We start from the raw sequence: 115,343 nt of genomic DNA on the forward strand, positions 1-115,343 counted from the left end.
AGATATCCACAAGTTATTCATGAAATCTTGCTTGCAAATGGTGACTAACCTCACTATCTTGTGTTGGTAAAGAAAAATCATAGCTTATCTTGTGTTTTTACTTTCAAGGCTTTAAGAGTGAAGGTGAGGCAAATAAAAGGAATTGAAGCAAGTAAGTGTTTAGGTTACTGCGCCAACAATAACCAAACACTAAATATTAACCATGAGAGCTAATACTTTTCATACTTTATCGAATTACGGAAACCCGATAAAAGTAAAATTACATTATACTAATTTTGAATGCAAAGGTTATTTGCTCTCTCTGATAAAAGGGAGGGGAATATGGAAATTAAAAAAGAAGATGAAATTCATGTTGTGGTACACCACAAACATCATCATACTTTTTCTATTAATTGTCTGGGTTCTTACCGCTTTTCAGGTGCTTTTGTCGTTATGACTCAAGTGTTTGATTGGCTCATTAATAACTGGCCAATGTAAACTTGGATCGCTCTTTGGGAGCTCCAATTTATAAAAACAAGTAATTCTACCCAACAAAAAAGCCTCAATATTTTCATATTGAGGCTTTGTCATAATCCAATTTCTAATCAAAAAACACTATGCACTTTCAATAATCAATTTCAAATCAGCAACCAGCTCTTTATTCAAAATCTGTGGAATTTTCCCTGGTTGTTGTTTGGGTTTAAACACCGCAAACTTTTCCCCTTTAGGTGATACTAAAACATAACTAGCGCTGTGGTCGACTTGATAGTCTGCACCGTCTCCAACCATGGCGTAGGCAAAGCCTAAGTCTCTGGTGAACGGGAATAACTGTGCATGTTCAGCGGTGACTGCTTTAAAGTCTTTATTAAAAAAGTTGATGTAATCTAAGCGCTTGGTTTGCGAGTCTCTGTCTGGGTCTACTGACACAAACACCACTTGAATATCTTCTGATAGCGACTGTAGCTCAGTATAAGCGGCGTTGAGTTTATTCAGTGTGGTTGGGCAAACATCAGGGCACGAGGTAAATCCGACAAATACTAGGCTCCACTTGCCTAGTAGTTGCTGATTAGTAAACTCATTGCCCAGTTGGTCATGCAAAGTAAATGGCGCTAATGTTCTTGGTTGGTCGAACATATAACTGCTGGCAAGTTCAAGCGGCTTAGGCTGCGAAAAATTAACTGCTACCGCCACGCCTAAACCTAACATCATCACAGCCAGTGCGATTATCTTTTTCACATTCATTCCCCTCTACTGCTCACTGATACTGTCATTAATTGCCCCATAGGTAGTGGTCGACAAGTAACACCAAAAACAGAATCATTAAGTGGTAGATAGAGAACTTAAATACATCCATCGCCAGCCCTGGTTTGTCATGATATTTAAGTTGCCATGCTTTGTAGATAAAGCCACAACTTAAAATGGTTGAACCCACTAAGTAAACTGGGCCACACATACCAACGAGCACAGGTAATAAACAGGCTATTGCTAGCAATAATGTGTATAGCAAAATACAGGTCTTAGTGAACTCTACTCCGTGGGTTACAGGTAGCATTGGCACATCGACTTTGGCGTATTCTTTTTTACGATGAATCGCTAAAGCCCAAAAATGTGGTGGTGTCCAAGTGAAAATGATGATCACTAATAACAGTGCATTACCATGCAGTTCATTGGTCACAGCTGTCCAGCCTAATAGTGGTGGCATGGCACCAGCTAACCCACCAATGACAATATTCTGCGGTGTCGCGCGTTTTAAATAGGCGGTATACACCACTGCATAGCCAATTAAACTGGCGAAAGTTAACCATGCAGTTAATGGGTTCACTAAAGCGTATAAAATAATAAATCCACCTAAGCCAGTAGAGGTGGCAAAGGTCATTGCTTTAATCGCTGAAACTTTTCCTTTTGGTAAAGGGCGGTTGTAGGTACGTGCCATTAAGCCATCGATACGGCGATCAATAAGGTGATTATAAGCTGCTGCTGCGCCTGCCATCATGGCTATGCCAATCATGCCAAAAATAAGTGGTTGCAGCGGTACAGCGCCAGGCAGTGCTAAGCACATACCGACCAATACCGTCAGTAGCATCAGCGCGACGACTTTAGGTTTGGTCATCTCGAAATAAGCGCGCCATTGCAGTGTGTCTGTTTTGGTTGCGCTTGCGGGTAAAGATAGTGATTTAGCCATAATAGAATCCTTGCTTTATGCTTTACGCCACAGCGCATAGTTAATGAAAATAACGGTTAACAGCAGTAATGCTGCGCCGCCGTTGTGTGAGACTGCAATGCCTAAAGGCAAGTGCATCACAATATTGCTGATGCCTAAGCCTACTTGTAATACGACAAGGGCAATTAATATCCACGCACTTTGACGTATGGTTGACGATTGTGCTTTGAGTAATTTAACGCCTAGCCAGCATAAGCTGATGGCAGTGATACCCCCCCAAATGCGATGAGTGACGTGAATCGTCATTCGAGCAGGGTATTCAAGTACGCCATATTCAAAGCTAGGGTGATCGCCCTGAAATGGCGAGAAGGCTTTAGCAAATTGCAGGTTTTCTAACCAGTCACCTTCACAAATTGGCAATGTGGTACAAGCTAATGCGGCGTAGTTGGATGATGTCCAGCCGCCTAAAATAATTTGTATCACTAACACGACTAAACTCACCATTGCTAATGGCCCGAGTTTTCGCGCGTAAGAGTCGCCGCCGGGGATCCTTAAGGGTTTGGTTCTTAGGTAGAGCAAAAGTAGTAAGGCAAACAAGCTAAAGCCACCAATTAAATGCCCCATGACCACAATGGGCATTAACTTCATCGTGACGGTCCACATACCTAATGCCGCTTGAAATAGGATCAGTGCGGAAATGAAGATCGGCAGTTTTTTCGGTGCATCGGCTCTTTTTAAGCAAACAATTAAAATAGTTAACACCATTAAGCCTAATGCGCCGGCAATATAACGGTGGATCATTTCTAGCCAAGCTTTTTCAGGCTCGACGGTAAGATCTGGAAAGTTGGTTTCTACTTTTGCCAAGTCGGCTGCATCACTGGGTACGCCAATATGACCATAGCAGCCCGGCCAATCAGGGCAACCTAACCCCGCATCTGATAAGCGGGTGTAAGCGCCCATCAAAATAACGGCAAAGGTAAATACCAAGGTGAATTTGAGGAGGTTTTTTATATCCATTAACCGACCCTCGACAACTTCAATAACTTACGCAGGTCGGCGATCATTGATTTGCCTTGATCCATATTTTCTTGCTCACCGATGATGCCAGGATATTCCATCACTAGGCTGCCGAGCGGGTCGACAATAATCATTTGCTGTTCAGTCATCATTGCGATGATGGCTTGGCTAGCATTGGCTGTTTCAAATGGCACTTTGAGCTTTTCAAGGATTGCCGTGTCACTATCAGGTTGCAGCATGATAATAGGACTCACGCGATCTTGATGCTTACCCAGAGCCACATGACTTTGATGCAGTACGTATAAACGTTGCTGACATTGTTCTAGGCAGTCTTTAGGTAATAGATATAACAGCTGCCAAGATTGTGGATGCGGATTTTCCATTGATAAGCTTTGATAGCTCACCTCTGGCGGAATAAGTTGGCCTTTATTGGTTGCAGCGCCATTGTATAAGTCCATGCTTAATACCAGCTTTGCGACGGCCACTGGTAAGATAAATACCAGTACTAGGGCAAACAATGCCTTGTTGTTTTTAGGTTTTACTGGGGAGTTCATACTTGCTCCTCTTGTTACGGCTTAATTTATTAGTTTGGTTTTATTCGTTTTCACTTGTCTTGCTAGCTGTGCTTTTAGGTCTCGCTTTTATTAAGTGTTTCCATCCTATCCATAGCATCAGTGACAAAAATACTGCCGCCATAGTGAACCATTGCAGTGCGTAGCCTTGGTGTTTTTGGGCTGATAATGGAATGGGTGTCCATGGCTTAGGTAATGCAATGTTAGGGATTGAATCTGGCTGCAGTACTACTGGTGCCAGTGGGTGGCCTATTTTCTCAGCTAAGGCCGCTAAATTGAGGTTTTGAAAACGCATCACTTTGCCGTCTTCTGCATGGAGCTGGTGGCTTAAAGGGTTAATTTGTTTTTGATACACTCGGCCATTAAGGTCAATGGCTGACAGTGGTACAGGGGTTATGTCAGGTAAAGTTCGACGATCGATATTGGCAGCAACAAAGCCTAATTCAACCATAAGCCAAGGTAGGTCTTTTTTTACTGCTTCAGCATTATCAATTGTAATGGCACTTGTAACAGCATTTGTATTCGCACCTGCATGAGCAACTTGAAAGACTTGGTAGGCTAAGTAACCGACTCGCCCTTCAAACACTTGGTTATCGAGTAGTAATATTTGCTGATTTACCGGAATCGCATTGACGCTTAAACGGTAACCACTGAGTCTTTCATCAGCGCCAAAAGCAAGCAGTTGATCAAAACTTAATTCACTTGCAGCTTGTCTGGCTGACAAGGTGGCTTGCCACGCCGTTTTTTGCTCAGCTCTATCAAGTTGCCAAACGCCTAACTTGACCAAAATACAAAACACACTCACAGTAACAAGCAGCAATAACCCAGTAGATAATCGCCAGACTCGCAAAGGAGAGCCCATGGATACCTTAGTTATTTTCAAGCTTGTATTAGTACTGCTGCTTGTATTCATATTATTTAATCTAGCTAGAGCCTTGTTTATTATGGTTAAAGCTGAAAATAAACAACCAATGAGTCAATTTCTAGGACGCCGAGTTATCTTTTCTGCTTTGGTGATGGTGCTGTTATTACTGGCCTTAGGATTAGGTTGGGTAACCCCTAATCCAAGGCCTTATTAGTTTGTTTAAATGACGTAGACAAAAATAAACAAACAGAGCCAAACCACATCGACAAAATGCCAATACCAACTGCCTGATTGGAATGCAAAATGGCTTTCTGGAGTGAAGTGGCCTTTGAGAATCCTAAAGAACAAGATAATCAGAAAAACCGTTCCCAGTGTGACGTGCATGCCATGGAAACCCGTGAGCAAAAAGAAAGTATTTCCGTAGATGCCAGATGAAAGCGTGAGCCCCATTTCTTGGTATGCGTGAACATATTCTTCAACTTGTAAAAATAAGAACCCGATACCCAATAAAATGGTTAAGCCTAACCAGACTTTTAATGCACCACGTTTAGACTTTTCTAGTGACACGTGAGCAAAGTGCAAGGTGACTGAAGAAGCTAAAAGGATGAGAGTGTTATAAAGCGGTAACCCAGTCCAAGGCATGGCTTCAGTGGTGGTGCCATCAGGAGTTTTGATCAATGGCCACATTGCTTCAAATGTTGGCCATAACACTTCATGGGTCATGGCATTATTCGAGCTACCACCTAACCATGGAATAGCGACCATTCTGGCGTAGAATAAGGCGCCAAAAAATGCCCCGAAGAACATAATTTCAGAGAAAATAAACCAGCTCATTCCTTGGCGAAATGAACGGTCCATTTGCGCTGAATATAAGCCTGACATTGATTCATCAATGACATTTTTAAACCAGCCAAATAGCATAAAGATAATGACTGCAATACCAGCCACTAGGATATAACCACCTGAAGTATCTTCAGTGGCTAACTGTTGCACGTAGGAACCTGCGCCAAAAGCAATCAGGAATAACCCGATAGCGCCGGTAATGGGCCAAACGCTTTGCGCTGGCACGTAATAGTTTTCATGTTTAGTTGTCATCTTGCTGCTCCTTGCTCTATGGCCGCAGTTTGTTTGTCTGTGATGTCATAGAGGGTATAAGAGAGAGTCAAAGTTTTAATGGAATCTGGTAAGTCTGGATCCACATAAAAGATTAATGGCAGTTCAGCATCAGCCTTTGCAGCTAGGGGTTGTTGATTGAAACAGAAACACTCGGTTTTATTGAAATACGCCGCACCTTGACCAGGCGATACCGAGGGTATTGCTTGGCCGACAAGGGGTTTAGCAGAAAGGTTTTTTGCTAAAAATGCTGTGCGAGTGAGTTCGCCTGGGTGAACCTGAATACGGTTCACTTTAGGGCCAAACTCCCATGGCATACTGCCTTGTACTTGGGCGATAAATTCAATAGTAATGGTGCGTTCTTTATCAACGACCACCGCCTCATAACTACTTGCAGTACCTTGGGGTTTTCCGTTAACCCCCAAGGTGTCACAAAGCACGTCATAAAGCGGTACCAGTGCAAAACCAAAGCCGAACATACCAATAGAGCCCAGTACGAGACCTATTAGTAATTTACGGTTTGATTTTGTTGGCTGGCTCATATCACTTTACCTCTGGAGGTGTGGTGAATGAGTGATAAGGTGCTGGACTTGCGATGGTCCATTCTAGACCTTCAGCGCCTTCCCAAGGTTTATCTGCTGCTTTCTCGCCGCCTCTAATACACTTAATCACTACGGCTAAGAAGATAAGTTGCGATAAACCAAATGCAAACCCACCAATAGAGACGATTTGGTTAACATCAGCAAATTGAATTGCATAATCAGGAATACGACGAGGCATACCCGCAAGTCCTAAGAAATGCATTGGGAAAAACAACACGTTGACTGAAATCGTACTACACCAGAAATGCCAGCGACCTAAGGTTTCGCTATACATGTGTCCTGTCCATTTAGGCAGCCAGTAATAGGCGGCGGCCATGATGGAGTACACAGCGCCCGTCACTAACACGTAGTGGAAGTGAGCTACCACAAAGTAAGTATCATGGTATTGGAAATCCGCAGGTGTAATTGCCAGCATCAGACCCGAGAACCCACCAATAGTGAACAAGATGATAAAGGCGACAGCGAATAACATCGGCGTTTCAAAGGTAATAGAACCACGCCACATAGTTGCGACCCAGTTAAACACTTTCACCCCTGTGGGCACCGCAATCAACATGGTGCAATACATGAAAAATAGCTCGGCGAATACTGGCATACCCGTAGTAAACATGTGATGCGCCCATACCAAGAACGACAGAATCGCAATACTTGAGGTGGCGTAAACCATGGAGGAATAACCAAAGAGCTTTTTACGGCTAAAGGTTGGCACAATCGCCGAGATAATACCGAAGGAGGGTAAAATCATAATGTAAACTTCAGGGTGACCGAAGAACCAGAAAATATGCTGGAACATCACAGGATCGCCACCACCTGCAGCATCGAAGAAGCTAGTACCGAAATATTTATCGGTTAATACCATGGTGACAGCACCTGCGAGTACGGGCATCACCGCTATCAATAAGAATGCAGTAATCAACCAAGTCCATACAAACAATGGCAACTTCATCCATGTCATACCTGGTGCGCGCATATTCACAATAGTCACGACCACGTTAATCGCGCCCATAATGGAGCTTATACCCATAATGTGTACTGAGAAGACGAATAATGCCGTGGTATCAGGGCTGTAGGTCGTTGATAGTGGTGCGTAGAAGGTCCAACCAAAGTTAGGCCCGCCGCCTTCCATAAATAGCGAACTCAACAGAATGGCAAACGCGAATGGCAGAATCCAAAAACTCCAGTTATTCATCCGAGGTAGTGCCATATCTGGCGCACCAATCATCATTGGAATAAGCCAGTTAGCTAAGCCGGTAAAGGCAGGCATAACGGCACCAAATACCATGATCAGTCCGTGAACTGTGGTCATTTGGTTGAAAAAGTTTGGATCAACTAATTGCAATCCTGGCTGGAACAGTTCGGCGCGGATAACCATCGCCATTGCACCACCAGTGAGAAACATGATGAAACTAAACCATAAATATAATGAGCCAATGTCTTTATGGTTAGTGGTTAAAATCCAGCGCATGATGCCTTTCGGCGCGCCATGATGGTGATCATCATGGCCATGGTCATCGTGAGACTGACCATCATGAGCTTCGGTTGTATCTTGTGTAATAGTGCTCATTTTAATCCCTTACTTTCCATGACCATCAACGTCAGAAGCCTGTACAGCATCTCCAGAATCATTACCCCAAGCGTTTCGCTCATAGGTAATAACTGCTGCGAGTTGTTGCGGTGTGAGTAGAGAGCCAAATGCCTGCATTGCAGTACCAGCTTTGCCATTGACGACAACATCAATATGACCGTCAACAGGTCCTGTAATCGCTGGGCTGCCGATTAATGAGGGGAAAGCACCAGGTAAACCTGTGCCAGCGGCTTGGTGACATGCGGCGCAATTGGTCATATAGACTTGCTCACCCATGGTCATCAGTTCTTCCATGGTTAAATCATCAAGTACGACTTCTGCTTTTGCTTCTTCTATCACTTCGGTAACAGCTTCAGTTGCAGCTTGTTCTACTTGGTCAGCGGTCGCTGGTAAGGTCACAGGCGTTGCACTGTCACTCGCAGGTTTGCTTTCAGTTGTTGAACCGCCGCCATTAATATCAGCTGCTTGTACAACATCACCTGAGTTATTACCCCAAGCATTTCGCTCGTAAGTTACAACAGCTGCGATTTCTGTAGCAGTAAGCTGTTTAGCAAATGCTTGCATTGCAGTGCCTGCTTTACCATTAACCACGATATCAACATGATGACTTACCGGGCCTTTAATCAGTGGACTACCAATCAGCGATGGGAATACACCAGGGAGACCTGCACCGTTTGGTTGGTGACATGCGGCGCAAACGCCCATATAGACTTGCTCACCTTGAGCCATTAACTCGTCATATGTGAGTGTTTGTGAAAGTGAAGCTTCAGCTGCAGCTTTGGCATCTACGGCTAGCTGCTTTTGGTCAAGCAGCCATTGCTCATAATCAGCTTCAGAAACGGCTTCAACCACGATTGGCATAAAGCCGTGATCTTTACCGCACAACTCAGCACATTGGCCACGGTAGGTGCCGATTTTATCGATTTTTGTCCATGCTTCATTAATGAAACCAGGGTTAGCATCTTTTTTAACCGCAAATGCAGGTACCCACCATGAGTGAATAACATCATCACTGGTCATCAAGAATCGAACTTTACGATTAATAGGTAATACGAGAGGTTTATCGACTTCTAATAAGTAAGTTTCAGTCTTTTCCGCAGAGCCTTGGATTTGCTCTGCAGGCGTTGAGAGTAAACTAAAAAACTCGACATCTTCGTTGAAATAGCTGTAATGCCATTTCCACTGAGAGCCAGTCACTTTAATGGTTAAATCTGCATCGCTAGGATCTTCCATAGCAATCAGAGTTTTAGTGGCAGGAATTGCCATACCAATAAGGATGATAAATGGCACGATTGTCCATGCTATTTCAACCTTGGTACTGTCATGAAAATCAGCCGGCACTGCGCCTTTTGACTTTCTGTGGTAGATCATTGAGTAAATCATGATCCCAAAGACCACAACACCGATAGCACAACAGATATATAGAATAATCATGTGGAGGTCATAAACCTTGCCACTGATTTCTGTTACGCCTTGCGTCATGTTAAGCGGCATATCAGCCGCCGCAAGCGGTACTGCAAATAGCAGCACCATTAATCCATACAACAATCGCTTCACAAGACCACTCCTCTGCCAATTGCGATTTGCAATAACAACAAGGAAAAGTCACACAGTAATACTCTGCTCTATGCAAACTTCTCTATTCCCGAAAAAGTTTGATCACTTCAAAGTACACGGTGGCTGCGAGTATCAATACTCGATTATTCTATTGGTTTATGGTGGCCACACTTGTACCTAATACTGAACTTTTCAATTCTTAAATTGACGCTTTTTATTCAAGGCTTTCTATACCGCATGGTACCAGCACAATCTTTACAGCGTTTTGTAGCTTTTTATCATTTTATAAACTCAAGAGTGACAGCAAATTGTTACTCTCTTGTTAACTACATTACTTGGAGATTAAATATTGATCAAGATCACTTTATCATCTAATTTGCTGAAAAAAGGCGCAAAAAAAAGCCCTTCACATAAATGAAGGGCTTTTTAAAGAGAGATTTGTTTAGTGAAAAGCAGATAAATTTAAGCTTGTTGGTGTTACAGAAGTATTGGCACCCATATGTTCATCATGTAAGTGAGTATTTACATCTTCAATGATGACACCTTGTGCTAATGCGCCTTTAGCAACCAATTGAATGCGTCGATTATCACGCGCATCTAGTGGTGTAGTCCAAGTAATAACGGCACTGGAAGTACCACTTGTTAGTGCTTTTTCCATCGCCCAAAGCGTTTCTACTTCATCTTTAGTGTGAACAAGTAAAACACGATCCATGCGAACGTTAGCGTTAGCCAATATTTGTTTATAGCCAATATGCGGAGGATTAATCAGTACAATCCAACGACCTTGCTGGCTTAAAATGGCCAAATGGCTGCACAACTGGGTTAACTCAGTTAAGCCTTGGTTGGCACTTTGCTTAGTTTCAATGCCTTGTTTAACTGGCGCAGTTGTTGATGTCATATCGACCCATAAGCCTGGATGACGTGGTGCATTACCTAATAATGTGTTCATAACCAACCTCCATTTCGGATAACGCCAACTGCAAGCCCTTCAATTGTCAGGCTCTGGCATGTTAAATCTACTTTAATCGGCGAATATTGTTCATTTTCTGCGTGCAGATAAACAACGTTGCCTTTCTTTTCAAAACGTTTAACTGTGACGTCATCATCTACACGAGCGACGACCACCTGACCATTTTTAGCTTGCTGCATTTTGTGAACAGCTAATAGGTCACCTTCAATAATGCCAATGTCTTTCATACTGTCGCCACGAACTCGTAGTAAGAAATTAGCATTTGGTTTGAACATTTCAGGATCAACTTGGAAGTATTGTTCAACATGTTCCAGCGCAAGAATAGGTTCACCTGCTGCAACTTGTCCGATAAGAGGGAGGCCTTCTTCAACTTCCTCTTCTTCCTGAATCATGCGGATTCCGCGTGAAGTACCAGGAATAATTTCGATACAGCCTTTCTTCGCCAGCGCCTTTAAATGTTCTTCGGCAGCGTTAGCACTTTTAAAGCCTAATCTAGTGGCAATTTCTGCACGAGTCGGTGGCATACCTGTCTCAGCAATATTACATTTAATTAGTTCTAGAATTTCAGCTTGTCGTGGCGTTAAAGGTCTCATATTGATTCCTGTTTTTTTATACAGTGACTGTCATTATATACAGTATCTTTGGTCGCGCAAGTATTAACCAATGAAATTTATGGTATCTGCTGGTTTATTGTTGTTTTTATTATGTGGCATTGGGTTTTAGTTTATATAAATCAATCTCTTGACTGTTTTGGGGGATGTGTGCTTTTTATTAGTACTAATTTTAATATTAGTACTTAACAGAGAGGTTTTAGGTCGATACAGTATATTTATACAGTACTGTTGATGCATTTCGTCCAGCATAAATCAGCGTTGGAATTGCTTAATTATTTTCAGCTAATGGCCTTCATATTGCTGCTCAATTGTTAAATACAGATAAGCAGGTTAGTGAATCCCATCTAGATTCTGGTATCCTATGCGCAATAAATCGTTGTAGATAATGCGAATACTCATGCTAAAACCAGATTCTATCATTGCTAAATCGTTGCGTTGGATTCAGAAATTAATGGTACACAGTGTTGTTGTGCCTGAAGATCCGTTCGCTGACTTAAATCTAGATCCAGAAAAGCCAGTGGTCTATGTCATGAAGACAGAGTCGCTGAGTGACATTGCTGCTTTGCATGAAATGTCGGCTAAGTTTGGCTTACCAAGTCCTTATGAAAGACTGGATGTTGATGGTTTAAATACCCCAAGAATTGTCTGTGTTGAAGGACGTAAGCCGCTATTTGGCAAGCGCCACAGTGGTGAGAAATTTGTCGCCAATTTCACCAAACTACTCGAATTACATCAAAAGAATAAAGAGTTAGATATTCAGTTGGTGCCTGTTAGCCTTTATTGGGGACGTATTCCTGGTAAGGAAGATGACACCATGACCGCTGCCGTGTTTGAGCGCGAAAACCCGACTTGGCTGCGTAAGTGGTTAATGATCCTGTTTTTAGGTCGCCATAACTTTATTCAATTCTCTAATGCAATGTCATTACGTTACATGGCTGATGAGCATGGTACGGATGTCAGTATTGCCCATAAACTCATCCGCGTGGCACGAGTCCATTTCAGACGTCAACGTAAAGTGATGACAGGACCGCAACTGCCAAACCGCCAAGCGATGTTCAACTCGTTACTTAAGTCAGAATCTATTACTAAAGCGATTCAAGAAGAAGCGGCGAATAAAAAGATATCTGAAGAAAAAGCGCGCGAAAAAGCCATTGAATACCTCGATGAAATTGCCGCTGATTATTCTGATAACTTGATCCGCATTGCTGAGCGCTTTTTAACTTGGTTATGGAATAAGTTATACAGTGGTATCAGTATTAAAAGCGCCGAAAAAGTCAGAAAGCTACACCATGACGGCCATGAAATTGTCTATGTGCCATGTCATCGTAGCCATATGGATTACTTATTACTGTCTTACATCCTTTATTATCAAGGCATGGTACCACCGCACATTGCTGCCGGAATTAACTTAAACTTTTGGCCTGCGGGGCCAATGTTCCGTCGTGGTGGTGCGTTCTTTATTCGTCGTAGTTTCAACGGCAATAAATTATATACCGCTGTATTCAGAGAATATTTAGATCAATTATTTGCCAAAGGTTATTCAGTTGAGTACTTCACTGAAGGTGGCCGCTCACGTACAGGTCGTTTACTAGCGCCAAAAACGGGCATGCTAGCGATGACTGTGAACAGTGTTTTGCGTGGTATCGAGCGTCCAGTGACATTGGTGCCTGTGTATTTGGGTTACGATCACGTAATGGAAGTATCGACTTATCACAAAGAGTTAAGCGGTAAGAAGAAGCAAAAAGAATCGGTGTGGCAGGTATTTGGTGCATTACGTAAATTAGGTAATTTTGGTCAAGGTTATGTCAATTTTGGCGAACCCATTAACGTACAACAATTCTTGAACCAACAAGCGCCAGACTGGCGTGAAGAAATTGCTCAAGATCCTGAGCAAAAACCGACTTGGTTAACGCCTGCGGTTAACACACTTGCCAATAAAGTGATGACCAATATCAACAGTGCTGCGGCGGCGAGTTCAGTCACGTTAACCAGTATGGTGCTGTTGGCTGCAGAGCAAAATGCGTTAGAGCGCAGTGAGCTTGAAAGCCAGTTAGGCTTATACCTGAAGTTATTGAAAGATGTGCCGTACACCGGCTATACCTCGGTTGCCGAAGGGACGCCAAGTGAGTTGATTGAGCAATGTTTATCGCTGAAAAAGTTTACTTCAACTAGTGATCAATTAGGTGAGATTATTGCGATTGAAGAGCATGCGGTGATTGCGATGAGTTATTATCGCAATAACATTATTCACTTGATAGCAGTGCCTTCATTAATTGCCAGTTGCTTAGTGCAATATGAAGAACATAATCGTGAAAATATTCATAAAATCGTCAATGACTTTTACCCATTACTTAAAGCTGAATTGTTTATGGGTATCGAGGATTTAACCGCATATGTCGATCATGTTTTAGACTTGTTTGTTGAGCAGCAATTGATTTCAGGTACTGACGAGTTTGAAGTCAATCAAGGTAATATTACCCAGTTAATGCTATTGTCCGAAACTGTCAGTGAGACATTACAACGTTACGCGATTATCTTTAATTTATTGGCTTACAAGCCAGATATTGAACGTTCAGATCTCGAAAGCGCGAGCCATATGCTAGCTCAGCGTTTAGGTGCTTTACACGGAATTACTGCGCCAGAGTTTTATGATAAAAAACTCTACAATAATTTGAGTGTAAAATTAAAAGAATTAGGGCACTTGTCGGGTAGTGACAATCAATTTGCTGTCATCCGAATTCGTGACCATGCCAATGGCATGTTGCGATTATCTGTTCGTAAAACCATAGTCGATAGTGTGACTGTGGAACATGGGTAACGACTAACTTTATGAGTTCAACACAAACGCAGCCGAAAAATAAATCTTTGTTAGGCGGCGCAATGATCATTGCTGGTACCACTGTTGGTGCCGGTATGTTTTCTCTTCCTGTTGTGAGTGCTGGTATGTGGTTTGGCTATTCAATAGTCATGCTCATCGGCATTTGGTTCTGTATGTTAGTTTCAGGCTTATTGCTGTTAGAAACCAACTTACACTTTAAACCAGGTGACAGCTTTGACACTCTAACCAAAGTCACTTTAGGTCAGTTTTGGCGTATCGTGAACGGCCTATCAATAGCCTTCGTGTTATATATCCTTACCTATGCTTACATCAGTGGCGGTGGTTCGATTGTGAACCATACTTTGTCGGGTATGGGGATTAACTTGCCGCAAAGCCTCGCAGGATTAGTGTTTGCGGCCGTGCTAGCAGCTGTGGTGGTGATAAGTACTAAAGCCGTTGACCGTATCACGACTGTGATGATTGGCGGTATGATCATTACCTTCTTTTTAGCGGTGGGCAATCTACTCATTGATGTCGATAGCGTAAAATTATTAGTACCGGATGGCGAAGCAAGCTATGCGCCTTATATTTTAGCGGCGCTGCCTTTTGGTTTGGCAAGTTTTGGTTATCACGGTAACGTGCCTAGCCTAGTGAAGTACTACGGCAAACAGCCAAAGGTGATTATCAAAGCGATATTCATCGGTACTTTTATTGCGTTAGTGATTTATAGCTGTTGGTTAGCAGCCACGATGGGCAATATTTCTCGTAGCAGTTTCAGTGACATTATTGCCCAAGGCGGCAATATGGGCGTATTAGTTGGTGCATTATCTGAAGTCATGTCTAGCTCATGGCTTAATACCATGCTGACTTTATTTGCTAACCTTGCCGTAGCATCGTCTTTCTTAGGTGTCACACTTGGACTGTTTGATTACTTAGCCGATTTATTTGGTTTTGATGAGTCAAGCAATGGCCGGATAAAAACCGCCGTGGTGACGTTTATTCCTCCAACTGTTTTAGGATTATTATTCCCGAATGGTTTCTTAATGGCGATAGGTTTTGCTGCTTTAGCTGCCACTATTTGGACCGCGATTGTACCTGCGATGATGGCATATCAATCTCGTAAAATGTTTGCTGACGAAACGAGTTATCGCGTGCCAGGCGGCACACCATTACTTGCTGTGGTGATGCTGTTTGGTATCGTCACTGGTGCTTGCCACTTGTTAGCAATGGCTGATTTACTGCCTGTGTATCAATAATGAAATGTTGATTGCTACAATTTGATATTAAGCCCTCTTATGAGGGCTTTTTTGATGCAGCTTTTCAATATATTGAGTCGGTGTTTGACGATGAAGACGCTGAAAACTTTTACTGAAACTGCGTACATTCGCATAGCCTAGCAAGGCCGAAACCTCACTCACGCTTCTTCCTTCTAGCATATAGTTGATCGCCAAATTACCGAGAATATAGCGCATTAACTCCGTAAAACTGAATCCGTTTTGCTGCAGACGCCTTTGCAGTTGTTGACGTGAAAAACCGCACAAATCTGCCAATGAGTCCACTGTAGGTAAACCATAAAAACGAATGTAATTGACTAACTCATACAGCACCTTAGGTGTGTCATGGGTTTGTGGCATATTTAAATAAGAGTCAAGCTGATTGAGTGAGATGCTGTTGCTGTTATTTTTTTTAATTTGCTGCAGCGTTGACTGAGAAGATAAAAAATCTTGTTCAGAGCTTATTAAAGAGTCTATGTCCAACCACATCTCTGTAAGCGGCGCATTCCATGTCACTTTACAGCCAAAGGCTTGTTCAACCCCAAGTTGGCCAATTGAAGGGCCGCTAAGCATGACTTTTTTGGGCTGAAAATCTGCTCCGAGAAAATACCGACAAGTGTTTAGTAAGGTCAGTGCGACTCTCAACGAGTCATGAGATTTTGCTTTTGAGCTGACGTAATCATTGCGATAACACCACTTAATGATTTTGTTTGACTGAGCTCCGTAATAACTAGCCCCTGAATGAAAACAAGCCATAGCATAGTTAACCCGTCTAAAGGTGATGGCTAAATCTGGTGTGGCGAGAAACCAATTATTAGGCAGATTAAATCTGCCGATATCTAAATATTCTTGAATGTTAAGCATGTAGTCACTGTCACCTGTTAACAACTCAATTTTTGTTAACCACATAGCCACCTCCGAGAAAGGGAGCAATGTCATGGGCTCTAACATCAAGCTATCAGGAATCGAAAGATCCTTATGGGTGATGTTATAGCGTTCTTCAACCCCTTGCAGTACAGGAAGCACACAGCAAACACGGATAAAAGATACATTAAAAGCCATGGCAATTTCTCTGTAGTTAAGGTTCAGGCAAATGACATTAAGGTGTCATATTGAATCAAAAAATAACATTTATTGATACAAATGGATACTTGATGTTGTGATTTGAAGTGGTAGAGGCAAACTAGCCACATTCAAGATTACAGAGGTGAGATCAATATGAGTTTATTCAGTATGCCATTCGTCGATACAGGTGTTGATGCTGCACTTCATGGCGTTGCATTAGTGGTTTTAGTCGGCGTAGTTGCCGCAGCAGGTTATGGCTTTTGGAAGGTACATGAATTGCCAATCGATAAGGCACATAAAGAAAACCATCAACAAATAGGGCTCATCACTGCGCTCACCTGGATAGGTTTTTTGTGGCATTGGGTTTGGGTATTAGCTGTGATGGTTGCGTTTATTGATACCGGTAAAGCACTGAGAAAAATTAGAGATGTATGGCGAGAAAAGGATACTGACGAACCAGTATCAGCCACTCCCCAAAAAGAAGAGGTTAACTCATGATTGAAGGTTTAGCCGTATGGGCATTGTTTATTTATATTCTGCGTATGGTGGGTATGCCGTGGAATAAAGGCACTAAAGCGTTTGCATATTTAGGCGGCACGGGTTGGTTAATGTTCGTGTGGGTCGGTTTATTAAATTATGCACCTATGGATATTACAGGCGGCTCTGTTGTGCAATCACCGCATATTCAGTTACGTCCTGCGTCAACGCAAATTAAAGGTAATGTAAAAGGCATTTATGTTGAACCCAATGAAAGGGTCGTGGCTGGGCAGTTGATATATGAGCTTGATGATGAGCCTTACCAAATTGCTTTAAATAAAGCCTCTGTGGGTAAGCAAACCGCGACAGTCGCATTGTCACTAGCGAAAGAAGATATCCTTATTGCAGAGAAAGAACTGCAATCGGCAAATTCTGATGAAGCCATCAGTAAAAACCAATTGCATGCAGCTAAGAAAGATTTAACTTGGAAAGAGACAACGCTGGCGCGTTACGTTGAGCAAAATAGCATAGTGCCTGACACGATTACAGAAAGTCAGTTAGATGAGCAGCAAACAGCTGTTGATTTAGCCCAAGCCAAAGTCGATGCCTATGTCACTCAAATTGCTAAATCGAAAACTGAAGTTCAAAAAGCTAAGCTCGATATTCAAAAAGCTCACTTAACGGTTGATAGCCGTCAGTCAGACTTAGAGAGTGAAATCGAAAATGTGGCTCAAGCACAATGGAACCTTGATAATACAAAGGTTTATGCACCTGCTAATGGTTATGTGACTAACTTCATAATGCGAGAAGGTCAATATGTTGGTGTTGCGCCGAGAATTCAGATGTATACCGATGAAAAGTATGTACTGATGCGAGTCAATCACCAAGCGATACGTAACGTTGAGGTTGGCCAAATGGCGGAGTTTGCATCAGCGGTGTACCCAAGTAAAATTTTCAACGCTGAAGTTGAAGGGATTATTGAGGCAACAGGAGAGGCGCAAGGCAGCTTATTAGCACGTGATGACAATGTCAGACAGACCACAGGGCAAAACATCAATAATAAGCATCACTTTGTGCGCTTAAAACTACAAGAGTCTGCAGAGTATGATATCCCAGTCGGTTCAGTTGGATTAGCTTGGGTATCAGGGACTAAACCTGCTGAGTTTATGAGCTTTTTAGATGTGATACGCGGCATTATTATTCGAATGAAGTCTCAGATTTACTATATCTGGTCTATATAAAGGTAAGTTCTTAACATTAAGATAAGTACTTAACGATTGAATTAGTGAGTCTCAAACGTTCTAAAAGCGTCCTTAGATAAGGGCGCTTTTTTATGCCAGTAAAGAGTTGTATTTATCAAGATTCACCTCGACAGCGGCTGAAAAAACGTCTTAACTGTTAAGTCATGTTCACGTTATTCATTGCTAACTATTACAAGGACAAGTATGTATGAAAGTGTCTAAATACGCTCAAGGTCAGCCTTGTTGGGTAGAGCTTGCAAGTCATGACTGGTTTTCTGCCAAAAGCTTTTACCAAAACCTTTTTCAATGGCACGCCGATGATATGCCTATGCCAGAAGGTCACTACACTATGCTGCAGATAGAGGGTGATGATATTGGTGCTATGTATCAAATGCCAAAAGAAATGGCATCACAGCCGACACATTGGGAGCTGTATTTTGCAGTCGATAATGTCGACGAAACAGTGAAATCGATTAAACATGCTGGTGGCGAAATTATTGCAGGCCCTCATGAAGTGGGAAATTCAGGCCGCATGGCCGTGTGCCATGATCCAGAAGGGGCGCGTTTTTCTATTTGGCAAGCCATTGAACATGTAGGAATTAAACGTTCTTTTGAACCTAATACACTTTGCTGGGTTGAGTACATGTGCCGCAATGCAGGCTTATCTAAAAACTTTTACTGCCAAGTTTTGGGCTTTGACACTGAAACGGTGGACATGTCGGAAGTGGGTGTTGCTGAGTATACCCAATGGATGGTGGCTCAGCAGGCTATTGGTGGCATGATGGAAATGACCGAAGAGTTTGGCGATATGCCACCTCACTGGATGTTGTATTTTAGCGTTGAAGATTGCGATGCAATGGCAGCTAAAGCGGATGAGTTGGGCGGTAAAATTTGCGTGCCGCCGACAGATATACCTGATGTGGGTCGGTTTGCGGTGATTGATGATCCTCAAGGAGGCACATTTTCAATCATTAAACTGAGTCTACCTGATTGCTAAATTATACTTTCGCCAAGGTCATGGGTTTGTTAGCTTAGTGAATCAGACAAAATTTTTAGTTTTATCAACCCAGTTCAAGGAAGAAACATGTCGCAGACCAAAGAGCAAAAATTAGCAGATATTCAAAAGAAAATGACCATGGTAGCAGTGATTGATTTCCCTGGATCCTTGCTAATGGCTGCGGGCTTATATGGCATTTTTGCAGGCTTTAACATTGCAACGATGCCGATGTTAGATAATGCGAATGTACAGTATGTTATGGTGGCGATTGGCGGTGTGACCATGATGTGGGGAATGGTAAAAATGATGCAATTAGCCAAACTTAAACAACAGATCATGAGTGAAGATCTATAAAATCAATATTGTGTTTATAAAATTTAAAAGGCGCTGAGAGCGCCTTTTTTGATGGTGTTATTTAATCAGATGCTCTTGGTAGTTTCCTGCCATATATCAGTAAATAAATGGCTGGAATAACAAACAATGACAGCAATGGGGCGGTGACCATGCCACCGACCATAGGCGCGGCAATTTTCTGCATTACTTCATTACCTGTACCACTGCCCCACATAATTGGCAGTAATCCAAAGAAAATGGTGGCAACGGTCATGGCTTTAGGGCGAATACGCATCACGGCGCCGTGGATTAACGCCTCGCTTAAATCACTGCGCTGCTTGTATTGCCCTTTTGCTTGTCTGTCTTTAATGCTGTTATTCAAATATACCTGCATCACCACACCAAATTCAGCCGCGACCCCTGCAAGTGCAATCATCCCGACAGAAACTGCTACCGAGAAATTGAAATCCAACAAGTACAATAACCATGCACTGCCAACAAGCGAAAATGGCAGGCTCAACATGATCACTGAAGCCTGGGTAAATGAGCCAAAAGTCATCATTAGCAGCATGAAAATCACCGCAAGCATTAACGGAATAACCAACTCCATTTTTGCTTCCACGCGTTGCATATACTCATATTGGCCTGCAAAAGTGTAGCTATATCGAGGTGGAAGCTGAACTTGTTCATTAAGCGCTTGTTTGGCTGTAGCAATATATTCACCAATGGATATGTTGTCCAAATCGACAAATACCCAACTGATTAATCTACCATTTTCACTGGCAAGCATGGGCGCACCATCGCTAATAGAAATGGTTGCTAAGTTGCCTAATGGTAAGTATTTACCTGTTTTGGTCATGACAGGTAAGTCTTGCAGCTTTTCGATACTGTCACGCAGTTCGCGGGGGTAGCGAATATTGATTGGGTAACGTTCTTGCCCTTGAATAGATTGACCCACTTGCATACCGCCAATGGCCATTTGCACCACATCTTGAATGTCTTTGAGGGTCATTCCGTAACGAGCAGCATTTTTAAGATCTGGCTCAATATCAATATAGCGGCCACCACTTGTTCTCTGAGCAAATGCCGATTGCGTACCAGGTAGTTGGCTGACAACGGCTTCTATTTCAGTGCCAATACGCTGAAGTTCATCAATATCTGCGCCGGAAATTTTAATTCCGACAGGGGTTCGTACTCCTGTTGAGAGCATATCAATGCGAGTTTTTATCGGTTGAACCCAAGCATTGGTCATTCCGGGTACTTTAACCGTCTTTTGAAGCTCAGCAATGATCCCCTCAAGTGTCATACCTTCGCGCCACGTATCACGCGGGTTAAGCATGATGGTGGTTTCTAGCATGGTTAACGGCGCAGGATCGGTGGCAGTCATCGCTCGGCCAACCTTACCAAATACCCGCTTTACCTCGGGTACGGTTTTAATGAGTCGGTCAGTTTGCTGCAAAATTTCAGCGGCTTTACCAGCACTTACGCTTGGTAGAGTCGTTGGCATATAAAGCAAATCACCTTCTTCAAGTTCAGGCATAAACTCGCTGCCCATTTTTGTCATTGGATACACCGCACTGCCAAGGGCAATGATGGCTAATAAGATGGTGAACTTTGGAAATTTAAGCACTAAACGCAGCATAGGCTCGTAAATGGCAATCAATAGTCTGCTGAGAGGGTTTTTCTTCTCATCAGGGATTTTACCGCGAACGAAATAGCCCATTAACACCGGGATCAAGGTAATAGCTAATATCGCACTGGCAGCCATGGCAAAGGTTTTAGTAAATGCCAAAGGGTGGAATAATCGGCCTTCTTGAGCTTCTAGGGCAAACACAGGCACAAAGCTTAAGGTGATAATCAACAGACTGAAAAATAGTGCTGGGCCGACTTCAACCGAAGCTTTTCGCACTAACTCCCAATGGGTGTCACCCGTAGGAGTTTGACCATTATGTTTTTCTCGATATTGTTCTAAATGCTTATGCACATTTTCGACCATCACAATGGCGGCATCCACCACCGCTCCTATGGCAATGGCTATCCCACCTAAACTCATGATGTTGGCATTTACCCCGATAATATTCATCACGATAAAACTGATTAATATTGAGATTGGTAACGAGATAATCGCCACTAAGGTTGAGCGGGCATGAAGCAAGAAAATCAGGCAGATAATGCCTACGACCATCATTTCTTCGAGGACTTTATGTTTAAGATTGTCCACTGAGTTAAGAATAAGCTCAGAGCGATCGTAAGTGATCACTAACTCCACCCCATCAGGCAGGCCGTTTTCGATTTCTTTAAGCTTATCTTTGACATTGTTGATGGTGGCGAGGGCATTTTCACCGTAACGCATCACCACAATGCCGCCAACCACTTCACCTTTACCATCTAGTTCGGCGATTCCGCGACGGGCGGCAGGCCCTGTGCGTAGTTGCGCCACATCTTTCATCAATACCGGCGTGCCAGATTCAGACACTATGCCTAATGGTATTTCCCTAAAGTCAGCCAGTGTTTGCCGATAACCTGTTGAAGTGATCATGTACTCGGCTTCTGCCATTTCAATGACTGAGCCACCTGTTGAACTGTTAGAATTGTCTAAGGCATTTTTTACAGTCATTAAATCAATTTGATACAAAGCCAACTTATGCGGGTCAACAATGATTTGGTATGACTGCTCCATGCCGCCAATAGTCGCGACTTCTGACACGCCGCTAACACTTTGCAATTCAAGCTTTAAAAACCAATCTTGCAGTGAACGCAATTGTGCTAAATCATGTTGGCCTTTGCGATCAACTAACGCGTACTGAAATACCCAACCAACTCCAGATGCGTCAGGTCCCAGAGTGGGAGTGACATTGTCGGGTAGCTGCCCTTGGGTTTGGGATAAATATTCTAAGACTCGGGAGCGAGCCCAATAAATGTCTGTGCCGTCTTCAAAAATAATGTAGACGTAAGAGTCGCCAAACATAGAAAAACCGCGCACTGTTTTTGCGCCAGGTACGGCGAGCATGGCGGTTGATAACGGATAGGTTATTTGGTCTTCAACTAATTGCGGTGCTTGGCCTGGGTATGAGGTTTTTACAATTACTTGCACATCAGATAAATCTGGTAGTGCATCCAGTGGCGTCATGCGCATTGCCTGATAACCAATTAAGGCAATCACGGCAGTAAGCACTAACACCATAGCTCTTTGCCTAATTGAGGCGCTGATTATTTTTTCTAACATGTCGGCCTCCGATTAATGATGCGCATGAGGAGCAGTTGCGGGTTCAGTATTACTGCCACTTAATCGTTGCAAGCTACCTTGAATACTGGCTTCAGAATCTAATAAGAATTGGCCGGATACGATGACCTTTTCACCCGCTTGCAGACCTTCGATAATCTCTGCTTTACCTTGAGCAATCATACCGACTTTGACGGCTACTGAAGCAAAGCTATTATCATCACGTTGCACTACAACACGGTTCTCTCGACCTGTTTGAATTAATGCTTCAGTAGGAATGGATAATACGCCGCGCTTTGGGCCGCCAAATAATTTCACATCAACTAAGCTGCCTGGTTTTAAGCTTTTACCTGGATTTTCGAGTTTGATGCGCACTCGCATCGCACGAGAGACGGGATCAAGTTCTGGGTAGATATAATCGATTGTGGACTCAAGATCGAACAAACCTTGGGCTGAAGACGTTACTTCAACTGGGCGACCTTGCTCTAACCAGCTTTGCTCATTTTCAAACACATCAGCAATAACCCAAACACTTCGTAAGTCGACGATTTCAAATAAGGTTGTTCCGGGTTCAACATACATACCATGACGAACACTCAGTTGACTGATAAAGCCATCTTGGTCGGCATAATATGGGACGCGATAAATGGTCTCGCCAGTGTTTTCCAGTTGTTGGATAGTTGTGGAACTCACCCCAAGTAGTTCAAGGCGTAATCGAGCTTTTTTAAGCAGCCCAGCACCGCGTTCAGGGTCTTGCATGAGATAATCTTTGGCTTGCATATAATCATCTTGAGCGTTGATTAACTCAGGGGAATACAGTTCATATAGCAGCTGGCCTTTTTTAACCCTCTGACCAACATTATGGATCATGAGAGTTTCTAACCAACCACTGACACGGGTATGCGCATGGCCAATGGTGTTTTCATTGTATTCGACGGTGCCAATGGTTTTAACGAGTTTCCATAATGTGCCTTCGCTGACTTGTTCACTACGCATCCCAAGCGCTTGTTGCATACCTCCGGATACGCCAACCACGACTTCTTCGCCTACGCTACCCATAGTGACTTTTTCTAGATTCATTCCGCAAATCGGGCAGGTGCCTTGTTCATCAGAAATCACGTGAGGGTGCATTGGGCAAACGTATTTGATATTACCTTCATCATTCGCTTGTGGAGTGGTGAGTAATGCCGGTTTAGGCTGACTAAGCACCTGCTCAGCTTTAGATTGACTTGCTGACTTATCAGGCAGAGTCACAGCATGAGTATGGCTATGACCCGCATGTTCAACTGAAGTGGACTCTTCCTCTTCTTCCTTGACTAAGAACATATTACATTGCGGGCAGCGACCTTTTTCATGGCTGGTTTCTTCAGGGTGCATTGGGCAATAGTAATTGGGGGTATTTGTCACTAATTCATCGATTGCAGATTGCTCATTTTTGACCAGAAACATATTACACAGTGAGCAGCGACCTTTTTCATGGCTGGTTTCTTCTGGATGCATTGGGCATGAATACATTGGATGCGGATCAATTGAATGATCAGCATGTTGATGATTATCTCGGGTATCAGTAGCTGCGTTAGCGGTGCTAATAGCAAGTACAGCCCCCAACGTCATTGCAATAAAAAGACTGATAATGTGTTTCATAAAAACCTCAAGTAACGAATGACGAACAACAATCCACATTTGGCAGTGAATTAGGTCATCGTAAAAGTAAAACCGGTAAAGTGATCGTTTGTAAAAATGCGCCATATGAAATCACGTTTTGGTGATGTAAACAGTAATGTATGGCGGGTTTAATGCAGTTTAGGCAATAGGAGGTTTAAATGCTGGCAAGGTTTGATGGTAAAAAAAATGCGGTAATTTAGTCGCTTCTGCTTTTATATTCAGTGATTTAGCAATGATGATATCGATACTCTGTAGGTGACCGGTCATCGAAATCTTCATACAATGACTGCAATCAAGACTGCAACCTGCCACTGAATCACAACATGAAGATGGTTCGGTCTGTGCTATATCAGTTATAGAGTCGCAACAATGTTTGCTTTGCTTGTTACTGTCTATTATTGAGGGGATGTTGGTCGATACCTGCTGGTGGCAGTCCATCGTAGCGCTTTCCGCATCCTCGGTAGCTGCATCACTCGTTGGTTCTTTATCAACTATATGAGTCATAGGCATTGCCACCATCGCATAGCCATTAGTGACTAAGCCTTGTCCGAGTAATGCGAACAAAGCGAAGAAAATAATGATGTGGTGGGACAGTTTAACGCTCATTTATAGCCTGTAGATCCTAATTATTAAAAGTCGTAATAACAGTAAAAGAATTTTACTCATTAACTTGGCGAATATAGCTTGTTAACATTCAGCGAGCAATAAAACGGGTCACAAAACAGATAATTAAATAATATAGATTGTTTAAGTTAATGATAGTTCATTAGTTTTATTGATGGTGTCAGTTTTATGAACTTTCTAGATATTGTTAAAGAAACTTTGCCAATAAGCCCAGCTTGTATTAGGTTTAAGTAAGCTAGATTGGGTCACTAATTTTGTGGTTATTTCGATCTAGGTCTCATTTTGAACATAATGTAGCAACTTATTAATTAAAACATGCCTTTAAATCATTTTTTTAAGGCTAAAACAACCTAGAATACAAATATTATTTTTAGAATTTAAAAATTATATTTTAGAGTTTAAGAATTATAAATTATAAATTTTCTATTGGAGATGACCGATGAACTGGCGTGCACTTTTCAAACCAAGCGCAAAATATTCAATTATCGCACTGATTGTAGTCGGTGTGATTATGGGTGTAGTAGGCTACTTCGCTACACAGCAAACCTTACATGCGACAAGTAGTGATGCATTCTGTATGAGCTGTCACAGTAACCACTCACTAAAAGATGAAGTACTTGCTTCAGCTCATGGTGGTGGAAGCGCAGGTGTAACTGTGCAATGTCAAGATTGTCACCTTCCACATGGCCCAGTTGATTACTTGGTTAAGAAAATCATCGTATCGAAAGATCTATATGGTTTTGTGACTATCAAAGATTTCAACACGCAAGCATGGTTAGATGAAAACCGTAAAGAGCAAGCAGATATTGCACTTGAATACTTCCGTGCAACTGACTCAGCTAACTGCCAACATTGTCATACTCGTATCTACGAAGATCAGCCTGAAACAATGAAGAAAATGGCTAAAAGAATGCACGAACGCAACGCCAAGCAAGAAGGCGATAAGAGAAAGACTTGTGTAGATTGTCATAAAGGTGTTGCTCACCCTTACCCTAAAAAGTAAGTAGACCTACATAAGAGGTGGCGAATAGGGAGTGATGACCCTTGCAGCTATCAATTAAAAAAACCTCGCTATGGCGAGGTTTTTTTATGGCTGAAATTTGCTGTTGTGAATTAAAAAGCAAGAAGGCGACTACTATTCCAAGCAGAAAGACTTGTGTAGATTGCCATAAAGGTGTTGCTCACCCTTACCCTAAAAAGTAAGTAGACCTACATAAGAGATGGCGAATAGGGAGTGATGACCCTTGCAGCTATCAATTAAAAAAACCTCGCTATGGCGAGGTTTTTTATGGCTGAAATTTGCTGTTGTGAATTAAAAAGCAAGAAGGCGACTATTATTCCAAGCAGAAAGACTTGTGTAGATTGTCATAAAGGTGTTGCTCACCCTTACCCTAAAAAGTAAGTAGACCTACATAAGAGATGGTGAATAGGGAGTGATGACCCTAGCCATGATCAATTAATGTCTATAACCATATTGATTAGTGCTTTAAAGGGTAACCCATAATAAAAGCTCAATAAAAAGCCCCACGAATGTGAGGCTCATAACTTAGATGCTGTTTAATTTCGTTATCACTTCATTTGTGATGCCAGCTATAAGTATCAATCTTCAGCTTGAGGTAAATCCAATACTTTTTGGCGATATTCTAATAAACCAAAGACACCCAAGAAATAGACTTTAATGTAATCGACTAACTTAAGTTTTAGTAATGTGTTGAACATGGTGTAAAAAATCAATAATTGGAACAAATGCATAAATGCCGTGATCAATAACAGAATATTAAGAACAATGCTGACTTTGCCATCGAATGGCATGAACACATTATAAAACATCACCAACCATGTCAGCAGAGTAAAGCTCTTACCTGCCAGAATAAAAAATTTCATCTGTAACCTTTAATCAATTTGATATTGGAATAAACGGTAGGTCACTTGCCCTGCCGATTTCTGTTTAAGCTCAATCCAAGTATTGGGGATGTCTAACTGAGCTAAGTCGGATTCCGTTTCGACATAAATTTGTGCATTTTCATTGAGCCATTGTTTTTCATCTAGCAGCGCGATGGTTTTACTGGCCAGATCTTTGCGAAAAGGAGGATCGACAAAAACAATATCAAAGCCTTTATCTGGATTACCTTTGGCGAGCAAAGCCAAACTATCACCATTAATGACATCGGCCGTTTCGCATTTTAGGGTTTGTAAATTTTGTTGCAACTGCTTCGCTGCGCTGGATTGCAGTTCAAAAATTCGAGCATAGTCAGCGTAGCGTGATAATGCTTCTAGGCTCAGTGCGCCGCTTCCAGCAAAACAATCCAACACTCTTGCACCGCGAACGTCTGTGGATAACCAGTTAAATAAGGTCTCGCGCACTCGATCTGTGGTTGGTCGAAGACCTTCAAGATCGTGAATAGGAAGTTTTCGTGAACGCCATTGTCCTGAAATGATCCTGACTTGGCCGCTAGCGGACTTATTTTTGGACATTTTGCCCTCGTGATTTTGCCTGAACAAAGAAAGTGGTAGACTATGCAACCAATTAGAATACTCGATATTTTATACCAAACTGATGCCTAAAGGTGAGCAATCCTTCTGACATTATCTGTATTAAGTTATCGAGAGTATTTTTCCGAATTTTTTAGCTCACTAAGTACTGGTAGTAGACATGGCAAAGAAAGGTTTTTTTTCGTGGTTTCGTAAAGACAAAACCAAAGAACAAGAGAAAGTTACAACCGACAACGCTCAAGAGCAAATTGACACCAGTAGTACTGAGCAGACTGAAGCAGAGCTTGCTGCTCAGCAATTAGCTGAACAGCAACGTGTTGAAGAACAAAACCGTCTTGCAGCAGAAAAAGAAGCTGCTGAAAAGGCTGAGGCTGAATTACAGGCTCAGCAATTAGCTGAACAGCAACGTGTTGAAGAACAAAACCGTCTTGCAGCAGAAAAAGAAGCTGCTGAAAAGGCTGAAGCTGAATTACAGGCTCAGCAATTAGCTGAACAGCAACGCGTTGAAGAACAAAACCGTCTTGCAGTAGAAAAAGAAGCTGCTGAAAAGGCTGAGGCTGAATTACAGGCTCAGCAATTAGCTGAACAGCAGCGCGTTGAAGAACAAAACCGTCTTGCAGTAGAAAAAGAAGCTGCAGAAAAAGCTGAAGCTGACCGATTAGCTCAGGAACTTGCAGAACAACAATTAGCCGAGCAACAGCGCGCTGAAGAGCAAGCCCGTATTGAAGCTGAACAAAAGGCAGCAGAACAAGCAGCTGTAGAGTTGGCAGCTCAAGAAAAAGCGGCTGCTGATAAAGCTGAAGCAGATCGCCAAGCTGAGCAACAACGAGTCACAGAACAAACTCGCCTTGCCGAAGAGCAATTAGCTCAAGAACAAAGAGAGCTAGAAGAGGCTGAACGTGCAGAAGCTCGGCGTCTGGAAGAGGAAGAAGCTGCTGCTCAAGCGGCACAAGAAGCAGAAACAACAGACGTTGTCGCAGAGCCTCAAGCTAAACCTGTTAAAGAAGGTCTTTTTGCTCGCTTAAAGCGTGGCCTAAAGCGCACCAGTGAAAACATTGGTAGTGGCTTTATGGGGATCTTTAGCGGTAAGAAGATTGATGATGATTTATTCGAGGAATTAGAAGAACAGCTGCTTATTGCCGATGTAGGTGTTGAAACCACCACTCGACTTATTGATAGCCTGACTGACAGCGCCTCTCGCAAACAGCTTAAAGACGCCGAAGCGCTTTATGATTTAATGCGCGATGAAATGCAAACCATTCTAGACCCTGTTGCGATTCCTTTAGTGCCTGAAAATGCCAATGGCCCATTTGTGATTTTAATGGTGGGTGTTAATGGCGTGGGTAAAACTACCACCATTGGTAAATTGGCAAAACAGTATCAAAAACAAGGCAAATCTGTCATGTTAGCTGCGGGTGATACCTTCCGTGCTGCAGCTGTTGAACAGTTACAAGTATGGGGGCAGCGTAACGAGATCCCTGTTGTTGCTCAGCACACTGGTGCAGATAGCGCCTCAGTATTGTTTGATGCATTGCAAGCGGCTAAAGCACGTAATGTGGATGTATTAATTGCAGATACAGCAGGGCGTTTACAAAACAAAAGTCACTTGATGGAAGAACTGAAGAAAGTCGTTCGCGTGATGAAGAAATTAGACCCAGATGCGCCGCATGAAGTCATGTTAACGTTAGATGCAAGTACCGGCCAAAATGCGATTAGTCAAGCACAGCTGTTCCAAGAGGCTGTTGGCGTTACAGGTATCACGATCAGTAAATTAGATGGCACAGCAAAAGGTGGCGTAATTTTCGCGATTGCCGATAAGTTTAATATCCCTATCCGTCACATTGGTGTTGGTGAACAGATTGATGACTTACGTACCTTTAATTCAAACGATTTTATCGAAGCATTATTTAGTCAGGATAAGGCAGAATAGTCACATATGATCCATTTTGAGCAAGTCAGTAAGATCTATCCGGGTGGCCAAAAAGCACTCTCTGAAGTCAATTTTCGTCTTCAACAAGGTGAAATGGCCTTTTTAACCGGACACTCTGGCGCAGGTAAAAGTACCTTGCTCAAATTGATCACTGTCATTGAGCGTGCCAGTGCCGGTAAAGTTTCTATTAATGGTCATGACATTGCCAAGCTTGGCAAAAAGCATGTGCCATATCTTCGCCGTAATATCGGCATGATTTTTCAAAACCATCACCTACTCATGGATAAAAGCGTGTTTGATAACGTGGCTTTACCATTAGTGATTGAAGGTTTTTCTCACGGTGAAATTCGTAAACGTGTAGCAGGCGCCCTTGATATGGTGGGCTTGTATGGCAAAGAGCGTCATTTACCAGTGATGTTGTCTGGCGGTGAGCAGCAACGTGTCGGTATTGCTCGCGCCATTGTGAATAAACCGCCTTTACTGCTTGCCGATGAGCCAACAGGTAACTTAGATCCTAAGTTATCGATGGACATTCTACGTTTATTTGAAACCTTCCATGACTCTGGCACCAGCGTCCTAATCGCAACCCATGATTTGGGCTTAATTGCGCGAATGAAATACCGCACCTTAACTTTACGCCAAGGCAAAATGCTTGGTGGTGATGAAATCTATTCAGCTGATACTCAGGGGCAGATTTAATGTCGAATAAAGTTAAGATAACCGCGAGTAAACTGCCCTTTACTGGGCGTTTAGTGATGTTTTTTGTACGTCATATTCAACAAGCAATGGCCAGTATTGGTGAGCTGTGGCGTAACCCTGTGTCATCTGTGATGACAATGGCAGTGCTTGGAGTCAGCTTGAGCTTACCTGCTGCACTACAAGTCCTAGTTAAAAATGCTGAAAATATTACTCAGTCTTGGAATAACGCAGCAGAAATCTCGCTATTTATTAATGAAGGACGCAGTGAACAGTCAATACAAAGTCTGATTTCACGGATTAATGTCTATTCCGAAGTGGATGTGGTTCACTACATTAATCGCGACCAAGCTTTAGAAGAATTTCAACGTTTATCAGGTTTTGGTGAAGCATTATCTTATCTCGATAGTAATCCGTTACCTGCAGTGGTTGTGGTTACGCCATTAGCACGACATTCAAGCCCTGAAGGTGCAAGAAAGTTGCTGGACAAGCTTGAGCGCGAACCTGAGGTCAGTTTTGGTCGTTTAGATATTGAATGGCTTGAACGATTACAAGCCATGGTGAGACTGATTGAACGCACTGTACTTGCCATTGCAGCCTTATTAGTGCTCGCGGTGGTGTTAGTTATTGGTAACACCATTCGATTAGCGATCATGAATCGCCGCACCGAAATCGAAGTGATGAAGTTAGTTGGTGCAACGGAAGCCTTTATTCAAAGGCCCTTCTTATATACCGGTATTTGGTATGGAGTGATTGGCGGTGTGCTCGCCTGGATCATCATTAACCTTTTAGTCTGGTATCTTGATTCTGCCCTTGCTGAGTTACTTGGCTTATACGGTAGCCAACTGCAAATTCAAGCCTTAAGTATGGCTGAGTTAGTCAAATTGGTGCTATTGGCTTCTTTCTTAGGCTGGTTAGGCTCATACCTCTCTGTTAGGCAGCATTTACGCGCAATTGAACCTTCTTAATATTACTGTCGTATTGTAGTGGCAATATATGATGTCCAAATGTGTTGGTAAGATTATTTTGGACTAAAAATGAACATTTGTTCACTTGCAATTGCTTTGGATTCAGCAGAGTATAATTCAGCGCGCATTTTGTGTGCATCCTTGTGTTGAACCACTGTTGACATATGTTGTCCGATAATAGATAGTTCACCACTTAACTTAAAATATTTTAAGTTACATAAGTGTTAAAAACGCAGTAATAGTAGGAGCTTTAATGGCCTTTCAATCGCAATCTATGTCACTCACTGTCCCTAGAGGAAGTAGCAGCTTAGAAGCTTATATGCAATCAGTCACAGGCATCGAGATGCTTGGGGCAGACGAAGAGCAGGAGCTTGCAAAACGCTTGCAAGAAACTGGCGACCTACATGCTGCAAAAAAACTGATTATGTCTCACTTGCGCTTTGTTGTGCATGTGGCGAAAGGTTATTCTGGGTATGGTTTGCCACAAGCAGATCTTATTCAAGAAGGTAACATCGGTCTGATGAAAGCGGTAAAACGTTTTGATCCTGGTGTTGGCGTTCGCTTGGTATCTTTTGCAGTGCATTGGATTAAAGCTGAAATTCATGAGTACGTGCTTAAAAACTGGCGTATTGTGAAGGTCGCAACAACCAAAGCGCAACGTAAATTATTCTTCAATATTCGTAAAACTAAAAAGCGTTTAGGCTGGTTTAGCGACGAAGAAGTCGGCATGGTAGCAGAGAATTTAGGGGTGTCTAAAAAAGACGTCACTGAAATGGAGTCGCGTATGGCGGCACAAGATCCTGCATTTGATTTAGCCAGCGACAATGACGATGACAGCAGTGTTGATTTTGCACCTGTTCATTATCTAGAAGATCATTCTTCTGATGTAGCCGTTGAAGTTGAAAATGAAAATTGGGAATCAGATTCTCAAGCGCGTTTATTCTCAGCGATTAAAACTCTAGACGAGCGTAGCCAACATATTTTGCGTGCACGTTGGTTAGATGATGATAAAACGACTCTGCAAGAATTAGCATCAACTTATCAAGTTTCTGCTGAGCGTATCAGACAGCTTGAAAAGAACGCGATGAACAAACTTAAATCTTGCATGGAAATCTAATTCCGCTTGGTTAAGTTTATAATTAAAACCTGCTACGGCAGGTTTTTTTATGGCTTTTTTTAGCTCTATTATAGAAGCGTTGTGGGACTTTACCCTACAAAGGCAATCTTTGCTTTACTGCGGCAATAATCGCTTTCCGAGGGATCTTAAGGCTAGTGGTTTTGATACCGGTTGGCCAAGAGTAATAATGTCTTGGGCGCTTGAAACGAGCAATTCTTTCAATAATAAATTGCTCGATTGAATTAACTTGTGCTGTTGATAATTGGGCTTCTACTGGAACAGTCGCAGTCTGTTGGCTTGATAGTTCACTATTCTTGAGTTGAATGATAGCTGCAGGCAATAAGCTGAATGTCTTATCTTCTTCTGCGAACACAAGCGCATTTTCGATTAAGGGGTGTGCTTTTAATGCCGCTTCAATCTCTTCTGGGTGAATATTTTCACCACCGCAAATAAACATGTTATCGGCGCGACCAAGTAAGCGAAGGTTACCAGAATCATCCAGTTCGCCTAAATCTTGGGTGTTAAACCAGCCTTGTTCATCAGTGACTTTTTCAGCAATACATTGATGGTGTGAAGGTACAGTATTATCGGTTACTGCATCAGTTAAATAACCTAAGAATAGGCAGTCGCCTTTTACCCAAATAGTGCCATCTCTAATTTCCATTTGTCTGTGGCTTAATGGCTTTCCTAAATGGCCCTGAGGGTTTATCAAAGCTGTTGTGATTTGTGAACTCATTTCAGACATGCCATAACTGCAATATGCATTAATATGTCTGTCAGCGAGCGCTGAGACTAATTTAGCTTCTATGGCGCCGCCGCCTAATAACAAGGATTTTACTTGATCTAATACTTGCGGATGCTGGGCCAAAATTTTACTTAATTGCGCAGCCACTAACGAGACATGACTGATTTCGTTGCCGCTAATTTGTTGCCATAAAGGCTGATTATTACTCAGTACCACACATGCCCCAGCGAGCGCACAACGATTAATGATGGCTAAACCACCAATATGAAACAAAGGTAGCGATAATAACCAGGTGTCACCGCTTTTGAGGCTAATATTTTCAGCCGAGCCTTGTGCACTGGCAATGTGATTTGATAAACAATGCACCACGCCTTTTGGGGTGCCACTAGAGCCAGATGTGAGAATGATATTCAGTGGTTTTTGGCTATCAATACTTGGCTTACTTTGAATTGGATCAGGATGTTCACACTCTAGTTGAAGATCAATTTTGAGCCGTTGTTGGGTCCCATCACTGATATTGAAATCAGGCTGCTGCGCCTCTGACCAATAAAAATCAATCTTAAAACGCTGACATAATTGGGCTTGTTGCGATACAGGAAACTTAGGTGATATTGGCAAAAATATCGCGCCTAAATCAACGCATGCCCAATAAAGGCAAATCATTTCGAGGTTATTAAGGCTGATACAAGCGAGACGGCTATTATGACTAACGCCTTGCTTTTGCAGCGATGTCACAAGGTTAGTTACCAGCGCACTTAACTTAAGGTAACTGATTGCGTCACTATGCTTAATACTGGCTTTATCGCCGTTATCTGTTTGCTGAATTGCTATAGCATCGGGCATGTCTAAAGCAGTTTGGTGTAGCGGAGAAATCATCACAAAACCTTTGTTAATCTGTCTGACTATGGCGTTTCTTATTTATTAGTATAGCGATTGATTAGCTGAGTAACTTGTGGATTCAGTTGATTGTTTTCGAGCATTAACGGCTCGCTAAAGTTAGCTAGCGTGTCGAGCCCCGGGATTTCATCAGGGGTTAACTGTGCGGCTAACGTCGCTAAGTCGTTAATCCCCAGGTTAGCTTCTAAACTTGAGCTAAATATACAACGCACGCCATGTTCTGTGGCGGTTTCAATGAGTTTCGCTAGTTTGTCGATATTGCCAATAATCATCGGCTTGATGATAAGTGCTGCTAACCCATCAAACATAGTAAATTGATAGTCTGCATCATTTAACGTTTCATCTAGCGCAAAAGGAATCTTAAGTGCTTGATAAACCATGCGGCTTTCTTTGAGCGTTTGGCAAGGTTCTTCAATGTATTCGATGCTGGCTTTTGGTAAGCATGCCAGAAACTCAATGGCTTGCTCAGCACTAAAACCTTGATTCGCATCAAGGCGTAATTTGAGCTTTGGATTAATAGATAATATCTGATGAATAAACTGGATTTCTTGTTCTATTGAAGCTTGAGCCACTTTGACTTTTATTGCATAAGTACGTTTAGGTAGTGCATTTATTTTGGCCGCTAACGCTTCATTTGTCGTGTCAGGCTGATAATAAAACAAACTGATTTTTCGGTCATCAACATGGGCATATTGAAATGCCGAACTAAACTTAGTCGCTAATAAGCTGAGCCCAAATGCTGCAGAGGGCAGCTTTATTTCACTGGCAATATTAGCTAATTCGGTTAACGGCTGATTGATTAACAGCGGTAATTGCTGCTGGAGTAATGCAATCACTTGTTCAAGTGATTCTTCGCTAAATCCAACAAGAGGATTATTGTTGGTATCTACGCCTGACAAAGGGCTGATTTCGACACTTTCGCATTGACCATGATTTAATTGAGCATGATTTAATTGAGCACTAATGACTAAACCAGACCGTTGATCGATGCGCTGAGTTGCCACAGGCAATGTGGGTGATAATGGAATTTGGTAACGGTGCAGTGTAAGCTCACTGATGATGGCAAGTTCGACTTGTTCAAGGCTAGAAGTTTCATTGTTATCATCAGTGTGCATAAAGCGTAAATCCTTTATTAACGAATACTCACCGCTTAACAGTGTTGTTAGCAGTTATGGGTAAAGCAGCTGTATGACGCTTGCTGCAAACATCTTTGGTTGCGCTTTATGGGTATTGTGCCCTGAATTTGGGATTGTGATCACCGATAAATCAATTTTCTGTTGCCACTTCTCTGCCAAGTTAGAAAATTTGTTGTCATTCTCACCCACCAATAGATATCTCGGGCAGTGTAATTGTTTCAGTACTTTTTCGCCATTATCTTGTAATCCAAGTGAAGTACTCTGAAAACAATGCAGTAACGCTTGAGGATTATTTTTACTACGAATATTAATCAGCTGTTCACGAGCATCATTATTTAATTCAGCAAAAACCGGCTGTTGGTACCATTCACTTAAAAAGGTTCTTAATGGCTTTGACGCTAGTTTATCTGCCCATTTCTGATCGTGTTTCAGTCTGGTTTGCTTATCACGTGTGGAACATAAACCTAAATGAGCTGACTCCAACATAAGACTCAATAGTGCCGCAGGATGGAATTTAGCGATATGCAGTGCAACTCGGCCACCTAAAGAGTATCCCAGCAAATGAAATTGCGGATAACCTAGATTAATCACTTGATGGGTAATGGTATCAGCAAGGGCTTCAAAGCCTGGCGTTGGCAATATCTGCTCGTTTTCACCATGGCCTGGCAGATCGATGCAAATACAATGAAAGTATTGGCTTAGGGTGGGTAAGCAAGCTTGCCAATCTTCTTTGGAACCTAAAAAACCATGTAATAAAACCAGTGCAGGTAATGCAGTATCACCGTATCGTTTAATGGTTGGCATTAGTGTTGTTTCACCCATTGTGCAATGAGCTTGATTTGATCGCTTGCTTGATTAGGGCTGACATTGACTTCAATCACAGATGTTCCTGCAAAGGCCATTGCATCAACATAAGCTTCATCAAAACTGGTTAAACAATCCACTTGGTTATATGGCAAACCAAACATGGCGGCAGCATAACCAAATTCCAGTCCGTGACTCAAACGGTAATATTCATCTCTTACTGCTTCATTAGGCACAGGTAATAAGTTGAAAATATTGCCGCCATCATTATTCAAAATCACAATCACAAACGGACTGTTAACTTGCTTGGTTATGGCGAGCGAATTAAGATCGTGCAAACTTGAAATATCACCAATGAGTAGGGTGCTTGGCTGTTTACTGGCGAGTGCCATTCCGCTTGCTGTAGCAATTAATCCATCGATGCCTGATGCACCTCGATTGGTATAAATCGCAGGCGTTTCGCAGGTAATAGGTGAATACATATCGTATAAGCGAACTGGCAAGCTATTACCAATAAACCATTGATGTTTTGAGGTCTGCACCTTAGCTATTTGGCGAACAACTTGGGGTTCACCAAAGCTGCTTTGGTCAATATGCTGTGTTAGCAATGCTTCAATATTTTGATTCATTTCTACTAATGACAGCGCCCAATTGGCTGAAGATGATCTTGGCCACTGCGCACCGCACATTGCTGAGACACTAGCGAGCCATATCCGTTTCGACTGATGGTTAGGGTCAAGGCGCTGTTGAGTCGGTAAGACTTGCCAGTAGCTATGCCATTGTTGCTCAGCAATAAAACTAATCAGTCTTTTAGAAATAAAACGCCCGCCAAATATCAATACACGGTCTGCTTGTTCGACGAATTTAGCTGCTTTGGGGTTGAGCATTAGCTGATCAATATGGCCAATTACACTAGGGTGTTGCCTGAGCTGAGACTGTGCATCGACCACAATAGGCCAGCCCAATTTTTGCCCCAGTTCAATAATCTGTTGTGGATTATCTTTTGGAGATAACGTGCCCACCACAATCACGCCTTTGCCATGGACGAAACGCATCATGGTGTCTTCAGTCGGTAAGTTGCTACTAGATGCTTGACCATAATCAGTATAGGGAAATGCGTGATTTAGCCAGTCTGAAATTGGCGTCACATAACCAGATAATGATGTTTTAACAAGTTGAGATAAGGTTTCTAATTCGCTTGGGTATAACGGCTCACGGTACATACAATTGAAATGTACTGGTTGAGTTTGATTACTCACTACTTCATCGATGGTAGTGAGCAAAGTATTTGGGGCGATGGCTAAATCTGGCGTTGGTAAATTAACTTGTTTAGCATAATCGGCGAATATTGCGGGTTGCACAATGGCTTGGTTTGCACCACAACCGATTAATTCAGGCGGTCTATCGCCACTTAACACAATCAAAGGAACTTGAGTTAACCAGGCTTCTACAATTGCTGGGTACAGGTTGGCGACTGCTGTGCCAGATGTGGTGACAATTGCTACAGGGCTATTACTGGCTTTTGCTAAACCAAGCGCCATAAAACCTAAACCACGTTCATCGAAGTGTAAATGCCGTTCAAGTTTATCTTGGGCAGCTGCGGCTAACGTTAATGGTGTTGAACGAGAACCAGGTGCCATGCATACGTGCTTTACGCCAAGTCGAGCCAGCTCTTCAAGGATGAGTGCACCCCAAAGTAAATTGATGTCAGAATTAGGCCGTGTTTGCATAGTGTTAAATACCCAATTTAAAGTGTTTGAAACCTGTAGTTTCAACATACTTGTTTAAGTTTTATCGACTTAAAAAGTGTTATTTATTTTAGTCTCTTATCAGCATTGTTGGCTATTTTACCAGTATAACCAATAAATTAATTTGAGAATGTGCGTTACGCTTGATTGTTAATCCATTCACTCATTACCACGTGGGTTTTAATTTTGACGATATCTACCTGGGCATCAATGTACTCACGAATTTCATGCAGTCGCTTCATCGATGCGGCATTAACATAAACCAACAGATCCATTTCGCCAGTGATCCCTTGGCAAGTTATGACTTCAGGTATGGCATGAAATACGTGCACAACATCGGCACAATTGGCGCGTTCATGTTGTATTTCAAAGTATGCCGATACGCCTTCTTTTTGCGACTCACTTAATAAAACTTGATAGCCTCGAATTACACCAGATTGTTCAAGTTTTTTTATCCGCTCAGTAACCGCACTCCGTGATAAGCTCACAGCTTCAGAGATATGAGAAATACTCTGACGAGCATTTGCTCTTAACGCATTTAAAATGAGTTGATCAAATTTATCCATTTTGATTCCAGTCGTTAGAAATACAACATCCGTCATATTGTTGGTAATTTTATTAATTACCGTCAAAATGTCGGTTTTATAAGTGTTTTTGCAGAGTGATTACGGCAGTTTGTATCCAATAACCATTTTATAATTCTTGCAAACACCACCATAGAGCAAGCTAATGAATCAAATTACAGGAACGATAGGGCGCTGGCAAGGTGCCGGACTGATGGCCACCACTTTGCTTGGTACAGGGGTATTTATTTTACCGCAAATGACCATTGCAGTGGCAAATAGTGGTGCTTTATTGGCATGGATTATTTTGACCGTCGCCATTTTGCCTGTGGCAGTGGTATTTGGTTTACTTGCTAGCCGTTTTCCTCATGCAGCAGGGCCAGCCTATTTTATTGAAAAAGCCTTTGGTACCACTGCGGGGCGCACGATTGGATTGATCTTTTTGTTTGTGATCCCGATTGGTGCACCAGCGGCAATTCTAATGACTTTTCAATTCATGGATGCCTTAGTTTCTATCACAGGCTGGGGTCAGTTAGTGGCTGAGCTGATGATTGTGTTGGTGCTGTTATTGCTGAACTATCGCGGTATTCAGGTCTCTGCCAAATTGCAGTTTGCGCTGACTTTAGCCATTGTGGCAGTTGTAGCGGTGTTATTTAGTGCCAGTGGCACAAATGTCAGTGAAGCTGGTGCATTCACAGAGTTAGCTTCAGCTGAGGTTTCGACAGTCATGCTAGCCATGGGGATTGGATTTTGGAGCTTTTTAGGTATTGAAGCCATGACGCATTTAGCCAATGACTTTAAAAACCCTAAAAAAGACATGCTACCAGCAATGATGATTGGCACGGTATTAGTCGGCATCATTTACCTTATTTGCACCTTATTGCTATTGATGGTGCCTAGCGATAAAGAAGGATTAGCAATGATCCACACTTTCGAAACGTTATTGGGTAATGTGGTGTGGCAGGGCATGGGAGCGCAAGTCATTGGCATTTTGGGCATTGCTAGCGGCATTGCGACGGTTAACGTCTATTGCGCCAGCGCAGCACGTTTACTGTGGAGCTTTAGCAAAGAAGGCGTATTACCGAGTTACTTTAGCAAACTCAATCAATTTGGTGTGCCGCTGAGAGCATTAGTGACGATTTTATTGACCATGGTATTAGTCATCAGCTTTACTTTTGTTACTGAGCAAAAACTCGAGGACTTAATTGCTTGGAGTAACGGCGTATTCATTATTATCTATTTATTGACCATGTTATCAGCGGCAAAATTGCTCAGTAAACGCTATTTACCACTCGTGGTTGGTGGTTGCATATTTTGTCTAGGGGTGGGAGTAGCTCTGGCTGAAAATATGTTGTATTCCTTTATCTTAGTTATAGTGGTTGCGCCATTTATGTATTGGCAAAAACAGCATCAAACGCGTAAACAAGCGGCTTAACTTAAGGTTTGATTGCGCAGAAATGTAAAAACGGGACTTTCTAAAGAAAGCCCCGTTTTTATTTGTCTTATAGCCAACAGCTTAAGCGTAAAGCTTAGTGCTTAAGGGGAGGAACTTAGCGTTCTTCCATGGCAATATTGCGCATTTGAATCACTTCACTGTGCTTTAAATAAAGTAAATCAGCGGTGCGGCGAATAATTTGGTCTTCATTTCGACATAACTTGCCATCCGAGTAAGCCAACTTCCACATACACAGAAGTAATTTTTGCTTTTGCTCAATGGAACACTGAGCATTAATTTCTGCAGTAAACTCGAATAATGAAATTGAATTGCCTTGAACTAACTTGGCTTCGTCAATTAATGCGTTAGCTTCAGCAGCACTGATATTTAAATTGTCGCTAATTATTCCAGGAAGCATCGCTACTTCTTGCTCGTCTAGCGTTTCATCGGCATACATGACCTCAAGCAATAAACTTACAGCAGCTAACTTTAACTGTTGTGCTTGATCTTCTGGGGTCGTTGCTTGAGCATGCGACTGTAAAAACTGTTTCAGTTTCGCGATCATATGGCCTCCTAAACGTCTTTAAAACAATGCAGCTGTACTGACTATTTTAGTGAGTATTGAAAAGTGAATATAAGATTAAGCTTAACAGAGACAATAATGCCGAGCGAATGGCTCGGCATTAAATAAAATTAATCCTAAATCAGCGAGTCATTAAAGTAATGAATTCACGCCTTTCATTAACAAATCAACCGTACCTTCAGTGCCGTTGGTTTCTAGGTATGATTTGGCAATATCAACCATTGGCGCAACGTATTCTTTTTTAATGCCTAACTGTTCGAACGCGTCGTATACCATTGCAGCGCCTTCAAATGACTTACCTAAATCACCTGCTTGAGATAATAAACCTGACATGCCATCGTCCGATGCTAATGCAGGTACTGCAGATAAAAGTGTGTCAGCTCCAGGAATGCTGTTTGATAACTGGCTAAAGTCAGAATCGCCTAAGTTAGACTGCGCAAGGCTTAGCAAGGTGCCTAAGCCGCCTTCCGCTTGATCTTTACTGAGGCCAAGTTGTGACATTACGTTACCTACTAAATCAGTAGATTGTGCATCAGCGGTAGTCTCTACTTTTTCTACTTTCTTTTCATCGGTGCCAAAAACACTGTCTAACCAACCCGCTTGTGCTGGAGAAGTAACTGCAAACATTGCGACTAAAAGACTTACTGCTGGGCTTAATTTCATCGTGGCCATCCTGTGGTTTATGTTGAATGATTAAAAGTGAGTTTTCGATATCCTGTGACCATTTTAACGTTATTCACAAATTTGTGACAAATGATTTAACTAACTTTACTCTCACTTGATATCAATTGTGCAAAAACACAGTTTTTTCGGTATCCTTAGCAGCATATTTATCTATTTTTGATTATTGGAAGTCCCATGTCATTGTCTGCAATTTTGACTGAAGCATATAATTTCTTTCGTAACCACGTGGCGCAACTTGCCTCACTAACAGTGCCATTACTGTTAATTCAAGTCATGATCCAAGTGTGGCTTGGCAGTGAGTTGGCTGCCCAAGCGGAAGTTGAAGTACCGCAATTTGGCGCTATCCATGGTGCTGCTATGATGGTGCTACTATTAATCTTCTCGTTGCTTATCGCTGCATTAACCTTATACCTAGAAGTTCGCTCTCGCGGGCATGACGTTACTCCAGGTATGGTGCTGAAAAACAGCTTTACCTTTGTACCGCCATTATTATTAGCTGGAGTATTCTCTGGTTTAGCTATCTTGGCGCCGGTGATGTTATTTGCGGTATTCGGTCCGTTTTGGATTATCGGTTTGAGTATCAGCTTTTATTTGTTTGCTCGCCTTGCCTACGTTAACTTTATGGTGATCGTTGAGCGTGTAACGCCATTAGAAGCCATTAAAAGCAGCTTTAAATTTTCATCGCCAATCGTGCTGAAAACCATGATGATATTAATGCTTTACCTACCATTATCAATGGTTGGTGGTATCGTTATACAGCTGACAGAGTTCGGTGGATTCCCGCTACGCGTCATTATTGATACCTTGTTCGCATTTTTAGGACTTTTCGTTAACGTTGCACTGTTTAGATTGTATATGGTTAACCGTAGTACTGATGATAAAGAGTCAGAGACCACTGAAATCTAAGTGAAAAGCTAATAACAGCAGAGGAGTAACCGCCAGTGTTAAATGATATTGAGTTTATTGGCGGCTTCTCGGCTGAGATAGTGGATGATTACACCAAAGCTAAAAGTTATGTGCGCGATATTCCTACCCAAGCTTTGGTGTTTGTTCGCAGCTTTACCCATCAAGTCACTTCATTATTGGCTCAGAAGCAGTCGGTAAAATTTAATAGTCCCAACTTATATGATCGCATCGAGCAGTTAAATCGAATGCGCTTTATTGATGTGCCTACAACCAGAGCATTGCATCGACTGCGTAGTGACGGTAACCGCGGCGCACATCCAGAGAAATACCATTTAACCCAAGAGCAATTAGTCTCACTTGCTGAGAAAACGATTAAGAATATCTTGTCGTTAATCACCCTGCTTTATCCAAAAGTACACCGTAAAAAAGCGCCTGAATATCAATTTGAAGCGTTTGATTCGTTTGTTGGCCGTGAGCTTTGCTATCAAGCGGTGATGCATAACGATCATCAAGCTCAATATCTTGTGGGCATGTCTTTAAAATCAAAAGCGTTAATGCAGCAAGAACAAGAGCAGTCGCTTGATCAAAATGAGGCAGAGCATGCCGAATCAGTGAGCACATTCAAGCAAGCCGCGAACTGGTTTGAATTGGCATCTGAGCATCACCAGCAAGCACTATTTGAACATGGAGTGGCATTACTACATGGTTATAACGGCCATAAAAATGCCGTTGCAGGTGAGTTGGCGATTGAGCGTGCAGCCCAAGCAGATGTTGTTGAGGCCAAAGCGTTATTAGGTTTCTTCTACTTAGTTGGCAGTGAAAACTTTAGCCCAGACTTAGCAATAGCGGCAACTTGGTTAGAGCAAGCTGCATTGGCGGAAAATACCGAGGCGATGTCAAATCTCGGCGTGTTGTATTATCAGCAACAGCAACTGGATAAAGCGTTTGAGTGGATTAATAAAGCTGCCCAAGCAGGTTATCCTCATGCCCAGTATCACTTAGCCTTAATGTTATTTAACGGCGAAGGCTGTGAGGCTAATGCTAATACAAGCGAACATTGGTTAGCGGAAGCCGCCGAGCAAGGGCAACTTGATGCGATGTTTATGCGCGCACAACATATGCTAAATGATGATTCTGGTTTAGGCACCGATGTGTGTTTAGCTGAGCGATATTTACGTGATGTAATTAACTACGGCCGCAGTGTTCCCGCGATGATAGAGCTCAGTGTTGCATTGGCCGATGGCGTCTTTAAACGCATTGATGTGGTGGAATCAGCGTCACTGCTTAAACTTGCTAAACAATATGCAAATGATGAACAAGCTGAAATCATCGAGCCGATTTGGCAATCGCTTCAAATTCAAATTGATAATGTGATTGAACTTAAACCCAGTGATGAAGAGCTTAAATCCTTGATTCATGCACAAGGGATCTTGGCTTAATATTATTTTTGGGTTAGTTCATTTCTTTTTTATAAAGAAGATCAAAGTCGTGGAGCTTCGCCCCCGATCTTTTGCAAAGAGTGACTAAAGGGAAACAGCAGCTATCCTTTTTCGTTTATTTTAATGATACTTTTGCCGCTGCGACTAGTTTTATTCATCATTTAGAACCCAAACCCAAACCCAAACCCAAACCCAAACCCAAACCCAAACCCAAATCAAGATCGTGGCACTTCGCCCACTCCCGACGAAAGGGAAACAACAGCTTTTCCCTTTTCGGTCAGTTTCTTAAGCTATAACAAAGAGCCAAGCCGTTCCGGCGAAATTTAAAAAGCAAAATTTCCAACGGAAGTTATTTGAGCTTCTAATGCTGTCTGTAATCTGCCTCACCCATCTTCGAAAATCACTGTCGCTTCCGATGGGGCGTCCCTTCCCCTCGAAAGCTAGCTGGCCATCCATGGCCAGACTCACGGGATTTTTTTGATGGGCTCAATATCTATGAATACTTAGGCTTAATTCAAAAAACGATAACTTATTAATACTTACCACTTAGTTTTATCTAGAAATAAGAGATGAATTTGCAGGCTAAATGTTCTCCGTTTGAAGTATCCGAAAGCGTTAAGTTTATTTTCGTGAGCTCGGCATGGATGCCGAGATAGCCTTAGATTGAGCCATGGAAGGCGAATCTGAGGCGTTAGGAAATTCACTTATACGATTGAGGGAATAATACTTCAATGGAGCGGGTGGGTGATCCAAGAGGGAGTTGCCGTTCACTCCCTTTTGGTCTGGTGTGGGCGAAGCGCCACGACTTTAGTTCTTGACTACACTTAAATCTGGGTTATAAAAAAACACCGCCATTTGGCGGTGTTTTAATTTGTACTATAAATGTTTGAACGTCTTATTAAACATCATGGCCAATTAACCTTGGGGGAGCAAGGCTAACTGACCATATGAATGTTTAGTCTGCTTGATGCTCGAAAGTCCGGCCGCCTGATGATGGATTTGAGCGTTTAAACATTTCCGATTTATACAATGATTGCTCGCGCTCTACATTTGGATTATCACGGTACACTTCATCTTGCTGTGAACGGTTTCCGAAAATTGGCTGCATTTTAGGTGCTAGGTATTTACGGCCTAGTAAGTTAAGTCCGATAAAGCTCACTAGAGCGAATACCAGTAAAAATGGTAGCAATACAATCGTGGTAAGTGCGATAGCAATTATCGACAGTAGTGCTAAAAATGGGTGCATGGTGCCAACGCGTTGTTTGACCTGTGCTTGATTTACAAACTGATTAAAGTTCATTGATGTTCCTCAATTAAGCTGGCTGAGCGTGTATCAAAAGGGCGATGGATACAGTTTCAGCCTTTCATAAAATCACTTTTTACAGTGATGACAACTTCAGTGTGCAATAAAACACCTATTAACGTCACGTTAATCCTGATTAATGTTTGATTATGATAGCTACTCGCAACGTTTTAAAAACCATAAAAACTTGTATTAATGGCTGTTATTAATCTTATTTCAGCATTTCTATTTCAGTTTGATTGACTGCTTTAGCGACACTTTCACAAATCATGTTTCTTAGCCACAAGTGTCCAGGAGCTTGGCTGTTACGTTCATGCCATAACAACACATAAGCCATAGGCATAAAATCAAATGGCAACGGGATTTCTTCAAGGGGGTATAACTTGACAGCGTGCCGCGCAAAGCTCGATGGCAGAGTAAAAATGAGGTCGCTATGGGCGCAAATACTCGCCGCGCCATAAAAGTCTGGCACAGTAGTGCTGATACGACGGCGCAAATTGAGATCGGCTAAGTGATAATCTAATGCCCACCAATCATTGCCTTCACAGCGCACTTGTACATGGGACATGCTCAAATAGCTGTCTCTATCCCATTTTTTTTGTTTGATAGCGTCTAACATTGGATGATCTTTACGCACTAAACAGACTTGCTTATCTTTAAATAAGGTCTGATATTCAATGCCATCAGGCAGTTGCTCTATTTTTATATCAGCTTGAGGGTGCGTATCTCGACCGGCAATTCCAAAATCGATTTGGCCAAGTTGTAAGTCTTGGATTGATTTTTCGGTCCACACATATGAGTCGAGTTTGACGTTAGGTGCATCGTGTAAAATTCTGCCAATGAAATAAGGCAGTAATGTTTCGTAGGCACTCTCGACCATAGAAAACGAAAAATGCTGGTGACTGCTGGCTGGTATAAATGTCGGTGGTTGGGTCAGTTGATGTAAGGTCTGTAAAATTTGCGGTAACTGCAGTCCTAATTGCACCGCATGGGCTGTCGGCTTTAGACCATGAGCTGTTCGTTGGAATAGCGGATCATCAAGTGTGGTTCGCAAGCGATTAAGACTTTTACTCAACGCAGACTGGCTTAAGTGTAAGCGGCTTGCTGCGCGAGTGACGCTTTGCTCTTCAAGCAATACCTGCAAAATGACCAGCAAGTTTAAATCTATTTTGGCGAGATTATCGATATTCATGTGATATTCCTCAAAGGAAATTTACTTAGGAAATCATACCATTTCTATTCATACCATGAGTAGTCTAAAATGCGCTCCATAATTAACACCTAGGGCCTGTTGATCTTTGCTGGTTAAGTTTTGTTCGAAATAAAAGCGTTTTAATCGAGGCGAATGAATTGATGCCTAGTCATCTAAGCAAAGTTCATTCAACAAAGAGTAAAACGCTTTTAGTCGAACCCTTCGGGCAGAGTTTGTTGGTCATTTTTACTGCGTTATCGACTTTTTATGTAGAATAACTACACCACAAAGTCTCTGCCTTGTACAAATGACCAACAATTCGCTGCAAAAACAACCTCGAAAGATCAACAGGCCCTAGATAAAGAAAGAGTATAAAGAAAATGAGACGTAACTTGCTGCCAACACTGATGTTTATGGTGCTACTTAGCCCATTAGCCATCGATATTTACTTACCGTCAATGCCGACTATGGCAGTTGAGTATGGTGTAAGTGGTAGTCAGATACAGTCGACGTTGGTGTTGTTTTTATTTGCTATGGGTCTTGGGCAGATTTTGATTGGGCCGTTAGCTGACCGCTTTGGCCGCCGCCCAATTGCACTATTTGGTATTGTTTTGTACGGCATCAGCAGCCTCATTGGCGCAATGGCGCAAGAGTTTGAAGTATTACAAATTGCTCGTGTATTGCAGGGGTTAGCGGCTTGTTCAACCTCTATCGTGGTGTTTAGTGCGGTTCGCGACTGCTATAGCAGTAAAGAAAGCGTTAAAATGTACAGTTACCTTAATGGTGCGATTTGTGTGATACCAGCGTTGGCACCGACATTAGGTGGCTTATTGGCACTACAGTTTGGCTGGCGCTCAACCTTTATCTTTATGGCGCTATACGCCATTGTCGTATTAGCTATCGTGCTGTTGAAGTTCCCTGAAACTCGTCCTGAAAATACTGACACCAGCGGCGCTCTTTATCGCTGGGCTCGCTATAAACCAGTGTTAAGTGATGCACACTTCTTGTTTTATGCCAGCACTTGCATGGTCGCAATGGCGTCAATTGTTACCTACGTATCGTATTCACCTATGTGGCTAATCGGTGAGCTAGGGGTGAGTGAACTTGCCTTTAGTGGTTTATTTGGACTCAATGCTGCAGTGAATATTGCAGCGTGTTTTGCGGCGCCAGTGTTAGTGAAACATATTGGTAATCGCCCCGCTGTGGTGGTGGCACTATCAATGATGTTATTAGCTGCTGTGCTTGAAGTTGTGGTGCAATTAGCTGGGCCTCAATCAGGTTTAGCAGCTGGTTTTGGTTTCATGTTACCTATGATGCTGCTTTGTATTGGCTTTGCTATTTTGCTTGGCCCTGCCACTTCTATGGCGTTATCAGCCTTCGGTGAGCGAGCGGGTACTGCAGCAGCTATGTTAGGTTGTATTCAAATGAGTGGTGCGTCAGTGCTTGCTGGATTAGTGCAAATGACCGATCTAACCGCACCTTATGCTGTCGCCTTTTTAATGGGTGGTTTGTCTTTATTATTACTGGTGATGATGTCACTCAAAAGCCTAAGCCATTGGCATATGGAACAAGTGCAGCCAGAGCATTAATCCATTAGCACAAATGTGATTTAACAAAATGCCGCTGATTAATACCCAGCGGCATTGTTGTTTCTTTGTTTTGGTATTAGAAACGAGCGTTAATGGCGACACCGAAGGAGGTATTTGACTCACTGTCTACATAGGCTTGTTCTATCAAGGCTCTAGCAGAAATGTATTTAGAGAAATTCCAGAAATAACTCGTGCCGATTTTAAAATAATTGAAGCTATCAGAGTCATTGAAGTTATTATCATAGCTCTCATTGTAATGCTCATAGTCTCCCTGTGAGTCATTAACAGGTTGAATTAAGCGATTATATGATCCTTTGTAGTCATGATTTACAAATTCATAGCCAATACTCACAGCCCAAGCGTTTGTGACATACCAATCTGCATTAATTGCTAATTGAGTTTCCTTTATTGTTTGGTCGCTGTTCACATAGCTAGTCGCAAATATATAATCATTATTTACATTATCAATAGGAAAAATGCTGTCTCCATTGAATTCCTCTTCGGTTTTTGCGTAGCTTGCTATTGCTGTTAGCATCAAGCCTGAAGTAACCTCAAACGGTAAGTAATGTTCATATTTAGCTGAAAACCCATTGTGATCTACACTGCTTTTTGAGTTGCCAGTGGTTAAGCTAGTATAAGGCACTCTGCCTGATGTACTTGAAGTTTGCTCATAGGTTGAGTATGACAAGGTTAATTTAGTATATGGATTAAAATAGTAACCAGCATTGATTTCATAGGTATCTTGATCTTCATCATAATAATCAAACCAATCTCGCTCTGTTGTTACAAGAGAGTAAGCACCACCAATAAAAAAGCGCGAATCGAAAATATACTCACCCCTAAGGGCATATAGGTCTTGATGATCTGTTGTAGCGTAACGAGCAGAAACAACAGATGATTGGCTTAAATATGTTGCAAGTTCAAGAGGGACATCAGTTTGGTCTACGCCTTGAAAATAATAACTGTATTTACCACTCACTAAACCATCTGAGTTTTCACTGGTATCTAGAAAGCCTATTTCAGCTTCGTGATGAAATGTGTTTTCGGTACTATTCTCGGTACCAGAAGTGGATGATGTAGTGTCCTCTGCAAATGAGGCGCCACTTGCAAGGCAAAGGATCACTGAAAGTGATAACTTATTGATGGTCATAATTCTTCCTTGAGTTAAAATATATTCCTATTACAACACTAAATATAAAACTGCTTTAGCTAATTTAGTGTTTCCATATTACACATAGTTTCTTTTATTTCAATAGGCTACAAACCAAATGGGTAGAACTTATTGTCCACAATGTGCTTATCCGCAGTCAGCCTGCATATGCGGTAGTGTGTCTCCAATGACAGTTAAGACAGAAGTGATTGTGCTGCAGCATCCTTCTGAAGTTGAACATGCCAAAAACACGGTGAAGTTATTGTGTTTAACCTTGCCAGCGACGAAAGTGGTGGTGGGTGAAACGGCGGATGACTTTGCTGAGCTGCAAGTTTATTTAAAGGAGGCAGGTAAACCGGTTTATTTAGTTTATCCTAGTGAAACCAGTCAAAGCGCCGCTGACTCTGGTGCCCCTGAAGAGTGCATTATCTTATTGATTGATGGCACTTGGCGCAAAGCCTTTAAAATGCTCCAGCTAAACCCATGGTTATTGGAGTTACCTGCGCTGCATATTGAGTTTGAAGGGATATCGCAATATCGAATTCGCAAAGCAAAGCGTAGTGATAGTTTATCAACCCTAGAAGCAACAGCGTATATGCTTCAAGCTATCAGCCCATTAATGGATATTGCGCCTATGTTTGCAGCCTTTGATGCAATGGTGCAACATAAGCTAGATGCGATGCCTGCAGCCGTGCGTGCTCGCTATGTTCAAGAGAAATAGCAGCAACAAAAACAAGGAAGATAATGAATATGTTGAACCGTATGATGGCAATGGCTTTTATGAGTTTGATACTCGCAATCTCTTTTACTGCAATAGCCAATGATAAGCCACGCCTAACCTTATCCCAGCAAGCTGATCAAGGCCGAATTGATTCTAAAAAGACTGAGCAAAGTCAGTTAGAAAAAGCTCGAAAAGCCGCCAGCGATACCCAATCTCGCGAGCAAGAAGTTCTAGAACGCCAAGAGTCAGGCGAATGGGAAAAAGAACAAATAGAGAAGTCCCAAGCTCAGTTTAAAGAGCGAGAGTCTCGCGCTGATAAATACCTGCGCGAAGCCAAAGAAGCCGCAGCTAAAGAACGTAAAATTGAAGAGCAAGATTAACTTATAACGCTTTTATATCCTTCGGTCTGTTCATTTGCTACAAACTCTAAGTAATTGTTGATGCTAGCTAAATTATCTTCATGATAATGAGAGACATATAACAGCTGGCTCAAGTTTTCCCGTGCAATCAACTCAAGGGTATTTCTCACTAACCTTATCCCCAAGTAATCTAATCCTTGATAGGGCTCATCTAATATTAATAATGTAGGTTGTTTTACCAAGGCTCGAGCGATTAACAATAGTCGTTGCTGACTATAATCTAGTTGCTTGATAGGTGTGTTAGCCAATGCTTCCATGTGTAAAATCGTTAACCAATCTTTAGCCATGTCTAACTGGGGGGCAGTGGCTTTTTGGTAAAGGCCAATTGAGTCATAAAAACCTGAGAGGATCACATCAATAGCGCTACAGTTAACGCGATATTGCAGATGTAATGCTGATGACACCATGCCGATATGTTGTTTAATTTCCCAAATGGTTTCGCCACTACCACGCTGCTTGCCAAAGATCTGTATATCGTTGCTATAGCATTGCGGATGGTCACCAAATATCAAACCTAATAAGGTACTTTTCCCACAGCCATTAGGGCCTTTGACCTGCCAGTGTTGGCCATTATCAATGCGCCAATTCACGTCAGTGAAAATGGTTTTATCACTATAGGCGACTTTGCCATTTTTCAGTTCAAATATCGGATTTTCAAACTTGCTTTGGTGACGGTGTCGTTGCATCAGCGCTAGCATTAATTCACTTTGTACCTTAGATTGCGACTTAATTTGCCCGATAACAGGGTGACTATTCCAGCTGGATTTATCCATAACAGTGTCTAATTTCCCATGGCTGAATATCGCCACTTGTTCAATCCATTGAGGCATATCTTCTTCACGAGAAAATATCACCATCATGGGAATTGGTAACTGATTTAAATAAGTTGTAAGTGATGCTCTGTGGTCGATATCTAATCCTGCAAATGGGTTATCCAGTACTAAGAAATCCGGCTGAGAGGCAATGGCACGAGCCAACATGACACGGCGGGTTTCACCTGTTGATAGCTCTCGAAACCCACAATCTTTAAGATGCTGCAAATCTAACTGAGTGAGTAACGTTTCAAGTAGCGCACTGTTTGCCTGGGGCGGTATCTGCTGGCTGATAAGTTGAGTAACTGTGCTGCCGGTATCAATTACATTGAGAAAGTCGGTGTCATCATGTTCAATTTCTAAAGCCAATAACCTTTGCTGCTCTGCTAGTGAAACTTGCGCAATGTTATTAGATGATTTTTGTAAGCGACCAGAGGTGATTTCAATGGTTTGATGAGGGATATTATTGCTTGCACATAGTAAGTCACCAATGACTGAACCTATGTCGTTATGGGCACAGAAAACGGCCCATGACTGATTTTGAATATGCCAATCAGCGATGTCGAGACTGACATTACAACTCTTGGCAGTAAGCTCACTAAACTTTATATCCATTAACCTTAACCCTTTAATATTTTGCTGTTGGTCAGTTTAAAATCACCATTACACTATCTATTTGAAGCATAACAAGGTGATGAATAAAGCCATAATATTGTTTATTTATAAGATGGAGGGCATACGTAGTAAACAAATCGAAACAATTTCTTCAGCCTTGCTGTAACAAATTATTTAACAACTTCGGCTAGACACTGTAGATTAAATCGCAACAAAAACGATAATAACCATGGATGATTTATGCGCCTCACGACTCTCGCACTGTGCCTTGCGACACTTTCTGCTACTTTTGCCCCATCAATATTGGCTAAAACCCCTGATGCAGCTCAGCTAGCCGCCGATGTTGAACAAAAAGTGATTGAGTGGCGCCGCGACTTACATCAACACCCTGAGTTATCTAATCGTGAATTTAGAACCAGTAAAGTCATTGCCGCTCACCTTGAATCTTTAGGTTTAGAGGTGCAAACCGGCATAGCTCATACAGGGGTGGTAGCGATATTAAAAGGCGCCAAGCCTGGTCCGCTTATTGGTATTCGCGCTGACATGGATGCGCTGCCAGTAACTGAAGAAGTGGACTTACCGTTTGCATCAAAAGCCACTGATACATATCGAAATCAAACCGTTGGTGTGATGCATGCCTGTGGTCATGATACTCATGTGGCTATGTTAATGGGCGTTGCTGAAAACTTAGTAAAATCTCAATCAAGCCTTTCTGGTGATGTGATGTTTATCTTTCAGCCTGCCGAAGAAGGTGCCCCAGCGGGTGAAGAAGGTGGTGCGGAGTTAATGCTTAAAGAAGGCTTATTTGCTAAGCGCAAACCTGATCAAGTCTTTGGTATGCATGTCACTTCAAGTTTGCCTACTGGTGTGATTGGCCTTCGTTCAGGCCCTGCAATGGCATCAGAAGATTCTTTCACTATTACCGTTAAAGGTCGCCAAACTCATGGTTCACGACCTTGGGGTGGCGTTGATCCTATTGTGGCATCAGCGCAAATCATTAATAGCGTACAAACCATTATTAGTCGTCAGGTTGATGTTACCAAAGCGCCAGCTGTCGTCAGTTTTGGGGCGATTAATGGCGGCATTCGTTCAAACATTATTCCTGATGAAGTGGAACTAATTGGTACAATTCGTACTTTTGATCAAGATATGCGTGCAGAGATAAAAGTAAAGCTTGCTGAAATCGCAGAGCTTTCAGCCAAAACATTGGGTGCAACAGCAATTACCGAGATTGATGCGGGCTACCCTGTTACGGTCAATGACCCACAACTCGTTGCCGATATGCGCCCAGTGATCCGCAGTGTAGTAGGCAAAGACAATTTGATTGAACCTGGACTGATTACGGGCGCAGAAGATTTTTCATATTACGCGCTAGAAACACCCGGTTTATTTTATTTTCTTGGCGTGACCCCAGCAGGGAAAGATCCTGCCACGGTTGCAAGTAATCACTCACCGTCATTTTATGTGGATGAAAGCGCACTAAAAGTTGGTGTTCAAACGATGACACAAGTTGCCTTAACGGCATTAGGCGCAACGCAATAGACAGCGCAATGTCGTATTTTACAATTGATAAAAGGAAGCAATCATGACACGCACAATAGCCGCGTTAGTGGTATTACTGACAACTTGGGTAAGTGGCGCAGCGAATGCCACCACCCAAGAGGATGTGAATACATTTACATTAGATAACGGCATGAAGATTATGGTGCTAGAAGATAGCAGCATTCCCAACGCCAATATGTACTTGTTTTGGAAAGTCGGCTCACGTAACGAAGTACCTGGTATCACGGGTATTTCACACTTTTTTGAACACATGATGTTTAACGGTTCTAAAAAGTTTGGCCCTAAAATGTTTGACCGTACGATGGAAGCGGCTGGTGGTGCGAATAACGCGTATACCACTGAGGACATCACGGTTTATACCGATTGGTTCCCTGCTAACGCATTGGAAACCATTTTTGATTTAGAAGCCGATCGAATTGCCAATTTGGATATTAATCCTGAAATGGTCGAAAGCGAGCGAGGTGTGGTGCAGTCTGAACGTACGACAGGGCTTGAAAATTCAAACTGGCGCACCATCCAAGAAGAAGTAAAAAGTGCGGCATTTAGAGCACACCCTTATAGCTGGTCGGTGATTGGCCATGAATCAGATATCGCCGCTTGGAGTTTAGAAGATTTACAGCAATACCATAAAACTTATTATGCGCCGAATAATGCAGTAGTCGTTATCGCTGGTGATGTGAAAGTTGCTGAAGTGAAAAAACTGGCTAAGCAATATTTTGGCGTTATTCCAGCGCAAACCCCGCCGAAATCAGTACGCACCGTTGAGCCTTTGCAAAAAGGCGAGCGCCGTGTATTTGTTGAAAAAGCATCTGTGAGCACACCGAATGTGATGCTGGCTTACCATGTTCCTTCAACTAAACATGAAGATTATTATGCTCTTGATTTACTGAATACCATTTTCAGTGAGGGCAATAGCTCACGTCTTTATCAAGGTTTGGTCGATAAACAAATCGCATCTAATGTCTTTTCTTATTTGCCAATGTCATTTGACCCTAACTTGTTTTACTTCATGGGTGTCGCAAATTCAGGTGTTGATGCCGTGCAGTTAGAAGCCAATATGATTGCTGAAATTAATCGCATTAGCTTAGAAGGTGTTACGCAAAATGAGCTTGAAAAAGTGAAAAACATTAAGCTAATGAATTTTTACCGCACCATGCAAACCATTAATGGCCGTGCTAACACTTTAGGGCGTTATGAGCTGTATTTTGGTAGCTATGAAAATCTATTTAGTGCGCCAGAAGCTTATAACAAGGTGACTGTTGAAGACATTCAGCGAGTTGCACAAACTTATTTACGTAAAGCCAATCGCACAGTGGGTGTGTTAGCTGCAACAGAAGGAGCTGACCAATGATTTCATTATCAAGATTTAGCAAAAATACCACAGCATCTGCGATAGCACTGGCTTGTTCGTTAGCGATAACAGGCTGCGCCAGTACCAATGACACTGCGCAAACAGTCGATACTGGCAGTTTTAGCATGCCGCAATATGAGTCGATGACCTTAGACAATGGCCTTAAAGTTAACTTTATGGTGCAGTCAGAAGTGCCGATTATTAATGTGAATGCGGTCATACGTGCAGGTGCTGTTAATGACACCACTTCAGGTGTTTCTTACATGACAGCCAAAAGCTTATTACTTGGTGCTGGCGGTAAAACGAAAGCGGAAATAGAGCAAACCATCGACTTTTTAGGTGCGAGTTTAAATACCGCATCAGGCCGTGAAAGCACATTAATTGCTGCTGATTTTATGAGTAAGGATGTAGATACGGTTCTGGCGATAATGCAAGACGTACTCATGTCGCCTGACTTTGATAGCGCTGAATTTGAAAAGCTGAGGCAGCGTGAAATTGTTGGCTTATCACAAGCGAAAGAGAGCCCACGAGCAGTAATTGGCCGATACTACAATAAAATGGTCTTTGGCCAGCACCCGTATGCGAATCCAACAACAGGTAATAGCACCTCACTAGCTGAGATTAATATTGCCCAGCTGCGAGCATTTCACAAAAGCTATTATCAGCCAAGTAACATGGCCATTAATGTTGTCGGCGACTTTGACGCAGCTGAAATGAAAGCGAAATTAACCCAAGCCTTTGGTAGCTGGCAAGGCACTGAAAAAGCGGTGCAACCTGATTTAACCCAAGGTTTACCAAAGTTATCATCGAGTAAAGTCCTGCTGGTGGATAAGCCTGATGCCATTGAGACCACCTTCATTTTTGGTGGCTTAGGGATCCGTCGTGATAACCCTGACTATGTCGGCTTAACCGTAGTGAATACCATTTTAGGTGGCCGTTTTACCTCATGGTTAAATGATGAGTTACGTGTCAATGCTGGTCTTACTTACGGTGCTCGTTCAGGTTTTAATGCTTATTCTGATGCTGGCACATTTCAAATAAGTACCTTCACAAAATCTAGCACCACTAAAGAAGCAATGGATTTAGCCTTAAAAACCTATGCGCGTTTATGGGAGCAAGGTATTGATCAACAAACGTTAGATTCAGCCAAAGCATATGTAAAAGGCCAGTATCCACCCAAGTTTGAAACAGGTGGCCAGCTAGCTGAACTCATGGCTGATATGTATATCTACAAGTTTGATGATTCGTTTATCAATCAATTCCAAGCTAAGGTCGATGGTTTAACGCTAGAAGAAACTCAGCGTTTAGTCAGCACTTACTTCCCGCAAGATAATTTGCAGTTTGTATTGATTGGTAATGCTGAAAAAGTGGCAGATATTGCCAAAGAGTACGGTGAAGTGACTCAAATTAAGATGACGGATGTCGGCTTTGGTCAATAATTCACGACCATAAAGTTTGAACTGGTTAATTGGAAATGCCTTTCATCTAAGATGAAAGGCATTTTTTATTGCAATCCATTAGCTTACAAACGGAATGCACTTAAAAAATAACGCTTTTTAAAAACCTAAATTTGAAAAAACAGCTGAAATAAAATAGTGTTCTTGCTAGTTCATCGTTGAAGTGAAAGGTTGCGCCGTTGATGTTGTATCAAACTGTCTTAATGGCAGGTAAAAATCTGCTTATGTTAACCATGGTATTGATGGCCGTGATAATGACACCTGCTGCGATTGCGGCCAAAGTGGATATCAGTCAGTTTTGCCCAGTACTTGATGGCGATTGGGAAGGTTCAGCGGCTAAAAGTGGTGTCGCGCCAAGACATGTGACCACAGCGGCGATTTGCTCATCAGACAAGCGGAATTTGATGCTGACAGTGAGTCGTGGCGACAGTAACCCAAACAGTGAAGTGTGGTGGTTTAGAGCACAAGGTAATGATGTGCTACTGACCTACACTGATGGGGTGGGTGAAGATCGTGAGCAATTATTCAGTTTATATCAACGGGGAAATAGCTTTACGTTTTTAGGCAAAGGGCAAATGAATCAGCGCCCTGCATTAATCAGGTTAAGGTTTGAGCCCAAATCTTCGGTCGGTTCTAAAGAGGAACAAGCTAGCTATGGTAGCTGGCTGTGGCGTCAAAGCGCTCACTATCTCGATGATGATAGCGAGCAATATCAGTTAATTCGTGCGATAGAGCTGCGGCCTGTAGCTCCATAATTCATGAATGTTTTCACGATTAACTCTTTTCTTATATAAGAGCTATTCAGCGCCTGCGTAATCAAGCTGACGCCAAGCTTCATAGCTAATAATGGCCACTGAGTTAGACAGGTTTAAGCTGCGATTACTCGCCGCCATTGGGATGCGCAGACGTTGACTGGTCGGAATCGATTCAATAATCTCCATCGGTAGTCCACGGGTTTCTGGGCCAAATAACAACACATCATCTTTGGCAAATGCCAATTCACTATGCGGGCGACTGCCTTTAGTGGTGCACGCCATAATGCGTTTTCCTGCCATTGCTTCTAGAAATGCTTCAAAGTTTTTATGGCGAGTAATATTGGTTAAATCTGAATAGTCTAACCCTGCACGGCGCAGTTTCTTTTCTTCTAAATCAAAGCCTAGTGGTTCAATCAAATGAAGTTTTGCGCCATTGTTAGCACATAGGCGGATAATATTGCCGGTATTTGGGGCGATTTCTGGTTCATAAAGAGCAATATTAAACATGGGCGTTACCTTGATTGAGTGAGCTCGGAATTATACGCAAACATTCTAGGCTGTGAAAGACATGATGAATTTAGTCTGTATAACAGATTAAATCCATCACGCTTAATGAGGGATGTACGTCGTTGACCCGTTGAGCGGAATAAAGCTCAACACTAACTCAGCATTTTTAAAGGTAAGCGGATCTTGACCTGTAAGCCTTGTGGTTCAAGGTTGCTGGCAATGATTTCCCCTTGATTTAACTTAATTGCTGCTTGAGTAATGGCTAAGCCTAAACCCCAACCGCCAGATTCACGAACACGTGAACTATCAGGGCGATAGAAAGGTTTAAATATCTCTTCAAGCTCAGCGTCGTCAATACCTGGACCATTATCACTAATGGTGATCAGGATATGGCTTTTCTTTTGCACTGCATTAATCGTAACCCTGCTATCAGCATATCGAATCGCATTACGCAGTACGTTTTCGATGGCGCGCGATAAAGATTTTGGATAGTGGTCTAAGCTGATTGATTCAGGGATATCAATTTCTAATTGCTTCTGCTGTTGCTCGGCTTCAAATTCAGCATCATCAAGGATTTGGCTTAATGATTCAGCCAACTCTAAATGGACTTTATTCTCATTGTTACTGATGGTGACACGAGACAAGGTGAGTAGCTCTGAAATCAAATCCTCTAGTTGCTCGGCTTCGTAACCAATACGCTCAATTTCAACACTACTTTGCTCTTTTTTACGAGCAAGCGCTAAGGATAACTGTAATCGCGTCAGTGGGGTTCTTAGTTCATGGGAAATATCGCCCATGAGCCTTTGTTGATTGTTAATCATGGTTTCGATAGCGTCGGCCATGCTATTAAAGGCTTGTGCTAACTCGCCAATTTCATCGCCACGGGTGGCAACTTTTTTATCAACTCGGCTAGATAAGTCACCGCCAGCAAGGGCATTAGAACTTTGCTTTAGTGAACGAAGTGGCTTTCCTAAGTTCCATGCTAACAATCCGCACAAAACACCAGACATCAACATTGCAATGATGACTGTGAGTAACTTGTGGTCGTTAAAAAAGAAAAACCAAGGCTTAGGGTGATTATCAGCGATACGGCTGTAAACTCGGTATTGACGCTCACCAGCGATAAAGGTGTATGGGCCAAAGATAAGCTCGGTGCGAAACTGATGACTTATCGGTTCTTTGTGGTCTTCACTTAACAGCAAAAACTCACGAAAAGTACGAGGCACTTTTTGATGATTTATGACCCGACTTTCATCGTCAAGAATATAAAACTTGAGCGCTTTACCTTCAGGACTGCGATGACGGTTGAGTTTTTTTAACGCACGAGTATTTTCCAGTAGCTCTGGTTCTTCGATCAAGTGCTTCGCTACTCGTTTGAGAAGGTGCTCTTGTTTATGGGAAAGCGGCTGTTGATCGTGATTTTGTTGTAAAAAAGGCAGCACGCCGACAAAGCCAATGATTAACGAACTGCATAACCAAAAGCCCAGCAGCAATTTAACAAATAAACGGTTTATATAAGGTAATAACGTCATTATGGGATCCAGATATACCCTTTGCCACGAATGGTTTTCACCCTTGGACGACCATCTTTACGCTCAGGTAACTTCTTGCGCAAATTGGATAAATGCATATCTAAACTACGATCAAATGGCATTAATTTTTTGCCTAATACGGTTTCACTTAGCTGCTCTTTAGTGACCAAATCACCGGCTTGGGTAATTAAGCTGTGCAGTAGTGAGAACTCTGTGCCCGTGAGAATAATAAGCTGTTCATTACAGTAAAGCTCTTGTCTGGCCTGATCTAAACTCAAATCACCAAAAGAGATTGTATCTTGTTCACCACTATCGGCTTGGGTAAGGGCTGAGCGGCGCAAAATCGCGCGCATACGGGCGATTAGCTCACGATCATTAAACGGTTTTGGTAAGTAGTCATCAGCGCCAATTTCAAGGCCAACCACACGGTCAATTTCATCACCACGAGCCGTCAGCATTAGCACTGGGGTTTGCTTTTGGGTTCTGAGAGCACGCAAAACTTCAAAGCCGTTAAGCTTTGGCAACATGACATCAAGTAGGATTAAATCAAAATCTTGATTTTGTGCATAATCAAGGCCTTGTTGGCCATCAAATGCTTGGGTTAAATCAAACCCTTCAAGTTCTAGAAGTTGGGCTAATAATTCTGACAAGCCTGCGTCATCATCAACTAATAAAATTCGACTCATTGGTATCCTCACTCATTTATTAACCACACTATATAACGAATGAGGAACCAAGGTTAGTAACATTGCACTCTTTTACAAATTGGTCAGTGCTACTTGAATGAGATAGACCCCCTCTACGGTTGAGTATTCAACTGGTATTTGCCATCAGTGCGGATATAAATTGTCGCGCCATTTTCTGCGGCTTCGATGTTATGTGAGAATTGACCAGTTGAGCCGAAGTAACTACCTGCATTAAGGGCTTTAGCGTTATCTGTTTTTGCTGACTGATATTGTAAATTTCCTGCAATCACTATACCGCGAAATTCCTCAGCATCGACGTCGATTTCTCCTTTGTAACCAGCGGGGATTTTGACCATAGTGCCGCCAAGTTGTCCATCGGCGTTACTGCCCCATAACGCAGTCATTTGCACATCATTGCCATTAATAAAGCTAACATCAGTTGGATTTAACCACACATGATTTGATTCATGAAGATTAATTGGCTTTTCTCCACTATCAAAATGCTGATCCGATGGCTTGACAAGATAAGGGCCGCTATCGATTTCTAAGAAAATTGTATTGGCTTCACCATTGGCTGACGTGATGTGGTTTTCGCCAGCGGGTTGAGTCCAAAATGAACCAGTAGGCATCCACATCGTTGCTGCATCAGGGTCGTCATTATGCATTTGTCCCTTAATCACTACACCGCGATAGGTAATGTTGTGAATGTGCGGAGGCGACGAGAAGCCTTTATTGAATTTAACCAGCATGCCAGTAGGCATATTTTTAGTGCGGTCGCCCCATAGATTAGCAGCCCCTGGGCTTTTATCACCACGAAGTGGGTTTAGATATCCCCATTGAATTTCACTGCTGCTAATGACTTCAGATTGGAGTTGAGTGGTTTTAGCTATCGCTTGTGTGGCTGAAAAGCTGCCTAAAATAGCAATAGAAATAACGAAAGGAGATAGGTTCATTATAAAAGTCCGCCAGTGGTGTTTTATCAAAACAATATTGATCAATTAATTCTAGTGAATAGATTTAAATCAGAAACAGGCTAAAGCTATAAACACTATCGTGTTATTTTTGATAATCGATCTTAGCAGTTGATTCTGTACTTTTGATTCTGACTAATTGGAAATGCCCTATTGGCAATGATCTGTTGGCAATTCCCTATTGGCAATGGCCTATTGGCAATGGCCTATTGGCAATGGCCTATTGGCAATGGACTATGGAAATGACCAAGGCTATCATTTTTACAAAAAAGCGAACCTGTTTCAGGCTCGCTTTTTTTGAAGAATTGAAAGACTGTTGCTTATAAATCCTTGGGTTATTTCTGCATATAACGCTTAATTTTAACCACAATAAACGTCAATAAAATTGAGCCCGCAATTAATCCAACTGAGAACACCACGTTTTGCAGTGCCATAGGATTAATGACCAACATACTGCCTAAACCTAGCATCATAATGCCAGACATGAGTTTAAGCACTTCACCTTCTTTTTCGGTCAGCTTACGCTTACCTAAAGTCGCTGAGAATACGATAACAATAGTCGCCAATGGAATAACATAAATTATATTATAGGCGATTAAATACATATAGCGTTCAATAGTATCTAAGCCTGAAATCGACAATACGGAGGTGTAAATCATTGGAAAACCCGCAGTACACAATAATTCATAGGCATTAGCGAGGATTGCTAATATGGTTGAGCCAATGATCAGTGTTGGCAAGGAGCTGGTTTTAGACAGTTTCCCCATGCGCTTGATTAGGCTACCTCTATTTTCAACTGACATCGATAAGCTGACATCCCCTTTGCCATAGAAGAAGTCTTTAATATTGACCCCCGCAGCGACTAAAGCGAGTAAACCTGCACCTGTGATAATCCAGCCACCATCGCCACCGCCTAGTAGAATGAACAGGTTGAGCCATGCACTCATAAAGATGAAGTAAATAAAGCCTGAGAAAAACACAAAAATCCCGCCGACCAATAACATGCGCTTGCGACTGCCAGCATTCACCATAATGCTTAGTAAAAATAGCAAGACGAAAAAGGCGCATGGGTTAAAGGCGTCAACACCTGCGAGCACCAATGTCAGTACAGGTAATGACATCTTTTCGGGTTGTACAGCACCAATTAATGGAATATCTACGGGTTGCACATGAGGCGTGTTATCAGCTTGATTAAGGTTTGAAGTACTGGTGTCTGGATCTAAGTCTAAACCACAGGTACTTGGGTTGTTTGGATCTGAGCCATCAGAACAGGTTTCAAATAATGGCGAGTTGGCCGTTGATTTATCCTCGTAAAAGTCTGCCATTAAATCTTGGCTATCTTTTGCTGCATGAGCGTTACCGCCATTACGTTGGTAGCAAGCTTCTAACCGTTCAAGGATATATCGACCCGTTACGTCATGACTGTTATAGCCTAAAATCGCTTCGCCACAGACGGCAAAGTAGGGCACAGACTTAGGCTCAACGCCTGTGTGTTTGCCCATTTCCATTAACTTGTCGACATTACCTGGTTCACTGATGAGGTAGTCTTCAAGGTTTATCCAGCTGTAACGTTCTGCAAGAGCATCAATAAAAGGATGGGCTTCACGACAGTGTGGGCAAGTCGATGACCAGAAAAAATGTAAGTTTACCGAGGGTTCGGCGGTTGTTTTGTTGACCCAAATATCAGACTCATCTGCTTGGGCTAGGCCTGACACTGAAACTAACAGGCTAAATAAAATCATCATGCGGGTGAAAAACTTGCTCATCCATAACCTCAACTAATACACCTAAAAGAATTTACCAGAAGCTCAGTACCCTTGATGAAAGTGTGAGGGAAAACTGAGACTTCAATGTTATCTCTGATACAAAACATTACTGTTTGTTCAGTATGGAAATTATTCTTGTTTATATACGTGAACTGGCTCGCATATCTGTTTGATGAAATGAGTTTGTATCTGAATTTGAGATCTTTACATAGCTTTACCGACACATAACCCTTGCTGACATTGCATTCGCTAAACTAGCTTCATACCAAAAACGACTTCAAAGGATTTGTTAGTCAGCTTGGTATAGCAACACCAAATTCAGTTAGCGATGCGAGTTAACCCATGTGTTCAAGCGTCGTGACTTATTCACACAGAATGTATTAAGCAAACAAATAGGTGACATTATGAAATCACGTTTAACAGTAAAAAGCAGTTTAATCGCTCTTGTCGCTTCTTCTGCGTTATTAGCGGGCCAAGTATATGCAACGAGCACTGCAGAGACGACAGCTCAAACTGAGCAGACTCAACAAAAAGGTGAGCGCGGCGGTAAACACCACGGCAAGAGCATGCATAAGAGTGTGCGCAAAATGCTTCGCTCATTGGATTTAACCGAGACGCAGAAAACTGACGTTAAAGCAGTTTTTGAAAAGTACAAAGAAGATAAAGCTGACCGTCCATCTGCTGAAGAGCGTGCAGCACATAAAGCTGAAATGCTAGCGCTGATTAGCAATGCTAACTTCGACGATGCTCAAGCTGATGCCATTATTGATGCTAAGCAACTTAAGATGAAAGAAGGCATGAAAAACTTCATGAAAATGCAAAACGAAATCTATCAATTACTGACAGATGAGCAAAAAGAGAAGTTTGACTCACGTTTTACTAAAGTTAAAAGTAAAGGTCGTCGTTAATCGGTAACTGACTCAGCTATAATAGAGGTCATTACCTTGCTGATTAATGCGTGATCACCTCTATTATGACAAAAGATTCAGAGTACGATTTTTGGGTTAAACTAGCTAGCCGCGCTGCAGTGGCTACAGCCCTAATCCTAATCGTGATAAAGTTGCTCGCTTGGCTCTATTCAGGGTCAGCGAGTATGCTTGCATCATTAACCGACTCGTTTGCTGATGCATTAGCTTCCATCGTTAACTTCATTGCTATTCGCTATGCCATTTTACCCGCAGATGACGACCATCGTTACGGGCATGGTAAAGCCGAACCCCTTGCTTCGCTTGCCCAGTCTGCCTTCATTTTAGGTTCAGCATTTTTATTAATGTTTTATGGTGGAGAGCGCCTATTTAATCCGGTGGAAGTTACCCATGCAGGTTTAGGTGTGGTGGTGTCGATTATTGCCTTAATCATGACTTTTGCCTTGGTGCTGCTACAAAAGAAAGCCTTAGCTAAAACCAATAGTACGGTAGTTGAAGCCGACTCGTTACATTACAAGTCGGACTTATTCCTAAATGGTGCGGTGTTGTTAGCGTTAGTACTGGCACAGTATGGCTGGTGGTGGGCGGATGGTTTATTTGCGGTATTAATTGCTTTGTATATTGGTCATCAAGCTGTTGATTTAGGTTATCGCTCAATTCAGTCATTGCTTGATCGAGAGCTAGATGAAGCAACTCGTGAGCAGATTGTCGAGATTGCCAAACAAGATAAGCGTGTGCATGGCATTCATGATTTGCGTACCCGTCAGGCGGGTAAAACGACTTTTATTCAGTTCCATATTGAGCTTAAAGGATCGTTATTATTACGTGAGGCGCATGAAATTACTGATAAAACCGAACAACGACTGCGAGATGCTTTTGATAGTGCTGAAGTGATCATTCACCAAGACCCAATTAATTAGATTATTAAAGAGCATCATTTGAGTTAATGCGTCGCATCAAAATATAAAAATGCCGCCAACAATTGAATTTGCTGGCGGCATTTTTTCAGTATATGTTTTTCAATATACTCAATACATCAATCAGTATTAATAACCTAACTGACGAAATTGTTCAGTGGCTGCAGTGACAATATTTTCAATCGTATTATCGACATTGACGGTCACGACTAAGGCTTCTTGGCTGGGACTCTCTAAGGTCGAAAATTGACTATCAACCATGTTCTGTTTCATAAAGTGACCGCTTCTGGCCTGCATTCTTGCCAAGATAAGCTCGTAGCTGCCTTCTAAATACAGAAAGGCGACTTGTTGATTACCGTCTCGAATCGTATCACGGTATTGCTGCTTTAACGCCGAGCAGACAATAATGGCAGTTTCGTTTTTCGATTCGATACTGTATGCGGCGTCTCGAACACGTTCCAACCATGGTGCCCTGTCATCATCATTAAGTGGCTCGCCACGAGCCATTTTTTGAATATTGGCACGTGGGTGTAAGTCATCACCATCAATAAACTTGGCATTTAAGCGAGTTGCTAACTTTTCACCAACGGTGCTTTTACCACATGCACATACACCCATCACAATAATGGTTTTACCGGTCATGTACTTTCCTTAAGTTAAGGATGTTCTATGTTCTAGCTTCTGGGTTCTCAACTGTGACCCTTAATGCAGTATTGAGTATTGTTTTAAGTTTCAGTGAGCCTTTTGCAGTTAATCCATTTCTAGTTCTTTCAATTTACGCGTTAAGGTGTTTCGCCCCCAACCTAAGCGTTTTGCAGCTTCTTGTTTATGACCTTGAGTATGTTTAAGCGCTGTTTTTAATAGAATTCGCTCAAAGGCAGGTTGCACTTCGGTGAGTAAATCACTTTCACCAGCGGCCAGTTTCTCATCTATCCACTGGGTCAATGCGACTTGCCAATCAGATACGCCATTCACTCTCTCGCCAGCACTGACAGGATCTTTTAGTAATTCTGTTGGTAAGTCTTGTGGCAGGATTTCTTGTCCTGATGCCATAACGGTTAACCAGCGGCAGGTATTTTCAAGTTGTCTAACGTTGCCTGGCCAAGGCAATTGCTCAAGTTTGGTGGCAGTTTCTTTGGTGAGTATTTTCGGTTCTACGCCAATTTCTTTTGCTGCAGAGACTAAGAAGTGAGTTGCCAGTTGAGCAATATCTTCACGACGTTGTGAAAGCGGTGGCAGGTGGACTCGAATGACATTAAGGCGATGGAATAAATCTTCACGGAAATCGCCTTTTTGCACCAATAACTCTAAGTCTTGATGCGTGGCGGCAATAATTCGCACGTCCACTTGCACAGCAATATGGCCACCGACGCGATAGAATTGACCATCAGCCAGAACACGCAATAAGCGGGTTTGTACATCAAGGGGCATATCGCCAATTTCATCTAAGAATAAGGTACCACCGTTAGCTTGTTCAAAGCGTCCTTGGCGTACGTTGGCAGCCCCAGTAAAGGCGCCTTTTTCATGTCCGAACAGTTCTGATTCAATTAAATCTTTCGGGATGGCAGCCATGTTTAATGCAATAAAAGGGCTGTCTTTTCTTGGGCTGTGTTTGTGTAGAGCGCCTGCAACCAGTTCTTTACCGGTACCCGATTGACCATTAATTAATACGCTAATTGATGAACGTGATAGGCGGCCGATAGCTCTGAATACTTCCTGCATCGATGGCGCTTCACCAATGATCTCCGGTGTTTTGACCACTTCTGGCTCTTCGCTTGGGACTGGCACTTGCTCCGTTGCATGGGTAAGTGCACGCTCAACCAGTGCGATGGCTTCATCAATATCAAATGGCTTAGGTAAATATTCAAATGCACCAGCTTGGTAAGCGCTGACGGCACTGTCTAAATCAGAATGGGCGGTCATGATGATGACTGGAATATGCGGGTAGTGCATTTGTAAGCGATCAAGCAATGTCAGTCCGTCGGTACCAGGCATACGAATATCCGACACAATCACGATTGGTTGTGAGATCTCTAATGCTTGCCACAATGACTCCGCAGCTGCAAAGCTGGCAGTGGATATTTTAGCGCCGAGTAGCGCTCTTTCTAATACCCAGCGAATTGAACTGTCGTCGTCGAGGATCCAAACTTGTTCGCTTATATTCATGTTACTTCCTCTATGGCCATCAATGGCACGTTATTGTAATGGCAGGATAATAGTAAATTCAGTGTGTCCTGGCGCCGATACACAATCGATTCGACCTCCATGTAGTCGAGCAATATTGTGTGCAATGGAGAGCCCTAATCCTGAGCCCTCTTCGCGACCCGTTACCATAGGGTAAAATAGGGTATCTAATAGTTCGGCAGGGATCCCAGGGCCGTTATCTATAATGGATAATGCAAGTACCAGTTTATATCGCTGAGTTCCAATGGTGACCTGATGTTGAGTGCGAGATCGAATTAAGATTTCCCCACCTTCGACTTCCAATGCTTGAGCCGCGTTTTGGACTATATTAAGCACTGCTTGTTGCAGTTGGTCGGCATCCATACTCATATCTGGAATTGATGGATCGTAATCGCGGGCGAGTTTGACCTTTTCAGGCAAAGCTAACTCGGTCAACTTTAAGACTTTCTCCACCACTTGATGAATATTATGTTCTGTATGCTGTGTAGGGCGCTGTGGCCCTAATAACTTATCGACGAGATTTCGCAGTCGATCTGCTTGCTCAATAATCAGATCAGTAAACTCTTTTAACTCGGGCTCAGCTAATTCTCGCGACAATAATTGGGCTGCACCACGCAGGCCGCCTAATGGGTTTTTAATCTCATGGGCGAGATTACGCACTAAAAACTGTGCAGCTTGTTGTTGGGCATCAAGATTCAGTTGTTGGTGAATGCGATGTTGTTGATCGACCTGACGTAACTCTAATAAGCTGAGGTTATCTTCGCTTTCCATTGGGATTAAAGTGATATCGATAATATGGTGCACGCCATCTAAGGTGATGAGCGAGGCAGTATTGATGGTTATGCCCTGATTGGCATTAACTGAATCAATCAGTAATTGAATCTCAACTCCCATAGATTGATATAGCTCTGGGAGGCGCTGTTCCACTAGTTTGTTTGCACCAACACCAAGCAGCTGTTCTGCTGCCGCATTGGCATAGTGAGGCCGTAATTCGCTATCAATAACGAAAACTGCGGTAACTAAATGATTCAGCAGATTATTTGTGTCCATCAATTGTCCTGCATAATGAAGTTGCACCATCATGTTGCACCGATTTGGTGCGTTGTGCAACTTATTCTACATCGACAATCAATTTATAAACGTCTGAACAAATAATTCTTATCTATATGAAAGTTATAGATTATATTAAGTTCTAGGTGTTGGTCTAGGCTTATTTAGAATCGATGTCTGATGTAGAAATATCTTTCTAGCAGAACTAGATGCAAGGACTTTGCCGTTTTGGGTCAAAATCTTAACCACTAAATTATGTTCGCCGCGATTCACTTCGGTAACATTAAAAATAGCGCTAGATTGTGGTTGACCATACAGGATGTCGTCGATGTATAACGCGAGTAGGTAACCTTTTGGTAATTCTGGTGCTGCGCTGGCAACAACAGTGAAATTACCTTGGTTATTACGAATGGTTTCTTCTTGGGTTGGGTTAACGATACGGACACGGTAGGTGATAGGTTCAGCGCTCTTCTTCATCACTTCAGTTTCAGTCGGAATGCTGACTGAAATACTATTTTGAGTGTTTGCGTTTAAATCAACAGCTTCAGCATTCTCTCTAGGTTCATCACTATAATGGACTTTACCGTTTTCATCGACCCAACGATAAACGGTTGCATGGCTGCTAGAGATGATAATACTGCATAAAATAAGGCTAATAATTAGGGTTAAGCGCATTTGGGGTTCCTTCACCTTGGGCTTTAATCACCTTAATACTAGCCTCTTTTTAACAAAAAATCAGCAATTACTGATGAACTGAATTTGCTAATTACTTGTACTGACAGCGATATTCGCTCACTTCTGATGTACGGATTTTGAAATTCACGTTGGCATCCAATTCAAAAAGATTACCCGCAGCAACTGTTGTCCATTCAGTGGCTTGAGGTAATAACACCTCAAATTGACCTGAGGTAATGTTCATTACTTCTGCTTGAGTGGTGTCGAAATCATACTCTCCAGGCAATACGACGCCTAAGGTTTGATGACTGCCATCAGTGAAATGAATGGTGCGACTGATGACTTTGCCATCAAAATAAACATTCGCTTGGGTGGCGACATCGACCTGTGAAATAACGCTCATTGTGGTATTCCTTAATTAAATCATGCTAGTTATATTTTATGCTGTGAATATAAATGCAAACAAGGTGAATATAAAGTAATAAAAGGTTATAGGCTAGACTGAATTGTAAAACGAGAAGTGTTCGATTTAAATTTTTATAAATGAGTAATTTACAGGCAATAAAAAACCCGCCTAAGCGGGTTTTTTTAATCATTTAATATGATTAATAACGATTAAGAACCACGGTTGTGACGCTTACGTTCGTTTTCAGTTAAGTAACGCTTACGAACACGAATGTTCTCAGGTGTTACTTCTACTAATTCGTCATCATCGATGAACTCAAGTGCTTGCTCAAGTGTCATTTCGATATGTGGAGTCAGTACTTGTGCTTCATCTGTACCAGATGCACGCATGTTAGTAAGTTGCTTACCTTTCAAACAGTTAACTGTTAAGTCATTTGCACGAGCGTGTAAACCAACTACTTGACCTTCGTATACTTCAGCAGCGTGTCCAATAAATAGACGACCACGTTCTTGAAGGTTAAATAATGCGAATGTCAGTGCTTTACCAGTAGCGTTAGAAATCAATACGCCACGAGCACGTTGACCAATATCGCCGCCTTTCACTGGACCGTAATGGTCAAATGAATGGTAGATAAGACCAGTACCAGAAGTCGCAGTCATGAATTCAGTTTGGAAACCGATTAAGCCACGGCTAGGGATAACGAAGTCGATACGTACACGACCCTTACCATCTAACTGCATGTCACGCATGTCACCTTTACGGGTACCAAGCTTTTCGATAACACTACCTTGATGCTCTTCTTCAACATCTACAGTTAATGTTTCGAATGGTTCACACATCACGCCATCGATTTCTTTTTCGATAACTTCTGGACGAGATACTGCTAACTCGTAACCTTCACGACGCATGTTTTCAATTAGGATACCTAAGTGTAATTCACCACGGCCTGATACGCGGAAACGATCCGGAGATTCAGTTTCTTCAACACGTAGTGCAACGTTATGAACTAGCTCTTGCTCAAGACGCTCAAGGATATTACGTGAAGTGACGTACTTACCTTCTTTACCAGCGAATGGAGAAGTGTTGACTTGGAAAGTCATTGTTAGTGTTGGCTCATCTACAGACAACGGAGGTAGCGCTTCTAATGTAGAAGGCGCACAGATTGTGTCTGAGATTTGTAATTGGCCAAGACCAGTAATTGCAATGATGTCACCAGCGTTAGCTTCAGCAACTTCGTGACGGTCAAGACCCATGTAACCTAATACTTGGCCCATTTTACCGTTACGAGTTTTGCCATCAGCGCCAACAACAGTCACTTGTTGGTTGGTCTTGATGCTACCACGCTTAATACGACCAATACCGATAACACCCACGTATGAGTTGTAATCGATTTGAGAGATTTGCATTTGGAAGTCACCTTCCGCATCAGCATCAGGAGAAGATACTTTCTCTACAATTGTTTGGAAAAGTGGTGTCATGTCTTCGCTAGTTTCATCAGGATCTAATGAAGCGAAACCATTTAATGCAGAAGCATATACGATTGGGAAATCTAACTGTTCGTCAGTTGCACCTAAGTTGTCGAATAAGTCGAATACTTGGTCAATAACCCAATCAGGACGAGCACCAGGACGGTCAATCTTGTTAATAACAACGATTGGCTTAAGGCCCTGTGCGAATGCTTTTTTAGTTACGAAGCGAGTTTGTGGCATTGGGCCATCAACTGCATCAACTAATAATAAAACAGAATCTACCATAGATAGAACACGTTCTACTTCACCACCGAAATCGGCGTGACCAGGAGTGTCTACGATGTTAATACGGTAGTCGTTCCATTTGATGGCTGTATTCTTAGCCAGAATGGTGATACCACGTTCTTTTTCAAGATCGTTAGAATCCATTACACGTTCTGTGGCTTCACCTCGACTTTCAAGGGTGCCAGACTGAGCCAAAAGCTTATCTACCAAGGTTGTTTTGCCATGGTCGACGTGAGCAATAATGGCGATATTACGTAAATTCTCTAACACGGATAAAACCTCTATACCATCAAATAAAAATAGGAGTTTATAGGACTAATAAGTATAGCCACCATAAAAAAGCGTGCCATTCTACTCCAGCAAGGCTTGAGTAGATAGGATTATTTTTGAACACTTGCTTATTTATAAAAATTTAAGCTTTAAAGATAGAAGATAAAATTCAAAAAGGATCATATTGCCGCAATAAAGTGACGCTTTAATGAACTAGATCAATGATGGCGTTAAAACCAATGCACCGAAATGGACTTTTGCACCATTAGTGCGCATAGTGATGCACCGAAGTTGTGCGTTATTAGTGCCTTACGCGAGAGGGATATTTTTATTGTATTTTAAATCAATGCCTTATCTTTCTGGCATGAAAGTCGCTTATAACAAATCAAATTCGAAAGCAGACGTGATGTCTGACGAATAACAAGATTACATTAAGGGACAACCCTTTACCCTACCGGAGGCTTAAGAATGTCAGTTGAATCAATCCTAAAACAAATTGAAGAACTAGAAGTTAAGTTCGTAGATTTACGTTTTACAGACACTAAAGGTAAAGAGCAGCACGTCTCTATTCCTTCTCATCAAGTGAACGATGACTTTTTTGAAGATGGCAAAATGTTTGATGGTTCATCTATCAACGGTTGGAAAGGCATCAACGAATCTGACATGGTGTTAATGCCAGACCCTTCTTCTTTCTTATTAGATCCTTTCACTGAAGAAGTTACTGGTCTTATTCGTTGTGACATTTTAGAGCCAGCGACAATGACGGGTTACGAACGTGATCCACGTTCAATCGCTAAAAAAGCTGAAGAATACCTAAAGTCTACTGGTATTGCTGACACTGTATTAATTGGTCCAGAGCCAGAATTCTTCTTATTCGACGACGTTAAGTTTGGCACTGACATGTCAGGTACTTTCGTTAAAGTTGACGCGAAAGAAGCAGCATGGAACTCAGGTACAAGCTACGAAGACGGCAACACAGGTCACCGTCCATTCGTTAAAGGTGGTTACTTCCCAGTTGCACCAGTAGATTCATCACAAGACATTCGTAGTGCAATGTGTCTAATTCTTGAAGAATTAGGTCAAGTAGTTGAAGCGCATCACCACGAAGTTGCTACAGCTGGTCAAAACGAAATTGCTACACGTTTCAACACGCTTTCAAACAAAGCGGATGAAATCCAAATCATGAAGTATGTGGTTCATAACACTGCTCATGCATACGGTAAAACAGCGACATTCATGCCTAAGCCAATTGTTGGTGATAACGGTAGTGGTATGCACGTTCACCAATCTTTAGCTAAAGACGGTGTTAACTTATTCTCTGGCGACAAGTACGCTGGTTTAAGTGAACTAGCTCTTTACTACATCGGTGGTATCATCAAGCATGCTCGTGCATTGAACGCATTCACTAACCCAAGCACTAACTCTTACAAGCGTCTTGTTCCTCATTTCGAAGCGCCTGTAATGTTAGCTTATTCAGCGCGTAACCGTAGTGCTTCAATCCGTATCCCAGTGGTACCAAGCCCGAAAGCACGTCGTATCGAAACACGTTTCCCAGATCCAACCGCTAACCCATACTTAGCATTCGCAGCGCTGCTTATGGCTGGTCTTGACGGTATCCAAAACAAGATTCACCCTGGTGAAGCAATGGATAAAGATTTATACGACCTGCCTGCTGAAGAAGCAGCTGAGATCCCACAAGTTGCAACGTCTCTAGAGAATGCACTTGAGAACTTAGCAGCTGACCACGAATTCTTAACGAAAGGTGATGTATTCAGTAAAGACTTTATTGAATCTTACATAACTCTTAAAAATGAAGAATGTGAGCAAGTATCTCGTACTACTCACCCAATGGAATTCCAACTTTACTACTCTCTATAAGTAGAAGTTGTTTAACGCAGATGCAGTTTGATTAAGCTCATCAACCGTTAACGAAAAAGCCCTTACTGGTTTCAGTAAGGGCTTTTTTATTGCCTGAACATTCATCGTTTTATCCAACTCAACCAAGATGCTTCTGTATTTATAAACACAAACCCTCATTCTCAAATGGTATGTATCAATATGTATCAATATGTATCAGATAACTTTTGGTTATGAGTGTTATAAAGATTAACAATTATTCACTTAACAATTGAGTCATTAATATACACCCCATAACAAGCGCTTACGAAGTCAGGTGACTTGTAATGCGACAAGATGGGACCACTCATCAACATGACTCAAATTAATGAGAGAATACAAATGAAATTATTTCAAAGCTTACTTGCCGTGTCTGTATCTGCTGTCCTCATGGGCTGTAATTCTGATAGTGGCACACCTGATTACCCTCAAGAGGGAGAGTCACGCAAAGTATCTATTGGCTTTACAGTTGATAAAGATATTAACCCTATGTCTGAAACAACTATCGCAAATCAGATGGAAAATTGCGGGTATGATTTAAAAGCAAATGATGAAGTTATTGAATCAGGTGTGTGTATTGCAGACAATTTGACTATTGAGATTCGCGATGGCTATAAACTCGAACTTATTCATCCAACTCTATCATCTGCTTTAGATATCCCAGTAAGTAATAAATGGTCGGTTGAAGGGGAGCACACAATCGCCATCGATGAGAATAACATTACAATTAAAACAGCAAACCAACATTTCAGCTTAGTGTCAATTGCTAACTCTAGCCACCTTAACTATGTTGAAATTAATGGCGAACCAGCAATTGAAGATGAAGCTGCAAACTATGGGTTTGTAACAGGAGACACCTATACACTCTTATTGAACTCTCAATTAGGTGACTATACAGATAATGACAGCGCAGAAGTTAACACTCATTATCATTATTATTTATCTGATGGAGACATCTCAATTGATGGCCCTGGTGATGAGTGGGAAGGTGTCTCTAAACCTATTGGCGGTGAAGTACCACCTACAGTAAGTTACTCTACGATTAATATTAAGAATGTAGAAAAACAAGATGAGTCTACGCTAAAAGTAATTGCTGGTAATGAAGATGATCAACCTTCGTTTTTAACAAAGTATCCTAATGTGTCAATGATGGTTACTGAATTACCTACAGAAGTTTTCACTACGTTGGGTTGGACTGATATTTATATCTATTCTAATGAGATGGAAGCTAACTGCCGTATTACAGTTTTAGCTAACGGCAACAATAATACCAATTGTGACAATTTATCTGATATTAGCGATAATTTAGAGCTTTCGATAATTTATACAATGTTAGCAGCTGTGCCTCGAACTGATTACATTGATGGTGTTACACGAGGAAACGTTTTCTCTCGATTATCAACTGGTGGGGAAGGTGCTTGGGGTCAAGAGGCTACAATTAGCCTTAAGTAGACCAAGTCGTTTTTAGAACCATAAATAAAGCCTGTTATAGCAGGCTTTATTTTATTAAATCAGTTAAAAGTTCTGTGGCTATATTTAGTCTATTTTTAACCATTTGGTTGCTCTCGCCCATTACCTAAATTAATGGGCTTTTTTTACTTTTGCTCTTCAAATGTTTTTAGCACCATTTTGTTTAACCATTCGGTCAATGGATTTTGACGGTTTTTATAATGAAAATAAGTAGAGATTTTGTAATCGTAATCACTTTCTGTGGTCTTCACTTTTAGCGATCGTAATTGGGGATAATGGCTCATATCGAGAAATCCTGATAGGGGGGCAATCATATCAGTTTCGCTAATCACTTCTAATATAGCTGATGGTAATTCAGAGCGGTATTTAATACTGAATTCAAGATTTTTTTTCTTAAAAATCGCTTGGATATTGGTTTTCTGCACGTTCCAATCGGCAGCAATGATTGTTGCTAAATCAAACCGTGCAGCTTCAGCTAAACTAATCTCCTTTTGTTTGCATGGATGATCTTTCCGAACATAGCACTTAAAAGTATCTATGGTAATGGACCTTTCTGATATTTCGGCAGGAACATCAGGCATCTGATAAGTGAGTCCTAAATGAAGTCGGTCTTGCTGAATTTGAGCTAATGAATCAGTAGACCATTTATACATTTGAACATTACATTTTGGTGCTGATGCCATAATATTTAGAAATAGTTTGCTGCCTATGCTGTTGAGCAGAAATGGCGAAAGCGCAATGTGAAACGTGTCTTCTAGTGCAGCAGGGTCGAACTCATTAACACTGTTTACCGCCAGTTCAAGGTCTTGATAAACAGGGCGGGTCGATTGGAATAAATGCTCGGCGAAGGCGGTTGGCTCGAGTCCTGAAGGGATCTTAACAAACAGCTCGTCGCCAAAATGGTGTCTTAGTTTCTGTAAAGACTTGCTAATAGCGGGCTGTGTGACAAACAAACGCTGAGCTGTAAGGCGCATATTTCGTTCTTGATAAAGAATAAAAAAAACATGTAATAAGTTTAAATCAAGATTTTGAAATAAATTTTTAGCCATTTTTATCTCGGAGAAAATTTGAGTCGATAAGATAATCTAACAGTTAAACGCTAATTGCCTCAATCTAATGTCATATTTTGTAAAGATAATTCCCTATTCAAGGTTTTTGTCGGTATATTAATTAAGCAATATGTTTTTCGACTCGCCCTAGATGGAAGTCATGAAGTTTCAACTGGAAGCTATACTCAGCAATAGTCACAGCAGAAAAAGGAAGCGTAATGGTAAATTACATCAGTAATAAGTTGTGTCGGACAATGACACTTTGGCTTTCGTTATGCTTGATGCCTTTTTCGGCAATTGCTTTGGAGTGGCCACAAGAAGTTGATACTAAACTAGGCACGTTAGTGGTTTACCAACCACAGCCAGAATCCCTTAACGGTAATGTATTACAAAGTCGTGCAGCGATGTCATTTGAGGTCGAAAATCAACCAGACCCTGTATTTGGTGCATTTTGGTTTAGTGCCCGAATTGATACCACTGACGATGTAACAACTGTGCGTAATATTCAAGTGACTGAAGTGCGCTGGCCATCTTCAACAGAAGAAGATCAGCAAACCTTTACCGATACCGTTTCAGAGGCATTAGCCTCTACCCGCTTTGAAATATCTATGGAGCGATTGTCTGCCAGTTTAGAAACCGCGGAGCAAGAAAAACGCAGCTTAGATAATATTAAAAATGATGCACCTGAGGTTATTTTCAGTTCAACCTTGAGTGTTTTGCTGTCTTACGATGGTGAGCCACAGTTTAGGGAAATCGAAAATAGCCCTTATGAACGTATTCTCAATACTCCTTTCGCTGTTGCCCGTGACACCCAGTCAAAGAAACTCTATTTAAGTAGTGGCACATATTGGTATGTGGCAGAAGATCCTATGGGGCCATGGCAAGTCACACTTTATCCACCTGAAGATTTGGTCAGCATGGTGAACACCGAGGAGGATGAACCAGCAAAAAGCACTGCCAATGCACCGCATATTATTACCTCGGATGTCCCGACAGAATTGATTTCAACTGATGGTTCGCCTAATTGGCAGAGTTTAATCGATGGCAAACTTTTATATGTCAGTAATACAGAAACGGCCTGGATCCGTGAAACAACATCAGGTGATATGTATCTGTTACTTTCGGGTCGTTGGTTTAAATCAAAAAAACAAGCTGGGCCGTGGGCATTTGTGCGCGGGGATAAATTACCTGAAAGCTTCAAAGATATTCCACCAGAATCCGATATTGGTGGTTTAAGGGTTTCTGTTGCGGGCACTGATGAAGCAAATCAAGCCATGTTAGATGCGCAAATTCCGCAAACAGCAGCGATTAAACGTGACGAAGCTAAGCTTGAGGTGGAATATGATGGCGAGCCTAAATTCGAGGCGGTAACAGGCACTTCAGTTTCTTACGCCGTTAACACTTCAACCCAAGTTTTATTGATCAAAAAAGTCTATTACGCCGTCGACAATGGGGTGTGGTTTACATCGGCATCAGCCAAAGGCCCTTGGATTGTTGCTGATGATATTCCGAATGAAGAAATCGCAAAAATTCCAGCAAGTTCACCTGTCTATAACACCACTTACGTACAAGTTTATGACTCGACCCCTGAAGTGGTTTACGTGGGTTATACCCCAGGCTATATGTGGTCTTATCCATATTACGGCGTGCCTATTTATGGCACTGGTTGGTATTACCCGCCATATTGGGGAAGATATTATTATCCTCGTCCACCGACCTGGGGTTTACATGTAGGTTATAACCCTTGGACAGGCTGGAATGTGGGCGTGAGCTGGAGTAATGGCTTTTACCGTGCTGGTGTTGTGTGGGGAGGTGGCTACGGCTATCACCGTCCTTATCGATGCTGTGGTGGCTATTATGGTGGTGGATACCGCCGCCCTGTGGTGATTAATACTGGCAATATTAATATTGGTAACAGTATTAGTGTGGGTAATCGAACTAAGGTGTCTAATCGAATCAATTCTACAAATATTAATGGTAATAGAATTGGCAAGCAGAACAATTTGTATAACCGCCCAGCCACTCGCGATCGTTTAGCGAGCCCTGCAGTCGCCAATAAAAACTTGAAAAAAGCCACTTACAATAAGAATCGCAGCAATGATGTGTTTGCAGATAAACACGGTAATGTGGCTCGTGATAATCAAGGTAAGTGGGAGAACCGCAGTGATGGCAAGTGGAATACGGCTCCTGCTACTCGGGACTTGAGCAAGCCCACTAATATCAATAAGCCTAGTAATATTAGTAAACCTAGCACGCTGCCATCCACTCGTCCGTCGACGTTACCTTCGTCAAGGCCGTCAAATATGCCAGCAACGATGCCTTCTTCACGTCCATCGAACATGAATAACTCAATCAATCGTAGTCGTCCAAGTGGCGGCTTTGATCACCAAAGCTTAAATCGCTCTCGTCAAGCCCGTCAATCAGGTATGGCAAGAGAAGGGCGAGGACGTGTGCATCGCTAATTGAGCCAATAAGAAAATAAGCCTGCAAGTTGCAGGCTTTTTTATTATTCTGACTATTAAGTGAAATATTTAGCTGCACAACAATATACGGACATTATTTATGTGGAATACCCTGCAAGTCTATCGGTCATCAATTATTTTATTGTCAGCTTTATTGCTTGGCGGATTACTTGGGACTGCATTGCCAGAATTTGCTATCAAGCTTAAGCCTATTGGGCAAATCTTCCTGAATTTATTGTTTATGATTATTGTGCCTTTAGTGGCCGTGAGTGTGATGTCTTCAATTGCGAAGATGACGGACTTAAAAAGGTTAGGTTCTATTTTGGCTTCGATAATGGCCGTGTCTGTGGTGATGGCAATGGTGCCTGCCATTGGGATTGTGTTATTGGCACTCGCCTATGATCCTGCTCAAGGAGTCACACTAGAACTTGCGGAAACCGTAGAAGCCGCTGGCAGTATGGACTTTGTTAGCTTATTGACCACCAATGATTTTGTTGGGTTGTTATCAAAATCGAACATTTTAGCGCTGATTATCATGTCAGTAATCAGTGGTATCGCCATCGGTCAATCAGGCGAGGATGGCCGTAAAGTATCGGCGTTACTTGATAGCTTGAATACCGTGATAATGAAAATTATTGCGATATTAATGCATGTTGCGCCAATTGGCTTAGGTGCTTACTTTGCGGCAACGATGGCCAGTCAAGACGCTGAATTAATGGGAACATTTGCAAGAGCTGTAGGGCTATTTTTGGTTGCAACTGTGGTGTATTTAACCTTAGGTTCGACGTTTTATTCATGGGTTGGCGGCGGTTTAATAGGTGTGAAACGCTTTTGGCAAAATATGCTTGAACCAGCGGTGACAGCGTTAGGAACAAGCTCATCATTAGCAACCTTGCCAGTGAATATCAGGGCTGCGGCTAAAATGGACTTAAATGAGCAAATCGCTGAGATAAGTTTACCGCTATTAGTGAACCTTAATAAGGGCGGCGCAGCGATGATAACCGCACTCAAAATCGTATTTATTTATTCGCTATTGGGTATGGAATTCACCAGTGATGTGTTTATGTTAACCATCTTGATATCTGTACTGTCAGCGTTTGTTATTGGAGGAGTTCCTGGTGGCGCTTTTTTAGGTGAGATTTTTATTGTTACTACCTTAGGGTTGCCTTTGGAAGTGATCCCTATTTTGGTGGTATTAGGTGCGATAACTGATGCGGCTTCAACAGTCATTAATGTGGTTCACGATTTGACTGCAACGCAAATTATTCAACGTATTAATGGTAAACACTATCAAGCTACAACAAACACTGCTGAATAAACTTTCATATTAACTCATCTATCATTCGAGCCTTGTTTTAGGCTCGAACACCCGAAAACCATCTATATTGTTAAGCCTATTTTGAGTATCAACTCAATATTTATTGATGATCCTCTCACTTCTTTAGAGTAACTATTCAGTTTTACGTGCTAATGGTTGAACACTCTTTGAGCGTGTGTAACAATGCTGCACCAAATGTGTAGCATTTTTTTTACAGGTTGAGCAGGCTTACATTAGTCCTAGCTTTTCTAGACTGTAAGGCAATAAAACGTTGGTATAAGGCGTATTAATACAATAACCTGAGCATGGAATCTCAATGAAACTTTCTTTTCGCCATTTGTTATTTTTGGTGATGATTTTAACGTCACTCATCCCCATTACTGCAATATCATTTTGGTCGGCAAATTCAGCTCTTGAGAACGAATATAATATGGTGCATGACAAGCATCTATTACTCGCGCAAAACATTACCAAAGCACTTAATCGTTATGCGATAGATGCACTCGCTATTTTTACCACAGTAACCAACAGCAACTCCCATCAGGGTGTTGATAGCATCATGTTTGATTTATTGAACACCGTTGATGTGGTTTCAATTGGTGTCTTTAACCCCCAAGGACAACGAGAAAACGTCGTATATGGTGCTGAAAACTCTCAACCTTTAAGCCTAACCGATACCAATAATCCATTTGATTTATCTGAATTATCAGAAGCGCATTTTACCCCTATTCATAAAAATGGTGTGCTACAGCCAACCTTATACATGATACGCCAAACCCCAGATATGCGTATTTGGTTGGCGACGATGCATGCCACTTATATTGAGCAATTACAATCGGCGGTGATGTTCGGCGATAAAGGCCATGCGGCAATTGTTGATAAGCGAGGTAACGTGTTGGCTCATCCCAACAAAACGTGGCAAGCAGAGGCTAAAAATATCAGTAAAGTGAGCATCGTTAAGCAGATGATGGCGGGTGAAACGGGGGTAAGTCAGTTCTACTCGCCAGCGGTAAAAGCGGACATGATTGCGGGCTTTGATGTGGTGCCTACCACGGGCTGGGGAGTCATGATCCCACAACCTCTTGTTGAGCTCGATCAACGTGCTTTTGTCGTTATAAAATTTACTCTTTTAGTGGCATTGGTATCGCTGATTGTATGCAGTGTGTTTAGTTGGTGGATTGTCGGCTTAATTACTCGACCAATCGATATTTTAACGGCTAAAACTCGCGTCATCACTGATATTCGTTCGGATACGCAGAGACACCCTAGAGGTTTTCATACCGCAGAATTTGCAAAGTTATTTGATAGCTTTAGACAAATGTCATTAGAAATTAGAAATGGAAGAGAAGAGCTAGAGGTGAGAGTTGCTGATCGCACCGCTGATTTAGCCGAAGCTCAAGAAAAAGCCTTACAGCTCGCCAATCATGATGCGGTGACAGGGCTAGCTAATCGGGTCGCGATTAGAGATAAAATTGCTGAGTTATTACAGCAGCAAAAACATTTTTCATTATTGTTTATCGACCTCGATGGTTTTAAAGGGGTGAATGACCAATATGGACATAGAGTGGGTGATAAATTACTAAAAACCTTAGCAGATAAAGTCAATAACCATCTATTTATTCACGATATTCTTGCTCGTTATGGTGGTGATGAATTTATCGTATTAATGCCGAATATGGATTCGATCATTGCTGCAGAGTGTGCGGCTGAAAAATTACTGCAACTATTTTCTGAACCGGTAATTATTGAAGACAGTGTGATTTGTATTAGTGCGTGTATTGGTTTGGCTTTATCAAGTGGCTTTGATAAAGACACAGATAGCTTGATCCACAGAGCGGACACTGCAATGTACCGCGCAAAACGCCAAGGCAAAAACAAAGTTACCATCGCGAGTTAATCATGCATGCGCAATATATACTAGAATTTATATAATGTCGTTAGAGGTCATATGTCAATAAAATCTGTATGTTACAGCAGCCCCTTATCAAACGCTCACAAGGGTTTCACCTTAATCGAGCTTGTTGTGGTTATCATTATTTTAGCGATACTTGCAGTGATTGCTGCGCCAAAGTTTATTAGTTTAAAAGAAGATGCATACGCAGGACAAATGCAAGGGGTGTCTGGTGCGATTAGCAGCGCTAAAGATTTAGTGTATTCCGCTTGCGTAATTAGTGCTGATTGTGATGAAACGGCTGCAGCTTCAGGTATTAGTAATAGTATTGTGGTAGAGGGCCAAAACATTACGCTAGCTTATGGTTACCCGAGACATACTAACGCAGGTATTGCCCGCGCTATTAATATCGTTGATGGAGATGATTTCGAAGTTACTTCATATAGCATTTCTGGACGCAGTGGTTTACGTATTAGACCTGCTGCAGATTATTCAGTGAATGATTGCGAGATCCGCTACTCTGAGCCGCAGGCCGCAAAGGAAACCCCGGTAGTTGAAAGGGATTTAGAGGGGTGTTAGTTCTTTTTTAGGTTTAAAGTCTGACTTCATCATTCACTATGTTCAACAGCGATGATGGCTTAAGCTAATTTTTAAGACTGAATTTTAAGACTGAATTTTAAGACTGAATTTTAAGACTGAATTTTAAAACTGAATTTTAAAACTGAATTTTAAGACTGAATTTTAAAACTGAATTTTAAAACTGAATTTTAAAACTGAATTTTAAAACTGAATTTTAGAACTGAATTTTAAGGCTGAGTTTTATCTTAAGTTAATTAGGTCATCGCGTAAGATAAACCAGCAGTCGTTTCAAATATCACCTAGCCCGCGTATAAAAATGGATTTTTACTCAATGAAAGTTTTGATTTCAATATCGGTTTTCTCTTTTTTAATGCAGATCTGCCCACCTGTGATGGCAAATGTGTTCAATACGGTTGTGAGTGTGCAATGTAATGAGTGCGTTTCTAGTGATGATTATCGTGTCGCCGCCATATCAGCCCTGAGAGACAGAGAACAAAAAGTCGTTAATGTGGTTAATTTTAATGAGTTTGACGTTCGTAAATTTGATGTCAAAAAACTGCAAGTGGAAGTGTGTAGTGATTATAGTAAATCAGCGACCAAAGGTTTCTGCAGGATGGAAGATGGCTCGATAGTAAAGCCGCTTAAGCTAACTAATATTGCCCGTGAACAATTTATCCTTTTCGCAGAAGAACTGTATCAAATCGATTTCTTTCAACCTATTAACATATCAGTAGATTACCAAGTTGCAGGCTCTGCTTGGGAGTTAATCGGCAGTGGATACTTGCCTAATAAGGTGAGTGATACTTGGCGTCAACAAAGTGAATATTCAGATCTGGTAAATCGTTATAAACACGGCATGCAGGTAAGCTATCAAACTGGGATTTTTGTGACGAATTTATCCCCGAAAATAGTGTATAGATTCTCTGATGAGTCGCAGTTTAATTCTGAAGTTGACATGATTGATATGGACGAACAGCTGCATTATAAATTTATCGCTCTGCAAGATGAGCATAATAATTTCCTCGACATTGCCGAAGACCCAATATTTACTCTCGGAGATAAGTTTCAGTTTGAATCGCAACAAAGTGAAGACTATATGGTGATGAAAAAGGTTGTGGAAGCTTATGGTTTTATGACTGAGTCAAAAGCAACACTTTCAGGCATTGCCGTGACTATTGTGGCATGTACTTCGAGCGATAACCCTTGTCAATATAGTGCTTTTTAGGTCGTTATTGACCAGCTCACATCTAGTTGTTTTTTTGCTCTTTTGGTACAAGTTTTCCCTAAGAATCAATTCAATCCGAGTAACAGGGATTTTAATAAGATTGGTATGGGGAAATTATTTAGTCAGGTTTAATGAGTGGCGACATTAAAACCTAACTTGGTTACGTCCGCGATCTTTAGCACGATACAGGGCTTTATCAGCAAGTTTCATACTTTGTTCAAAGCTTTGGTCTGTCTTATGTTCAGCGCAGCCAATAGAGACGGTGACATTCACGGTTTTCTTTTTTACCGGCGCTTTACCGCGACTCTTCTTTGAATTGGTTTTACGGTTTTCGTCCCGTAGAACGATGTCATAATCTTCAATGCTTTGTCTAACATCATCAAGGTGTGAATAGACTTGGTCTATGTCTTTACGTGGAAATACAATGGTAAATTCCTCACCACCATAACGGAAAGTTTTACCACCGCCTGTCACCTTAGCGAGTTTTACTGCGACCAGTTTTAACACATCATCACCAACATCATGGCCATAGGTGTCATTAAAGCTTTTAAAGTGGTCGATATCGACCATGGCAACGGTATATTTACGTCCTAATGCTAGGCTCAAGTTAAATAATGCTCGCCTAGAAGGCAGTCCTGTTAACTCATCGCGGTAAGCTAAGAAATACGAGTCAAATAGCACTGTAATTAAGAAGCTAATCGCGATGCAGCAAAATAGGATAGATAAGGGTAAATTGGTCGGGACTAAAAAATAGCAAAGCCACAATAGTAAGCAGATCCCTAAGCTGGTTTGCGCGAGATTACTGTGCCAACTGAGACGGAAAATCAGCACGATGGCTAGCGGATAAATTGGCAATAAATGCAGTGGCGAGCTTTCTACACTCAGGCCAAAACTTTGCTGAAATTGATTTAATCCCTGTGAGTATTGTCCGATAAGATAAACCCAGAGGTAAGCCACTATCCCACATATTACAACTCCACCCATGCGGTAAAAGCTATGCACACTTATCACTCCACGGTCTTTAATAAAGCAAAACATGCAAATGACCAGAGTGCCAAATAGCGGTAAAAACTGATGGATTATAGGGGAAAGAAAGAGTCGGTGACTTTGCAGGGTATAAAAGCATAGTAATAATAAGCCGATATAAAATAGACGGCTGCGATTGAATTGCAGACAAATTAATGATGATGCAGCGAGTAACCAATACGGTGCGTAATGCAAAGTATCTTGCCAATCTATCCAGTGACTCTGAAAATGCGCCAATAAGGCTAATGACAGAAATGTAATAAAGAATGGCAGTATAAAAAAGCGCAAGGTATGCATTAAACTGCTCATTAAATCCACCGTAATAAAGCTATCGTTAAACGAAATTGAAAAGAAAAAGCTGCGGCTACATTAACGATGTAATTGTTTTGAACCGACAGATAAAAGCTAAACCTAAATTAAAAATCTGCTCTAACAGAGCGACCTTGGACTAACTAAACTGAAATATAAGTTAAATAGATTGGTTTCTATAGCTATTTGTCTCACTTTTAAGACTGTGACTCATTCTGGTTAGGACAGTGTCAGTAAGTCGGAATATCCCAGTTTTGTTTGTTGTGTTTTATCTTATGATTAGACAAGTAATAAAAAAGGCGTAAACAACGATGTTACGCCTTAGTATTTAGATTGCAGTAAGTCTAACGAGGTTATGACCTGAGTTAGCCTTTTTCCATCGCTTCGATGAATTTGTTTGATTCAGCAATCGATTTGTTCATCTCAGTAATCAAGCTTGAAATGTCAGATTGTAAGCTATTAAATTCACCTTTAATTGCGCCAATTGCTTGGGCATTTAGGTTGTGCTTTAAGTACAGCATATTGTCTTTCATTGCCGTTAAGATTGGCGGCATTTTCGCTTCTGCACGGCGCATTCCCTTAACTAATGAATTATATGAGCGCTGAGTTTCATTGAGTTTATTGGTGCTATTACGACGGAGGCTCGCTTTACTGATTTCTTGAATTTCAGTTTCCCATTCGTCAAATAAAGCTTCGGCGACATCTTCGACTTTATCAATACGGCTGCCAACTTCATCTGCTGCAGCTTGAGCTGACTCATATTCATCTTTTGCTTTGTTGTAAGCATCCTCAAGATCGCCACCATCAAACGCCAGCAAAGCCTGCATTTCTTCTAGTGCTGAACTGAATTGCTCTTGAGCTTCTTCTTGGGATTCTTTCGCTTCTTGAACGCGATCGACCATGATGTCACGCTTGTGATAGCCTACTTTTTCCATTGCACCATAATAGGCACTTTGGCAGCCACTTAATAACAAGCTGACGCTAAGGAATACTAGTGATATCCATTTCTTCATCTTCTGATCTCTTTATTGTTGTCGTTGCACTAATCTGCTTTAAATATGGCTGCGTCGATAACGCTCCAAAGATGAAAAACAGCACCAATAATCGCTGGGATAATTAACACCCAAAAAAAGTAACCTACTGCTGTAATACAGAAAAATAGAATTGCAGCTATAATGCGTCCTTGAACCAGTTGGCCTAAACCTGGAAAAAAGAAGCTGGCAATTGCGGCAATAACATTGCCTGCAGAACCTTGTTGAGACATTAAATTGCTCCCTAGGAGTGTAACTATCGTGTTATAACATTGTACGAAGTTAAACGCGTAATTGAAATTAATAAATCAGAGAATATTGTGACAAATAAGATAGATGTAGCTTATCTAAAAAATATGAATGTCAGCATTTGGCGTTTTTTAGTTCACCTGAAGCAAAGATTGCAGGAAGACCAAATCAATGTCAAAGCCGGACATTTAGCCTATGTGACTTTGCTATCGTTAGTGCCAATGGTGGCAGTGATGATGTCGATGTTATCTGCTTTTCCTGGTTTTTCAGGTATTCGCGGTCAGATCGAAAACTTCATTTACAGTAATTTTATGCCCGCATCAGGGGATACGGTACAAATTTATATTAATGAATTTGTTGATAATGCCTCAAAAGCGACCTTTGTCGGTGTCCTGGCCTTAGTTGTTGTCGCATTAATGTTGATCTCGGCGATTGATAAAGCGTTGAATAATATTTGGCGCACCACAGAAAAGCGCTCTTATGTGGTGTCATTTTCAATGTATTGGATGGTATTGACTCTCGGACCCGTTTTAATGGGGGCGAGCATCGTTGCGACGTCTTATGTTGTGTCACTCAAGGTATTTGATAGCAGCGAAATATCGGCCTTAATGACTTGGATGGTGGAGCGTTTGCCGATGTTATTTTCAGTGGCTTCGATTTTGCTGCTGTACATGGTGGTACCTAATAAAAAAGTGCATTTTTGGCATGCTCTCATTGGCGCAAGTGTGGCAGCAATACTCTTTGAGGCGGGTAAAAAAGGGTTTGCATTTTATGTGACTCAGTTTCCAAGTTATGAAGCGATTTATGGTGCGCTAGCAACCATTCCTATTTTATTTGTTTGGGTCTATTTGTCTTGGGTCATCGTACTATTAGGCGCTGAAATTACCGCAGCGTTGCCAGAGTATCTCACCTCGGGTATTTTTTCAGTTAAGAAAAAAGCCCAGCTTCACGCACAGGCTAAAGCAAATACAAGTAAAGATAACGCTGAAATTGAAGACGTTGATTCTCACTCTGATGTGATTGAGCTGGCAGTGTCTAACCCAGAAAATGACGCCACAAAATCAACCGAGCGATAAGCGATACAGTAGGTGTTCATGAACAACATGAATAATTTATCTGTGCTTAAGCTAGCACTACACGGTATATTGCTATCCAAGTGTTAAATAATAATAAAATATTGGCTATGACTTCATCATGAGGTTATACCGGAAGTACTTACAAGGAACGAAAATGAAAAAATTGCTTATTGCCGCATGTGTATTAGGTTTAACAGCTTGTGCTGCAACCGACAATTCAACAACAGAAAGTGCAACCAATGCTGCCCCTACAATGATTAATATGGCAGGTATGACAGATCAGCAAGCCACTGATGAATTGTATAACGCATTATTGAAATCAAGCTATTTAGCCACCAAACTCAGCCCAACCAGCGTGGCTGTCCAGTTTGGTGATAATCAATTTGTGTTACAGCCAAGCATGAGTGAGCAAGGCGTAGATAGAATTTTAACTAATCGCTTATTTGCTGTTCATCCGCAATTACATGGCAGTAAAGAACTGCTTGTATTGATTGGATCATTAAACCAAAAACTGAACTTTGCTAAGTTTGTTATTCGCGAGAATGGCGGCGTGATCCAAGTGCAAGGTGCAGCTACATTTGTCGATTCAATTGAGTTAGAAGAATTACGTCGTTTCATGTTGTGGACCGATGAAGGCCTTAAGCAAGTGGGTAAATCACTGCCAAAAGGTTCAGAGGATTTGATTAAGCCAATTCCTGTTATTAAGCCTGACGCAGGCGCTTAATATTGTAGAATGTGTTCATAGATCCCGTAAATTAGGACATAGCATTGATTGGATTAATCCAAAGGGTGGCACATGCCAGTGTCACTATTGCCGCTGAAGGCGAAGATCCCGAACAGGCTGAGCAAGTTACAGGTAGTATTAATAAAGGTTTATTAGTGCTGCTTGGGGTCGAGAAAGATGATGACCTTGAAAAAATGCGCAAGTTAGCTAAAAAAGTTATCGGCTACCGCATTTTCAATGATGAAAATGACAAAATGAACCTTAACCTTCAACAAGTTGGCGGAGAGTTATTAGTCGTTTCTCAATTTACCTTGGCTGCCGATACCGGTCGCGGTTTACGCCCAAGTTTCTCCAGTGCTGCTACACCCGAGCAAGCAAATGAATTATACCAAGCGTTTATCGCCTTTTGCCGTGAACAAGGCGTAACAACGCAAACGGGCTCATTTGGCGCCAATATGAAAGTTGAACTACTTAATGATGGCCCAGTGACTTTTAACTTGCAGGTGTAACAGGTTTAATCGATGAAAACTGACTCAACAATGACAGCAAGATTATTGCTTGAGCTGCAACAGACATGGCACCAAACCATTCCTGTGAGTCAGTTTATGCAAGTGACCCCCATTCATTTTGATGGTGATCAATTTTCCTGCACAGCACCGTTAGCACCCAATATTAACCTACATCAAACGATGTTTGCTGGCAGTATTTATACTCTGATGACGTTAACGGGTTGGGGAATGTTGTGGCTGCAGCAACGAGTCCGTGGGGTTGAAGGTAATATCGTCTTAGCCGATGCCAATATCCGCTATACCGCGCCTATTACTCAAGCGCCTCAAGTCAGTGTCACTTGGCCTGAATCAATATCACTTGATGCATTAAAAACAGGCGGAAAAGTGAAAGTGACACTAGAGGTTCAGCTACATTGCGCAGATAAACTCTGTGCAACTTTTACTGGTCTTTATGTTAGTTATTAAGTGACTCACAACACAGTAAGTCTTTCATTGCACCGGCATTTACAGCGCAGCTAAACCCTTCAGCTTCAAAAATATCACAGCCCTTTTGTGCCCGAATGCCTGCACCACAATATACAACAAATTGTTGTTGCTTTGCTTTATGTGCGCGCAACCATTGAGCAAGCTCTGTTAATGGAACATTGATGGCATTAGGCAGGTGACCTAAAGCAAATTCATCAGGGTTTCTAACATCAATTAACGGCGCGCCTTGCTTAACGAGCTGCCAGCAAATATCTGTTTCTTGTTTGCCTGCTAGTTTTGTTGCAGTGCTTGATAAATTGCTATGGTCTGAAACTATAGTTGCGTCTGTCATGATGAACCCACCTGCTAATGTTAACTCTACGAATCGTTTATTGACTATCTATAAAACTTATCTCTATAAAATTCATTTCTATAAGATTTATCTCAATAAGATTATTCTAATAAAGTGTTTAAATCAAGCCTGAAATAATTGCTTCAAGCTATTGGTGTCGGTAGAACAATTAGCAAGTTGACTTAAAGGGGGCTGTTTATCGCGGGAAAGTTGAGTAGTGATTAGTGATTAGTGAGTAAGCAGCAGGCAGTAGGGTGGATCAGTTTTATCGCTACAGCATTTATTGATGCTGTAGCGATTTGTCATAAGGGCGCTAGTAATATTTTCTTAAATATTTAGTGGCGTACTTTCTCAGTTTTTTCTGTTCTGCAGTTTGTGATACCGCTTCAACAACAGGTTTATATTTTTCGTTGCCTGAGCTTGCTAGTGCGCGAGTTACCCAGGCATAAGTATCAATAGCAAGCTTACTGTCATCCATTAAGCGCATTGGTTTGAGCTGTGTCGCTAATTGCTCGAGCATAAAATCGTCAAAAAGGTATCCGTTGGCGATTCGTTTAGCTGCGATTCGCATTAACTCTAAATCGTCACCTCTTAAGGCTGCGGCATAGATATTTTGACGATGTGGCTGCTTATTATCATAGTGGGTTTTATCTTGAAGGATCACATTCCACACTTGAAATTTAGATAAATCGTCAACGGCACGTTTAGCATATTTACGGATTTTTTTATGGGCATACCCTTCAGAGAGGGTTAATAAGAAATCATGGTATTGTGGGTCGCCTGAATATCCTAAGCCCTTAATTAACCAAGCAGTATTATCAATGGCGTGCTTATCTGTTGCAGTATGCATTTGGGCGACAATTTTTGCTTGGATGGTGTTGTAGATACTTGGGTCTTCAAGCCCCACCAAGATCATTGATTCAACAGCTTGCTGTTGTTTATAGGTATCATCACCCGTAAAAATCTGTTGGTACTCTTCTGTGGTGTAGGTTTTCGCTAATGTCATAGAGCTGAATAAACAGCAGCTAATGATGAGTGTATTCAAGAGTGTATTGAGTAGCAGTTTCATTCTATATCCTTATGAATGAGTGTAGAGTCATAGCAAGCATTTATGCCTGCCATCTTTTAAAGATTAATGACGTATTTATGCCACCAAAAGCAAAATTATTGCTCATGACATAGTCGGTGTTAATCGGTCGGACGTCGTCCTTAATATAATCAAGCGGTGCACACTCTGGGTCCACTTGATCAAGGTTAAGACTTGGAGCAAACCAGCCTGCATTCATCATCTCAATACTGACCCAAGCTTCTAGCGCACCACATGCGCCGAGGGTATGCCCTGTATAGCTTTTAAGTGATGAAATTGGTGTGTGTTCACCAAATACTGCATAAGTGGCTTTTGACTCTGCAATATCACCACGGTCGGTGGCGGTGCCGTGAGCGTTAACATAGCCAATTTTTTCAGCATCAACATCGGCATTTTTTAGTGCAAGACGAATAGCCACTTCCATGGTGTCGGCATTAGGCTGTGTAATGTGCAAGCCATCAGAGTTAGTGCCAAAACCAACGAGTTCAGCATAGATGGTTGCGCCTCGAGATTTTGCGTGCTCAAGCTCTTCCAAGACTAAGGTACAAGCGCCTTCGCCGATCACTAAACCGTCTCGTTGACTATCAAAGGGTCTCGGAGTGGATTGAGGTTCATCGTTCTTAGTGCTGGTGGCAAATAAGGTGTCAAACACTACCGCTTCAGTGGGACAAAGCTCTTCACCACCACCTGCTAGCATTAAGGTCTGTTGACCAAATTTAATGGCTTCATAGGCATAACCTATTGCTTGGCTACCTGATGTGCATGCACTGCTGGTGGTGTGAACGCGGCCTTTAAGGCCAAAAAACACCCCGACATTTACCGCTGTCGTATGCGCCATCATACGAATATAGCTGGTGGCATTGATACCCGACATATCACCGTTTTTTAGCATATCGCCAAAACCAATAATGGGCTCAGTGCTCCCAGTTGATGAACCGTAGGCAATGCCCATGTCACCAGAAGATACCACCGGGTCACCTAGCAGACCTGCATCTTCAAGGGCGATTTCGCTGGCGCGTGTTGCCATAATGGACACTCGCCCCATAGAGCGAATTTTTTTACGTGAATAATGCTTTGGCTGTTCAAAATCAGTGACTGGTGCTGCAAGGCGAGTATTGAGCGAAGGGTATTTATCCCACTCCGTCATAGTGACAACGCAGTTATATTTTTGCTGTAATCGCTGAGCAATCGTTGGCCAATCATGGCCTAATGCTGAAACGCCGCCGATGCCGGTAATAACGACTCTATTGCTCATATCATGCCTCCATTAACTGAGATCACTTGGCGAGTAATATAAGCTGCATCATCAGACATTAAGAAGTTAGCCAGCCCTGCAATTTCATTGACTTTACCCATACGGCGCATTGGCACAATTTGGTTAACCATATCTTTAGGGAAGTCACTTACCATATCGGTTTCAATTAAACCTGGTGCAATACAGTTAACGGTAATTTTACGCTTAGCAAGCTCAAGTGAGAGTGCTTTTGTTGCGCCAATAAGCCCAGCTTTAGAGGCGCTATAGTTTACTTGACCACGATTACCAGCAATCCCTGAAACAGAAGCCATAGTAATAATTCTGCCACCATTTCTAGCTTGGATCATGGGCATAATAGTGGGTTGAATAACGTTATAAAAGCCGTCGAGGTTAGTATGGATCACGCTGTCCCATTCATCTTCTGTCATTGCAGGAAATGCGGTGTCTTTGGTTATCCCAGCGTTTAATATCACGCCGTAATAAGCCCCATTCTGGGCAATATCTTGTTCAATTTGTGCTTTAGCGGCTTGTCTGTCTGCAACATCAAAAGCAATCAAACTGGCATTAACGCCAAGGGCCTGAATTTCAGCTTGGGTCTGCTCTGCAGCATTCACATTACTGTGGTAGTGAACTGCGATATCAAAACCTTGAGAGGCCAATTTTAACGCGATGGCTTTACCTATTCCGCGGCTTGAGCCTGTGACTAAAACTCTGTTATTCGTTGCTGTCATGTTTTCTCCAAAAGTGCAGCGCCAGCTTGCTGTGATTGTTCTGCGCAAGCGGCTATGCTTGGCTACACTTGATTGTCTTGTATGTACGCTTGGGTATCTTGGGGTTGAAATACGTTAACATTGGCTGAGGCGATAACCGTGGCACCCGCTAATATTTGGCAATCAAATACCGCTAAACCAGAGTCTTCTTGATATAACCTTGTCACGCTAATTCGATACTTTTCGCCTAGTGTAAATTGTGGCTGATGCATGACTAATTTACGTGTGCCTAATAAAAAACCGACTCGAATTTTATCATCTCTTAAGTGGGCTTCAACACCGGCTAATGCAGCAATACTTTGCGCCATATATTCAATGCCGACATAATTGGGAACGCCATTAATAGCGTGATTAACGTAAGCACTTTGTGGGGTAATTTCCACTTCGGTAATAAGGCTGTCTTGCTGGTGTTGAATTACTCTATCTATCAAGATCATTGGTGCTCTGTGGGGCACAAACTCAGCAATGTTTTTTGCTAGTAAAGTGTTATCTGCAATATTTTCAGACATCTTGGTTTCCTGCTTTCGCGAAAATGATACTGGCATTACTGCCACCAAAAGCAAATGAGTTACTCATAATATAATTCAGTGGCTTTGACTGAACCGTACCATTTAAAGGTGCTGACTCAACAAGAGGTAATATTGGATCGTTTGGATCTTGTTGCTTATCCCATACGTGGGGAGGCAGTAATTGATCTTGGTTGAATGAGCTTAATAACAAATAGCAAAATGCTGCTTCAATGGCGCCAGCAGCACCCAAACAATGACCCGTTAAAGGCTTGGTCGAGCTGCATAGAGGGATTGTATTTTGAGTACTCGTGTTAGAAATAGTATTTGTTATTTCGCCAGCAAACACTTGATGCATGGCGACTGATTCCATCGCATCATTCTTAGGGGTCGCTGTGCCATGTAAATTGACGTATGACACTTGGCTTGCATTGATATCGGCATCATTTAGTGCAGCTTTCATTGCTGCAATCGCGCCTAAACCTTGAGGGTGCGGCGCTGAAATATGGTGTGCATCAGAGGACTCCCCGATACCAGCAAGCATCACCTCAGGCTGACTATCTAGGGTATTCGCTTTTTGCAGTAGGAATAACGCTGCACCTTCGCCAATATTAATCCCATCTCGATTTTGGCTGAAAGGGTTACATAGGCCTTTAGAAACAGACTCAAGGGAATTAAATCCATTTAATGTTAATTGGCATAAGCTATCAACGCCACCGACAATGACGACATCGCATAAATTAGCATTAAGTAATCGTTGGGCGCTGGCAAATACTTTGGTGCTAGAAGAGCATGCTGTTGAAACGGTATAGCAAGGGCCTGTTAGCTCAAAGAGTTGGCGTAAAAAGTCACTGGTGCTACCAAGTTCTTGTTGAGCGTAATGAAAGCTCGATGGGAAATGACCGTTTTGCTGATGATAATCAAGCGCCGCTTCGCCTTTTGAAATACCTGATGTACTGGTACCAAGTACAATGCCTATTCTATCGTGACCAAATCGTCTTTTGGCTTGCTCAATGTTCTGTTTTAACTGAATTGCAGCCGTAAACAATAATCGGTTGTTTCGACAATTATACTGCGCAAGCCTTTCGGGAATCGCCAACAAGTCAGTATCTTTGATTGCACCTACGCGAGTGGTTGCATTAAACATTAATTCATCACGCGGCACCATAAAATCAGTATTACCAGCAAGTAAATGTGCTAATACAGATTCAGGAGTTTGGCCTAATGGAGTACATAGTCCAATTTGTGTAATTGCTATGGAACGGCTCATCGTCATTGGCTTTTATCTTGTTGGTGATGGTTACTATTAACTTTGGTTACAAGCATATTGATTATAACCTGTTTCGTTTTTACCATTTTCATCATAATAAGGGCGATATCGATAAGGTGATATTTGCGGCTGGGAAATGCAATATTACCTCAGCAAGCCAAGGATTCGTATTAGAGTAATCAATAGTGATGGCTTGCTGGTCATTGACTATAAGTGCACTACAGCGCTGCTTAGTGCAATCGATATCATGCATTTCACCTTGGTTAAAGTACGGATTAATTTGCTCATGAGGCCAATATATCAGCTGCATGATCGCCATCAAATACTCTGCCTTAAAATCCTCACCCATAAGCACGTTTTGCTGACTGATGACCTCATCACCATCAAAGGTCACTGTGAATAAAGCCTGGCCTATTGGCGCAAGACCCACCAAAGTCATTTGGGTTGAGTTAAGTTCCAATTGAGTCAGTAATTCGTGGTGTTTTTCGCCATGAGTAAAACTGATTTTTTGGCTGAGCAGTTGTTCATTATTGGTTGGCGATTGCAGCATAGGTGCAAGGCAATAATTCACTTCTGGTGTCAGTTTAACGCAAGTTTGACGCTGCAATTGTTGACTACAACCAGAAACAAATATGGCCATAATGACAACCGAAAAAGCAATGATTCGAGACATAATTAACTCGCTTTATTGTGGTCGCGACACAGGTCGACAATCATATTGAGTCGACGCTCAGAGTCTTTTACAAACGGATTGTTTGTATCCCAAGCATAGCCTGCCAAGATAGAGCAAATCATTTGTTTTATGGTTGGGTTTGGGTCGTCATAAAAAATGACATCCTGAAAACGACCATCGTACCAAGCTTGAACATAGGTGCGGAAGGTATTCACGCCTTGCATTAATGGCTCAGCGTAATCTTGCTGCCAATCGACTTCTTTGCCATCTAGCTGTTTTATTAAGGTCTCAACAGCCATTGATGCTGACTGCATGGCAATCGTCACACCTGATGAAAATACTGGGTCTAAAAATTCTCCAGCATTACCTAATAGTGCAAACTGCGATGTCGCTAAGGTTGATACATTGGCCGAATAACCCCTTAAACTGGCGCAAGGCTGCAATACTTTGGCATTGCTCAGTAGAGCTTTTAAGCCGGGTTCTTCGTTGAGTAGTTGCCATAATTGTTCTTCAAGATCGCCTTGGCAATGCTCAATTAAATGAGGCTCAGCAACAACACCGACTGAACAACGTCCATCACTAAATGGGATAAGCCAATACCAGATATCTTTTTGACTAGGGTGAACACTGATGAGAATCTTCTCGCGATCAAAACTAGCATCAGTGATGTTATCTTCGATATGGGTGAAAATGGCACTGCGAGCAGGTAAATTAGACGGTTTTTCTAAGTGTAATAACCTTGGTAATACTCGACCAAAGCCACTGGCATCCAGAACATATTTGGCGGTGACGCGATAAACGCTATCGTGCTCATCTGTCACTGTTAAAATTGACGTAGATGAAGCATTTTGACCTAAATCGATATCATTAACCTGGTGCCCATAACGAATTTCAACGCCTTGTGAAACTGCGGTATCAGCGAGCAGTTTATCAAACTGTCCTCGTTGAACTTGGAATGTCGTTCCCGGGCCTTGAGTAAATTTTTCGGTAAAATCAAAAGTGGTGTAAGTGCCATTATGACGAAATGCCGCGCCGTTTTTGAATTGGAATCCTGCCTGTTCAACCGCCTCAAGCATGCCTGCTTGTTCAATAAACTGCATGCAATAAGGCAATAAACTTTCGCCAATTGAAAAGCGTGGGAAATGCTGCTTTTCAAGTACAAGCACTTGTTTGCCTTGTTGATGAAGTAAACTTGCAGCAATGGCTCCAGAAGGCCCTGCGCCGATGATGACGACATCGATATTTATGTCTCGCGGTGTCTCTTGTGGTGCATCCATACTGGAACCTACAGGGTTATTTACCATTATGTACTACTTCTCTGGTTATTATACTTATCAAGGGGGCGAGTAAAAAAGTGAATCCAATGCCAAACAATAAAGTGAGGCCAAAATAATGTATCGCATTGGTTTGGCTAAAGGCCAATAAGCCAAAAGCCAATAAGGTTGAACAGGCGGACATCAAGACTGCCATCATCACGCCACTTGCCTTAGCTGGAGAACTTGATTTTACCGAGGCAAAAAACAAACTGTAATCAATGCCGATCCCTAACACGAGGATCAATGCTAATGCGTGAAATAAGCTCAGTGGTGAGCCGACGACGCCAAGGCTGGCTAATGTAAGCAGTATCGAGCTCGCGGGTACAGATACAATACCGATGGCCAGCTTTATGCCAAATTTAACACTAAAAATGAATATTGCGACGACGCAGACTAAGACCAGCAATTGTAAGGTCAGTTGCTTAAATTGTGCCATCAGATTAGATATTTCGCCGACTTTATCGATAACGTTAACCGATAAACCACTTTGCTCTGCGCGAATGGTGAGCGCGGATAAATCATTAATCCCGCCTAATAAAATAATGCTGCCAAACTGATGTGATTCACTGTTCGAACTGGCTTGAGAATCCGTTTTTATACTAGCTCTTATATTAGCTGTTATATTCGCTGTTATAGGAGTCGTTGTACTCATTTCTGCGTTAGGGCTTAACCACAAACTGGCCAAATCATTGCTGGCAATATTGAGCACAGAATCTGGAGAAATAAACTGGTTTTCGCTCAAGGAAAGCTGGTTCAGCAACTCTGCTTTAAGCGATTCATCTAAACCAAGAGCGTCAATAATCTCATCTAAATGATGGAGGTATAACTGCTGATAAGCGAGATAGTTTTGCTTTTGTTTCTGCACACTCGGTAAGTAACGATTTAAGCTAACAAAACTACTGATTTCGTTGGCAACAACCGCATCAGATACCAAGGTTGACGCTTTGTCGAGTTCGTTGAGTAAGGCTTGTTCATCATTTGCCGTGACCAAGATAAATTGATTATCCGTTCCGCCACTTAGCACTTGTCTGAGTTTATTCTCTTCAGTGGTAATCCGTTCAGGGCTTTGTTGTAAGTTACGAATATCATCGTTACTTTTGAGTGTGGATATCCCGCCAATCATGAAGAGAGCAATAACACATGCCACCGCAGATATTTTCAAATTTGCATGTGCGCTGTGAGTCGTAACTTTAGTGAGCCAATGTAAATATCGCTCAGCCCAAACCAGCAAGAACGATGAGGTGGGGAGTCGAGAGTTAGCTAATAATGGATAGGCAAAGACTAACGTTAAGTATGCGCCCAATAGACCTGCCGCGCAGAATATTGCCACCTGCTGCATACCGGGAAACGGTGTCATTCCGATCGCAATAAAGGCGATGGTGCTGGTTAATAAAGCCAGTGTCATTGCAGGTAAAATTCTATTGATGACTGCTGTGGCGTTAGGTTTATTTAACAATAGCTTTTCACAGTAAAAGTGAAAACTATAGTCAATGGCAACGCCAATCAAACTGGTGCCAAACACCAACGTCAGCAAGTGTAATTCACCAAATATAGACAGGGTGGCAACCACTGCAAACAAGAAACCACTAGATAAGGTCAGCACGGCAAGCGCTAATGGCATCACACTTCTAAACCCTAGCCAAACTAATATCATCACGCCGAGTAACGACAAAGAGCCAATGGTCGATACTTCAAACTTAGCGGAATCGGTTGCCGCCTGCGCATGAAATAAGGTTCCCGCTTTCAAGACTTCAATATCGGTATTATCACCGCGGTATGAGTTGGGAACGTGTTGTGAATGAACAGATTTTAGCGAGCTGAAAGCATCATTTAATACGGTCATTTGTTGCTGCTGACCATCAGGGTTAAAGGCGCTCTTAACGCCTTTGGCCATAACGATAGCTACAAATTTCTGCTCAGATTTACCCAATAAAATATGTTGTTCACTCGTGAGCTTTTGTGTCGGAGCGAGCGCAATGAGATTGTCAGGAAAAAGCAGTAAAGGATCCTGAGTCAGCAATGCACTGCTGGCATAGCCAAAGCTACTGTATAGTTGCTGCTGAGCTGCGAGTAATAATTGCTGCCAGTCTGCAGAGTGTTCAGTATCAGCAAGCAACCCGTATTGCTCATCGGTCAGTAAAAAAAAGCGCTTATCAAAGTAATATTGACTTAATGTCTGCATCTGCTGACTTTCGCCACTGCGGATATCGGTAAATACATCGGGTGACTGCTGTAACTGCTCGATTAAGTGAGTTGCAGCATTGATAGCTTGCTGCTTGTTGTCCGCTAATAGACCAATATAGACTTGATCTGCTAAGCGCTGCTCAACCTTATCAAGTGCTTTTTGGGTTAATGGGGTTTCAGTAAGCTTTGGCAACATAGCCAAAATGTTACTCTGAATTTTAGCGCCTGATTGCCATAGCAAAACGCCATAAGCGCTCACTAGCGCAATCAATAAGCACCAGATGATAAAGCGTGGAACAGCTTGTTTGGGTGAGTTAAACCAACTAGCCAGTTTGGACATTACTTGGCTTCACTAACGGCATCTTCAGTCGCTGCGACTGGCAAGAGTGTCATTTTTTGCACATCCTCTTCAGTCAGTTCTTGGACGACATTTGAAAAATGAATAAGGGTTATATCCGTCGTGGCACTGGCTTGTTTTTGGGGAAGGCTAGATAGCATAGTAAGGCGATTAATTTGCTGCTTACCATCAACATTGCCACCTTCTAACACCATCGCGCCAATGGCTTGTTGAATTAATGGATCTTTTGCCACTAAGCCCAGTTGCCAGTCAGTGTTTTCCGAGTTGTTATCTGGTGTTTCATTAGCCGCTTCAAACATAAATAAATCAAAGTCTTGAGCTAATACATCAAGATCACCCGTTAACAATGCTTGCATCAATTGCGGCAACTGCTCAGCCATTGCTGCGCTGGTTTGATTGGCTTTGCTTTGAGTGATATTGCCTAAGCTATCTTGTTGAATCAGGGTATTTTGTTTCAGTAATAAGGTGCTATTAAAAGGAGAGGTTTGTTGCCAAAGTAAGCCGATATTTTGACTAAAAATAAACTGACCGGCGCTTTTAAGTGGGCGTTTTAGTACCGCAAGAGAACGCGTTTGCTGAAACTCACCTTTAGCTTGTTCACCTAACTGAAGGTTCTGCGCTAAGGTGTTGAGTTGTGCAGCGGTCGCTGGCGTCGTAAATAGCGTAGCTAACTGCAGGTTGGATAGCTCAGACTCAGACTCAGTCTCAGTCTCATCTTGACTTGTAATGGCTGCAGTTGGTTGAGCTATCGCAGTACCAGTAAGCAGCGTTATAGCAATGATTGCGGTAAGTAAGGCTCTCATTAACTGACACTCTTATTAATAAGGGTTTCATTTGCAGTGGCATTTTGCGCTACTTCTTGGCTATGACTGGCAAGTTCAGCAGCTAATTCATTTTTTACATCACCTTCAGCCAACAACGGTAAAATTTTCTGCCTAAATACAGCAGGGGTGACAAAGCACAATTCTTCGGTTTCGATTTCTACCGCTGCTTGAATGGTATAGCCTTTTGTTATTCGCTGGCCGGTTTCAGCATCGCGAATTTGATAGTTGATCCTCAGGCGATTTTCCCACTCAACAATGGCAGCATGCACAATTAAGTGCTGATCGAAGGTACTGCTTTTTACATATTTAAGCTGAGTATCCACAATGGGCCAAGCGTAACCTGAGTGCATCATTTGACGGTAGTTATAACCGAGTTCATCGAGCAATTTACAGCGAGCGACTTCAAAATAGCGTAAATAGTTACCATGCCAAGTGATGCCCATTGAGTCCACATCATGAAAGGGCACCACCATAGCGAGTTCGGTGCTGAAAATGGCTTTCATATCAGCAAACCTCCCACTGACCTAATTGAATTTTCTCGACCGTTTGACGTAAAACCGCTTCCAGTGGGCGATCTTCAGTGAGTAACTCAAAGTCTTCGCTGACCTGTGCAACAGTTTTAGCTAACGATGGTGTTAATGAATCTTGTGCTAATTCATTTTGGGCGATACGTAAGTGTATCCCCTGTGTCATCGCTAATAATGCGGCAGCAGCCACTTGTTCAGTAAGTTGTAATACACGCATACAGTCACGTGCAGCAATAGTACCCATGCTGACTTTATCTTGGTTGTGGCACTCTGTGGAGCGAGAAAACACACTGGCTGGCATAGTGTTCTTTAATGCTTCAGCAGTCCAAGCTGACACGCCAATTTGCACCGCTTTAAAGCCGTGGTTAATCGCTTGTCTTGCCCCAACGGCTGCAGATAAGTTAGCGGGTAAGCCGTTATTAAATTTGGTGTCCATCACCAATGCCATTTGACGATCGATTAAATCGGCAAGATTGGCGACGGTGTTTTTCATTGAATCCATCACAAATGCGATATGACCACCATAGAAGTGACCACCATGAAGAATATGTTCACCTTCTCCATCGACAATTGGGTTGTCATTGGCGCTGTTTAATTCGGTTTCAATGAATTGACGCATAAATGGCAATGCATCTTGTAGTACACCAATGATATGCGGTGCACAGCGAATCGAATAACGATCTTGTAATCGGTCTGAGTTTCTTGGGTGGGTGTGATGGTTTAAATCTTCACGGATCCAAGCTGCAATTTGGTTTTGCCCTGGGTGCGGTTTAGCATCAAATAAGATGTCATCAAAGTGATTTGAATTACCTTTAAGTGTCAGCGATGCCATAGCAGTTATGCGACTGGATAAGCGTGCTAAATACTGAGCGCGATCGAAAGCTAAACAGGCTAAAGCGGTCATCACTGCGGTGCCATTCATTAATGCTAACCCTTCTTTAGGGCGCAGCGTTAATGGCACAATATTTAGCTCGGCGTACACCTCTTTTGTAGCGCGGCGCTTGCCTTGATAAACCACATCTCGCTCGCCAATCAATACCGCTGCTAAATATGACAGCGGGGTTAAGTCACCGCTTGCGCCTACCGATCCTTCTTCTGGAATAACAGGGGTAATATCGAGGTTAAGTAATAATTCAATGCGCTGAAGTAACTCATAAGTCACTCCTGATTTGCCCACAGCGAGTGAGTTTAATCGACAAGCCATAATGGCTCTAGATTGCATGGGCGAGAAAATATCACCTAATCCGCAGCCATGAAAACGGGACAAATGTAGCGGTAATTCATGGACTAAATCCAAACCAACAGTGACAGTACATGAGTCGCCATAACCTGTTGTTACGCCATAAACCACACCTTCTTCGTTTAATAAGCTATCGATAAAACGAGCACCTTTTTGAATGTATTCTTGGTATTCAGGTGTCTCATTTAACTTTACAGGCGCACCTTTAGCGACACTGACGACTTGCTCAAGGCTAATAGGTCGTTGACCGAAGTTTACCGTTGCCAAATTTGGGGTTGCTGAAAATGAAGTCGATTGGCTCATGGTATTACTGTTCCTGCTTATTGTTAGGTGAAGAGTGCTGTGACGAAGCCGATTGTACTGAACTGCTCTGTGCTGAACTGCTCGGTGCTGAACTGCTCGGTGCTGAACTGCTCGGTGTTGAACTGTTATGCGATGAATCAGATTCAGCAGTTGTTGGTGCTTGTTCTGCCTTTACTCTTTGTGAGTCTTCGTCGCGACGCCAAAAATCATAAAAATTAAACCACTGCAGCGGTTGGCTGGTAGCAAAATGTTCAAGACGGCGGCTATATTCACAAGCCGCGTCATCTAAACGCTCAGTACGTCCGGCTCGTGGGCCTTTTAAACTATCTGACAAGTGTTCTACATGAACTCGGTATCGACCTTGTTCTTGTAAACAAAACATGGTGTAAACAGGACAATCAAGCAGGCCAGCAAGGATAAATGGACCTTGAGGAAATGCCGCTTGTTGATCAATAAAGTCGTGATAAAACACTCGACCGGCAGTATCTGATGAGGTGCGATCTGCGGCTATCACGACCAATTCGCCTGCTGCAATTTTATCTTGCAATAACATGGCTGTACTTGGGCCAAGTTCGTTAACCTGAATAAGGTTTAATCCACTATTCGGGTTAAGTTGCTTCAGGACATTATTAAAGTTTTCAGCATGGCTAGTGAGCACCATGACATTCACTTTAACCTGCTGCTGGTGGATAGAAATCGCTCGGCAAAGTTCAAGATTACCTAAGTGAGACACTAACAATACCGCGCCTTGGCCTGATTCAACTTGGTCGGCTAAGACATGCCTATCAGGAAAGTCGACTTGGGCGAGTTTAATCCGATCGCACCAAGCATCAATTCTGTCTAATGCTGCATTACCAAAGGCAAAAAAATGTTTCAGGCTGTCTCGCCAAGTGACGGGATCTGATAACTGTTCATGTTGTGGGTGCTTGAGTTTAACTCGACGCAAAAAGTCCATTGAAGCATTTCTAGCTGTCACACCCGTCAAGAAGAAGTAACAAATCACTGGGTACATGATCGCTCTACACAGCCAATGTCCGCCTAAACGGTAACTGTCGGCGATGAGCTTTATACCCCAGTAGCTGCCACGTTCTCCCATGGCAGACCAATGTTTATTAGCGTTTTTTTTTGAAAGTATTTTCGGTAAGCGCTTTAACATGCCGAAGAACAACCCAGTGTGCATGGCTGAAATACGGATGTTGTCTTTAACTCCCTGAAAGTGGCTGATGCCATCTTCTGGGTAAATCACTTTGGTTGGAATGTGTGTTACTGGTACACCTTGCCAGTGCAGTTTCACCATGATTTCAATATCAAAATCCATTCGCTCACCTAATGCTTGCTCGCGAAAGAGTTGCTCAGTTGCCGCTAAAGGGTAAACCCTAAAGCCACACATAGAATCTTGAATATCAAAACTTAAGGTTTCAACCCATACCCAAAAATGAGTGATGTAGCGACCATATAAACGGCCTTTAGGCACAGATTCATCATACTGAGGTTTACCAGAAATCAGTGCAAGAGGCTCCGCTTCACTGGCGGCAATCATAGTAGGAATATCATCTAAGCAATGCTGACCATCGGCGTCGATTTGCAATGCATGGGTGAATCCATCCGCGAAGGCTGCACGCAGTCCAGTCGTCACAGCAGCGCCTTTGCCACGATTAAATGGGTGAGTTAACAGCGTCACCCAGTCATATTTATCCGCTAACGATTGTAATAAATAACGAGTCTCGTCATTACTACCGTCGTTAATCAGATAGCAAGGTAAACCAAATGGCGCTAACGCCACTAAGGTGTCTGCAATGGCTTGTTGATGATTATAATTGGGAATGATCAGTGCCAACTTCATGATTGGCGCTCCTTGCTGCTAGTGCTTGAACCAGCATTTTCTGTCAGTGCAATACGGCCAGAAGCATAGCGTTTTTCACCATCACGGTAGCTGAAAGTGAGTTTTGATTTTGCGGCGTTATGGCTGATAAATAATTCCACTTGGCTGTCGGGCAGCATCAGCTGCTGGAATTTAAGCACTTCAAGGCTGGCAACATCGGGCTGATAACCAAATGCCTGACAACCTAATTGAATAGCCCAGTCGAGTTGGGTTACGCCAGGTAAAACTGCTTGCTCTTCAAAATGGCCTTTAAAGTAATCCAGTTCTGCGGCAACAAAAATTTGCCAACTGATGCCATCATCAGTGGTTTGCTGACTGATTATTTGGGGTAAAGCTGATTTAATCATCATTAAATACTGTCAATAAATCCGTTTGTATACGCTTACCTTGTGCATTGACAGGTAAGGCTTCTGGGTAGCGCCAACGACGAGGTAAAGTCACTCGTTCGAACTCGCTAAGTAAATGTTTTTTAAGGTGGTTGTTAACACTCAATTTACCGGAGTCATCCAGTTGTGCTAGACCTTGTTCTGTTAAGGTGATGGCTGCACCTAGCATCATCCTTGGCTCTGTTAATTGAACCACCGCAGCTTCTTTGACAAACGGGTGAGTGCATAGCAAGCCTTCCATCTGCGCCAAGGATAAGCGTTTTTCTTCTACTTTCACGATACGATCGAGACGGTGAAGCAAGGTAAAACGCCCGTCGGCTGCAAGCTCAATTTTGTCATCACATTTTAGCCACTCAGAATCAGAGGCTAAATATGGCGATTTGATCATTAAGGCGCCATCTTCTGGATTGCTGGCAATATCAATTTGACTGAATGGTAGCCAGGTTCTGTTTGGCGACATTTGACGACGATAAGCAACGCCGCCAGTTTCAGTGCTACCAAAGACTTCAATTGGAAATTGGCCATAACAGGTATGAATATGCTGCGACGCTTCATAGCTTAACGGACCGCCAGAGCTGAAGATAAGGCTTGGTGCAAGCTGTTGTTGCTCAAACTCAAGGGCTTCAGGTAATCGTGACAATTGCGCAGGACTGCTGACTAAACACAGGTTTGGCATTAATGCGATGTAATAACTCAGGGTTTCTGGGTATTCAATTAAGTCACTTAAAAAGGGACGGCTGGCAGCTAATGGCCACAAGATTTTAAACAGTAAACCGTAAATATGTTGGTGAGAAACCGTTGATACCACACTACATTGGGGTAATCTTGACGCAAAAGTACTTTCCAATACGCTGACTTCGGCATCCAGTTGTTCAATGGATTTTTGAATCGCTTTAGGTTCACCACTACTGCCTGAGGTGAATAGGACTAAATCACCGATTTGAGATGATTGTGGCCAAGGTTTATTGGCTAAGCCCATTTCTTTTTTTAATAGAATAAAGTGTTTAACTTCAGACAGTGGCTGATCTGCAATGATGCCATCGAAAGCATGATTTAATTCGTTTAATGTGCCGCCCTGGGTATTTGACGGCAATATGACTTGTTTACCTGCTAATAGCGCTGCGCAAATGCCAGCTGCAAATAAATCACTGGTTTCAGCGGCCAATAACCAACGCTTAATTGGACTTGCATTGAGTTGCTCGAATAGATGGGCAACATGAGCTGTAAACAGTGAGCCTGTTACGATGTCATGATGATTGAAACTAATCAGTTGTTGCGTTTTAGGGCCAGTATTAAGCCAATTTATCAGCAAGTTATTCATGTTTTTTCAACCAAAAGTTGCGATATATCCATTCTCCACCGAGCAGTAAACCCATGAAGATATAGGCAATTAATCCATTATAAAGTGTCCACAATTCCAATGTGGCAAACTCTGCAGTATAAAATGCAGCTAATCCATTAATGATAAATAATCCGCACCAAAGGCGAGTAACATTATTTAAATATGGAATGGCTGAATCTGGTAAATCAGGCTCTTTTAACTTGGCCAAGCGTTCGATCATGCTTGGGCCTTTTATTAACGAGCTAGTAAACAGTCCCAGCATAGTCATGTTAATGACTACAGGGTAATACAGTAGCCAGTCATTACGTTTGGCAATAAAACTGGCAGCAGTTAAGCCAATACCAACCAGTATGGGCAACACCATGGTTTTTAACTGCTGTTTATTTAGCGCTAAGCGTGCGATTAATATGGCGCAAAGTAATAGCGCAATGGTGCCTGGTGGAAGGTACTGCAAGCCAAAGTAAACCGCTAACGGGTAACAGATAATGACGATGGCTGTGACGATTTGCAGTAGTAGCACCATTAATCTTTCATTAAGCCTTCAATGGCATTGACCACATCTTCAACTGTGCGCACAGTTTTAAATTGCTCTGGTTGAATCTTCTTGCCAGTCATTTGCTGTAGCTTAATCACTAAATCAACAGCATCAATGCTATCTAAATCTAAAGACTCATAAAGTGAAGCATCTAGGCTGATATCTTCAGCTTCGATTTCAAACTCATCGACTAATATTTGCGTCAGCATCTCTAGGATTTGATCACGATTTTTCATGATAACTCCTAAGAACGTTGAGATTCGATAAAGCTAGCTAAACTCGCCACACTGAAAAAGTGTGCTTTAGTGGCATCAGAGTTTGCTTCGATTTTGATGTCGAATTGCTTTTTAATCGCTAAGCCTAATTCAAGCGCATCAATTGAGTCTAACCCCAATCCCTCACCAAAAAGTGGTGCGTCGGTGTCAATATCATCAATACTGACATCTTCTAAGTCGAGGCAGTCGATGATCAGTTGTTTAATTTCGTTATGTAGATTCATATTAATATTCTAATTTGTTTGATTGTAATTATTTCTTAGTCGTTGCAGATAAGGGCGGTAGTGCGGTTATCTGCTGCGAATAAAGCTGCTCTAACTCTCTGGTCAGTACGCGAGCCATTTTTGCATCACTCGTTTGGTTTATATCATACCTTAGCTGGTCAAAAGCTGCGCCAATTTCTACAGACATATTTACTGTTTGTCTTGGCGGTTCGTACCAAGGTTGTTGCTTAGTGAGTCCTGCTACGTCGACATGTAGCAAAACAGGAAGGATATCTGTGCGGGTGCGTATTGCAATGTTTGCTGCGCCGCGAGCAAATGGGTTGATTTGGGTGCCAACCACTGTGCGAGTTCCTTCAGGAAAAATGATGAGGTTGGTGCTATCGTTCAGCACTTGTTGGCAATCTTTCAGTAGTAATTCTGCGCCGCGATTTGGAATATAACCAGCTGATGATAAGACACCACGCATAAATGGGTTGCGCCAAAGCGATTGTTTCACAATGCACCCCGCATTGGGGATAAGGCTTATTAGCACCACGACATCGATTAAGGTTGGGTGATTAGCAATAACAATCATGCCTTTGGCATCTGCTAATGCTTGGGTATTTGGGGCGCTGACTTTAATTAACCCTGTGAAGGTTAGCATCCACACAAAACCTTTAAACATATAGTGCACCGCTTTTTGAACTCTAGCGATCCGCTGCTGTTTTGAGCCAGGCCAAAAACGCAGCACAGGCAAAATGGTTAATGAACTTAATAACCCTCCTATGCCAAAGACCACATAACACATCACGCCACCAATCCAGCGAGGGATATAGGCCATTCCTGTTAAATATGGGAATGGCTTTGGATGCTTAAAGTGACCTTGATGGGTTAGGCTCATTGTCTACAACCGCCCAACAGAGTCAGAAGTGGCTGTTAACTGCCAGTGCCACTGACTTATATGGCCAGATAGTGATTTCTGGCAAGCGATGCCATTGATGAACTCTGCAAAGCTTAATGTTTTCTGGCCGCTTACGTTATCTGCCATAGCTTGTTCATTTGAAGGGCTTAATGTCAGCTGGGCAATAGCGGGTTGTTGGCCATTATTTGCTGGTGCTAAATACAAACCCATGGCTAATGGTAGCTCATTCTCTTGGGTATACTGATTATAAACCGCAGGCACCGGATCATCGCCAAACACTAATAATACAGGAGCTGGGTTTTCAGTTAACTGAGCATAAGTTTCGATCACGGCTTGAGATAACGTTTCTTCACCTGCAGCAATTGACGTTGAAGGCGCAGTATTGCCCGTTACGATGCCATATATCCCACTGGCGGTATTATGTACTGACTGACTAAAGGCGAGGGGAGATAAGGCTTCTTTAGCAACAATATCTTCTAGTAAGCCAAGGGTGCGCGTGAGTTCACCATGACGTGAGGAAAATACACTACGGCAATCTTGGGCTGGCTGACAATCATGGGCAGCAGAGAGCATCATTTTAGTTAAACGACTAAAACGGCGACGCTGCATCGCAGGAACATGGGCTAATGCAGGAGAATCTTTTTTGTCTAATGACGGTGCGGTGCTTTTATCCCAATGAGTCCAGCTTTCTTTATCTTGAAAGTCCACAGACCAAGCGCCCCACGACAGGATATCAAATACTAATTGCACTATTTTGCCTCTGATATGACCCCGTTATCCCTAACTGGGTGACATTTTCCGTGCTTTTGATTTATTAATGCGTTGCTCTAAAACAACTATCAGGCTGAACTGTAATAACGGTACCGTAATAATTGTACCGTAATAATTGCGACTTAATGAAGCTTTTTGCAATGAGCAGAAATAAAAATAGCGACACGAATGTCACTATTTTTATCAAGCTCACATAGCTATGCAAAAATTCCAATTAAATATGGAATCAGCATTCACGATATAGCGTTATGCTATTCGTTATTTGCTCAGTTGTTGCTGCAGTTTTCTGACGGCAGTTTTGATTTTACGGGTGTTTTCAGGGCCCATTCTGACCATCAGCTTTTGCACATTAGGTAAGGCTTCAAGCTTAGTGTCAACAAATTGATAATTCACGCTGATAGATGACAGCTCAATAGGGTCTTCAATAATCGGCGCTGCTAAAATCATCTGGAAAGCTTCAAGCATGCGTTCATCAAAGCTCATGTCGCTGTAGCCTAGTTCTTCAAAAGCTTCATTGAACAAAGGCGATAACTCTTCAAAGGTACTAACAAGCTGCTCGTCATTCATACCTGCAATCATGTCTGCATATAAATCGTAACGGTGGTAGCTGTCTGGATTTAAGTAAGTTTTGTTAGTGATTTCACTGACGCTAAAGTTGTCTTTAGGGCCCTTTAATGGGCTAGCTTTGTGAATGACTTCGCCTTGTGCCATGTTATCGACAAAGACCACAAATTGGCGTGCGATATCCTTTTTAAGGATCATCGATTCGATTTTCATGCCATCAGCCATAGCAATGGTTTTTTGTTCCACAAAATCATCGCTTTCAGTCAGTGCAGGTAAAGGCTCAACGACCACTTCAGGTTCTGCAGGAATAACTTCAGGCTCAATGATTTCAGGTTCAACAATCACTTCTTCAATTGGCTCTTGCTCGATTGGCTGCTCTGGCACAGGTTCTGGTAATTGAACCGGGATAGGCTCAATGATTTCAGGTTCCTTTTCTGAAGTGAAATAGAAATACCCCGCCCCCGCTAATAATACGGCTACCGTGATCCCAATGACGCCTGCATTGCTACCACTCGATTTATCTGATTGTGGTGTCGCTCTGTCTTCTTGATTGACTTGCATTTCTATTCCTTAGCTTTAAACGTCGAAAGTGGAACTGAACATGGGATAAAGTCTATCTAACTTAAAATCAGACTATTTAGCCTTAAGCTCAAATCTCATTCTGCAATATTCCTAAGACTTGTCTAGTGATAACAGCTTAGGTTAACAATAATTTATGCTTGTACGTATTGTTGGCGATCACCTAACCAACGGTGAATGATGCCATCAACATTATCAGGGACTTGTTGCATGACATATGCGGCTAACTTTTGCGTATTTTCAATTAAATACTGGTCTCTGACCAAGTCGGCAATTTTCATCTCTGCGAGCCCTGTTTGACGTGTACCGAGGACTTCACCTGGGCCACGAATTTCTAAATCTTTTTGTGCAATCACAAAGCCATCACTGCTTTCGCGTAACACCCCTAAACGTTTGGTCGCCGTTTGCGATAAAGGCGCTTTATAGAGTAATACACAGTGACTGGCAATCGAGCCACGCCCCACGCGGCCACGCAACTGATGCAATTGTGCTAAGCCTAAACGTTCAGGGTTTTCGATAATCATTAAGCTGGCATTGGGCACATCCACACCGACTTCAATCACTGTGGTTGCTACTAATAAATGTAGCTCACCTGCTTTAAATTGGGCCATTATTTGTTGCTTCTCAGCGCTTTTCATTCGCCCATGAACTAGGCCTATTTTAAGCTCTGGTAGTAAACGACTGAGTTCTTCGGCTGTATCTTCAGCGGCTTGGCACTCGAGCACTTCAGACTCTTCAATTAAGGTACAGACCCAATAAATTTGTCGATTGTCATTTAGCGCAGCTTGTTTCACTCGCTCAATCACTTGATCACGGCGATTATCACTGATGGCGACAGTAGATACTGGCGTTCGACCAGGTGGCAACTCATCAATCACCGAGGTTTCTAAATCGGCGTAAGCCGTCATAGCGAGAGTACGGGGAATAGGTGTCGCCGTCATAATTAACTGATGAGGATGAAAACCTTGGCTAACGCCTTTTTCGCGCAAGCCTAAACGTTGATGCACCCCAAAACGGTGTTGCTCATCAATGATAATTACTGCGAGTTTATTAAAGCTAACTTGCTCTTGGAAAATGGCGTGAGTGCCAATCACCATTTGCGCGCTGCCATCTGCGATGTCCGCTAACGATTGCGCTCTTGCTTTGCCTTTTAATTTTCCTGCAAGCCAGCCAATTTTTAGCCCCAGTGGCTCAAACCATGCAGCAAAGTTAACCGCGTGTTGTTCTGCCAGCAATTCTGTGGGCGCCATCATAGCGACTTGGTAGCCATTTTCTATTGCTTGTAGCGCCGCGAGCGCCGCGACTAAGGTTTTTCCGGAGCCAACATCCCCTTGCACTAAACGCATCATTGGGGTGGGTTGTTCGATATCACGGCTAATATCAGCGCCGACTCGTTGTTGTGCGCCTGTCGGCTTAAATGGCAATGCTTTCAAAAATGGATTTAGCAACTGACCTGTAGCGGGCAAGGTCACCGCCTTATCAAGGTTATTACGCTGACGTAGTTTCAGCATACTTAAGTTATGTGCCAGTAATTCTTCTTGCACTAAGCGCTGCTGAGCGGGGTGCATACCCAGCTCTAAATCAGACTGTTCAATGTCGTTTGGGGGGCGATGAATGAGGTGAAGCGCGCGGCCAATGCTCATATTGTTGGGCTGCAACTCGCTAGGCAATAACTCGGTTAATCCACCTTGTGTTAATTGATTTAAGGCTTGTTCGGTCAGTTTAATCCAGCTGGCTTGCTTCAGGCCTTCAGTGGATGGATAAATAGGCGTAAGCGAATCACTCAAAGCTGGGTTTTCACCTTCTTTGATGATTTTATATTCGGGATGAATGATCTCGAAGTGACGTTTGCCACGTTTTATTTCGCCATAAGCACGAATGATGGCGCCGTTTTGCATGCCATTACGTTGGGCAACTGAGAAGTTGAAAAAGCGCAGAGTTAGCATGCCGCTGTCATCAGCTATGGTGCAGGTCAGCATACGCCTGCGACCGGGCACGATTTGGGTCGAAACGATTTCAGCTTCAACAGTGCCGTACATGGCTGGGTATAGACTGGCAATGGGATAGATTTGGGTGCGGTCTTCATAGCGCATAGGCAAATGAAACAGTACATCTTGCACTGTTTTAATACCCAGTTTTTCGAGCTTTTCGGCGACTTTTTTCGCGACGCCTTTTAAGTCGGTTATAGGAACCTGATCCAATGGTTGCAAATCCACAATGCCTTTATAGTGTCTGGTAACGACTTTATTTACGGTTTATCTCATTTTGCGCTTAGCAGGCAAAGAGAGTTATCCAAAGAGTTATACAACTCACTTTGCAGCGTTAATCACTGCTAGGGACAATAGTACTGTAAATATATACAGATGTATGGCTTATCTTAGCAGAGTTTTAAAACAAGGCAATAATATTACCTGATTCTATGCTAAGCGACTCTATAACCAGCCTTTTTGTTTAGCAATCCGCGCAGCATCAATGCGATTGGTGGCATTTAGCTTACTGATGGCTTCGGACAGGTAATTACGTAATGTGCCTTCGGCAATAAATAATTGTGCTGCGATATCACTGGTTGATAAGCCTTCGCTGGCAAGCCTTAAGGCTTTGCGCTCTTTATCATTGAGTGGATCGATATCGCCAATTGCGCTGATCGCCAATTCGGGATCAATAACCTTTTTACCTGACATCACCTGCTTAATGGCTGACAGTAAGCTCTCGGTTGGGGCATCTTTAAGTAAAAAACCTTCAACCCCAGCGGTTAGTGCGCGCTTTATGTAACCCGCACGGCCAAAGGTTGTCAGGATAATAATCTTAGTTTTATGGGATGAGTCAGCTTGATATTGCTGCAGCCATTGTGCGAGTTCGAGCCCCGTATGTTGTGGCATCTCAATATCACTGAGCAGTAAATCAAAGGACTGCTGTTTTAATAATGCCATCGCTTGGGCGCCATCTTCGGCTTCGGTGACTTCTACCTTACCGAGTGCGGCATCGTCTGTCAGGGTTAGCAATGCAGAAAGTGCCCCACGCACCATAGCTTGATCTTCTGCCAGTAAAATTCTCATTCAACCACGTCCTTGTCTTGTGCTATTTGTTGGGCTGAAAGTGGTAAAGAAATCATGAATCGATAACCCTCTTCCGTAGTGTAATTAAACTCACCTGATAACAACTCGACTCGTTCTCTGATTCCTTTAAGCCCGTTGCCTTCAATGATCTCCTTAGTCGATGCATTGTCGCTAAAGCTAATGCTCAGTTGTTCATCTTCATGGGCGAACTGCCATACACATTCAGTGGCATTGCCATGTTTAATTGTATTATTGACCAATTCGGTGAACATTAACCCTAATTGTGATTCTTGTAATGCAGGCATCTTGGGTAATGTCCCTTTTAGATGCACTTCAATACTTTGTTCACGCAGTAACCCCGTTAACTGCTGCAGCGTATCGGTCAGCCCTTTATGTTTATAGTCCGATACCGTCTGACGTATTTGGCTTAGGCTTTCACGAGCAATATCGGCGAGTTGACTCAAGTGCTGTTGGGCTAAAGGCAAATTTCCTGTTTCAACTAATTTTTCAGCCAGCTGGGCTTTAAGGGCAATAGACGACAAGTTGTGACCCATAATGTCATGTAAATCACGGGCAATACGTTCTCGTTCTAACGCTGTTGCTAGGCTGGCTATTTCATCGCTTGATTGACGCTGCTGACGTCTCACTCGCTCATTATTGTGCTCAATCACGCCAAGTAATCCCACGACAAACATGATGAGCATGCCATAGAGCGGGAAGTAATAGGCTTCAAATCCAATCAGAAAATCCAGTGTCCACAACCATCCAGATAAAATGAAAAAACAGAATACTGCGGTGCGAAGCGAATAGAAAAAACCAATAAAAAAGGCGGCAAAACTGAAAAGTGAAATGGCACCACTGGTAAATGGTGCTGCAACACTGGCGGTAAGTAGCATTAACCCAATGGGGTAAATGGCTTTAGCTGAGGCGCTTTTAAATGCCCAATAGTAACTGTAAACAAAAGGGATTAGGAGTAACAAACTCACGCTGATACGTAATACGTCGTCCCGCATAAACCACAATGGGATGAAGTAAAAAATCAAGTTAAGTAAGTATACCCAAGCTGTTTTTTGCTTATAGTCACGTTCAGGTTGAATTGTGTCGCTGTTGGTCATTTTCTGGTGAACCTTTCCTTGCTCAATTTGCTGGGCTAATCGTTGATGATTCATAACCTCTCCTTGCTGAGTTAGCATACAGTAGCAGATTAAAAACCTGCAACTGTATGCTCGTTTTACACTATCAAGCAGTTTGACGTTACTCGTCAGCCGCTTAAGTCACTCAAATTGTGTGAATACTGGGATTTATTAATACTGCTGCGCTGAAGTCGGTGGATTAAGTAAAAAATTAGCCCAGCTATAGTTAGGGTCAATATCGATAGCCTGCTGCCAGTCTTGCTCGGCATCTTGTTGATTACCTAACTCTTGCTGAGCAAGTCCGCGCCACGTATAAGCTTCGCTGTGTCCCCAACAAATGTCATCACATGGACTTTGGAAGCGCTCGATAGCAACAGAGGCATATTGTTTTGCTTTATCCATACCGCCGCCATATTGAGTCGGTGTGTAATAAGCGCTCATGGCTTTCACCAATGCAATACGAGGATTATTGGGTTCAATCTGTTCAGCTTGCGCGAGTAGAGTGCCAGCTTTCATGCCCAATGTTTGCCCCTTCGTTGGATCATTTGAAATTTGCATGCCATACACTGATGCGAGTAATGCCATTGACTCAACATCATCTTCACGGCCAAGAATATTTTCGAGAGTGGTTTGAGCTTCATCTAATGAGCGCTTGAACATGCCACGCTGTCCGACAATATTCGCGGTAATTGCGGTGCGATATTCTGCGTAAGCATGTTCGTAATCCACGCTTTGTTCGCTGATTTGTTTAAGCTCATTTATGTTCATCGCGTTTGCTGCTGAATCAATTGCGCTAATATCTGCCATGCTACTTTGGCTGACTAATGAAAGGGTGACTGCAATAAATAATGTTTTCATGATTAACTCCGTTTATTCAATTAAAGGTTTGTTGCTTCGGAGTTAGTATCTAAGAATGGGCGTAAACTGTGCAGGCACAAACGTCATCAGTTTGAGGTGACAAATGTCATCAGTGAAAACATTCGATATCAAGTGATAAGCAAAAGCGGTAGTAATGACTAACAAAAACGCCAGCCTATCGGGTTAATAGGCTGGCGTTCATTAACGGTATTGGGAAGCTTATAAATCTCTAAGCCTGTCAGGCTTATACTTGTACGATCAGGTAGCCGATATAGCCAAGATAACTGAGAACTAATACAACAGCCTCACGGCGACCAATCCGTAAACCTGTGTAAGCAAATGGCAGCAATACTACGGCAAGTGCGATCATCGTTATCCAATCAATCGAGCTTATCTCGCTGTTTAATATTGGATGGATCAAGGCGGTAACCCCTAATATACCAAGAATATTAAATAGGTTTGAGCCAATCACATTACCAATGGCAATATCACTTTCACCTTTCATTGCCGCAACAATGGAGGTGACTAATTCTGGCATGCTAGTACCAATAGCGACGATAGTTAAACCAATAATAACTTCACTAATACCAAATGACTTAGCCATGGCTACTGCGCCATCAACAAATAATATTCCGCCACCTACAAGCATTGAAATACCAATAATAATTAAGGCTATCGACAACCAGTTACTTTGCGCATTAACTGCTAAACCATCTTCATTGCTTTGTTTATCAGCGGTGATATAGCTAAAAGACAGGTAACCGATTAATAAACAGGTCAGCAGCATTCCATCCCAAAAGCTTAAGCCGCCATCGAGTAACAAACTCCAAAATAGCAGTGATGCGGCAATCATAATAGGAATGTCACGACGCACCATTTGTGACTCAATTTTAATCGGGCGTATTAATGCCGTAATACCTAAAATAAGGCCAATATTGGCAATGTTTGAACCAATCACATTGCCTAAAGCTATACCACTATTGCCTGCCAGTGCAGATTTTACACTCACGGCAAGCTCTGGTGCACTGGTACCAAAGGCTACAATAGTCAAACCGATAATTAAGGGGGTTAGTCCTAGCTTTAGTGCAATTTGACTTGCACCACGCACAAGGGCTTCAGCCCCAATAGTTAGGATGACAAAACCACCAATAATCGATAATAGAATTAACATGAACAAGGCTCACAAATGGGTTAAATCAAAAAGGATGGCAAGCATAGGTATTTTTTAATAATACGCAATCTAATTTATCCAATCGAGTGATTAAAATTCATTAATTCAACCAATAAAAAAGCACACAATGATGTGTGCTTTTAAGTGTTATAAATCGGCGTGGTTACGCAAGGAAATTACAGTTCATCTTCCCAGACCACTTTAGCACCGCGTACACCATCAACTTTGGCACTAAACTGCTTTTCAAGCACATGACGCTTAATTTTTAATGTCGGCGTAAGGGCATCGTTTTCGACAGTCCATGGCTCTTTGACTATCACAACGGCATCGACATGTTCGTGTGACTCAAGATTAGGGTTGATGCTATCAAGCGTTGCTTTGAGTGACGAGCGCACTTCTTCACGAGGCTGAAGAGCTGAACCTTCTGATAACTGCACTAAGGCAACAGGGTGCGGTAAACCTGAACCAATAACACACAATAATTCAATATGAGAATCCTGTGCTAACTTACGCTCAATTGGCACTGGCGCCACATACTTACCTTTAGACGTCTTGAAGTTATCTTTAACGCGGCCAGTAATTGAAATGTAGCCATCTTCATCGATTTCACATAAATCACCCGTATGGAAAAAGCCGTCTTCATCAAAACAGGCTTTAGTGGCTTCTTCTTGTTTGTAATAACCCGTCATTAAGCCAGGGCTTTTCACCATTAATTCACCATCGTCAGTACGACGTACTTGGCAACCTTCAACAGGGCGGCCTACAGTGCCGATTTTAGTGGCATCAAATGGGAAGTTAATAATGGAATAAGCACAATTCTCGGTCATGCCCCAAGCTTCTGAGATATTCATACCGATTTTGTTGTACCACTCTAATTGAGTTGGCGGAATTGGCGCAGAACCTGAACCTAATAAACGACAATGCTCGAGTCCCAAACCTTTTTGAATTTTGCGTTTTACTAGGCTGCTAATAATTGGCAGCTTAAGTAAGAAATTCAGTTTCGCTTCGCCCGCTTTATTAATAATGTTGAGCTGAAATAGCGTCCACAAACGCGGCACTGAGAAAAATACCGTTGGTCTGCATCGCTGAACATCGGCAACAAACGAGTCTAAACTTTCAACAAAAGCCACTGAAGAGCCTGAATAGAAAGAAGAACCTTGAATCGCCACACGTTCAGTAATGTGCGCTAAAGGTAGGTAAGAAAGTAATCGATCAGCCGTATTGGTTTTTAAATCGCGTACTACAGCTTCGCAAGTCCAGCCGTAGCTGCCAAAGGTTTGCATGGCACCTTTTGGCTTACCTGTTGAACCTGACGTGTAAATCAGGGTCATCATATCTTCAGCTGACGGAGTAGGCGCATCTACTAATGGCGTGCCTAATTGAACAAACTTTTCCCAGTGGTACTGAGCTGGCATAGTTTCATATGGCATCGAAATACGTAGGATTTCACCGCCGACACCGGCTTCTTGATCTGCCCAGTAATCTAACTTACCGGTGAAAATAGCTTTTGCACCGCTATGTTCAAGGACATAACGAATCGTTTCAGCGTTAGCGGTAGGGTAAATAGGCACACTGATATAGCCGCCGTGCATTAAGGCTAAATCGGTAATAAACCACTCTGCGCAGTTTTTTGAGAGTACAGCGATTTTGTCACCAGGCTCTAAACCTAAATGACGCAGTGCACCTGCGACTTGCTGTACTTTTTGTTGTACTTCACGCCATGTAAAGTCAACGTATTGACCGTTAATTGGTTGACGTAAGTATACTTCGTCGCCTTGAGTCTCAACCCAGTGCGATAACATTTCTACTGGTGTTTTCATTAGATTTTCCATCGACAATTCCGTGTTCGTTTTTGTTTTAATGTAGGACGTACATATTTCAATGTCATTAACGCAATAATCTATTGTAATCCTATTGAATATCTAATCAGTTCAGACCAGTCTCAATTCGCTATAGATTAGTTTTATGCAGTAAAAGCGAATAGCCAATACTGAATGTTAAAACTAAAAAGCGTACCTTGATCAGCCCCCAGTGAACGATAAGATATTCAATACGATCGGTATCAGTATGGCTTTATAAAGATACCTGCGCAAACGATAACCTATAAAATTTAGGCAATTACGACTAATAAACTAGCAGGTTTTGCTGAAAAGTGAACCGGTATCGAGTAATAACTCTAATAAAAAAGGCGCCAATAGGCGCCTGTAGTGGAAAAGTCGGTTTGTGACCTAGATCTCCATTATTCCATCCATTTC

The 115,343-nt window shown here is 42.2% G+C and carries 107 protein-coding genes and 1 pseudogene (1 of these 108 only partly in view); 37 read left to right on the top strand and 71 right to left on the bottom strand.

Translation table 11 applies throughout. The annotated features are described in order from the left end of the window. The first annotated feature begins 321 nt into the window (after positions 1 to 321). Complete coding sequence (locus BCU84_RS20680; RefSeq protein WP_157936187.1) at positions 322 to 477, top strand: hypothetical protein; 156 nt, start codon at positions 322 to 324, stop codon at positions 475 to 477. A gap of 117 nt (positions 478 to 594) precedes the next feature. On the opposite strand, the gene BCU84_RS03460 is transcribed toward BCU84_RS20680, so the two are convergent. The 5 genes from BCU84_RS03460 to BCU84_RS03480 are packed head-to-tail and all read right to left on the bottom strand — an operon-like array spanning position 595 to position 4,591. Beyond that, positions 595 to 1,221: an SCO family protein gene (locus BCU84_RS03460; RefSeq protein ID WP_102526713.1), complete on the bottom strand. Its 627-nt coding sequence runs from the start codon at positions 1,219 to 1,221 to the stop codon at positions 595 to 597. A gap of 28 nt (positions 1,222 to 1,249) precedes the next feature. Further along, positions 1,250 to 2,161 (bottom strand): heme o synthase, encoded by a 912-nt coding sequence (gene cyoE, locus BCU84_RS03465; protein WP_102526714.1) that lies wholly within the window; start codon positions 2,159 to 2,161, stop codon positions 1,250 to 1,252. Positions 2,162 to 2,176: 15 nt separating this feature from the next. Then, positions 2,177 to 3,157, bottom strand: a complete 981-nt coding sequence (locus BCU84_RS03470) for a COX15/CtaA family protein (protein WP_102526715.1) — start codon at positions 3,155 to 3,157, stop codon at positions 2,177 to 2,179. Then, positions 3,157 to 3,711, bottom strand: coding sequence for a hypothetical protein (locus BCU84_RS03475; RefSeq protein WP_102526716.1), 555 nt, complete (start codon positions 3,709 to 3,711; stop codon positions 3,157 to 3,159). The genes BCU84_RS03470 and BCU84_RS03475 overlap by 1 nt, the downstream gene beginning before the upstream one ends. 40 nt (positions 3,712 to 3,751) lie before the next feature. After that, entirely contained in the window at positions 3,752 to 4,591 is an 840-nt protein-coding gene (locus BCU84_RS03480) for an SURF1 family protein (protein WP_241906352.1), read from the bottom strand. Between BCU84_RS03480 and BCU84_RS03485 the strand changes: the two genes are divergently transcribed. Then, the gene (locus tag BCU84_RS03485; RefSeq protein ID WP_102526718.1) at positions 4,590 to 4,808 is read left to right on the top strand and encodes a DUF2909 family protein; all 219 of its coding nucleotides are present in this window, start codon (positions 4,590 to 4,592) and stop codon (positions 4,806 to 4,808) included. The genes BCU84_RS03480 and BCU84_RS03485 overlap by 2 nt on opposite strands. Before the next feature lie 5 nt (positions 4,809 to 4,813). On the opposite strand, the gene BCU84_RS03490 is transcribed toward BCU84_RS03485, so the two are convergent. From BCU84_RS03490 to lexA, 6 genes are all read right to left on the bottom strand, one after another. Continuing rightward, positions 4,814 to 5,689, bottom strand: a complete 876-nt coding sequence (locus BCU84_RS03490; protein WP_102526719.1) for a cytochrome c oxidase subunit 3 — start codon at positions 5,687 to 5,689, stop codon at positions 4,814 to 4,816. Further along, a complete protein-coding gene (locus BCU84_RS03495) occupies positions 5,686 to 6,249 on the bottom strand; it encodes a cytochrome c oxidase assembly protein (RefSeq protein WP_102526720.1) in 564 nt (187 codons plus the stop codon). The genes BCU84_RS03490 and BCU84_RS03495 overlap by 4 nt, the downstream gene beginning before the upstream one ends. Position 6,250: 1 nt before the next feature. After that, the gene (gene ctaD / locus BCU84_RS03500) at positions 6,251 to 7,873 is read right to left on the bottom strand and encodes a cytochrome c oxidase subunit I (protein WP_194944986.1); all 1,623 of its coding nucleotides are present in this window, start codon (positions 7,871 to 7,873) and stop codon (positions 6,251 to 6,253) included. A 9-nt stretch (positions 7,874 to 7,882) separates the two neighbouring features. Next, positions 7,883 to 9,451: a cytochrome c oxidase subunit II gene (gene coxB, locus BCU84_RS03505; protein WP_102526721.1), complete on the bottom strand. Its 1,569-nt coding sequence runs from the start codon at positions 9,449 to 9,451 to the stop codon at positions 7,883 to 7,885. Positions 9,452 to 9,893: 442 nt separating this feature from the next. After that, a complete protein-coding gene (locus BCU84_RS03510; protein WP_102526722.1) occupies positions 9,894 to 10,400 on the bottom strand; it encodes a SulA-like leucine-rich domain-containing protein in 507 nt (168 codons plus the stop codon). After that, entirely contained in the window at positions 10,397 to 11,014 is a 618-nt protein-coding gene (gene lexA / locus BCU84_RS03515; protein ID WP_102526723.1) for a transcriptional repressor LexA, read from the bottom strand. The genes BCU84_RS03510 and lexA overlap by 4 nt, the downstream gene beginning before the upstream one ends. A 418-nt stretch (positions 11,015 to 11,432) precedes the next feature. Between lexA and plsB the strand changes: the two genes are divergently transcribed. Continuing rightward, positions 11,433 to 13,853 carry a glycerol-3-phosphate 1-O-acyltransferase PlsB gene (gene plsB / locus BCU84_RS03520; protein ID WP_102526724.1) on the top strand — a complete coding sequence of 807 codons (2,421 nt, stop codon included), beginning with the start codon at positions 11,433 to 11,435 and terminating at the stop codon, positions 13,851 to 13,853. A gap of 11 nt (positions 13,854 to 13,864) precedes the next feature. Beyond that, a complete protein-coding gene (gene mtr, locus BCU84_RS03525) occupies positions 13,865 to 15,109 on the top strand; it encodes a tryptophan permease (RefSeq protein WP_102526725.1) in 1,245 nt (414 codons plus the stop codon). A gap of 27 nt (positions 15,110 to 15,136) precedes the next feature. Here mtr and BCU84_RS03530 read toward each other — a convergent pair whose 3' ends face one another. Continuing rightward, complete coding sequence (locus BCU84_RS03530) at positions 15,137 to 16,189, bottom strand: helix-turn-helix domain-containing protein (RefSeq protein WP_102526726.1); 1,053 nt, start codon at positions 16,187 to 16,189, stop codon at positions 15,137 to 15,139. 156 nt (positions 16,190 to 16,345) lie between these two features. On the opposite strand from BCU84_RS03530, the gene BCU84_RS03535 reads away from it, so the two are divergent. The 4 genes from BCU84_RS03535 (at position 16,346) to BCU84_RS03550 (ending at position 19,261) form a co-directional block, all read left to right on the top strand. Next, positions 16,346 to 16,690 (top strand): MFS transporter, encoded by a 345-nt coding sequence (locus tag BCU84_RS03535; protein ID WP_102526727.1) that lies wholly within the window; start codon positions 16,346 to 16,348, stop codon positions 16,688 to 16,690. Further along, the gene (locus BCU84_RS03540; RefSeq protein ID WP_102526728.1) at positions 16,687 to 17,910 is read left to right on the top strand and encodes an efflux RND transporter periplasmic adaptor subunit; all 1,224 of its coding nucleotides are present in this window, start codon (positions 16,687 to 16,689) and stop codon (positions 17,908 to 17,910) included. The genes BCU84_RS03535 and BCU84_RS03540 overlap by 4 nt, the downstream gene beginning before the upstream one ends. A gap of 208 nt (positions 17,911 to 18,118) precedes the next feature. Then, positions 18,119 to 18,907: a VOC family protein gene (locus BCU84_RS03545; RefSeq protein ID WP_102526729.1), complete on the top strand. Its 789-nt coding sequence runs from the start codon at positions 18,119 to 18,121 to the stop codon at positions 18,905 to 18,907. A gap of 87 nt (positions 18,908 to 18,994) precedes the next feature. Continuing rightward, positions 18,995 to 19,261: a hypothetical protein gene (locus tag BCU84_RS03550; protein ID WP_102526730.1), complete on the top strand. Its 267-nt coding sequence runs from the start codon at positions 18,995 to 18,997 to the stop codon at positions 19,259 to 19,261. Between the two features lie 61 nt (positions 19,262 to 19,322). Here BCU84_RS03550 and BCU84_RS03555 read toward each other — a convergent pair whose 3' ends face one another. The 3 genes from BCU84_RS03555 to BCU84_RS03565 form a co-directional block, all read right to left on the bottom strand. Beyond that, complete coding sequence (locus tag BCU84_RS03555; protein ID WP_102526731.1) at positions 19,323 to 22,466, bottom strand: CusA/CzcA family heavy metal efflux RND transporter; 3,144 nt, start codon at positions 22,464 to 22,466, stop codon at positions 19,323 to 19,325. A 12-nt stretch (positions 22,467 to 22,478) separates the two neighbouring features. Then, a complete protein-coding gene (locus BCU84_RS03560) occupies positions 22,479 to 24,107 on the bottom strand; it encodes an efflux RND transporter periplasmic adaptor subunit (protein ID WP_241906353.1) in 1,629 nt (542 codons plus the stop codon). Positions 24,108 to 24,266: 159 nt separating this feature from the next. Next, the gene (locus tag BCU84_RS03565) at positions 24,267 to 24,734 is read right to left on the bottom strand and encodes a hypothetical protein (RefSeq protein ID WP_102526732.1); all 468 of its coding nucleotides are present in this window, start codon (positions 24,732 to 24,734) and stop codon (positions 24,267 to 24,269) included. A 457-nt stretch (positions 24,735 to 25,191) separates the two neighbouring features. On the opposite strand from BCU84_RS03565, the gene BCU84_RS03570 reads away from it, so the two are divergent. Beyond that, positions 25,192 to 25,755, top strand: coding sequence for a NapC/NirT family cytochrome c (locus BCU84_RS03570; protein WP_102526733.1), 564 nt, complete (start codon positions 25,192 to 25,194; stop codon positions 25,753 to 25,755). A gap of 596 nt (positions 25,756 to 26,351) precedes the next feature. On the opposite strand, the gene BCU84_RS03575 is transcribed toward BCU84_RS03570, so the two are convergent. Together BCU84_RS03575 and rsmD are read right to left on the bottom strand one after the other, a co-directional pair. After that, positions 26,352 to 26,636 carry a DUF1145 domain-containing protein gene (locus BCU84_RS03575; protein ID WP_102526734.1) on the bottom strand — a complete coding sequence of 95 codons (285 nt, stop codon included), beginning with the start codon at positions 26,634 to 26,636 and terminating at the stop codon, positions 26,352 to 26,354. Between the two features lie 9 nt (positions 26,637 to 26,645). Continuing rightward, on the bottom strand, positions 26,646 to 27,227 hold the full coding sequence (gene rsmD / locus BCU84_RS03580; RefSeq protein ID WP_102526735.1) for a 16S rRNA (guanine(966)-N(2))-methyltransferase RsmD: 582 nt from the start codon (positions 27,225 to 27,227) through the stop codon (positions 26,646 to 26,648). A 178-nt stretch (positions 27,228 to 27,405) separates the two neighbouring features. On the opposite strand from rsmD, the gene ftsY reads away from it, so the two are divergent. The 4 genes from ftsY (at position 27,406) to rpoH (ending at position 31,956) form a co-directional block, all read left to right on the top strand. Beyond that, positions 27,406 to 29,175 carry a signal recognition particle-docking protein FtsY gene (ftsY, locus tag BCU84_RS03585; protein ID WP_102526736.1) on the top strand — a complete coding sequence of 590 codons (1,770 nt, stop codon included), beginning with the start codon at positions 27,406 to 27,408 and terminating at the stop codon, positions 29,173 to 29,175. A gap of 6 nt (positions 29,176 to 29,181) precedes the next feature. Continuing rightward, entirely contained in the window at positions 29,182 to 29,874 is a 693-nt protein-coding gene (ftsE, locus tag BCU84_RS03590; protein ID WP_102526737.1) for a cell division ATP-binding protein FtsE, read from the top strand. Beyond that, a complete protein-coding gene (gene ftsX, locus BCU84_RS03595; protein ID WP_102526738.1) occupies positions 29,874 to 30,839 on the top strand; it encodes a permease-like cell division protein FtsX in 966 nt (321 codons plus the stop codon). Before ftsE ends, ftsX begins: the two co-directional genes overlap by 1 nt. Before the next feature lie 253 nt (positions 30,840 to 31,092). Beyond that, positions 31,093 to 31,956, top strand: coding sequence for an RNA polymerase sigma factor RpoH (gene rpoH, locus BCU84_RS03600; RefSeq protein WP_102526739.1), 864 nt, complete (start codon positions 31,093 to 31,095; stop codon positions 31,954 to 31,956). Positions 31,957 to 32,050: 94 nt separating this feature from the next. Here rpoH and menE read toward each other — a convergent pair whose 3' ends face one another. The 5 genes from menE to BCU84_RS03625 form a co-directional block, all read right to left on the bottom strand. Beyond that, complete coding sequence (menE, locus tag BCU84_RS03605; protein WP_102526740.1) at positions 32,051 to 33,577, bottom strand: o-succinylbenzoate--CoA ligase; 1,527 nt, start codon at positions 33,575 to 33,577, stop codon at positions 32,051 to 32,053. A gap of 38 nt (positions 33,578 to 33,615) precedes the next feature. Continuing rightward, complete coding sequence (gene menC / locus BCU84_RS03610) at positions 33,616 to 34,713, bottom strand: o-succinylbenzoate synthase (RefSeq protein ID WP_102526741.1); 1,098 nt, start codon at positions 34,711 to 34,713, stop codon at positions 33,616 to 33,618. A 54-nt stretch (positions 34,714 to 34,767) separates the two neighbouring features. Further along, complete coding sequence (menH, locus tag BCU84_RS03615) at positions 34,768 to 35,538, bottom strand: 2-succinyl-6-hydroxy-2,4-cyclohexadiene-1-carboxylate synthase (RefSeq protein WP_157936189.1); 771 nt, start codon at positions 35,536 to 35,538, stop codon at positions 34,768 to 34,770. Beyond that, positions 35,538 to 37,268 (bottom strand): 2-succinyl-5-enolpyruvyl-6-hydroxy-3-cyclohexene-1-carboxylic-acid synthase, encoded by a 1,731-nt coding sequence (gene menD, locus BCU84_RS03620; RefSeq protein ID WP_102526743.1) that lies wholly within the window; start codon positions 37,266 to 37,268, stop codon positions 35,538 to 35,540. Before menD ends, menH begins: the two co-directional genes overlap by 1 nt. Positions 37,269 to 37,423: 155 nt before the next feature. Beyond that, the gene (locus BCU84_RS03625; protein ID WP_102526744.1) at positions 37,424 to 37,852 is read right to left on the bottom strand and encodes an Lrp/AsnC family transcriptional regulator; all 429 of its coding nucleotides are present in this window, start codon (positions 37,850 to 37,852) and stop codon (positions 37,424 to 37,426) included. Between the two features lie 163 nt (positions 37,853 to 38,015). Here BCU84_RS03625 and yjeH point away from each other — a divergent pair, with 163 nt between their 5' ends. After that, complete coding sequence (gene yjeH / locus BCU84_RS03630; RefSeq protein WP_102526745.1) at positions 38,016 to 39,284, top strand: L-methionine/branched-chain amino acid transporter; 1,269 nt, start codon at positions 38,016 to 38,018, stop codon at positions 39,282 to 39,284. 115 nt (positions 39,285 to 39,399) lie between these two features. Here yjeH and BCU84_RS03635 read toward each other — a convergent pair whose 3' ends face one another. Then, complete coding sequence (locus tag BCU84_RS03635) at positions 39,400 to 39,849, bottom strand: TerB family tellurite resistance protein (protein ID WP_102526746.1); 450 nt, start codon at positions 39,847 to 39,849, stop codon at positions 39,400 to 39,402. Between the two features lie 150 nt (positions 39,850 to 39,999). After that, on the bottom strand, positions 40,000 to 40,530 hold the full coding sequence (locus BCU84_RS03640) for a DUF2780 domain-containing protein (protein WP_102526747.1): 531 nt from the start codon (positions 40,528 to 40,530) through the stop codon (positions 40,000 to 40,002). Between the two features lie 195 nt (positions 40,531 to 40,725). Here BCU84_RS03640 and BCU84_RS03645 point away from each other — a divergent pair, with 195 nt between their 5' ends. Together BCU84_RS03645 and BCU84_RS03650 are read left to right on the top strand one after the other, a co-directional pair. After that, complete coding sequence (locus BCU84_RS03645) at positions 40,726 to 41,457, top strand: hypothetical protein (RefSeq protein ID WP_102526748.1); 732 nt, start codon at positions 40,726 to 40,728, stop codon at positions 41,455 to 41,457. Positions 41,458 to 41,492: 35 nt separating this feature from the next. Beyond that, entirely contained in the window at positions 41,493 to 42,896 is a 1,404-nt protein-coding gene (locus BCU84_RS03650) for a tetratricopeptide repeat protein (protein ID WP_102526749.1), read from the top strand. 955 nt (positions 42,897 to 43,851) lie between these two features. Here BCU84_RS03650 and BCU84_RS03655 read toward each other — a convergent pair. Together BCU84_RS03655 and BCU84_RS03660 are read right to left on the bottom strand one after the other, a co-directional pair. Next, positions 43,852 to 44,196 (bottom strand): hypothetical protein, encoded by a 345-nt coding sequence (locus tag BCU84_RS03655; RefSeq protein WP_102526750.1) that lies wholly within the window; start codon positions 44,194 to 44,196, stop codon positions 43,852 to 43,854. Between the two features lie 214 nt (positions 44,197 to 44,410). After that, a complete protein-coding gene (locus tag BCU84_RS03660; RefSeq protein ID WP_102526751.1) occupies positions 44,411 to 45,391 on the bottom strand; it encodes a LysR family transcriptional regulator in 981 nt (326 codons plus the stop codon). Between the two features lie 161 nt (positions 45,392 to 45,552). Between BCU84_RS03660 and BCU84_RS20930 the strand changes: the two are divergent. Both BCU84_RS20930 and BCU84_RS03665 read left to right on the top strand, forming a co-directional pair. Then, a pseudogene (locus BCU84_RS20930) lies at positions 45,553 to 45,753 on the top strand (hypothetical protein). 18 nt (positions 45,754 to 45,771) lie between these two features. Then, positions 45,772 to 46,980, top strand: coding sequence for a multidrug effflux MFS transporter (locus tag BCU84_RS03665; RefSeq protein ID WP_102526752.1), 1,209 nt, complete (start codon positions 45,772 to 45,774; stop codon positions 46,978 to 46,980). Between the two features lie 76 nt (positions 46,981 to 47,056). Here BCU84_RS03665 and BCU84_RS03670 read toward each other — a convergent pair whose 3' ends face one another. After that, positions 47,057 to 48,130, bottom strand: coding sequence for a putative porin (locus BCU84_RS03670; RefSeq protein WP_102526753.1), 1,074 nt, complete (start codon positions 48,128 to 48,130; stop codon positions 47,057 to 47,059). A 118-nt stretch (positions 48,131 to 48,248) separates the two neighbouring features. Here BCU84_RS03670 and BCU84_RS03675 point away from each other — a divergent pair, with 118 nt between their 5' ends. Beyond that, the gene (locus tag BCU84_RS03675; protein WP_102526754.1) at positions 48,249 to 48,851 is read left to right on the top strand and encodes a tRNA-uridine aminocarboxypropyltransferase; all 603 of its coding nucleotides are present in this window, start codon (positions 48,249 to 48,251) and stop codon (positions 48,849 to 48,851) included. A 23-nt stretch (positions 48,852 to 48,874) separates the two neighbouring features. Beyond that, a complete protein-coding gene (locus tag BCU84_RS03680; protein ID WP_229371782.1) occupies positions 48,875 to 49,231 on the top strand; it encodes a hypothetical protein in 357 nt (118 codons plus the stop codon). Here the strand turns inward: BCU84_RS03680 and BCU84_RS21095 are convergent. Continuing rightward, positions 49,228 to 50,697 carry an ATP-binding cassette domain-containing protein gene (locus BCU84_RS21095; protein WP_102526755.1) on the bottom strand — a complete coding sequence of 490 codons (1,470 nt, stop codon included), beginning with the start codon at positions 50,695 to 50,697 and terminating at the stop codon, positions 49,228 to 49,230. The genes BCU84_RS03680 and BCU84_RS21095 overlap by 4 nt on opposite strands. A gap of 240 nt (positions 50,698 to 50,937) precedes the next feature. On the opposite strand from BCU84_RS21095, the gene BCU84_RS03690 reads away from it, so the two are divergent. The 4 genes from BCU84_RS03690 (at position 50,938) to BCU84_RS03705 (ending at position 55,823) form a co-directional block, all read left to right on the top strand. Beyond that, positions 50,938 to 52,239 (top strand): amidohydrolase, encoded by a 1,302-nt coding sequence (locus tag BCU84_RS03690; RefSeq protein ID WP_102526756.1) that lies wholly within the window; start codon positions 50,938 to 50,940, stop codon positions 52,237 to 52,239. 43 nt (positions 52,240 to 52,282) lie between these two features. Next, on the top strand, positions 52,283 to 53,611 hold the full coding sequence (locus tag BCU84_RS03695; RefSeq protein ID WP_102526757.1) for a pitrilysin family protein: 1,329 nt from the start codon (positions 52,283 to 52,285) through the stop codon (positions 53,609 to 53,611). Further along, on the top strand, positions 53,608 to 55,050 hold the full coding sequence (locus tag BCU84_RS03700; protein WP_102526758.1) for a pitrilysin family protein: 1,443 nt from the start codon (positions 53,608 to 53,610) through the stop codon (positions 55,048 to 55,050). Before BCU84_RS03695 ends, BCU84_RS03700 begins: the two co-directional genes overlap by 4 nt. 200 nt (positions 55,051 to 55,250) lie before the next feature. Next, positions 55,251 to 55,823, top strand: coding sequence for a hypothetical protein (locus BCU84_RS03705; protein ID WP_102526759.1), 573 nt, complete (start codon positions 55,251 to 55,253; stop codon positions 55,821 to 55,823). Between the two features lie 42 nt (positions 55,824 to 55,865). Here BCU84_RS03705 and trmL read toward each other — a convergent pair whose 3' ends face one another. From trmL to BCU84_RS03730, 5 genes are all read right to left on the bottom strand, one after another. Further along, on the bottom strand, positions 55,866 to 56,330 hold the full coding sequence (gene trmL, locus BCU84_RS03710) for a tRNA (uridine(34)/cytosine(34)/5-carboxymethylaminomethyluridine(34)-2'-O)-methyltransferase TrmL (protein ID WP_102526760.1): 465 nt from the start codon (positions 56,328 to 56,330) through the stop codon (positions 55,866 to 55,868). Between the two features lie 152 nt (positions 56,331 to 56,482). Continuing rightward, the gene (locus BCU84_RS03715) at positions 56,483 to 57,862 is read right to left on the bottom strand and encodes an ATP-binding protein (RefSeq protein ID WP_102526761.1); all 1,380 of its coding nucleotides are present in this window, start codon (positions 57,860 to 57,862) and stop codon (positions 56,483 to 56,485) included. Next, positions 57,862 to 58,548, bottom strand: a complete 687-nt coding sequence (locus BCU84_RS03720) for a response regulator (protein WP_102526762.1) — start codon at positions 58,546 to 58,548, stop codon at positions 57,862 to 57,864. Before BCU84_RS03720 ends, BCU84_RS03715 begins: the two co-directional genes overlap by 1 nt. Before the next feature lie 113 nt (positions 58,549 to 58,661). Further along, positions 58,662 to 59,501: a DUF4437 domain-containing protein gene (locus BCU84_RS03725; RefSeq protein WP_102526763.1), complete on the bottom strand. Its 840-nt coding sequence runs from the start codon at positions 59,499 to 59,501 to the stop codon at positions 58,662 to 58,664. A 353-nt stretch (positions 59,502 to 59,854) separates the two neighbouring features. Further along, a complete protein-coding gene (locus BCU84_RS03730) occupies positions 59,855 to 61,285 on the bottom strand; it encodes a cytochrome C biosynthesis protein (protein WP_102526764.1) in 1,431 nt (476 codons plus the stop codon). Between the two features lie 404 nt (positions 61,286 to 61,689). On the opposite strand from BCU84_RS03730, the gene BCU84_RS03735 reads away from it, so the two are divergent. Both BCU84_RS03735 and BCU84_RS03740 read left to right on the top strand, forming a co-directional pair. After that, complete coding sequence (locus BCU84_RS03735) at positions 61,690 to 62,193, top strand: Spy/CpxP family protein refolding chaperone (protein WP_102526765.1); 504 nt, start codon at positions 61,690 to 61,692, stop codon at positions 62,191 to 62,193. Positions 62,194 to 62,258: 65 nt separating this feature from the next. Beyond that, positions 62,259 to 63,131, top strand: a complete 873-nt coding sequence (locus BCU84_RS03740) for a cation diffusion facilitator family transporter (RefSeq protein ID WP_102526766.1) — start codon at positions 62,259 to 62,261, stop codon at positions 63,129 to 63,131. A gap of 126 nt (positions 63,132 to 63,257) precedes the next feature. Here BCU84_RS03740 and BCU84_RS03745 read toward each other — a convergent pair whose 3' ends face one another. From BCU84_RS03745 to typA, 6 genes are all read right to left on the bottom strand, one after another. Further along, positions 63,258 to 63,770 carry a gluconokinase gene (locus BCU84_RS03745; RefSeq protein WP_102526767.1) on the bottom strand — a complete coding sequence of 171 codons (513 nt, stop codon included), beginning with the start codon at positions 63,768 to 63,770 and terminating at the stop codon, positions 63,258 to 63,260. Positions 63,771 to 63,878: 108 nt separating this feature from the next. Next, positions 63,879 to 65,294, bottom strand: coding sequence for a nitrogen regulation protein NR(I) (gene glnG / locus BCU84_RS03750; RefSeq protein ID WP_102526768.1), 1,416 nt, complete (start codon positions 65,292 to 65,294; stop codon positions 63,879 to 63,881). A gap of 30 nt (positions 65,295 to 65,324) precedes the next feature. Next, entirely contained in the window at positions 65,325 to 66,362 is a 1,038-nt protein-coding gene (glnL, locus tag BCU84_RS03755; RefSeq protein ID WP_102526863.1) for a nitrogen regulation protein NR(II), read from the bottom strand. Positions 66,363 to 66,497: 135 nt separating this feature from the next. Then, positions 66,498 to 67,037 (bottom strand): DUF4124 domain-containing protein, encoded by a 540-nt coding sequence (locus BCU84_RS03760; protein WP_102526769.1) that lies wholly within the window; start codon positions 67,035 to 67,037, stop codon positions 66,498 to 66,500. Positions 67,038 to 67,128: 91 nt separating this feature from the next. Continuing rightward, a complete protein-coding gene (locus BCU84_RS03765; RefSeq protein WP_102526770.1) occupies positions 67,129 to 67,440 on the bottom strand; it encodes a pyrimidine/purine nucleoside phosphorylase in 312 nt (103 codons plus the stop codon). Between the two features lie 212 nt (positions 67,441 to 67,652). After that, positions 67,653 to 69,467 (bottom strand): translational GTPase TypA, encoded by a 1,815-nt coding sequence (gene typA, locus BCU84_RS03770; protein ID WP_102526771.1) that lies wholly within the window; start codon positions 69,465 to 69,467, stop codon positions 67,653 to 67,655. Between the two features lie 468 nt (positions 69,468 to 69,935). Between typA and glnA the strand changes: the two genes are divergently transcribed. Both glnA and BCU84_RS03780 read left to right on the top strand, forming a co-directional pair. Continuing rightward, the gene (glnA, locus tag BCU84_RS03775; protein WP_102526772.1) at positions 69,936 to 71,345 is read left to right on the top strand and encodes a glutamate--ammonia ligase; all 1,410 of its coding nucleotides are present in this window, start codon (positions 69,936 to 69,938) and stop codon (positions 71,343 to 71,345) included. Between the two features lie 360 nt (positions 71,346 to 71,705). Continuing rightward, positions 71,706 to 72,815 (top strand): hypothetical protein, encoded by a 1,110-nt coding sequence (locus BCU84_RS03780; protein WP_102526773.1) that lies wholly within the window; start codon positions 71,706 to 71,708, stop codon positions 72,813 to 72,815. A gap of 143 nt (positions 72,816 to 72,958) precedes the next feature. On the opposite strand, the gene BCU84_RS03785 is transcribed toward BCU84_RS03780, so the two are convergent. Beyond that, complete coding sequence (locus tag BCU84_RS03785) at positions 72,959 to 73,882, bottom strand: LysR family transcriptional regulator (protein WP_102526774.1); 924 nt, start codon at positions 73,880 to 73,882, stop codon at positions 72,959 to 72,961. A gap of 218 nt (positions 73,883 to 74,100) precedes the next feature. On the opposite strand from BCU84_RS03785, the gene BCU84_RS03790 reads away from it, so the two are divergent. From BCU84_RS03790 to BCU84_RS03810, 5 genes are all read left to right on the top strand, one after another. Then, the gene (locus tag BCU84_RS03790; protein ID WP_198589524.1) at positions 74,101 to 76,344 is read left to right on the top strand and encodes a carbohydrate-binding family V/XII; all 2,244 of its coding nucleotides are present in this window, start codon (positions 74,101 to 74,103) and stop codon (positions 76,342 to 76,344) included. A 100-nt stretch (positions 76,345 to 76,444) separates the two neighbouring features. Beyond that, the gene (locus tag BCU84_RS03795) at positions 76,445 to 77,662 is read left to right on the top strand and encodes a dicarboxylate/amino acid:cation symporter (RefSeq protein ID WP_102526775.1); all 1,218 of its coding nucleotides are present in this window, start codon (positions 76,445 to 76,447) and stop codon (positions 77,660 to 77,662) included. 316 nt (positions 77,663 to 77,978) lie between these two features. Further along, positions 77,979 to 79,559: a sensor domain-containing diguanylate cyclase gene (locus tag BCU84_RS03800; RefSeq protein WP_102526776.1), complete on the top strand. Its 1,581-nt coding sequence runs from the start codon at positions 77,979 to 77,981 to the stop codon at positions 79,557 to 79,559. Between the two features lie 51 nt (positions 79,560 to 79,610). After that, entirely contained in the window at positions 79,611 to 80,132 is a 522-nt protein-coding gene (locus BCU84_RS21100) for a prepilin-type N-terminal cleavage/methylation domain-containing protein (protein WP_102526777.1), read from the top strand. 331 nt (positions 80,133 to 80,463) lie between these two features. Continuing rightward, complete coding sequence (locus BCU84_RS03810) at positions 80,464 to 81,357, top strand: hypothetical protein (RefSeq protein WP_102526778.1); 894 nt, start codon at positions 80,464 to 80,466, stop codon at positions 81,355 to 81,357. 144 nt (positions 81,358 to 81,501) lie between these two features. Here the strand turns inward: BCU84_RS03810 and BCU84_RS03815 are convergent, their stop codons facing one another. From BCU84_RS03815 to BCU84_RS03825, 3 genes are all read right to left on the bottom strand, one after another. Then, a complete protein-coding gene (locus BCU84_RS03815) occupies positions 81,502 to 82,692 on the bottom strand; it encodes a GGDEF domain-containing protein (protein WP_102526779.1) in 1,191 nt (396 codons plus the stop codon). A 365-nt stretch (positions 82,693 to 83,057) separates the two neighbouring features. Then, positions 83,058 to 83,705, bottom strand: a complete 648-nt coding sequence (locus BCU84_RS03820; RefSeq protein ID WP_102526780.1) for a DUF2959 domain-containing protein — start codon at positions 83,703 to 83,705, stop codon at positions 83,058 to 83,060. 29 nt (positions 83,706 to 83,734) lie between these two features. Next, on the bottom strand, positions 83,735 to 83,956 hold the full coding sequence (locus tag BCU84_RS03825; RefSeq protein WP_102526781.1) for a hypothetical protein: 222 nt from the start codon (positions 83,954 to 83,956) through the stop codon (positions 83,735 to 83,737). A gap of 87 nt (positions 83,957 to 84,043) precedes the next feature. Between BCU84_RS03825 and BCU84_RS03830 the strand changes: the two genes are divergently transcribed. The 4 genes from BCU84_RS03830 to BCU84_RS03845 all read left to right on the top strand — a co-directional run bounded on the left by BCU84_RS03830 (position 84,044) and on the right by BCU84_RS03845 (position 86,746). Continuing rightward, a complete protein-coding gene (locus BCU84_RS03830) occupies positions 84,044 to 85,048 on the top strand; it encodes a virulence factor BrkB family protein (protein WP_102526865.1) in 1,005 nt (334 codons plus the stop codon). 154 nt (positions 85,049 to 85,202) lie between these two features. Next, positions 85,203 to 85,772: a hypothetical protein gene (locus tag BCU84_RS03835; protein ID WP_102526782.1), complete on the top strand. Its 570-nt coding sequence runs from the start codon at positions 85,203 to 85,205 to the stop codon at positions 85,770 to 85,772. A 44-nt stretch (positions 85,773 to 85,816) separates the two neighbouring features. Beyond that, positions 85,817 to 86,281, top strand: coding sequence for a D-aminoacyl-tRNA deacylase (gene dtd, locus BCU84_RS03840; RefSeq protein WP_102526783.1), 465 nt, complete (start codon positions 85,817 to 85,819; stop codon positions 86,279 to 86,281). A 12-nt stretch (positions 86,282 to 86,293) separates the two neighbouring features. Continuing rightward, on the top strand, positions 86,294 to 86,746 hold the full coding sequence (locus tag BCU84_RS03845; protein WP_102526784.1) for a thioesterase domain-containing protein: 453 nt from the start codon (positions 86,294 to 86,296) through the stop codon (positions 86,744 to 86,746). Here the strand turns inward: BCU84_RS03845 and BCU84_RS03850 are convergent. The 28 genes from BCU84_RS03850 to BCU84_RS03985 all read right to left on the bottom strand — a co-directional run. Beyond that, positions 86,736 to 87,098, bottom strand: coding sequence for a rhodanese-like domain-containing protein (locus BCU84_RS03850; RefSeq protein ID WP_102526785.1), 363 nt, complete (start codon positions 87,096 to 87,098; stop codon positions 86,736 to 86,738). The genes BCU84_RS03845 and BCU84_RS03850 overlap by 11 nt on opposite strands. A gap of 313 nt (positions 87,099 to 87,411) precedes the next feature. After that, positions 87,412 to 88,167: a hypothetical protein gene (locus BCU84_RS03855; protein ID WP_241906354.1), complete on the bottom strand. Its 756-nt coding sequence runs from the start codon at positions 88,165 to 88,167 to the stop codon at positions 87,412 to 87,414. A gap of 40 nt (positions 88,168 to 88,207) precedes the next feature. Beyond that, on the bottom strand, positions 88,208 to 89,440 hold the full coding sequence (locus BCU84_RS03860; RefSeq protein WP_102526786.1) for a beta-ketoacyl-ACP synthase: 1,233 nt from the start codon (positions 89,438 to 89,440) through the stop codon (positions 88,208 to 88,210). Beyond that, a complete protein-coding gene (locus BCU84_RS03865) occupies positions 89,437 to 90,171 on the bottom strand; it encodes a 3-ketoacyl-ACP reductase FabG2 (protein ID WP_102526787.1) in 735 nt (244 codons plus the stop codon). Before BCU84_RS03865 ends, BCU84_RS03860 begins: the two co-directional genes overlap by 4 nt. A 62-nt stretch (positions 90,172 to 90,233) precedes the next feature. After that, positions 90,234 to 90,719, bottom strand: coding sequence for a hotdog family protein (locus BCU84_RS03870; RefSeq protein ID WP_102526788.1), 486 nt, complete (start codon positions 90,717 to 90,719; stop codon positions 90,234 to 90,236). Further along, positions 90,712 to 91,986: a beta-ketoacyl-[acyl-carrier-protein] synthase family protein gene (locus BCU84_RS03875; RefSeq protein WP_102526867.1), complete on the bottom strand. Its 1,275-nt coding sequence runs from the start codon at positions 91,984 to 91,986 to the stop codon at positions 90,712 to 90,714. Before BCU84_RS03875 ends, BCU84_RS03870 begins: the two co-directional genes overlap by 8 nt. A 91-nt stretch (positions 91,987 to 92,077) precedes the next feature. Beyond that, complete coding sequence (locus tag BCU84_RS03880; RefSeq protein ID WP_102526789.1) at positions 92,078 to 92,659, bottom strand: DUF3261 domain-containing protein; 582 nt, start codon at positions 92,657 to 92,659, stop codon at positions 92,078 to 92,080. A gap of 2 nt (positions 92,660 to 92,661) precedes the next feature. Next, positions 92,662 to 93,936, bottom strand: coding sequence for an NAD(P)/FAD-dependent oxidoreductase (locus tag BCU84_RS03885; protein ID WP_102526790.1), 1,275 nt, complete (start codon positions 93,934 to 93,936; stop codon positions 92,662 to 92,664). Positions 93,937 to 93,952: 16 nt separating this feature from the next. After that, positions 93,953 to 96,499, bottom strand: a complete 2,547-nt coding sequence (locus BCU84_RS03890) for a transporter permease (protein WP_102526791.1) — start codon at positions 96,497 to 96,499, stop codon at positions 93,953 to 93,955. Continuing rightward, the gene (locus BCU84_RS03895) at positions 96,499 to 97,320 is read right to left on the bottom strand and encodes an outer membrane lipoprotein carrier protein LolA (protein WP_102526792.1); all 822 of its coding nucleotides are present in this window, start codon (positions 97,318 to 97,320) and stop codon (positions 96,499 to 96,501) included. Before BCU84_RS03895 ends, BCU84_RS03890 begins: the two co-directional genes overlap by 1 nt. Continuing rightward, positions 97,320 to 97,844: an acyl-CoA thioesterase gene (locus BCU84_RS03900; RefSeq protein WP_102526793.1), complete on the bottom strand. Its 525-nt coding sequence runs from the start codon at positions 97,842 to 97,844 to the stop codon at positions 97,320 to 97,322. Before BCU84_RS03900 ends, BCU84_RS03895 begins: the two co-directional genes overlap by 1 nt. A 1-nt stretch (position 97,845) precedes the next feature. Then, on the bottom strand, positions 97,846 to 99,411 hold the full coding sequence (locus BCU84_RS03905; RefSeq protein WP_102526794.1) for an aromatic amino acid ammonia-lyase: 1,566 nt from the start codon (positions 99,409 to 99,411) through the stop codon (positions 97,846 to 97,848). A 4-nt stretch (positions 99,412 to 99,415) separates the two neighbouring features. After that, positions 99,416 to 101,254 (bottom strand): glycosyltransferase family 2 protein, encoded by a 1,839-nt coding sequence (locus tag BCU84_RS03910; protein ID WP_102526795.1) that lies wholly within the window; start codon positions 101,252 to 101,254, stop codon positions 99,416 to 99,418. Continuing rightward, complete coding sequence (locus BCU84_RS03915) at positions 101,251 to 101,640, bottom strand: thioester dehydrase (protein WP_102526868.1); 390 nt, start codon at positions 101,638 to 101,640, stop codon at positions 101,251 to 101,253. The genes BCU84_RS03910 and BCU84_RS03915 overlap by 4 nt, the downstream gene beginning before the upstream one ends. Next, entirely contained in the window at positions 101,633 to 103,000 is a 1,368-nt protein-coding gene (locus BCU84_RS03920; RefSeq protein WP_102526796.1) for an AMP-binding protein, read from the bottom strand. The genes BCU84_RS03915 and BCU84_RS03920 overlap by 8 nt, the downstream gene beginning before the upstream one ends. Beyond that, positions 102,993 to 103,544: a hypothetical protein gene (locus tag BCU84_RS03925; protein ID WP_102526797.1), complete on the bottom strand. Its 552-nt coding sequence runs from the start codon at positions 103,542 to 103,544 to the stop codon at positions 102,993 to 102,995. Before BCU84_RS03925 ends, BCU84_RS03920 begins: the two co-directional genes overlap by 8 nt. After that, positions 103,544 to 103,792, bottom strand: coding sequence for an acyl carrier protein (locus BCU84_RS03930; RefSeq protein WP_102526798.1), 249 nt, complete (start codon positions 103,790 to 103,792; stop codon positions 103,544 to 103,546). The genes BCU84_RS03925 and BCU84_RS03930 overlap by 1 nt, the downstream gene beginning before the upstream one ends. Positions 103,793 to 103,800: 8 nt before the next feature. Then, positions 103,801 to 104,055, bottom strand: coding sequence for a phosphopantetheine-binding protein (locus tag BCU84_RS03935; protein ID WP_102526799.1), 255 nt, complete (start codon positions 104,053 to 104,055; stop codon positions 103,801 to 103,803). 28 nt (positions 104,056 to 104,083) lie between these two features. Then, positions 104,084 to 104,935 (bottom strand): lysophospholipid acyltransferase family protein, encoded by an 852-nt coding sequence (locus BCU84_RS03940; RefSeq protein WP_102526800.1) that lies wholly within the window; start codon positions 104,933 to 104,935, stop codon positions 104,084 to 104,086. Between the two features lie 3 nt (positions 104,936 to 104,938). Continuing rightward, positions 104,939 to 105,706 carry a beta-ketoacyl synthase chain length factor gene (locus BCU84_RS03945; RefSeq protein WP_102526801.1) on the bottom strand — a complete coding sequence of 256 codons (768 nt, stop codon included), beginning with the start codon at positions 105,704 to 105,706 and terminating at the stop codon, positions 104,939 to 104,941. A gap of 279 nt (positions 105,707 to 105,985) precedes the next feature. Beyond that, the gene (locus BCU84_RS03950; RefSeq protein WP_102526802.1) at positions 105,986 to 106,852 is read right to left on the bottom strand and encodes a DUF3014 domain-containing protein; all 867 of its coding nucleotides are present in this window, start codon (positions 106,850 to 106,852) and stop codon (positions 105,986 to 105,988) included. Positions 106,853 to 107,004: 152 nt separating this feature from the next. Further along, positions 107,005 to 109,080, bottom strand: a complete 2,076-nt coding sequence (recG, locus tag BCU84_RS03955; RefSeq protein ID WP_102526803.1) for an ATP-dependent DNA helicase RecG — start codon at positions 109,078 to 109,080, stop codon at positions 107,005 to 107,007. A gap of 222 nt (positions 109,081 to 109,302) precedes the next feature. Beyond that, entirely contained in the window at positions 109,303 to 109,926 is a 624-nt protein-coding gene (locus BCU84_RS03960) for a response regulator transcription factor (RefSeq protein ID WP_102526804.1), read from the bottom strand. After that, positions 109,923 to 111,095, bottom strand: a complete 1,173-nt coding sequence (locus tag BCU84_RS03965) for a sensor histidine kinase (protein ID WP_346349200.1) — start codon at positions 111,093 to 111,095, stop codon at positions 109,923 to 109,925. Before BCU84_RS03965 ends, BCU84_RS03960 begins: the two co-directional genes overlap by 4 nt. A gap of 135 nt (positions 111,096 to 111,230) precedes the next feature. Continuing rightward, positions 111,231 to 111,917: a tetratricopeptide repeat protein gene (locus tag BCU84_RS03970; RefSeq protein ID WP_102526805.1), complete on the bottom strand. Its 687-nt coding sequence runs from the start codon at positions 111,915 to 111,917 to the stop codon at positions 111,231 to 111,233. A 244-nt stretch (positions 111,918 to 112,161) separates the two neighbouring features. Beyond that, positions 112,162 to 113,088 carry a calcium/sodium antiporter gene (locus tag BCU84_RS03975; RefSeq protein ID WP_102526806.1) on the bottom strand — a complete coding sequence of 309 codons (927 nt, stop codon included), beginning with the start codon at positions 113,086 to 113,088 and terminating at the stop codon, positions 112,162 to 112,164. A gap of 176 nt (positions 113,089 to 113,264) precedes the next feature. Next, on the bottom strand, positions 113,265 to 114,920 hold the full coding sequence (locus BCU84_RS03980; protein WP_102526807.1) for an AMP-binding protein: 1,656 nt from the start codon (positions 114,918 to 114,920) through the stop codon (positions 113,265 to 113,267). A 396-nt stretch (positions 114,921 to 115,316) separates the two neighbouring features. After that, positions 115,317 to 115,343, bottom strand: partial view of a RidA family protein gene (locus BCU84_RS03985; protein ID WP_102526870.1) — the 3' end only. Its footprint extends 357 nt past the window's final position; the window shows 27 of its 384 coding nt (coding positions 358-384); its start codon lies beyond the right edge, outside the window — the gene reads right to left on this strand; it ends in the stop codon at positions 115,317 to 115,319.

It is taken from the genome of Shewanella sp. 10N.286.51.B7 (genome assembly GCF_002873615.1).
In the GTDB taxonomy this organism is placed as follows: Bacteria; Pseudomonadota; Gammaproteobacteria; order Enterobacterales; family Shewanellaceae; genus Shewanella; species Shewanella electrodiphila.

What these genes read in the sequence shown, in the direction of transcription:
- BCU84_RS20680 (WP_157936187.1), top strand. Translation starts at nt 322, where the DNA reads ATGGAAATTAAAAAAGAAGATGAAATTCATGTTGTGGTACACCACAAA.
- BCU84_RS03460 (WP_102526713.1), bottom strand. Translation starts at nt 1,221, where the DNA reads ATGAATGTGAAAAAGATAATCGCACTGGCTGTGATGATGTTAGGTTTA.
- cyoE (WP_102526714.1), bottom strand. Translation starts at nt 2,161, where the DNA reads ATGGCTAAATCACTATCTTTACCCGCAAGCGCAACCAAAACAGACACA.
- BCU84_RS03470 (WP_102526715.1), bottom strand. Translation starts at nt 3,157, where the DNA reads ATGGATATAAAAAACCTCCTCAAATTCACCTTGGTATTTACCTTTGCC.
- BCU84_RS03475 (WP_102526716.1), bottom strand. Translation starts at nt 3,711, where the DNA reads ATGAACTCCCCAGTAAAACCTAAAAACAACAAGGCATTGTTTGCCCTA.
- BCU84_RS03485 (WP_102526718.1), top strand. Translation starts at nt 4,590, where the DNA reads ATGGATACCTTAGTTATTTTCAAGCTTGTATTAGTACTGCTGCTTGTA.
- BCU84_RS03480 (WP_241906352.1), bottom strand. Translation starts at nt 4,591, where the DNA reads ATGGGCTCTCCTTTGCGAGTCTGGCGATTATCTACTGGGTTATTGCTG.
- BCU84_RS03490 (WP_102526719.1), bottom strand. Translation starts at nt 5,689, where the DNA reads ATGACAACTAAACATGAAAACTATTACGTGCCAGCGCAAAGCGTTTGG.
- BCU84_RS03495 (WP_102526720.1), bottom strand. Translation starts at nt 6,249, where the DNA reads ATGAGCCAGCCAACAAAATCAAACCGTAAATTACTAATAGGTCTCGTA.
- ctaD (WP_194944986.1), bottom strand. Translation starts at nt 7,873, where the DNA reads ATGAGCACTATTACACAAGATACAACCGAAGCTCATGATGGTCAGTCT.
- BCU84_RS03510 (WP_102526722.1), bottom strand. Translation starts at nt 10,400, where the DNA reads ATGAACACATTATTAGGTAATGCACCACGTCATCCAGGCTTATGGGTC.
- lexA (WP_102526723.1), bottom strand. Translation starts at nt 11,014, where the DNA reads ATGAGACCTTTAACGCCACGACAAGCTGAAATTCTAGAACTAATTAAA.
- plsB (WP_102526724.1), top strand. Translation starts at nt 11,433, where the DNA reads ATGCTAAAACCAGATTCTATCATTGCTAAATCGTTGCGTTGGATTCAG.
- mtr (WP_102526725.1), top strand. Translation starts at nt 13,865, where the DNA reads ATGAGTTCAACACAAACGCAGCCGAAAAATAAATCTTTGTTAGGCGGC.
- BCU84_RS03530 (WP_102526726.1), bottom strand. Translation starts at nt 16,189, where the DNA reads ATGGCTTTTAATGTATCTTTTATCCGTGTTTGCTGTGTGCTTCCTGTA.
- BCU84_RS03535 (WP_102526727.1), top strand. Translation starts at nt 16,346, where the DNA reads ATGAGTTTATTCAGTATGCCATTCGTCGATACAGGTGTTGATGCTGCA.
- BCU84_RS03540 (WP_102526728.1), top strand. Translation starts at nt 16,687, where the DNA reads ATGATTGAAGGTTTAGCCGTATGGGCATTGTTTATTTATATTCTGCGT.
- BCU84_RS03545 (WP_102526729.1), top strand. Translation starts at nt 18,119, where the DNA reads ATGAAAGTGTCTAAATACGCTCAAGGTCAGCCTTGTTGGGTAGAGCTT.
- BCU84_RS03550 (WP_102526730.1), top strand. Translation starts at nt 18,995, where the DNA reads ATGTCGCAGACCAAAGAGCAAAAATTAGCAGATATTCAAAAGAAAATG.
- BCU84_RS03555 (WP_102526731.1), bottom strand. Translation starts at nt 22,466, where the DNA reads ATGTTAGAAAAAATAATCAGCGCCTCAATTAGGCAAAGAGCTATGGTG.
- BCU84_RS03560 (WP_241906353.1), bottom strand. Translation starts at nt 24,107, where the DNA reads ATGAAACACATTATCAGTCTTTTTATTGCAATGACGTTGGGGGCTGTA.
- BCU84_RS03565 (WP_102526732.1), bottom strand. Translation starts at nt 24,734, where the DNA reads ATGAGCGTTAAACTGTCCCACCACATCATTATTTTCTTCGCTTTGTTC.
- BCU84_RS03570 (WP_102526733.1), top strand. Translation starts at nt 25,192, where the DNA reads ATGAACTGGCGTGCACTTTTCAAACCAAGCGCAAAATATTCAATTATC.
- BCU84_RS03575 (WP_102526734.1), bottom strand. Translation starts at nt 26,636, where the DNA reads ATGAAATTTTTTATTCTGGCAGGTAAGAGCTTTACTCTGCTGACATGG.
- rsmD (WP_102526735.1), bottom strand. Translation starts at nt 27,227, where the DNA reads ATGTCCAAAAATAAGTCCGCTAGCGGCCAAGTCAGGATCATTTCAGGA.
- ftsY (WP_102526736.1), top strand. Translation starts at nt 27,406, where the DNA reads ATGGCAAAGAAAGGTTTTTTTTCGTGGTTTCGTAAAGACAAAACCAAA.
- ftsE (WP_102526737.1), top strand. Translation starts at nt 29,182, where the DNA reads ATGATCCATTTTGAGCAAGTCAGTAAGATCTATCCGGGTGGCCAAAAA.
- ftsX (WP_102526738.1), top strand. Translation starts at nt 29,874, where the DNA reads ATGTCGAATAAAGTTAAGATAACCGCGAGTAAACTGCCCTTTACTGGG.
- rpoH (WP_102526739.1), top strand. Translation starts at nt 31,093, where the DNA reads ATGGCCTTTCAATCGCAATCTATGTCACTCACTGTCCCTAGAGGAAGT.
- menE (WP_102526740.1), bottom strand. Translation starts at nt 33,577, where the DNA reads ATGATTTCTCCGCTACACCAAACTGCTTTAGACATGCCCGATGCTATA.
- menC (WP_102526741.1), bottom strand. Translation starts at nt 34,713, where the DNA reads ATGCACACTGATGATAACAATGAAACTTCTAGCCTTGAACAAGTCGAA.
- menH (WP_157936189.1), bottom strand. Translation starts at nt 35,538, where the DNA reads ATGCCAACCATTAAACGATACGGTGATACTGCATTACCTGCACTGGTT.
- menD (WP_102526743.1), bottom strand. Translation starts at nt 37,268, where the DNA reads ATGCAAACACGGCCTAATTCTGACATCAATTTACTTTGGGGTGCACTC.
- BCU84_RS03625 (WP_102526744.1), bottom strand. Translation starts at nt 37,852, where the DNA reads ATGGATAAATTTGATCAACTCATTTTAAATGCGTTAAGAGCAAATGCT.
- yjeH (WP_102526745.1), top strand. Translation starts at nt 38,016, where the DNA reads ATGAATCAAATTACAGGAACGATAGGGCGCTGGCAAGGTGCCGGACTG.
- BCU84_RS03635 (WP_102526746.1), bottom strand. Translation starts at nt 39,849, where the DNA reads ATGATCGCGAAACTGAAACAGTTTTTACAGTCGCATGCTCAAGCAACG.
- BCU84_RS03640 (WP_102526747.1), bottom strand. Translation starts at nt 40,530, where the DNA reads ATGAAATTAAGCCCAGCAGTAAGTCTTTTAGTCGCAATGTTTGCAGTT.
- BCU84_RS03645 (WP_102526748.1), top strand. Translation starts at nt 40,726, where the DNA reads ATGTCATTGTCTGCAATTTTGACTGAAGCATATAATTTCTTTCGTAAC.
- BCU84_RS03655 (WP_102526750.1), bottom strand. Translation starts at nt 44,196, where the DNA reads ATGAACTTTAATCAGTTTGTAAATCAAGCACAGGTCAAACAACGCGTT.
- BCU84_RS03660 (WP_102526751.1), bottom strand. Translation starts at nt 45,391, where the DNA reads ATGAATATCGATAATCTCGCCAAAATAGATTTAAACTTGCTGGTCATT.
- BCU84_RS03665 (WP_102526752.1), top strand. Translation starts at nt 45,772, where the DNA reads ATGAGACGTAACTTGCTGCCAACACTGATGTTTATGGTGCTACTTAGC.
- BCU84_RS03670 (WP_102526753.1), bottom strand. Translation starts at nt 48,130, where the DNA reads ATGACCATCAATAAGTTATCACTTTCAGTGATCCTTTGCCTTGCAAGT.
- BCU84_RS03675 (WP_102526754.1), top strand. Translation starts at nt 48,249, where the DNA reads ATGGGTAGAACTTATTGTCCACAATGTGCTTATCCGCAGTCAGCCTGC.
- BCU84_RS03680 (WP_229371782.1), top strand. Translation starts at nt 48,875, where the DNA reads ATGAATATGTTGAACCGTATGATGGCAATGGCTTTTATGAGTTTGATA.
- BCU84_RS21095 (WP_102526755.1), bottom strand. Translation starts at nt 50,697, where the DNA reads ATGGATATAAAGTTTAGTGAGCTTACTGCCAAGAGTTGTAATGTCAGT.
- BCU84_RS03690 (WP_102526756.1), top strand. Translation starts at nt 50,938, where the DNA reads ATGCGCCTCACGACTCTCGCACTGTGCCTTGCGACACTTTCTGCTACT.
- BCU84_RS03695 (WP_102526757.1), top strand. Translation starts at nt 52,283, where the DNA reads ATGACACGCACAATAGCCGCGTTAGTGGTATTACTGACAACTTGGGTA.
- BCU84_RS03700 (WP_102526758.1), top strand. Translation starts at nt 53,608, where the DNA reads ATGATTTCATTATCAAGATTTAGCAAAAATACCACAGCATCTGCGATA.
- BCU84_RS03705 (WP_102526759.1), top strand. Translation starts at nt 55,251, where the DNA reads ATGTTGTATCAAACTGTCTTAATGGCAGGTAAAAATCTGCTTATGTTA.
- trmL (WP_102526760.1), bottom strand. Translation starts at nt 56,330, where the DNA reads ATGTTTAATATTGCTCTTTATGAACCAGAAATCGCCCCAAATACCGGC.
- BCU84_RS03715 (WP_102526761.1), bottom strand. Translation starts at nt 57,862, where the DNA reads ATGACGTTATTACCTTATATAAACCGTTTATTTGTTAAATTGCTGCTG.
- BCU84_RS03720 (WP_102526762.1), bottom strand. Translation starts at nt 58,548, where the DNA reads ATGAGTCGAATTTTATTAGTTGATGATGACGCAGGCTTGTCAGAATTA.
- BCU84_RS03725 (WP_102526763.1), bottom strand. Translation starts at nt 59,501, where the DNA reads ATGAACCTATCTCCTTTCGTTATTTCTATTGCTATTTTAGGCAGCTTT.
- BCU84_RS03730 (WP_102526764.1), bottom strand. Translation starts at nt 61,285, where the DNA reads ATGAGCAAGTTTTTCACCCGCATGATGATTTTATTTAGCCTGTTAGTT.
- BCU84_RS03735 (WP_102526765.1), top strand. Translation starts at nt 61,690, where the DNA reads ATGAAATCACGTTTAACAGTAAAAAGCAGTTTAATCGCTCTTGTCGCT.
- BCU84_RS03740 (WP_102526766.1), top strand. Translation starts at nt 62,259, where the DNA reads ATGACAAAAGATTCAGAGTACGATTTTTGGGTTAAACTAGCTAGCCGC.
- BCU84_RS03745 (WP_102526767.1), bottom strand. Translation starts at nt 63,770, where the DNA reads ATGACCGGTAAAACCATTATTGTGATGGGTGTATGTGCATGTGGTAAA.
- glnG (WP_102526768.1), bottom strand. Translation starts at nt 65,294, where the DNA reads ATGAATATAAGCGAACAAGTTTGGATCCTCGACGACGACAGTTCAATT.
- glnL (WP_102526863.1), bottom strand. Translation starts at nt 66,362, where the DNA reads ATGGACACAAATAATCTGCTGAATCATTTAGTTACCGCAGTTTTCGTT.
- BCU84_RS03760 (WP_102526769.1), bottom strand. Translation starts at nt 67,037, where the DNA reads ATGCGCTTAACCCTAATTATTAGCCTTATTTTATGCAGTATTATCATC.
- BCU84_RS03765 (WP_102526770.1), bottom strand. Translation starts at nt 67,440, where the DNA reads ATGAGCGTTATTTCACAGGTCGATGTCGCCACCCAAGCGAATGTTTAT.
- glnA (WP_102526772.1), top strand. Translation starts at nt 69,936, where the DNA reads ATGTCAGTTGAATCAATCCTAAAACAAATTGAAGAACTAGAAGTTAAG.
- BCU84_RS03780 (WP_102526773.1), top strand. Translation starts at nt 71,706, where the DNA reads ATGAAATTATTTCAAAGCTTACTTGCCGTGTCTGTATCTGCTGTCCTC.
- BCU84_RS03785 (WP_102526774.1), bottom strand. Translation starts at nt 73,882, where the DNA reads ATGGCTAAAAATTTATTTCAAAATCTTGATTTAAACTTATTACATGTT.
- BCU84_RS03790 (WP_198589524.1), top strand. Translation starts at nt 74,101, where the DNA reads ATGGTAAATTACATCAGTAATAAGTTGTGTCGGACAATGACACTTTGG.
- BCU84_RS03795 (WP_102526775.1), top strand. Translation starts at nt 76,445, where the DNA reads ATGTGGAATACCCTGCAAGTCTATCGGTCATCAATTATTTTATTGTCA.
- BCU84_RS03800 (WP_102526776.1), top strand. Translation starts at nt 77,979, where the DNA reads ATGAAACTTTCTTTTCGCCATTTGTTATTTTTGGTGATGATTTTAACG.
- BCU84_RS21100 (WP_102526777.1), top strand. Translation starts at nt 79,611, where the DNA reads ATGTCAATAAAATCTGTATGTTACAGCAGCCCCTTATCAAACGCTCAC.
- BCU84_RS03810 (WP_102526778.1), top strand. Translation starts at nt 80,464, where the DNA reads ATGAAAGTTTTGATTTCAATATCGGTTTTCTCTTTTTTAATGCAGATC.
- BCU84_RS03815 (WP_102526779.1), bottom strand. Translation starts at nt 82,692, where the DNA reads ATGAGCAGTTTAATGCATACCTTGCGCTTTTTTATACTGCCATTCTTT.
- BCU84_RS03820 (WP_102526780.1), bottom strand. Translation starts at nt 83,705, where the DNA reads ATGAAGAAATGGATATCACTAGTATTCCTTAGCGTCAGCTTGTTATTA.
- BCU84_RS03825 (WP_102526781.1), bottom strand. Translation starts at nt 83,956, where the DNA reads ATGTCTCAACAAGGTTCTGCAGGCAATGTTATTGCCGCAATTGCCAGC.
- BCU84_RS03835 (WP_102526782.1), top strand. Translation starts at nt 85,203, where the DNA reads ATGAAAAAATTGCTTATTGCCGCATGTGTATTAGGTTTAACAGCTTGT.
- BCU84_RS03845 (WP_102526784.1), top strand. Translation starts at nt 86,294, where the DNA reads ATGAAAACTGACTCAACAATGACAGCAAGATTATTGCTTGAGCTGCAA.
- BCU84_RS03850 (WP_102526785.1), bottom strand. Translation starts at nt 87,098, where the DNA reads ATGACAGACGCAACTATAGTTTCAGACCATAGCAATTTATCAAGCACT.
- BCU84_RS03855 (WP_241906354.1), bottom strand. Translation starts at nt 88,167, where the DNA reads ATGAAACTGCTACTCAATACACTCTTGAATACACTCATCATTAGCTGC.
- BCU84_RS03860 (WP_102526786.1), bottom strand. Translation starts at nt 89,440, where the DNA reads ATGAGCAATAGAGTCGTTATTACCGGCATCGGCGGCGTTTCAGCATTA.
- BCU84_RS03865 (WP_102526787.1), bottom strand. Translation starts at nt 90,171, where the DNA reads ATGACAGCAACGAATAACAGAGTTTTAGTCACAGGCTCAAGCCGCGGA.
- BCU84_RS03870 (WP_102526788.1), bottom strand. Translation starts at nt 90,719, where the DNA reads ATGTCTGAAAATATTGCAGATAACACTTTACTAGCAAAAAACATTGCT.
- BCU84_RS03875 (WP_102526867.1), bottom strand. Translation starts at nt 91,986, where the DNA reads ATGAGCCGTTCCATAGCAATTACACAAATTGGACTATGTACTCCATTA.
- BCU84_RS03880 (WP_102526789.1), bottom strand. Translation starts at nt 92,659, where the DNA reads ATGTCTCGAATCATTGCTTTTTCGGTTGTCATTATGGCCATATTTGTT.
- BCU84_RS03885 (WP_102526790.1), bottom strand. Translation starts at nt 93,936, where the DNA reads ATGGATGCACCACAAGAGACACCGCGAGACATAAATATCGATGTCGTC.
- BCU84_RS03890 (WP_102526791.1), bottom strand. Translation starts at nt 96,499, where the DNA reads ATGTCCAAACTGGCTAGTTGGTTTAACTCACCCAAACAAGCTGTTCCA.
- BCU84_RS03895 (WP_102526792.1), bottom strand. Translation starts at nt 97,320, where the DNA reads ATGAGAGCCTTACTTACCGCAATCATTGCTATAACGCTGCTTACTGGT.
- BCU84_RS03900 (WP_102526793.1), bottom strand. Translation starts at nt 97,844, where the DNA reads ATGAAAGCCATTTTCAGCACCGAACTCGCTATGGTGGTGCCCTTTCAT.
- BCU84_RS03905 (WP_102526794.1), bottom strand. Translation starts at nt 99,411, where the DNA reads ATGAGCCAATCGACTTCATTTTCAGCAACCCCAAATTTGGCAACGGTA.
- BCU84_RS03910 (WP_102526795.1), bottom strand. Translation starts at nt 101,254, where the DNA reads ATGAAGTTGGCACTGATCATTCCCAATTATAATCATCAACAAGCCATT.
- BCU84_RS03915 (WP_102526868.1), bottom strand. Translation starts at nt 101,640, where the DNA reads ATGATTAAATCAGCTTTACCCCAAATAATCAGTCAGCAAACCACTGAT.
- BCU84_RS03920 (WP_102526796.1), bottom strand. Translation starts at nt 103,000, where the DNA reads ATGAATAACTTGCTGATAAATTGGCTTAATACTGGCCCTAAAACGCAA.
- BCU84_RS03925 (WP_102526797.1), bottom strand. Translation starts at nt 103,544, where the DNA reads ATGGTGCTACTACTGCAAATCGTCACAGCCATCGTCATTATCTGTTAC.
- BCU84_RS03930 (WP_102526798.1), bottom strand. Translation starts at nt 103,792, where the DNA reads ATGAAAAATCGTGATCAAATCCTAGAGATGCTGACGCAAATATTAGTC.
- BCU84_RS03935 (WP_102526799.1), bottom strand. Translation starts at nt 104,055, where the DNA reads ATGAATCTACATAACGAAATTAAACAACTGATCATCGACTGCCTCGAC.
- BCU84_RS03940 (WP_102526800.1), bottom strand. Translation starts at nt 104,935, where the DNA reads ATGAGCCTAACCCATCAAGGTCACTTTAAGCATCCAAAGCCATTCCCA.
- BCU84_RS03950 (WP_102526802.1), bottom strand. Translation starts at nt 106,852, where the DNA reads ATGCAAGTCAATCAAGAAGACAGAGCGACACCACAATCAGATAAATCG.
- BCU84_RS03960 (WP_102526804.1), bottom strand. Translation starts at nt 109,926, where the DNA reads ATGAGAATTTTACTGGCAGAAGATCAAGCTATGGTGCGTGGGGCACTT.
- BCU84_RS03965 (WP_346349200.1), bottom strand. Translation starts at nt 111,095, where the DNA reads ATGAATCATCAACGATTAGCCCAGCAAATTGAGCAAGGAAAGGTTCAC.
- BCU84_RS03970 (WP_102526805.1), bottom strand. Translation starts at nt 111,917, where the DNA reads ATGAAAACATTATTTATTGCAGTCACCCTTTCATTAGTCAGCCAAAGT.
- BCU84_RS03975 (WP_102526806.1), bottom strand. Translation starts at nt 113,088, where the DNA reads ATGTTAATTCTATTATCGATTATTGGTGGTTTTGTCATCCTAACTATT.
- BCU84_RS03980 (WP_102526807.1), bottom strand. Translation starts at nt 114,920, where the DNA reads ATGGAAAATCTAATGAAAACACCAGTAGAAATGTTATCGCACTGGGTT.